Origin of the sequence: Xanthomonas sontii, from assembly GCF_040529055.1 — a bacterium.
Lineage (GTDB): Bacteria > Pseudomonadota > Gammaproteobacteria > Xanthomonadales > Xanthomonadaceae > Xanthomonas_A > Xanthomonas_A sontii.
In genome coordinates this window covers 3,023,541-3,136,547 of sequence record NZ_CP132342.1, presented here as the reverse complement: position 1 = coordinate 3,136,547, position 113,007 = coordinate 3,023,541, and the positions used below count along the sequence as shown (strand labels likewise).

Here is a 113,007-nt window from a genome sequence, read left to right as displayed (position 1 = left end):
GATCGGCCGAACCTGATAGCGCTCCCCTGCCGCATGGATCCGCTGCGCGGCGTCGCGGGCTTTTTCCGGATCGTCGACGAACGACATGCGGTCGGTGACGAAGCTGAAACCGCTGAACTGGGTGAGCAGGCTATGCCCAATGGTTTCAGCGGTGATACCGGTTCCATCGGACACGTAGAACACCGGTCTGATCGTCGACATTGCCTGCATTCTCCTGGCTGAAACCCAACGGATGCGCCCGCTTCGCTTGTGCCGGCTCGGGTGCGCACTGCATCATATCGGCTTCTTCCCTCACGGACGCGGCCATTCAGCCCGCCTCGGGCGATGGCCTAACGGAGCATCGCGCTTGAACGAGAACATCCTGTGGTTGCATGAGCTGCGCCTGGCCGACCTGGCTCGCGTCGGTGGCAAGAATTCCTCCCTCGGCGAAATGATCGGCAATCTGGCGGGGCTCGGCGTGTCCGTGCCGGGCGGATTCGCCACCACCGCCGAAGCGTTCAAGGCCTTCGTCGCCCACAACGATCTGTACCAGCGCATCTTCGACAAGCTGGCCACGCTGGACGTGGAAGACGTGGGCGCGCTGACCGCCGCCGGCAAGGAAATCCGCGGCTGGGTGATCGACGCGCCGCTGCAGCCGGAGCTGGACCAGGCGATCCGCGACGCCTACGCACAGCTGTGCAACGAGAACGGTGGCGGCGACATCGCGGTCGCGGTGCGCTCCTCGGCCACCGCCGAAGACCTGCCCGACGCCAGCTTCGCCGGCCAGCAGGAGACCTTCCTCAACGTGACCGGCGCCGACGACGTGGTGCACAAGGTCAAGGAAGTCTTCGCCAGCCTCTACAACGACCGCGCCATCGCCTACCGCGTTCACCACGGCTTCAAGCACGAGGACGTGTTCCTCTCGGCCGGTGTGCAGTTGATGGTCCGCTCGGGCGTCGGCGCCTCCGGCGTGCTGTTCACCCTGGACACCGAGTCCGGCTTCCGCGACGTGGTGTTCGTTACCTCGAGCTTCGGCCTCGGCGAAATGGTCGTGCAGGGCGCAGTCAATCCCGACGAATTCTACGTCTACAAGCCCACCCTCAAGGCCGGCAAGCCGGCGATCCTGCGCCGCTCGCTGGGCAGCAAGCTGATCCGCATGGTGTATTCGGACGTGCCGGGCGAGCGCGTGCGCATCGAGGACACCCCGGCCGAGCTGCGCAACACCTTCTCGATCAACGACGAGGACGTGCAGGAACTGGCCAAGCAGGCGCTGGTGATCGAGCAGCACTACCAGCGGCCGATGGACATCGAATGGGCGAAGGACGGCGTCAGCGGCAAGCTGTTCATCGTGCAGGCGCGCCCGGAGACGGTGAAGTCGCGCGGCCACGCTACCCAGATCGAACGCTTCGCGCTGCAGCAGCGCGGCGAGGTGATCGCCGAAGGCCGTGCGATCGGCCAGAAGATCGGCGCCGGCGTCGCCCGCGTGGTGCGCAGCCTGGAGGACATGAACCGAGTGCAGCCCGGCGACGTGCTGGTCGCGGACATGACCGATCCCGATTGGGAGCCGGTGATGAAGCGCGCCTCGGCGATCGTCACCAACCGCGGCGGCCGCACCTGCCACGCGGCGATCATCGCCCGCGAGCTGGGCGTGCCGGCCGTGGTCGGCACCGGCAACGCGATGGAACTGGTCCAGGACGGCAAGGAAGTGACGGTGAGCTGCGCCGAAGGCGACACCGGCTACATCTATGGCGAGCGCCTGCCGTTCGAGCGCACCACCACGGACCTGGGCAACATGCCGCCGGCGCCGCTGAAGATCATGATGAACGTGGCCAACCCGGAGCGCGCGTTCGACTTCGGCCAGTTGCCCAACGCCGGCATCGGCCTGGCACGCCTGGAGATGATCATCGCCGCGCATATCGGCATCCATCCCAACGCACTGCTGGAATACGCCAAGCAGGACGCGGCGACCAAGAAGAAGATCGACGAGAAGATCGCCGGCTACGCCGACCCGGTGAGCTTCTACGTCAATCGCCTGGCCGAAGGCATCGCCACGCTGACCGCGTCGGTGGCGCCGCACCCGGTGATCGTGCGCCTGTCGGACTTCAAGTCCAACGAGTACGCCAACCTGATCGGCGGCAGCAACTACGAACCGCACGAAGAGAACCCGATGATCGGCTTCCGCGGCGCCAGCCGCTACGTCGATCCGAGCTTCGCCGCCGCGTTCGCGCTGGAATGCAAGGCCGTGCTCAAGGTCCGCAACGAGATGGGCCTGGACAACATGTGGGTCATGATCCCGTTCGTGCGCACCCTCGAGGAAGGCCGCAAGGTCGTCGAGGTGTTGGCCAGCAACGGCCTGCGCCAGGGCGAGAACGGCCTGAAGATCATCATGATGTGCGAGGTGCCGTCGAACGCGCTGCTGGCCGAGGAATTCCTGGAGATCTTCGACGGCTTCTCGATCGGCTCCAACGACCTGACCCAGCTCACCCTGGGCCTGGACCGCGACTCCTCGATCGTGGCGCACCTGTTCGACGAGCGCAATCCGGCGGTCAAGAAGATGCTGTCGATGGCGATCAAGGCCGCGCGCGCCAAGGGCAAGTACGTGGGCATCTGCGGTCAGGGTCCGTCGGATCACCCGGACCTGGCGGAGTGGCTGATGCAGGAAGGCATCGAGTCGGTGTCGCTGAACCCGGACACCGTGGTCGACACCTGGCTGCGCCTGGCCAAGCTCAAGAGCAAGGGGTGATGCCGATGCAGTCGTGGCTGACGGCACTGACGGCGGCCACGACCGCTGCGCCGGCGACGCGCGCGGCGCGTCCGTTCGACTGGCGGACCCTGGACTGGGCGCAGTACGCGCTCAACTGGGGCGTGGCGATCCTGATCCTGGTGGTCGGGATGTGGATCGCCAAGCGCCTGAGCGAATGGCTGCGCAGCGCCCTGCTGCGCGCACGGGTGGAAGCCACGCTCAGCAATTTCCTGCGCAACGTCGCCTATGCGTTGATGCTGGTGCTGGTGCTGGTCACCGCGCTGCAGAAGATCGGCGTGCCGCCGACCTCGCTGTTCGCCGTGCTCGGCGCTGCCGGCCTGGCGGTGGGTCTGGCGCTGAAGGACTCGCTGTCCAACATCGCCTCCGGGGTCATGCTGATCGTGCTGCGGCCGATGCGCGACGGCGACCACGTGGTGGTGGCCGGCCAGGAAGGCGTGGTCGACGAGATCCGGATCTTCCAGACCCGCATCCGCACCTTCGACGAGCGCATGGTGACCCTGCCCAACAGCACCATCACCACCGCGCCGATCGTCAACTACAGCACCCTGCCCAACCGGCGCCTGGAGATCACCGTCGGCGTCGGCTACGGCGACGACCTGAAGAAGGCGCAGGAGCTGTTGCTGAAGATCGCCCAGGACAATCCAAACATCCTGAAGACGCCCGCCCCGTTCGTGCAGGTCACCAACCTGGGCGAGAGCACGGTGGACCTGATGCTGTTCGGCTACGCCAAGAACAGCGATTTCGGCGCGGCCAAGAGCAGCACACTGGAGCAGATCCGCAACCAGTTGCTGGAGAACGGACTCAGCATTCCGTATCCGCAGCGCGACCTGCACGTGTACCACCACGATGCCGACGGGCGCCCGATCGCGGAATTGTTGACCAAGGGCGTCACCGACGACGGCGAGACCAAGCCGGGACCGCCGCTGGCGCGCTGAGCGGCGGCGTCATTTCCTGTGCTGCCTGTGCATCCGCCCGACGATCGTCGGGCGGTCTCCCGCATGCGCCTCGACGGCGTCTGGATCGCGGATCAGCCCTCGCCCTGCCCGCCCAACGTGCCCATGAACGGACGGTAGTAACGCAGTTCGTCGATGGAATCGTGCACGTCGCTGAGCGCGGTGTGCGAGGAGGTCTTGGTCAGGCCGGCCGACACCGTCGGCGCCCAGCGCCGCGCCAGTTCCTTCAGCGTCGACACGTCCAGGTTGCGGTAGTGGAAGAACCGCTCCAGCCGCGGCATCTGCCGGTGCAGGAAGCGCCGATCCTGGCAGATCGAGTTGCCGCACATCGGCGAGGTGCCGGGCTTGCACCACTGGGTCAGGAACGCCATGGTCTCGGCCTCGGCCTGGGCCAGCGTGACCTGGCTGTCGAGCACGCGCTGCCACAGGCCGGAGTGGCGGTGCTGGTTGCGGTTCCACTCGTCCATCGCCTCCAGCGTCTGCAGCGAATGGGCGATGGCGAACTCCGGGCCCTCGGCCAGCACGTTGAGTTGCGCGTCGGTCACCACCGTGGCGATTTCGATGATCGAATCGCGATCGGTATCCAAGCCGGTCATTTCCAGATCGATCCAGATCAGCCGATCGTTCGCCACGTGCGCTTGCGCCATATCACCGTCCTGTCGTTCGCGGCGGCGAGGCCGGCGCGGAAGTGTCGTATCAGACTTCAATGATACCGCGCGGCCTGCGCAACCGGCAGGGGCTGGCCGCTCACGCGCCCAGCGGCGGCTTGCCGCGCTTGGCGCGGAAATAGTTGGTCAGGCGCGTGCTCGCCTCCGCCGCCAGGACCCCGCCGCGGACCTGCACGCGGTGGTTGTGGCGCGGGTCGGCGAGCAGGTCGAACACGCTGCCGCAGGCGCCGGTCTTGGGATCGGTGGCGGCATAGACCAGTTCCGCCACACGCGCGTGCACCACCGCCATCGCGCACATCGCGCACGGCTCCAGGGTGACGTACAGGCGGCTGCCGACCAGGCGGTGATTGCCGATCCGGCGGCCGGCCTGGCGCAGCGCGACGATCTCGGCATGCGCGCTGGGATCGTGTTCGGCGATGTTGAGGTTCCAGCCCTCGCCCAGCACCTCGTCCTCGGCCGAGACCAGCACCGCGCCGACCGGAATTTCGTCGAACTCGCGCTCGGCACGCTCGGCCAGGGCCAGCGCATGGCGCATCCAATGTACGTCGCGCGCCAGTTGCGCGTCGTCGCCGATGCTCATCGCGACGCGCCGTGCTTGCGCACGAACTCGGCGAAGACCGCCAGCGTCGCTTCGCTGACGTGATGCTCGATGCCCTCGGCATCGCGGCGCGCGGTGTCGGCGTCGATGCCCAAGGCCAGCAGGAACTGCTCCACGGTCTGGTGGCGCTGCCGGCTGGCCGCGGCCAGCGCCTCGCCCTCGGCGGTCAGGAACACGCCGCGATACGGACGCTGTACCACCCAGCCGCCCTTGACCAGGCGCTTGAGCATCTTGGCCACGGTCGGCTGGGCCACGCCCAGGCGCGCGGCGATATCCACCTGCCGCGCTTCGCCACCGTCGGCGAGCAGGTCGGAAATCAGCTCCACATAGTCCTCGATCAGCTCCAGGCGGTGCGCCTCGCGCACCTGGCGGAAGCTTTCGACCTGCACTTCGGCGTCGAGCAGCACCGCCGGCGGCGCCATCGACTTCCCGCTTTTCTGCATCGCAACGCCCTTGTCCTGTGCCGGCGCCCGCCGGCCACCCGCCTATTCTGGCCGAATCCGGGCTATCGCAGCGATCTGAATTGCCAATGCTAATCCATATAGCACCTGCTATATACTCATTCGCACCCCGCCCCACGTGTCATTGCCATGGCCGCCCCCCTGCCCCTGCCGAGTTCCGCTGCCGAACACGCCAGCCGTGGCGAGGCGCGCCCCAGCCTGGGGGCGATGAACGCCAGCGTCGCCGTGCCGCGCAGCGGCCTGGGCTGGCGCCGCTTCCTGGCCTTCCTGGGGCCCGGCTACATGGTCTCGGTCGGCTACATGGATCCGGGCAACTGGGCGACCGACATCGCCGGCGGCTCGCACTTCGGCTACCTGCTGCTGTCGGTGATCCTGCTCTCCAACCTGATGGCGATCGTGCTGCAGGGGCTGGCCGCGCGCCTGGGCATCGCCACCGGGCTGGATCTGGCCCAGGCCTGCCGCGCGCATTACTCCAAGCCGGTGAACTTCCTGCTGTGGCTGGCCTGCGAAGCGGCCATCGTCGCCTGCGACCTGGCCGAAGTGATCGGCACCGCGATCGCGCTGAAGCTGCTGTTTGGCATCCCGCTCACCGCCGGCGCGATCATCACCTCGATCGACGCGCTGCTGGTGCTGTTCCTGATGCGCCGCGGCTTCCGCGCGCTGGAAGCGTTCGTGATCGCCCTGCTGACGGTGATCTTCGCCTGCTTCCTGGTGCAGATCGTGCTGGCCGCGCCGCCGCTGCGCGAGGTGCTGGCCGGCTTCATCCCGCGTGCGCAGGTGGTGACCGACCCGGCCGCGCTGTACCTGGCGATCGGCATCATTGGTGCGACGGTGATGCCGCACAACCTGTACCTGCACTCCTCGATCGTGCAGACCCGCGCCTACGAGCGCACCGACCAGGGCCGCCGCTCAGCGCTGCGCTGGGCGCTGGCCGACAGCACCATCGCGCTGAGCCTGGCGCTGTTCGTCAACGCCGCGATCCTGATCCTGGCCGCCGCGGTGTTCCATGCGCATGGCCGCACCGACGTGCAGGAGATCGAACAGGCCCACGAACTGCTCGCGCCGATGCTCGGCGTCGGCCTGGCCTCGACCCTGTTTGCGGTGGCGCTGCTGGCCTCCGGCATCAATTCCACCGTCACCGCCACGCTGGCCGGGCAGATCGTGATGGAAGGCTTTTTGCACCTGCGGCTGCCGCCATGGGCGCGGCGCCTGCTGACCCGCGGCCTGGCGATCGTGCCGGTGGTCGCGGTGACCTCGCTGTACGGCGAACAGGGCACCGCCAAGCTGCTGGTGCTGAGCCAGGTGGTGCTGTCGATGCAGTTGCCGTTCGCGGTGATCCCGCTGGTGCGCTTCGTCACCGACAAGCAGCGGATGGGACCACTGGTGGTGCGCCGAGGGCTGGCCGGGCTGGCCTGGACGATCGCCGCGCTGATCGTGGTGCTGAATCTGAAGCTGCTGACGGACAGCTTGCTGCACTGAGCGATTCCGCCGCCGACGCAGTGCGCAGACGCGGACAGGATGGCCGCGCTGCGAACGGACATCCGAGGCGCATGCGCGTCGCTAGCCGTCCTGGTCTGCAGACAGCGGCACCACGTACGCCTCCAGTTCCGCCATCCGCCCATCGCGAAACCGCCAGACGTCGCAGTAGGAGAACAGCGCCGTCCCGGCGTCGCCAGTCTCGAGCGTGATCTGGCCGAGGGCCACGACGTGGCCGTCGCCGATGATGTACTTACGGACGTCGAATTGCGGCGGCTGCCGGTAGGCCTCGGCCATCCACTCCCTGACCGCCTGCTTGCCCCGCAATGTGCGCTCGCCGATGAAGTGCCAGGTCGTATCTTCGGTGCAATGGGCGAGAAAGCCTTCGTAATCGCCGGCGGCGATGGCGGCGTTCGCGGCCTGCAGGACGTGCTGGTTCGCCTCGGTCATCGGATGGCCTCCTCTGGCTGGGAACGGTCGAGATGGCGCCAACCTAGCGTCGCCCGTGTCACACCTGCGTACACACCTCAGCGGCTCGCCGCGCGAGCGACCGGCGACGCACGCAAGCATTGCAACGACCCGATACAGAAATCTCATGCATCGGCAGTGATGGCGAAACCTGAGTTCTCGCTGGCACGCACCGGCATGCACGGGCGCTGACGATCTCGCGCCCTCTCAGGTTGTCGTTGCTTTCGCGAACAGCGCCGTATAACGCCGCTGCATTTCCTCTGGCGTCACCGACTCGATCGCGTGGCCGATCAGCCAGCGGTGGCCGAAGGGATCGCGCACGGTGCCGGAGCGTTCGCCGTAGAAGTGGTCCTGCATACCGCGCTCGAGCGTGGCGCCCGCCGCGACCGCGCGGGCGACCAACGCGTCGGCATCGTCCACGTGCAGGTGCAGCGTGACCGGCGTGGCACCGAGGTGTTCGGGGCTGCGTACGCCCATGTCCGGATACTCCTCCGACAGCATCAGGGTGTGGCCATCCAGATCCACCTCGGCATGGCCGATCCGTCCATCGGGCTCGGTAAGGCGGAACAGTTCGCGCGCACCGAACGCGCGGGCGTAGAACGCCATCGCAGCAGCGGCGTCGCGCACGCACAGATAGGCATACAGTTCGTGGATCGCCATGGCATGTCCTCGTGTGGGCCAGGTGCCGATTGTGGAACCCTGGGTGCGCCGCGTCTTGCAGGAAATTGACCTGCGCCGCGATCAGCGCGGCACATGCCGGGGGGCGGCGGGATCGGCCGCCCGCCGCCAGGCGGACGGGGTGACACCGGCCACGCTGCGGAAGGTGTTGGCCAGATGCGCCTGGTCGGCGAAGCCGCTGGCGGCGGCAATGTCGGCCCAGCCCAGCGAGCGGTCGCACGCCAGGTCCAGCGCGTGCGAGAAGCGTTGCAGCCGCAGCCAGGCGTTCGGTGCCAGACCGGTCGCCTGCCGGAACAGGGCGATGCAATGCCGATGGCTGAGTCCGCTGGCGCGCACCAGGGTCTCCACGCGCACGTCCGGATGCCAGCCACCGGAACGCAGCACGCACAGCGCCGGATGCCGCACGGGCGGGCGGCCGCCGGCGCGGTCGACCAGCCACCGTTCGAAGGCAGCCAGGCGCGCCGACGCCTCGGCGCATGCATGCAACCGCTCCAGCAGCGCATCGACCTCGCCGGCAGGCAGCAGCAGTTCCAGCGGCGTGTGATGCCCGGCCAAGGCGGATTCGGGCACACCGAGCAACACGCTGGTGGCGCCTGGACGCAACATCGCACCGACCGAGACCGCAGGCTGCGTGACATCGCGCACGTGATACGCCGTGCGTACCCCACCCACCACCGCGTGGCCGAGGCAATGGCCGCACAGGTCGTCCGCGTGGTCGAACACCCGCAACGGTGCACCGCCGATCCGCACGGCGAGATGCGTGGCACCGGTCGGCAGCACGTGCTCGCGCGCAGGCAGCCGCACGGCTGCCGACACCGGTGCGGGCTCGTGCGCCCATACCGCTGTCACCAGACCGCGCAATGCGGAAACGGGAGGTCGATGCATGGACGCCATGGCGCGATGCTACGCCTGTCACCGGCTCCGTCGGTAGTCCGCCCGACGACGCGATGATCGAACGCTGCCGCACAGGCTCGGCCGCACGTCGCCGGCATCAATCCGATTCGGTCACGCAGGAGTATCGGACGCCCTCGGAATGCCTCCGCGACGCACCTGCAGTGATCATGCCGCATCCGTTGTGGCAGGGCGTTTCAGGTTTGCTGGCGCACATCCTTGCCCTGCTGTCGCAGTCACTTTCGAGGAGCACGTGGCCATGCATCATCGCACCAGCCATGTTCGCGTGGCTCGACATCGAAGCGGTCGAAGACGTGCTGCCGCCTGCACGAGCGACGCGCAGCATCACGCAGACGAAACAGCGGCACGACTGCAAGCGCCCCCTTGCCGGCTCGCGAATCCGCGCGAAAGAACACCCGGCATTCGCCTGCATGCGTCGCGCACCTGCGACGTATCTCACACTGTCGTCGACACCGCCAACTGTCTACCCTCGCCGCCGATCCGGCTTATACAGTAGCCGCGACATACCACGGATGGCGGGAATGGCCGCGGCAAGAGATATCGCCAAAGGCGTTCTACTGAGCGCCACTTACTGCGCCGCCTTCCTGCTGGCCTGGCGGTGTTCCGTGGACCAGTGGTATCTGCCGGCCGGCGTGCGCGTCGCCAGCCTGCTGTTCCTGCCCGCACGGCGCTGGCCGTGGTTGCTGGCCGGCGATGCCGCCGCGCTGCTGACATTGCGCATTCCCATGAGCGAGACCTGGGGCGCGAGTGCCACCTGGGCATACCTGAGTCCGTTCCTGCTGATGCCCGCCGTGTCGCTGCTGCCGGTCCTGGCGCGTCAGCGGGTGCCTGACCTGGCACGCCACGATCACTGGCTGCTGCCGCTGACGCTGGCGACCGCGCTGTGGAGCACGCTCTGCAACATCGCGATCAACACCGCGCTGGGCGGCCCCGCCGGGCCGGCGCCGCTCGATGTGCTGCTGCGCTACTGGCTTGGCGACTACCTGGGCACCTTGATGTTCGTGCTGCCGGCGTTGCTGTGGCTGCGCCGGGACGAACCCAAGCGACTGCGAGCCTCGCTGTTGCGCGAGGGGCTGGCGTCCATCGCCGTGGTCGTCGTGCTGTCGGCGTCGATCGCCGTGGCCGGCGACGCGCTGCTGCGACAGTTGCTGATGGTCCTGCTGGTGGTCCCGGCGATCGTACTGACGCTGCGCCATGGCTGGCGGGGCGCGGCGCTCGGCGTGGTCATGGCGAACGTTGCGGTGGCCCTGTCCATGCCCAAGGTCGTCGCACCGGGCATGCACGATGCCGATGCGTTCGTGGTGCAGATCCTGCTCGCCGCCACCGCCACGGTGATGTTCGCGTTCGGATCACGGATTTCCGCCGCCTATCGGCACATGCGCGACGACGGACGCCTGCGCGAACAGGCGCTGGCCTTCGCACAGGCCGGCTACCTCTCCGCCGAACGCACGCTGCGCCGACGGGTGGTCGACTACACCGACCTCAGCACCCAGATCAACAAGCTGCGCCGCGATGTGGTGGAGGATCTGCGCGCACGCGGCCATTACGCCGCCGCCATGCAGATGACCCGCACCGGCGTGATCCAGGCGCAGTTGCTGGACGAATACGTCACCGCGCTCTACCCGCTCGGCATCGAGACGCACGGCCTGTACCACACGCTGCACTCGCCGACCTTCGCCAACCTGTGCGCCACGGAGTTCCGCTGCCGCCTGCATGGCGATCCGCGACGCCTCTCGCTGGGTCTGCAACTGGTGGCCTATCGCTGCATCCTCGACGCCATCGAGACCCTGCCCGTGGCCCATACGCATCTGCTGCGGGCACGGGTATGGCGTGCGCAGGGACGACAGGGCATCGCCATCCGCATCACCGCCGATGCGGCGATGCTGAGCGCGTTGCGGCGCCGTCCGGAAGCGCCCGAGCGGGAACTGGCGGTCCGCCTGCAGGCGCATGGCGGCACCTGCCGGCGCCGCCATGCGTTGAGCTTCAGCTTTCTGGTGTCCGAAAGCCCGGCCTCCGGCAGCCTCACTCCACCGCCGTGACCTCCCACGCGTCACCGCGTGCATCCGAGCGCAGGCGCACCACCACATCGGCCGTCCGGTAGATCACGCGCGACGGCATCGCAGGCGATGCCGTCAACGAGACCCGCCCCACGTCGCTGCCCATCGGCAGCACCCACAAGGTCTTGCCGATGCGGCCGACCGCGGCACGGACCACGCCGCTGGCGTCGTTGATCTGCAGGTAGTTCACGCCATCGCGCGAAAACTCATAGACGCGCCAGGCCGAATCCGTGGCGAGATTCAGCGCCTTGGGTACGCTTTCGCCCAGTCCCTTGCCCACGACCCCATGCCCGCCGGAGGGGCAGCACGACTGCGCCTGCGCCTGAAATGACAGCGCCAACCCCGCTGCGACCACGATTGCCAAGCCCTTCGCCTTCGTTTCCATTGCATCGATCCTTTCCCACCCGGGGAATTCCGCCTGCATCTCAGGCGGGATCAAGGTACGTGGTCCGGGCCGGGAAGCGGTCGACAAACAGCATCGCCGCCATGGCGAGAGATCAGGTCGTTGCCTGTCCACGATGAACAAGCGTCGTGCCGGAGCTCGCGGCTGTTTCGATCGCACTCGCCGTGCGTTGCGGGCGCCAGACGCGCACATGTTCGCGGCACACCCCGTTGAACGCGATCGACAGCGCCGGGACGCAACCACGCTTGACCTGTCGCAAATTTCGAAACATCATTAGTTACATGAAACGCGACAGCCGCCTGTCCTCTGTCCTGCATGCCCTGCTGCACATGGCCGAGCACGATGGTCCCATGACCTCCGACGCCCTGGCCCAATGCCTGGGTACCAATCCCGTCGTGGTCCGGCGGACCATGGGGTATTTGCGCGAAGCAGGCATCGTGACCTCGGACCGCGGGCACGCGGGCGGATGGCGCATCCACGCCGACCTGGCCACGGTCACCCTGCGCCAGTTGCATGAAGCGCTGGGCGAACCGGCGCTGTTCGCCATCGGCAATCGCCACGAATCCCCGGAGTGCCTGGTTGAGCAAGCGGTGAATGCCGCACTCGAAGGCACGTTCGCAGAGGCCGAGGCGTTGCTGTTGAAGCGGCTTTCGGACATCACCCTTGCCGACCTGGCCGCCGACTTCGCGCGCCGGCATGCGGCGGCACGACGCACGAGGAGTTAGGCATGCACCACGACATCATCGTCATCGGCGGCAGCTATGCGGGGATGGCCGCCGCCCTGCAACTGCTGCGAGCGCGGCGTTCCGTGCTGGTGATCGATGCGGACCAGCGCCGCAATCGCACGGCCCACCATGCACATGGCTTCCTCGGCCAGGACGGCGTGCCGCCCGGCACCATCGCGGCGACCGCGCGCCAGCAGCTCAGCGCCTATCCGACGCTGACGTGGCTGGACGCACACGCCCTGACCGCCACTGGATCCTTGGACGCCTTCAGGGTGACCACCTCCGATGGCGGCACCCACCAGGGTCGCCGGCTCCTGCTCGCCACCGGCGTGGCCGACCAGCTTCCGGCCGTCGACGGCCTCGCCGAACGCTGGGGCACGGCCGTCTTCCACTGCCCGTACTGCCACGGCTACGAGCTGGACCAGGGACGCATCGGCATCGTCGGTGCCGGCCCGCTGTCCGTGCACCAGGCCGAACTGCTCACCGAGTGGGGCAATGTGACCTTGCTCGTCAACGGCGCACTGCAACTGGACGACGCGGCCAGGGCTCTTCTGAGCGGCCGCGGCGTGGCGATCGAGGAGGTGCCCATCGACAGGATCGAGGGGCATGCCGACGTGGTCCTGGCCGACGGTCGGCGGCTGGTCTTCGCCGGCCTGTTCACGGCGACACGCACCACCCCGTCCGGTCCCCTAGCCGAGGCCATGGGCTGCGTGCTGGAGGAGACGCCAATGGGCACCCAGGTCCGCATCGATGCCGAGCATAGGACCTCGGTCGCCGGCGTCTTCGCCTGCGGCGACCTGGCGAAAGCGCCGCATTCGCTGTCACTGGCCGTCGCCAGCGGCGCCATGGCAGGCTCGCAGGTTCACCGCTCGCTGGTATGGCCGGAGACCTTCGCCGCGCCGCCAGCATAAGCCTGCACGGGATGATGTCCTGCTCAGATCTGGTGGCCATGTCGGGCCACGCCAAGCGAACCACGTAGATACGGTCATGCCACGTGTAGCGGTTCAGCCGCGCTGCACATCACCCGTAGGCTCCACACACTGGACGCTGCAGACGCCGAACCTGACCAGGTCAGTCCAGCCCGGCAAACAGGCCATGCAACTCGGCAAATCCCACCGGTTTGACCAGGTGCGCGTCGAACCCGGCCCGCGCCGAATCCTGGCGATCGCCGTCCTGCCCCCAGCCGGTCAGCGCGACGATGGTGATGTCCCTGCCCCAATCGCAGTCGCGGATGCGGCGGCACGCTTCGTGCCCGTCCATGCCGGGCATGCCGATGTCCATCAGGATCACCTCGGGGCGCACGCGTGCGCCCAACGCCAGCGCTTCCTCTCCGCCTCCCGCGGTGCGCACGTCATGTCCGTCCAGTTCCAGCAGCGCGGCCAGCGCCAGCGCGATGTCCGCATTGTCGTCGACCACCAGGATCCGGCGCACGGTTGGTGCCGGCCTGACATCTCCCGTGCCCGACACTGCGGCAGGCGCGGCGTCGGAGGGGAGCCGCACGACGAACGTGCTGCCCTTCCCTGCCCCCTCGCTGCGTGCCTCGACAGTGCCACCATGCATCTCGACCAGTTGCCTGACCAGCATCAGGCCGATGCCAAGCCCGCCTTGCGCACGCTCCAGCGTGCGGTCCACCTGGGTGAACAGTTCGAAGATGGCGTCGATCTTGTCCGGTGGGATGCCGGAACCGTTGTCCTGCACCACGACTTCGGCGCTGCCCTCGATCGCGTCGACCCGAACCTCGATGTCTCCCCCGGGAGGCGTGTACTTGCACGCATTGGTGAGCAGGTTTCCGAACACCTGGGTCAGACGAATCGGATCGCCCTGCAGCGGCAGCGGCGCCTCCGGCAACACCACACGCAACCGATGCCGCTGCTGGTCCAGCGCAGGACGGCAGACCTCGACCGCCTGCTGGATCACCTCTGCCAGCAGCAGCGGCTCGCGCCGCAGCTCCAGCTTGCCCTGCTTGATGCGGTTGACGTCGAGCAGATCGTCCACCAGCCGCATCAGATGCCGCACCTGCCGCTCCATGACCTCCTGCGCCTTCCGCGACAGCGCTTCGTTGCCATGCGAGCGCTTGAGCACTTCCAGCATGTTGCGCAACGGCGCCAGCGGGTTGCGCAGTTCGTGCGCAAGCATGGCCAGGAACTCGTCCTTGCGTCGCCGCTCCTGCGCCAGCTCCGCCTCGATCTGATGGCGCTCCACCAGTTCGGCGGCCTGCCGGGCGAGCAGGTCGATGTAGCGCAGCGCGTCCGGGTCGGGGCCGCCCGGCCAGCGGTAATGGTTGTTGAGCATGCCCAGCAGCCGACCATCGCGGCTGAGCAATGGCGTGCACTGGATGGAACGGATCTGGTCCTCCATTACGATCTCCAGACCCAACGTCCCCTGCAGACCTTCCAGCTTCTCCACGTCGGCCACGACCAGGCGCTGCACCTGCTTTGCCGCTTTCCCGCAACTGGCGTCCCATCCATCCTCGCGGAAATGCTCGACCAGCCGCGCCCCCAGGCCCTGATGCACGACGATCCGCAGGGTTTTCTTGACCGGATCGAAGATCTGGATATTGCCCTTGTCGGTGCCCGAGATGTCGGCGGCCGCGGCAAGGATCTTCTGCAGCAGCGGCTCGAACTCCCCTGGCCCGACCAGTTCGGCACTCAGTTCCTGCAGCCGGGCGAGCGCGGCCATTTCCTTGCGCAGATGCGCGGCTGCCCGTTCCCGCTCCACCACGATGCTGGTCGCCAGTGCGCCGAATTCGGCGACCTTGCGCTCCCACGCGTTGGCCTGCCGCGCCTCGGAAAGACACAGGAAGAACGATCCGACCGCCTTGCCGCCCTGCCCGATCGCCGGGTGCGAATAGCACGCCAGAATGCCGTTTTCCAGGCAAAGCGAGCGCCAGGGTGCGGCCCACTGCGACGCATGTTCCACGTCCTCGCACTCGACCGGATGCCCCTCGTGGATGGCGGTGCCGCAGGTGCCGATGAGCGCCTCCCCGATCGGCAGGCCGCGGATGGCCGCGGCGAATGCAGGAGGAAAGTGCGACGAGTAACCATCGCCCATCGTGCGGCGGTCCCGGCTCGCCAGCAGCACACAGGCGCGGGCGTCGGGAACAAGCCGGCCGACGGCATCGGTGAGCGCATCCAGGCACTCGGCCATGGGCGCCCCAGACGCGATCATCAGCAACGCCTTACGCTGCTCCGCATCCAGTTGCGCATCACGCTGGGCCTGAGCCAGTTCTCGGTACACGTGCACCTATCTACGATCGCCGCAGCGGTGTTAATGGATAACACTGGAGACGATTCGTCATGAATGACACCGAGATCCGCCGAAAGCACGGCCGCCACGGTCCGTCGGAAGGCCATGTTGGCATAGGTGCCGCGCGAAGCGTGTGCGACGTGCATCAAGGTCTGCAGCCGAAGCTGCGTTTGGAATGTCTTGGGACGCAGCCCTCGGCGCCAGCGCTCCGCGCCGGCACCGATCCCGACCCTACTCACGCGAGGTCCAGCCCCTGCACTATCCGGCGCCATGCGATCTGCAGATCTCAGGACACGCGGCGCACCTGCTCCACGTCAGCGCGAGCCGCCGCCTTGGACGGCACCCACGCAACACGGTCATGCGCAAGAGGATCGTGACGAGGCACGTCAACGAACAGAATCATCAGGCTGTCGGCTTCTACGAAAGGATGGGCTTCAGGCGCACAGGCCGGTCCCCGCGCGACCACCAGGGCAAGCCCTATCCACTCATCCACCTTGAATACGCGCCTTAGGCGCACTGTGGCATAGCGCTCGCGGCCTACGCACGGGGCGACAGATACGGAGAGCGTAGGTGCTCGCGCTACTCTCCAAAGATCCTGGCGCAGTACGCGCGCAGCCGTTGCGGCGCGTCTAGCGGGCCGCGGAAGGCGATATGACCGTCGGGCCGCACCAGCACCATCGCGGGATCGCCTTCGATGCCGTAGGCGCCATGTGCCACCCCATCCAGGTCGAACAGCGCCGTGGCGTCGCCGGCCTGCGGTACCGTCTTGCCGAGGATCAACCGGGGCCGGATCCACTCCCACGCCTGGAGCTGCGCCAACGCATCACGCATCGCCATCAAGGCGTCCTGCTGCCGGGCATCGAACAGCAGCAAGGCCCAGCCCCACGTCACGCCATCGGGGTTGTAGAGATGCGCGAACAGCGTCGTGGACGCACCGTCCTGGGCGATGACGGCCGCATCCGGTGCGCGGTCGCCAGGATGCGGAACGCGTCGGTGCACGATCTCCCGCAATCCCTTGAGGTGGTCTTCGTTCAAGGGGCTGTCGGGATAGGCGACGGACAGTTGCTGGAGATCGTCGGTGCCCTGAATCAGGGCACCGATGTTGGGCAGGAAACTGGCGGCGATCCCCATGGCCGTATCCTTGATAACGCCGCGATACACGCTGTTGCGGAAGCCCTTTTCCTGCTGCGCATCCAGCCGGCGGTGTTCGCCGCCGCGCTCCAGCCCGTAGGATTCCAGCAGCACCGGTGCGGCCTTGCCGTCGAGCGCCATCGCCAGCCGCCATGCCAGGCCGACCGCATCCTGCAGCCCGGCGTTCATGCCCTGGCCGCCCGCGGGCAAGGTGAGATGACCAGCATCGCCGACCAGGAACACGCGTCCATCGGCGTAGCGCGAGGTCACGCCATGCTGGAAGCGGCTGTGGGTGATCCAGATCGGATCGCTGAGCTCCAGCGTCTCGTCCTCGGTGACCTCGCGCGCGATGGCCTGCAGTTCTTCCAGGGTCGGATCGCGATCGGGGATGCCCGCGTCGTCGGACAGGAAGAACAGCCGGTGGTAGCCCTCCCACACCGGCAGCACGCCGCAGAAGCCCTTGGGGTAATAGAAGAACCAGAGGTGATCGAAATCGGTGGAGCGGCGCCAGCGCAGTTTCGCGTCGAGCTGGCGGTTCATGCAGTGGGGCAGCTTTTCCGTCGCGAAGTCCGCGCCGATCTGCTTGCGCACGAAGCCTTCGGCGCCGTCTGCGCCCACCAGGTAGCGGCAGCGCAGGCGCTCGACCGGGCGCCCTTCGACCGGCTCACCGTCGTCGTTCACCGTCGCGATCGTCACGCTGACCCCGTCCGCATCCTGCTCGAAGCCGACCACCTTGCGGCCTCGTTCGAGCGCTGCGCCGCCGGTCTCGATCCGCCGGGCAAGCACGTTCTCGATGACGTCCTGGCCGCTGTACAGCACCTCCGGATACGGACTGGCGACCTGCGCGATGTCGATCGGATCCACTGTCTTGCCGTTCAACAGGGTGTTGATCCGGGTGATCCGGTACGCCCGCTCGGCCAGGGCATCGCGGATGCCGATGCTCGCCAGCAGCTCCTGCGGGCGCGCCCAGAGATTGTTGGCGCGCGAATGCGGCTTGGGCTGCGTACGTTGCTCGAAGATGCGGAATCGCACCCCGTGGTGCGCCAACGCGCAGGCGGTGGTCAGGCCGACTGGCCCGCCACCGATGATGATGACGTCCGTATCGAAGCCGTCGGGATGCGGGGCAAGCGCCATGGTCTCTCCTTGGGTTGAATCCTGCCGCGCGCAGGCTTGCGCGCTTCATTCGGCCAGCGACTGGTCGAGGGCGTCGCGCATGTCCAGGAGCACCGCGATGGCGGTCCTGACGCGCTCGGCACCCAGTCGGTCGATCAGGTGCTGGTCGAGCGACGCGACAGCGGCTTCGGCGGCGCCCAGGGCTGCGCGTCCTGCCTGCGTCAACACCACCAGCTTGGCGCGCGCATGGTGCGGATTGGTCTCGAATACGACGAACCCGTGTTCGGCCAGCAACTCGACCACACGCTGCACCGCCTGCCGGGTCAGGCCCATGTTGCGGGCGATATGCGCGACCGGCAGCGGCACCGGCGAGTAGCCCAGCGCACCGAGCACCTGCCACCAGGCGGTGGTCAGCCCGATCGGGCGCACCAACCGGTTGCCCATGTCGACCAGGCGGCCGTTGGTGGCGAACACCGCCAGCACCAGCTCGCGAACCAGCAAGGGAAGGTTTTCCGCAGCCATGCATCATCCTGTCTATTTGACAGCATATTGTCAAATAGCCCGCGCCACGTCGTGTCCCTCGACCTGCCCCCCAAGGCTCCGCACGACGTGACTGCTGAACTTCGGCATGTGCTGTCGCGGTGCCTTGGGCGGGTCGGCCGCCACCCAGCGACCGCCGGCGACGGATCGGCGGCGGCATTGCCACGTCCGTCGCTGGCGCTAGGAATCTGCTGGCGCAGCGGTGGGCTGCAGCAGGAGCCGCACCAACGGATTGGGAAACCGCCGCGCCATGGTCACGGCGTGGAAGGTCTCCACGATGTCCGGCAATTGATCGCCCTCCACCAGCACGCCCGCGGCGATCTCGTCCTTGACCACGATCGGCGGGAGCACGGCCAGGCCGATGTCCTCGCGCGCCAGCAGGCGCATCATCGCCATGTCCTCCACTTCCGCCACGATCTGCGGGCGCACGCCCAGGCGATCGGCCAGGGCGTCGAATCCCGCGCGCACGCTGTTGTCCACCGTCGGCAGGATGATGGGATGCTGGCGAAGCCGATCGGCGATGCTGGCGGCATGACCCAACCGGTCCGGCGTGCCCACCAAACTGACCGGACGCTCGGCGAGCCGATGGGTCACGAACGGGGTCAGCGCGTCGGTGGCCGGCGCCTGGTTGAGCAGGACCACGTCGAGATTGAGCGCCTCCAGCGCCCGCAGCAGTTCGCCGGCGCTGCCCGAGCGCAGGATCAGGTCGATATCGGTTCGGCCGAGCAGCGGCCGCAGGAACTCCAGTTGGAAGTTGCGCGACAGCGTGGCCAGCGAGCCGACCCGCAGCGCCTGTCGCGCGGCGCCGGTCTGCCGCAGCGTGCCCAGCAGTTCGTCGCCGGTGGCGAAGATCGCATCGGCGTGGTCCAGCGCGATCTGCCCCGCCTCGGTCAGGTGCAGTTGCCGCCCGCGCCGCTCGAACAGTGCATGGCCCAAACGCTCCTCCAGCTTGCGGATCTGCACCGACAAGGCGGACTGGGTGAGGTTGAGCCGCTCGGCGGTGCGGGTCAGGTTGCCGTCGTGGGCCACGGCCCAGAAGTAACGCAGGTGGTTGTAGTTCAAAGCGGCCATTGTTCGATAATAACGAACGATATAGTGAAAACAATGAATTTTTGTTCGACCCCGCCGATCGCTATCGTGGCGCCGCCCGCCACTGCGCTCGATCCAAGGGGATTGCCTTGTCGCTCTATCTGCTGCCGCTCTCTGCCCCACTCCTGCTGCTGGTCGCGGCCGTGTTCGGCTTTGTCCGCAGCGGCCGACGCCCCCGCTTCCTCCCCGCCTTCGCCGAACGTGCCGCGCTCGGCGCACTGCTCGTCGGCATCGCCTCGCTGGCGCTGCTGATCGCCCGCGGCGCCGGCGGCAGCGAACTGCTCGGAGCGAACGGCATCGGCCTGTCGGTCCGGCTCGATGCGGTGAGCACCACGATGCTGCTGCTGGTCGCCTTCGTCGGCTGGATCGTGGTGCGCTACACCCGCACCTATCTGGATGGCGAAGCGCGGCAGGGCTATTTCACCGGCTGGCTGTGCGTCGCGCTCGCCGCGGTGCTGCTGCTGGTGCAGGCCGGCAACCTGGTCCAGGTCGTGGTGGCCTGGATCGCCACCAGCATCGCGCTCAATCGTTTGCTGCTGTTCTATCCCCAGCGTGTGGCCGCGCAACGCGCCGCGCGCAAGAAGCGCCTGTTCTCCAGCATCGGTGCCATCGCCCTGGTGAGTGCGGCCGCGCTGGTCTGGAACAGCATGGGCACCACCGACATCGCCACGATCAACACCCTGGCCCGCAGCGGCCAGCACGGCTGGTCGCTGACCGCGGCCGCCGCCCTGCTTGCGCTGGCCGCGGTGCTGAAATCGGCGCAGTTCCCGACCCACGGCTGGCTCACCGAGATGATGGAGGCGCCCACGCCGGTGTCGGCCTTACTGCATGCCGGCGTGGTCAACGGCGGCGGCTTCCTGCTGATCCGCTTCGCGGACCTGATGCTGGCGGCCCCCGGCGTGCTCGCCGTGCTGGCGATGCTCGGCGGGTTCACTGCGCTGTTCGGTGCGCTGGTGATGCTGACCCAGCCCGCGGTCAAGACCTCGCTGGCCTGGTCCACGGTCGCGCAGATGGGTTTCATGATCCTGCAGTGCGGGCTGGCGCTGTTTCCGCTGGCGCTGCTGCACATCGTCGCGCACTCGCTGTACAAGGCGCATGCCTTCCTGGCCTCCGGCGGGGCGGTCGAGCAGGTGGCGTCGATTCGCCGACCCGGGCCGGTGGCGGTGCCCGATGGGGCCGCGGTCAGCCGCGCCTTCCTGATCGCGCTGGCGATCTATGTCGGGATCGGCGCCGCCTTCGGGTTCGCCTTCGGCTTCGGGCACAAGTCGCCGCAGGCGCTGGCCCTGGGCGCCATCCTGATCTTCGGTGTGGCGTATCTGCTGGCCCAGGGTCTGGCCGATGCCGCGCCGCGTCCGCTCACCCGAAAGACCGCGCTCTACGCCAGCGCCGCCGCGGTCGGCTATTTCGCGCTGCAGACCGCCGCCGAATGGCTGACCGCAGGCGTGCTGCCGGCGACGCCGGCGCCGGGTCGGCTGGAGTGGACGCTGATGGCGCTGGCGGTGCTGAGCTTCGGCCTGGTGGCGGTGGCGCAGGCGCTGTTCCCGCTGTGGGCGACGCACCCGGCCGCCGCCGGACTGCGCGTGCATCTCGCCAATGGCCTGTATGCCAACGCCACGCTCGATCGCCTGCTCGGCGGCTGGTCCGTCCGCAAGACCTCATGACCCTTCACCGCCAGGACACCCCCCATGTTGATGACCACCACCGACGCACCGTCCTTGTCTCACGAGCTGATCATCGCCGCCGCCGCGCGTGCGGCGCGGGCCATTCCCCCGCTTTGGCCGCTCGCCTCGAGCGTGGCGGTCAACCCCTTCCTCGGCCAGACCGGCGAACCGCTGCCGATCGCGGCGGCGCGGCTGCGGCGCGCCGCCGGCATCGCCGTGACCATGCCGCGCGCCTGGTATGCGCAGCGACTGCAGTCCGGCGACATCGCCGAAGAGGATCTACAGGCGGCCTGGCACAACGCGCCGACGGCGCTGCGTCCGCCGAGCGTGTCCGCACTGAAGCTCGTCATCGAAGCCACGCGCCCTGCCCCGCAGGCGATCCCGACCGTCGCCGATCTGGCACGCGATGCGTCGCTGGTCGACTGGCCGGGCATCGTCGAAGAGCGCATCGGACACTGGGCCGCCAGCTACTTCGACCAGGGCCAGGCGCTGTGGGTCGCCGGGCAGTCCGGCGGCGCCTACAACGCGTGGCGGCTGGTCGCGACACACGATCTGACACCGGAAATCGCCGGACTCACCCGATTCGCACAGCAGGTGGCGGACGCGCCAGCGACTGCCGAAGAGGCGATCGTCGAGGGCGTCGCCCGCCTCGGCCTCGCGCCAGACGCGCTGGAGGACTATTTCCACCGTCTGCTGACCACGCTGGGCGGCTGGAGCCAGGTTGCGCGGTATCGGCTCTGGCAAGCGGAGTTGAGCGGCGGAACCGATGCCTGCGTCACCGATCTGCTCGCCATCCGCATCAGTTGGGAAGCCGCCCTGCTGGGCAAGTTCGGTGCGGAGATCGCGCCGCAGTGGCGGAGCGCCATCGACGCCTACAGCGCGCCGGTGGCGGCGACACCGGACGATGTCGTCGACAGCCTCCTGCAGGAAGCAGCCGAACGAGCCGCACAGCGGCGGCTCGGCAGCGTGCTTGCAGCGCCCGCCTCGGCCCCGGTCGCCCCCGACCGGATGACGTTGCAGATGGCCTTCTGCATCGACGTACGCTCGGAAGTGTTCCGCCGCGCGCTGGAAAGCCTCGATGCCGGCATCCAGACGCTCGGATTCGCCGGCTTCTTCGGGCTGGGCATCGGCCATCGGCGGTTCGCTTCGGACGTGGTCGAGGCACGCCTTCCGGTGCTGCTGACACCAGCGGTGCACACCTGCACGGGAGCGACGACGTCATTGATGTCCGAGGCGGACCTCGCCGCGCGGATCGCGGCCCGCGCGAAGCGGGCCTGGGGGCGCTTCAAGCTGGCCGCCATTTCCTCTTTCGCCTTCGTCGAGGCCACCGGCCCGATCTACGTCGCCAAGCTGCTGCGCGATGGCTTGGGACTGACGCGGCACTCGGCGCCGAACGATCCCGCGCCGCGCCCGGCCGAGGCGCTCGACCTCGACACACGGCTGACCATGGCCACGCGCATCCTCACCGCGATGTCTCTCACCACTGGGTTCGCGCGACTTGTGGTGATCGCCGGCCACGGGGCAAACGTGGTCAACAATCCGCATGCCAGCGCCCTGCACTGCGGCGCCTGCGGCGGCTACTCGGGCGAAGTGAACGCGCGGCTCCTCGCCGCGCTGCTCAACGACCCGGAGGTGCGCGTCGGTCTCGCCGAGCGCGGCATCGCCATTCCCGCCGACACGCTGTTCGTCGGCGCCCTGCACGACACCACGACCGATGCGGTCACGCTCTACAGCGCCGACCATGCTTCGCCCGCGCATGCCACCGACCTCGACCAGGCGGCGCGTTGGTTGCACGCCGCCGGCGCGCTGGCCCGAGGCGAGCGCGCGCTGCGCCTGCCACGCGCGCAGCGGAGCCAGGACATCGCGCCTCGCGCCCGCGACTGGGCCGAGCTGCGCCCGGAATGGGCCCTGGCCGGCTGCCAGGCTTTCATCGCCGCGCCGCGTGCGCGCACGACCGGACGCGACCTGGCGGGACGCGCCTTCCTGCACGACTACGATTGGCGGCGCGACAAAGGTTTCGGCGTGCTGGAATTGATCCTGACCGCCCCGGTGGTGGTCGCCAGCTGGATCAGCCTGCAGTACTACGGCTCGACCGTCGCGCCCGAGGTCTTCGGCGCAGGCAACAAGCTGCTGCACAACGTCACCGGTGGCATCGGCGTGGTTGAGGGCAACGGCGGCCTGCTGCGCGGCGGACTCCCCTGGCAGTCGGTCCACGACGGCGAACGGCTGATCCACGAACCGTTGCGGCTGTCGGTGCTGATCGAAGCACCGACCGACGCGATCACCGACATCCTCGAACGCCATCCGCAGGTTCGCGCGCTGTTCGACAATCGCTGGCTGCATCTGTTCGCGCTGGACGACCAGGGCCGCATGGCGTCGCGCTACACCGGCGAGTTGCGCTGGGAGGCGTGTCCTGGCGATGCGCCGCCCAAGCGCAGCGCCGTGCCGGCACACGCGTGACCGGATGTCACCTGGTCACATCGACCCACCTGTCGACGTCCCTGCACCTGATGCGGGCGGCTGTCTGGCGACGCGTCAGATCCTGGATCGCATCGGCGACAAGTGGAGTCTCTACATCGTCGCCATGCTGGCGAACGGCCCGCAGCGCTTCAACGCATTGAAGCGTGGCATCGACGGCATTTCCCAGCGCATGCTGACGCTGACCCTGCGCGGACTGGAATGCGATGGACTGGTCACGCGGACGCTGTATCCGACGATCCCTCCGCGCGTGGATTACGCACTGACCAACCTTGGACGCACGCTATTGAAGCCGGTCATGGCGCTGGTCCATTGGGCGAACGAGAATCAACGCGCCATTGCCGAAGCGCATCGACGTTTCGACGAGGCGCCGGAGCAAGATCAGGTCTTGGTTCAGGGCGTCGTCTACCAGCGTCGCTAGTCAGAGCGCGTTTTCGTGGGGCGCGGCTGGAAGAAGCAACTGCCAGTACACGACATCCACCCAACGGCCGAGCTTGTAACCGACCTCCTCGAAGTGCGCGACCTTCTTGAACCCCAGCGCCTGGTGCAGCCGGGCACTTGCATCGTTCGGTTGAGCGACACCGCCGATGACCACGTGCAACTCCAGCCGTCGCAGTGTTTCCAGCAGCGCGCCATACAGGACAGCGCCCAGCCCTCGCCCCCGATGCCCATCAGCCAGGTAGATCGTGGATTCCACCGAACGCTGGTACGCCTTTCTCGCTCTCCATTGTGTGGCGTAGGCATACCCGGCAACCTCGTCGCCCACCAGCGCCACCAGCCACGGAAGGCCGACGCTCTGGACGTCTGCAATGCGCCTGGCCATGTCGGCCGACGTCACGGGATCCAGTTCGAACGTGACGCACGTGTTGGCGATGTAGTGGTTGTAGATGTCCGCGATGCGCTGGGCATGCACGGGACTGGCCGAAACGATGGTCGCTGTCACGGTCACCGGCTTCCTTTAGTGATGAAAAGGCAGCGCCTGGATCACAGGAGCTTCGACATGCAGACGGCGCTGGACGGACAGAGGCGTTCGAACTGGCTCGACGCCACGACCAGCGGCGGCACCTGCCGTCGGTCGCACTGTACGTAGCCCATGGCGGCGAACACATCCTGCGCCGTCGTGGTCAGCAGATACAAGGCAAGCACCTCACGCTGCACAGCCAGGCGCTCTGCCTCCCGAACCAGCCGACGCCCGAGGCCATCACCGCGATGCCCCTCCGCGACGCACAACGAACGCAGCACGCCATGTTCGCCATGGAATTCGACAGCCACCGTGCCGACCAACCCACCCCGACGCGCGGCAAGGAACTGTCGCGACGCGTGATCGGCGATCAGGTCGGAGGTCGGCAACCCCGAAGACTGCAGCAGTTCTTCCATCTGCGGATCGAACTGCGCCAGGCTGATCACGACGTCCATGACATCACCTCGATATGTGCAGAAGACCGAAACGACGGTTGGCGGCAGCCTGGTGATGCGCCGTCGGCGCCGCATGAGCCGTGCCCACGCTCATGTCGCAGCCATCCCGCATCGAATGGCAAAGCGTCAGCAAGTCCGTCCCTCTCCGCAACGCACGTCGCCGCCACAGCAGTTCTCGGTCAGGTAATCGAGCAGACGCGTCATCGTGTCGAACTCGGCGCGATAGCAGACCGTCCTGCCCCGTTGCTCGGCGCGGATCATTCCGACAGCCGCCAGCTCCTTCAGGTGGAAGGACAGGGTCGGCCCCGGCAGGGTCAGCGCGCTGGCGATCTCGCCCGCCAGCTTGCCCGCCGGTCCGGCCTGGACGAGCAGCCGGAAGATGGCCAGACGGGTCTCGTGGCCCAGTGCCGACAAGGCCTTGGTTGCGGTCAAATGTTCCATTATTTTAGAATAATAGAATTAATGAACCCAGGCAATCGATCATGGACCTTCCCAATCTGGATGCAACGCTTGCGCCCGCAGCGGATCGCGCGCGCCTGGCCGCCGGCGATGCCGAGCACAAGCCGCGCATTCTGATCCTGTATGGATCGCTGCGCCCGGAGTCCTACAGCCGAAAGCTGGCACTGGAAGCGCAACGGCTGCTGGACTACTTCGGCGCCGAAACCCGCGTCTTCGATCCGCACGACCTGCCCATGGTCGATGCCGTCGGCCCGGACCATCCGAAGGTGCAGGAACTGCGCGCCGCTTCGCTGTGGTCGGAAGGCCAGGTCTGGGTGAGCCCCGAACGTCATGGCGCGGTGTCGTCGGTCTTCAAGAACCAGATCGACTGGCTGCCTCTGCAGGAAGGCAGCGTCCGCCCGACGCAGGGACGCACGCTCGCGGTGATGCAGGTTTGCGGCGGATCGCAATCCTTCAACGTGGTCAACGCGCTGCGCATGCTTGGGCGCTGGATGCGGATGGTGACCATCCCGAATCAGTCGTCGGTCCCGAAGGCCTGGCAGGAGTTCGACGCCAATGGCCGCATGAGACCATCGGCGTACTACGACCGCGTGGTGGACGTCATGGAGGAACTGGTGAAGTTCACCTATCTGGTGCGCGGCCGCAGCGACTACCTGGTCGACCGCTACAGCGAGCGCAAGGATACGCAGACCGCCGCTGCACTGGCGGCGGCCGCAGGCGCGGTCGAAGCCACCCAGGCGGCAAAGACCGCGCCATGAAGGCCGTGATCTGCCACAACCCGGAATGCGGCACCTCGCGCAACACCTCGCTCTGATCCGCCACGCGGGAGCACACCCACAGGTCGTCGAATACCTCAAGACACCTCCAAGCCGGAAGCGACTTGTGGAGCCGATCGCAGCATCCGGGCTGACGGTGCGGGAGGTTCTTCGAAGAAAGACACGCCGTATCAGGCGCTGGAGCTACGCAGTACCAAGCTGACGGACAGCGACCTGCTGGACTCGATGCTGGAAGGCGAGCGGGAACACTACCGAAATGCCAAGCCTGCTTCAGGGCGCGCCGATCAGCCAGCGCCGCCCACGAAGGAGGTCACCTCACTCCCACTCGATCGTCGCCGGCGGCTTCCCTGAAATGTCGTAGACCACCCGCGAGACCCCACGCAGTTCGTTGATGATGCGGTTGCTCACCGTGCCGAGGAAGTCGTACGGCAGGTGCGCCCAGTGCGCGGTCATGAAGTCGATGGTCTCCACCGCGCGCAGTGCGATCACCCATTCGTAGGCGCGGGCGTCGCCGACCACGCCGACCGACTTCACCGGCAGGAACACGGCGAAGGCCTGGCTGGTCTTGTCGTACAGGTCGGCCTTGCGCAGTTCGTCGATGAAGATCGCGTCGGCCTTGGCCAGCAGTTCGGCGTACTCGCGCTTCACTTCGCCGAGGATGCGCACGCCCAGGCCGGGGCCGGGGAACGGGTGACGGTAGACCATGCTGCGCGGCAGGCCGAGTTCGACGCCGAGGCGCCGCACTTCGTCCTTGAACAGTTCGCGCAGCGGCTCGACCAGGCCCAGCTTCATGTGCTCGGGCAGGCCACCGACGTTGTGGTGGCTCTTGATGACGTGGGCCTTGCCGGTCTTGCTGCCGGCCGACTCGATCACGTCCGGGTAGATGGTGCCCTGTGCCAGCCACTTGGCGTTGCGGAGCTTGTTCGACTCTTCGTCGAAGATCTCCACGAACAGGTTGCCGATGATCTTGCGCTTGGCTTCCGGATCGCTGACGCCGGCCAGCGCCTGGAAATAGCGGTCGGCGGCGTTGACGCGGATCACCTTGACGCCCATGTGCTCAGCGAACATCGCCATCACCTGATCGCCCTCCTGCCAGCGCAGCAGGCCGGTGTCGACGAACACGCAGGTCAGCTTGTCGCCGATCGCCTTGTGCAGCAGCGCGGCGACCACCGACGAATCGACACCGCCTGACAGGCCGAGAATCACCTCGTCGTCGCCGACCTGGGCGCGCACGCGGGCGATCTGGTCGTCGATGATGTTGGCCGCGGTCCACAGCGTGGCGCAGCCGCACACGTCGACCACGAAGCGGCGCAGCAGGGTCTGGCCCTGCAGGGTGTGGGTGACTTCCGGATGGAACTGCACGCCGTACCAGCGCTTGGCCTCGTTGGCCATGGCCGCGACCGGGATGCGGTCGGTGACGGCGGTGATGGTGAAGCCCGGCGGCACCTGCGACACGTGGTCGCCGTGGCTCATCCACACGTTCAACCGCGACGCGCCTGCGTGATCGGTCAACCCGGAGAACAGCGCATCGGCAGCGACCACCTCGACCTCGGCGTGGCCGAACTCGCGTTGGTCCGCCGCTTCGGTGGCGCCGCCGAGCTGCGCGGCCAGGGTCTGCATGCCGTAGCAGATGCCGAAGATCGGCAGGCCGCTGTCGAACACTGCCTGCGGCGCGGCCGGCGCGCCCGGCAGCGTGGTCGATTCCGGGCCGCCGGAGAGGATGATGCCTTTCGCCCCGAAGCCGGCGATCTCGGCCGGATCGTGGTCCCACGCCCAGATCTCGCAATACACGCCCAGTTCGCGAATGCGCCGCGCGATCAACTGCGTGTACTGCGCACCGAAATCGAGGATGAGGATCTTGTCGCTGTGGATGTTGGTCATTGGGGCCGGGAATCGGGAACGGGGAATCGGGAATGGGCAAAGCGGTGCAGACGCTGGTTCATCGATTCCCGACTCCCGATTCCCCATTCCCGGATGGGCGTCAGCCCATCCTGTAGTTCGGCGGTTCCTTGGTGATCTGCACGTCGTGGACGTGGCTTTCGCGCTGGCCGGCACCGGTGATGGTGACGAACTTGGGCTTGGTGCGCATCTCTTCGATGGTGGCGCAGCCCACGTAACCCATGGTCGCGCGCAGGCCGCCGATCAACTGGTGGATGATGCCGCTGAGCGGACCGCGGTACGGCACGCGGCCTTCGATGCCTTCCGGCACCAGCTTGTCGGCGTCGGAGGCGTCCTGGAAGTAACGGTCCTTGCTGCCCTTCTCCATCGCGCCCAGGCTGCCCATGCCGCGGTAGCTCTTGTAGCTGCGGCCCTGGAACAGTTCGACCTCGCCCGGCGCTTCCTCGGTGCCGGCGAACAGGCCGCCGACCATCACCGTGGAGGCGCCGGCGACCAGTGCCTTGCCGATGTCGCCGGAGTAGCGGATGCCGCCGTCGGCGATCAGCGGGATGCGGTCCTGCAGCGCCTCGGCGACCATGTCGATCGCGGTGATCTGCGGCACGCCGACGCCGGCGACCACGCGCGTGGTGCAGATCGAGCCGGGACCCACGCCGACCTTGACCGCGTCGGCGCCGGCGTCCATCAGCGCCAGCGCGGCGTCGCCGGTGACGATGTTGCCGCCGATCACCTGCAGCTGCGGGTAGGTCTTCTTGACCCAGGCCACGCGGTCGATGACGCCCTGCGAATGGCCGTGCGCGGTGTCGACGATGACCACGTCCACGCCGGCCGCGGCCAGCAGTTCGATGCGCTGCTCGGTATCGCCGCCGACGCCCACCGCGGCGCCGACCAGCAGCCGCGTGGCGGCGTCCTTGGCGGCGTTGGGGTTGTCGGTCTTCTTCTGGATGTCCTTGACCGTGATCAGGCCGCGCAGCTCGAAGCCGTCGTTGACCACCAGGATCTTCTCGATGCGATGGCGGTGCAGCAGCTGCAGCACTTCCTCGTCGCTGGCGCCTTCGCGCACGGTGACCAGGCGATCCTTCTTGGTCATGATGTGGCGGACCGGATCGTCGAGCTTCTTCTCGAAGCGCATGTCGCGGCTGGTGACGATGCCGACCAGTTCGCTGCCGTCGACCACCGGCACGCCGGAGATGTTGCGGGCGCGGGTGAGTTTGAGCACCTCGCCGATGGTGGTCTCCGGACCGACCGTGAACGGCTCGGTGATGACGCCGGCCTCGAACTTCTTGACCTTGGCCACTTCGGCCGCCTGCTGCGCCGGGGTCAGGTTCTTGTGGATGATGCCGATGCCGCCGAGCTGGGCCATGGCCACCGCCAGGCGGTGCTCGGTGACCGTGTCCATCGCGGCCGACAGGATCGGCAGTTTCAGGCGCAGGTCGCGGGTCAGCCGGGTTTCCAGGCTGACGTCCTTGGGCAGGACGGTCGAATGGGCGGGGACGAGCGAGACGTCGTCGTAGGTGAGAGCTTCAGCCTGGATGCGCAGCATCGGCGGACCCGAGTGTGGGGAAGCGCGGCATTTTAACGCATTTGGGGCGGGGATTGGGGATTCGGGATTCGGGATTCGCAAAGGCGGCGCCCTGCGCGGTCAGGCCGTTTGCCTGTCTTTCAGCAGGGCGATCTCGACGGACTGCCGATCCCGCATGCAAACCGGAAAGGCCGCGCATGCGCTTTTGCTCCGCCTTTAACGAATCCCGAATCCCGATTCCCAAATCCCGCGCAGCCTTCAACGAATCCCGAATCCCGAATCCCGACTCCCAGCCGCCTCAGCGGCCTCGATCGTGTTCTGCATCAGCGTGGCCACGGTCATCGGCCCGACCCCGCCCGGCACCGGCGTGATCCAGCTGGCGCGCTGCGCCGCCGCGTCGAAGCCGACGTCGCCGACCAGGCGGCCGTCGTCCAGACGGTTGATGCCGACGTCGATCACCACCGCGCCGGGCTTGACCCACTCGCCCGGGATCAGCCCCGGCCGGCCCACCGCCACCACCAGGATGTCGGCGTCGCGCACCCGCGCCTGCAGCACCTCCGGCGGGGTGAACTTGTGGCAGCAGCTGACCGTGCAGCCAGCGATCAGCAGTTCCAGCGCCATCGGCCGGCCGACGTGGTTGCTGACGCCGACGATGGTGGCATTGCGCCCGCGCACCGGCTGGTCGGTGTGCGCCAGCAGTGTGACGATGCCGCGCGGCGTGCACGGGCGCAGGCCGAATTCGCGCAGCGCCAGGTGGCCGACGTTTTCCGGATGGAAGCCGTCCACGTCCTTGCGCGGATCGATGCGATGGATCAGCCGGCTGGCATCGGGGATGCCCGGCAGCGGCAGTTGCACCAGGATGCCGTGGATCTTGGGATCGGCATTGAGCCGGTCGATCAGCGCCAGCAGCTCGGCTTCGCTGGTGCCCGCCGGCAGGTCGTAGTCGAACGCCTCGATGCCGACCTTTTCGGCGGCGCGGCGCTTGTTGCGCACGTACACCGCCGAGGCCGGATCGCCGCCCACCAGCACCACCGCCAATCCGGGCCGCGGTTGCCGGGCCGCCAGCCGCACGTCGACCCGCGCCTTCAGTTCGTCGAGCAGGTCTTCGGCGATGCGCCGCCCGTCGAGGATGCGGGCCGGGACGGAGGAGACGGGCGCGGAATCGGTCATCGGGGCGGGCGGGTGTAGAGTCGGGGGATGTCCATTGTCCCCGATTCCGCCATGACCGACACCACCCGCATCGAGGCCGCCGCCTTCCGTCGCCTGCTGCAGCACCTCAATCAGGTCCGCCCTGACGTGCAGAACATCGACCTGATGATCCTGGCCGGGTTCTGTCGCAACTGCCTGGCCGACTGGTATCGCGAGGCGGCGGCCGCCGAAGGCGAAGACCTCAGCAAGGAACAGGCGCGCGAGCGCGTCTACGGCATGCCGTTCGCCGACTGGAAGGCGCAGCACCAGGCCGAGGCCACACCTGAGCAACTGGCCGCCTTCGCCGAGGCGCAGCGCAAGCACGGCTAGCGCGATGCTGCGTTACACCGCGATCGCGGCGGCCATTCTCGCCGCGGCCTATGTGCTGGTCTGTGCCTTGCTCTACCTGGGCCAGCGCGACCTGCTGTACTTCCCGCAGGGCACGCGGGTGGCACCGGCGCAGACCGATTTCGCGCTGCGTCGCGGCGCGGACGTGGAGCTGCGCGGCTGGCAGGTCAATCCCGGTCGCGACAAGGTGCTGCTGTACTTCGGCGGCAATGCCGAGGATCTGCGTTTCGCACGCGCGCAGTTGCAGGCCGCCCTGCCCGACCACAGCCTCTACCTGCTCGCCTACCGCGGCTACGGCGCCAGCGACGGCAAGCCCAGCGAGACCGCACTGGTCGGCGATGCGATGGCGCTGTACGACCACGTCCGCGCCGCGCAGCCGCAGGCACAGATCGCGGTGCTGGGACGCAGCCTGGGCAGCGGCGTGGCCAGCCAACTGGCGGCACGCCGCGCGGTGGCGCGACTGGTGCTGGTCACACCGTTCGATAGCCTGGTGTCGGCGGCGCAGGCGCACTACCCGTGGGCGCCGGTGCGCTGGCTGCTGCGCGATCGCTACGACTCGGCGCGCGCCTTGCGCGCCTATCGCGGCCCACTGCTGATCCTGCGCGCCGGCCGCGATCAGGTGGTGCCGCCAACCAGCACCGATGCCCTGCTCGAGGCCCTGCCGCAGCATCCGACCGTGGTCGCCTTCGCACAGGCCGACCATAACGACATCAGCGACGATCCGGGCTACGTGCTGGCGCTGCAGGCGTTCCTGCGCTGAGGCGGCATCGCTCGGGCGGGGTACTCGAAAGGTACGCGGGAGTCGACTGTCATGCAGCCACGACGCGCAAAGTGGTGCGTGCTTCCGAAAGCGCAATGCGTCGGGACTGAAGTCCCTCCCACGGTGCATCCGGCGGGCTCGCCGCAAGTCCCTATCGGTTCCCACACGGGCACCGCACACAATGCTGCCTTGCCGTGGCTAATCGCCGCGACGCGGCTCGCCGGGCTCGACCGGCACGCCTTCCGGATTGAGCGTGCGGCTCTCGCGCCGTGGCGGCGTGAACGGAGTCGGGGTCGGCACCACTGGGGTGATGTTGCCGTACATCAGGCCCCTGCCAGCACGCACGTCGCCGGCAGCGATCTCCAGTTCCAGCCGCTCTGCATCGCGGCGACGGATCTCGCGGGCGATGGAGCGCGCTTCGCTCTCGTCCATGCCCAGTTCGATCAGCGCGGCCTGGCCGAATTCCACCGCCGATTCGAAGGTCTCGCGGATGTGGTAATCCACGCCAGCGGCGATCAGCTCCAGCGCGTGCTCGCGGTCGTAGGAGCGCACCAGCAGCTTGGCCTGCGGAAACTCGGTGGTGGCCAGTTCGACGATGCGGTTGGCCGCTTCGCGGTTGTCCACGCACACCGCGATGGCACGGGCGCTGTGCGCACCGGAAGCGTGCAGCACGTCCAGACGCGTGCCGTCGCCGTAGTAGATCTTGAAGCCGAACTTGGCCGCGCTCTGGATCATCTCGATGTCGTTGTCGATGATGGTCACGTCCACGTCGCGCGCCAGCAGCGACTGGCTGGCGACCTGGCCGAAGCGCCCGAAGCCGATGATCAGCACGCTGCCGGTGAGGCCGTCGGCCGCATCCACGCCTTCCATCGACGGCGCCTCCACCGGTGCCCAGCGCCGGTACAGCAGCACGAACAGCGGCGTCAGCGCCATCGACAGCACCACGATGGCGGTCAGGTTGGCATTGATCTGCGCGTCGATGACGCCGGCAGCGCTGGCGGCGGCAAACAGCACGAAGGCGAACTCGCCGCCCTGCGCCATCAGCACGCCGCGATCCAGCGCCTGCGCATGGCCGCTGCCGGTGAGCCGCGCGACCAGGTAGATGCACGCGGCCTTGGCGGCCATGAAGGCAAGCACACCGCTGACGATCAGCGTCCAGTTGGCCGCCACCACCGCCAGGTTCAGCGCCATGCCGACACCGAGGAAGAACAGCCCCAGCAGGATGCCGCGGAACGGTTCGATGTCGGCTTCGATCTGGTGACGGAAGGTCGATTCGGACAGCAGCACGCCGGCCAGGAACGCGCCCATTGCCATCGACAACCCGCCGAGCTGCATGAGCAGCGCCGCGCCCAGCACCACCAGCAGGGCGGCCGCGGTCATCACCTCACGCGCCTTGGCCGCCGCCAGCAGCCGGAACAGCGGGTTGAGCAGCCAGCGCCCGGCCGCCAGCAGGCCGACGATCGCCGCGGCGCCGATACCGATGCCGATCCAGCGCGACGGCGCAGACGCGTCCGCCGGCACCGGCGCCATCCACGCCACTACCGCCAGCAGCGGCACGATCAACAGGTCTTCGAACAGCAGGATCGCGACGATCTTCTGCCCCGCCGGCAAGGCGATGTCGCCGCGCTCGCCGAGCAACTGCATCACCACCGCGGTGGAGGTCAGCACGAAGCCGGAGGCCGCGATGAAGGCCACCGGCAATGGAAAGCCGAAGGCCAGTCCGACCCCGGTCAGCACGCTCGCGCAGACGATGATCTGCGCGGTACCCAGGCCGAAGATCTGCTTGCGCAGGCTCCACAGGTGCGAGGGCCGCATTTCCAGGCCGATCACGAACAGGAACATGACCACGCCCAATTCGGCGACGTGCAGGATCGCCTGCGGATCGGAGAACCAGCCCAGGCCGAACGGCCCGATCGCCAGGCCGGCGGCGAGATAGCCGAGCACCGACCCCAGGCCGAGCCTGCGAAACACCGGCACCGCCACCACGGCCGCGCCGAGCAGTGCTACCACCTTGATCAATTCGCTGCTGTCGGCTGCACTGGTCATGCGCCGATTCTACGCACAAGGTCCGGACATCCCCATGGAGCGGACTGCGACATGAGACGCGGCGCACTGCGTGCTGCGCGCAAGGAACCTTTTGTGCGACATGCAAGCGGTCGCGCGCTGTGCGCCGCACCCTCACCCCAACCCCTCTCCCGCAGGGAGAGGGGCTTGAGCGCGCACGGCGCTGCTTCCGCCATCGAGACCGCATCTCCCTTCTCCCACCGGGAGAAGGTGCCCCGTAGGGGCGGATGAGGGTACGGGTGCCGCCGCATACAACGAAAGCCAGCGCTGCCCTGCATCGCGAGTCGCCTCGCGCCGTACCCTCACCCCAACCCCTCTCCCGCAGGGAGAGGGGCTTGAGCGTGCGCGACGCTGCTTCAACCATCGAGAGCCCTCCTCCCTTCTCCCACCGGGAGAAGGTGCCCCGCAGGGGCGGATGAGGGTACGAGTGCCGCCGCGTACAACGAAAGCCAGCGCTGCCCTGCATCGCGAGTCGCTTCGCGCCGTACCCTCACCCCAACCCCTCTCCCGCAGGGAGAGGGGCTTGAGCGTGCGCGACGCTACTTCACCCATCGAGACCCCGCTTCCCTTCTCCCACCGGGAGAAGGTGCCCCAAAGGGGCAGATGAGGGTACGGGTGCCGCCGCGTACAACGAAAGCCAGCGCTGCCCTGCATCGCGAGTCGCCTCGCGCCCTACCCTCACCCCAACCCCTCTCCCGCAGGGAGAGGGGCTTGAGCGCGCACGGCGCTGCTTCCGCCATCGAGACCGCATCTCCCTTCTCCCACCGGGAGAAGGTGCCCCGCAGGGGCGGATGAGGGTACGGATGCCGCCGCGAACAACGACAGCTAGTAGCAGCTAACCCTCAGCCCCACAGAACCGCGCGTAGTCGATATAGCCAGGGAACGGCCGCTCCGGCGCACACAAGGGACACTGCGGATCGGCGGACAGGCGGGTTTCACGGAAGCGCATCGCCAGGGCATCGAAGTGCAGCAGGCGGCCGCGCAGGGGTTCGCCGATGTCGAGCAGCAGCTTCAAGACCTCGTTGGCCTGCAGCAGGCCGACGATGCCGGGCAGCACGCCGAGCACGCCGGCGTCGGCGCAGTTCGGCGCGAACTCCGGCGGCGGCGGCTCCGGGAACAGGCAGCGGTAGCACGGTGCCTGCCCGCGCCGACGGCCGGCGTCAAACACACTGACCTGGCCCTCGAAGCGCTGCACCGCGCCGTACACCAAGGGCTTGCCCAGCTTCACGCAGGCATCGTTGAGCAGGTAGCGCGCGGGAAAGTTGTCCGAGCCGTCCAGCACCACGTCCACGTCCTGCAGCAGCCGCTCGACGTTGTCCGCGGTGACCCGCTCGCGCACCGCCTCCACCCGCACGCCCGGGTTCAACGCGCCCAGGCTCGCCGCGGCCGACTCCACCTTGGCCTGGCCGATCCGCGCATCGCCGTGCAGGATCTGCCGCTGCAAATTGCTGCGCTCGACCACGTCGTCGTCGGCGATACGCAAGTGCCCCACCCCGGCCGCGGCCAGATAGAAACCGGCCGGCGAGCCCAGGCCGCCGGCACCGACCAGCAGCACGCGCGCGGCCTGCAGCCGGCGCTGGCCATCGACCCCGACTTCGGGCAGGCGCAGATGCCGCGAATAGCGGTCGAAGAAGTCTTCCTGCGCCGGTTCCAGCGCCGGCCGCTGCAGCGGCAAGCCTTCGCGCTGCCAGCGCGTGGTGCCGCCCAGCACGGAAGCGACCTCGGTGTAACCGGCCTGCTCCAGGAACAATGCGGTGTCGTGCGAGCGCTTGCCGCTCTGGCAGATCAGCAGCACCTCGGTCTCGGCGCCAAGATAGGCCGCCGGGTCGGCCTGCAACTGCGCGCGGGCCACGCCCTGCGCGCCCTCGGCCATGCCGGTGACGCGCTCGTGCTCCTCGCGGATGTCGATCAGGCGCGCGCCCTGCGCCTGCCGCGCCTGCGCCTGTGCAGGAGTGAGTTCTCGAATGCCCATGCGCGCATTATCGGCGCAAACCGGGCGCGCGTCCGCCGTCCGCGGCGCGGCTCAGTACGGCACCACCTCGACCACGTCGCCGGCCTGGAACTGGCGTGCGCCCTCCTCCAGCCGCAGCAGCACGTCGCTGTCGGCGGCGCCGCGCAGGCGATGCGAGCCGTCCGCGGGATTCGGCTCTGCCCACAGCTGACCGTGGGCGTCGCAGCGCATGCGCCCGCGCAGAAACTCCAGCCGGTCGTGGCGTTTGTCCCAGCCGGCCGCCAGCCGGGCGCGCCAAGCCCGATGCGGTTCGCTGCGCCGCTGCAGCGCATCCAGCAACGGTCGCCCGATCGCCAGGAAGGTCGCCAGCACCGACACCGGATTGCCCGGGAGACCCAGGAACAGGGCGCGGTCCCACTCACCGAACAGCAACGGCATGCCCGGGCGCATGCGCACCTTCCAGAACAGGATGCGGCCGTGCTCGGCCAGCAGCCGCGGCAGGTAGTCCTTCTCGCCGGCAGAGACGCCGCCGCAGGTCAGCACCACGTCGAACGCCGAGGCGGCGTCGGCGAGCATGGCCTGGATGCGTTGCGGATCGTCCGGCAGGGTCGGCCACGCGGTCGGCGCCAGGCCGAGCAGGCGCAGCTGCGCCATCAGCATGTCGCGGTTGCTGTTGTAGATCTGCCCCGGCTGCAACGGCAGGCCCGGCTCGACCAGTTCGTCGCCGGTGGCGAACACCGCCACGGTCGGCCGCGCCGCCACCATCAGCTGGTCCACGCCCAAGGCCGCGGCCAGGCCGATGCGCGAAGGCGTCAACAGCATGCCGGCCTCGAGCACACGCTCGCCGGCGCGCACGTCTTCGCCGCGCGCCCGCACGTGTGCGCCGACGGCGACGTCGGCGGGGATCTGCACCACGCCGTCATGCTCGTGCACGTTCTCCTTGATGACCACCGTATCGGACCCGGCCGGCAGTGGCGCGCCGGTCGTGACCCGCAGGCATTCGCCGGGCGCGAGCGCCTGGTGCCGATCGGCGCCGGCGAACTGCTCGCCGGCCAGCCGCAAGTCGGTCGCCGCCCCCGGGGTCAGATCGGCATGGCGCAGCGCGAAGCCATCCATCGCGCTGTTGGCGAACGGCGGCAGGTCGATCGGCGCATCCAGCGGCTCCAGCAGGATGCGGCCATCGGCACGCGACGCTGCAAGGCGCTCGCTGTTGACGGGACGGGCACGCGCCGCGGCAGCGACGATCGCCAGCGCGTCGGTGTAGGCGATCCGGGAGGGATAGTCGGTCATGATGGCGGCAGGATACCCGCTGCGGCCAGATCCTGCGGCGTGTTCAGATTGCCCAGCACGATCTCCGGCAGCGGCACCGGCCGCATCCGCAGGCGCTGCTGCAAGGCACGCGGCGCATACCGACCCGCCGCCAGCCCCTCCTCCAGCGCCGGGCGCAGCGCGGCCAATCGGTACAGCGCCACCAGCGGCTGCGCGCCGGCGGCATCCTCGACCCAGGCGCCATCGCACTCGTCAGCGGCTGCGGCTGCGGCCAGCACCGCAGGCAGATCACGCGGCAACACGCAGATATCGACCGGCACGGTCAGCAGCCAGGGCGTGGCACAGGCGGCGGCAAGCGCGTCAAGCCCGGCGATCGGCCCCAAGGAACGTTCCGCCCCGGCCGGTGCCGCGACACGGTCCGGCACGGCCTGCAGGCCGATGGCGGCATAGCGCGGCAAGCTGCGGTTGGCGCTGACCAGCACTTGGGCGACCTGAGGCGCCAGCGCCTGAACCAGCCATTGCACCTGCGCCTGCCCGTCGCGCTGCAGCCAGGCCTTGTCGCAGCCGCCCAGGCGTTGCGCGCGGCCGCCGGCGAGAATGCCGAGGGTGATCGCGCGCCGCTTGTCCATCATGCGGCTACTTGCCGCGGACGTGCTTCATCAGGCGCCGCTTCTTGGCGATCTGGCGCTCGGTCAGCACGTTCTTCTTGCCTTCGTACGGATTGGCGCCTTCGCGGAACATGAAGCGCACCGGCGTGCCGACCAGCTTGAAGCGCTTGCGGAAGAAGTTCTCCAGGTAGCGCTTGTACGACTCCGGCAGCACCTTCAGGCGCGTGCCGTGGACGATGAAGGTCGGCGGATTGCTACCGCCCGGATGCACGTAGCGCAGCTTGGAGACGTGGCCGCGGATGCTCGGCGGCGGATTGCTCTCGTAGGCGATTTCCAGCGCCTGGTTGACTTCGCTGGTGCTGAACTCGCGCACCGCCGAGGCGTGCGCGCGATGGATCGCCTGGAACAGTTCGCGCATGCCCGAGCCGTGCTTGGCCGAAATGCGCACCGCCTCGGCCCAGGCCACGAAGCCAAGCTTGCGCGACAGCAGGTCTTCGGCCTGGGCACGCTGGTAGTCGCTCTGCCCGTCCCACTTGTTGATCGCCACCACCAGGGCACGGCCGGCATCGAGGATCGCGCCGAGCACGGTCGCGTCCTGATCGGTCACGCCCTCGCCGGCATCGAGCATCAGCACCGCGACCTGGCATTGCTCGATCGCCTGCAGCGTCTTGAACGCGCTGAACTTCTCCACTGCCTCCTCGACGCGGCCGCGGCGACGCAGGCCGGCGGTGTCGATCAGCCGGTACAGGCGGCCGTCGCGCTCCAGATCCACCGCGATCGAGTCGCGGGTGGTGCCGGGCACCTCGGAGGCGATCATGCGCTCCTCGCCCAGCAGGCGATTGACCAGGGTCGACTTGCCCACGTTCGGGCGGCCGACGAAGGCGATGCGCATGCGCGCCGGATCGGTGTCCAGGGTCTCGCCGGCGCCCTCTTCCGGCAGCCGCTCCAGGACCTCGTCAAGCAGGTCGTCGATGCCGTGGCGATGCGCGGCGGAGACCGCGATGGCGTCGCCGAGACCGTAGCGCGCGAATTCGGCGCGCACCTGGTCCTCGTCGGTGCCGTCGATCTTGTTGATCAGCAGCAGGGTCGGCCGCGCCAGCTTGCGCAGCCAGGCCAGGATCTCGTCGTCGAGCGCGGACGATCCCTCGCGACCGTCGACCACGAACAGGATCAGGTCGGCCTCGCCGGCGGCGGCGCGCGCCTGCTCGGCAGTGGCGCCGGCCAGGCCTTCCTCTTCGCCGGAGATGCCGCCGGTGTCGACGATCACGAACGGGGTTTCCGGCTGCAGCCGGCATACCCCGTAGTGGCGGTCGCGGGTGACGCCGGGCTGGTCGTGGACCAGCGCGTCACGGCTGCGCGTCAGCGCATTGAACAGCGTGGACTTGCCGACATTCGGCCGTCCAACCAGGGCGACCAGCGGCAGCATCGCGACATCCTTCTCTTGTTATTGACCCAACCGGAACGCGGTCAGGTCGCCTTTCGTGTTCTGCATCAGCAGGATCCCGTCCGCGACCACCGGCTGCGCCACCAGCGGCTTGCGGCCGACCCGCTCGCGCGCGGCGAACTCGCCGTTGTCGAGCCGGAGCCAGTGCAGATAGCCCTTGTAGTCGCCGACCACGGCGTAATCGCCCTGGATCGCCACGCCGGTCAGCGACCGGCGCGCCAGCCCCGGCTGCGACCACATGGCCGATCCGGAGGCCTTGTCCAGCGCCCACACGGTGCCGGCGTTGTCGGCCACCACCACGTTGCCGGAACTGACGCCGACACCGCCGGCGCCGCCATGATCGCGGTTCCACAGCGGGCGGCCGCTCGGGCCTTCCAGCGCCACGGTCTCGTTCTTGAAGCTGGTCGCATACAGCGTGGTGCCGTCGAGCACCGGAGCGCCGTCGACGTCGGCCATGCGCTCCAGCTCGGTGCGGCCTTCCGGCACGCCGATGGTCTGCTCCCACAGCACGCGACCGTCCTGCATCGCCAGCGCGGCCAGGGTGCCGTCGTCGTTGCCGATGAACAGCACGCCCGGACCCGCCACCACCGGCGCATTGCCGCGCACGGTCAGGCTCGGCAGTTCCTGCGCATTGAACCAGCGCTGCTGCCCGGTCGCCGCATCGAAGGCGGTGGTGCGGCCGTCGTTGCTGCGCACGAACACCATGTTCTGCGCGATCACCGGCGCAGCGATCACTTCGTTGGGCACCTTGGCGCGCCACTTCTCGGTGCCGTTGGCGGCATCGAGCGCGATCACGGCGCCGTCCAGCGCACCGACGACCACCAGGCCGTCGCCCACGCCCGGACCACCGGCAAAACGCGGCAGCGGACGCTTCTTCTCGAGCCGCTTGCGCTCCTTGGCCTGCTGCTTCTCGTTGCGCAGGCGCTGCTTGTAGGCGGCGCGCTCGTCCTTGGACAGGTTCTTGCCGGACTCGCTCTCGACCTGGCTCTTCGGCTGGTCCTCGGCCTGCGACAGCTGCTGCTTGCGCGCCTGCTTGGCGTCGTATTCCCAAATGGTCTTGCCGGTCTGCAGATCCAGCGCGTACACCGTGCCGGAGGTCGCGGCCGCATACACCTTGCCGTCGGCGACTACCGGGCGCTGGCGCACGCCGATCTGGCGCTCACCCTTGCCGGCGTCGGTGGACCACAGCTTCACCACCTTCACCGACGGGGTGAACTTCACCAGTTCGGCCGGCTCGGCGGCTTTCTTGGCGGCCGCATCCTTGCCGGCGAACCAGCCCTTGACGGTGGTGCAGCCCGACAAGGCCAGACCCAGCAGGGCCACGGTGGCGACACGCTTGAACATGACTACCTTCATCAGATCGGCTCCGCGGCATTCGGCACGCTGCCGCCCGCATCCATCAATTTCGTTTCGACCACGCGCCGCTGCGGCGAGGCCACGTCCAGGCTGGTCAGCGCCTTGGCGTACGCATCGCGCGCCGCCTCGCGCTTGCCCTGCGCGATCAGCGCATCGCCGCGAATCTCCAGACCTTGCGAATCGGTGGCCGAGGCCACCAGCGCCAGCGCGTCCTGCGGCTTGCCGCCGGAAATCAGCAACCGCGCCACGCGATGGTCGACCAGCACCTTCATTTCGCCGTCGGCCTTGAGCGCGCGCAGCGTGGTCAACGCGGCATCGGACTTGCCGGCATCGACCTGCGCCTTGGCCAGGCGCAGCGCCGCCAGTTCGGCGTAGATGTTGGTCGAGCCCTGCTGCAGTTCGGCCATGTCCTTGGCCGCCTTGTCCAGCTGATTGGCTTGGATGCTCTTGAGCACCGCTTCGTAGCGGACGTTGGCCTGGGCCAGATCGTTGGACCGCTGCTTGGTCCACCACTGCCAGCCGATGATCGCGCCAAGGCCCAGGACGATGCCGCCGATCAGGCCGGCGCCGTTCTTCCTGAGCCAAGTGCGGACGCGTTCGCTTTGTTCGTGCTCGTCGAGCAGGTCGTCAATCGCCATGCGTACTCTCGCCCCGCCGCTGCGACGGGACATGAAATGTTGAAGATGAGGAACCGCGCCGCCGTCACTCGGAGGCGGGCACCACGGAACCGTCAGAGGATACCGCAAAGCGCGCCACGTTCGCGCGCCTGAACGGAGTCAGATCCACGGTACTCCCGGATTGCTGAACCTGGACCGCCGAGGCATTGCCCAGCACCACACGTCCGACCTGCCCCGGCGCGTACGTGCGGGTCTCGCCGGCCTTCAGCAGTGCCTTCTCCACCGGCGTGCCGTCGGGCGCGAGGATCTGCACCCAGCTATCGCCCTGGAACGACAGGCTCAGACTGTTCTTCTCCGGCTCCGCCGCCGGACGCGGCATCGGCGTCAGCGACGCGATGTACGGCGCCGCGGCGCTTGGCGCCGGACGCGCGGTCGCCGACGTGGTCGGCACCGAAGCAGCAGCGCCGTTGGCCGGCGTCGCCGTCGCGGCAGCGGTCGTGCCCGGCGTGCCCGGCACCACGTCCAGCGAGGCGGTGCTGGGGCCGCCTTCGTCGGCGAAATGGCTACGGGTGGCGTACCACACCGGTACCGCCAATCCGGCGGTGATCACCACGTAGACCATGCGCCGCGTGGCGCTCTCGAGCATGCGCCGCAGCGGCGGCGTGTGCGTGTGGCTGATCAATTCGACCGGCTGCACCGGCGCGATCTGCGCGGTCTGCAGCAAGGGCTCCAAGTCGACGCCGAGCAGGCGCGCGTAGCTGCGCAGCTGCCCGCGGACAAAGACCGGCGCGCCAAGGCGCTGCCACTGCTCCGACTCGAGTGCCTGCACCACATGCACCGGCATGCGCAGTCGGCTGCCGACGTCGTCGATGCTCAGGCCGGCCGCTTCGCGCGCTTCGCGGAGCTGTTGCCCGCAGCCTTTGGCGCCATCGAAAGCGTTCGGATTGGAATCACTGATCACAATGCACTAGCCCCGGGTGTCGTGGTCGCGGCGTCGGGAAACTCCTTGCGCAACCGCTGTTGGTAACGGCCGGCGGCAGCCTTGTCGCCCAGCCTTTGCTCAATCTGAATAGCAAGTTGTAACACGGAAGCGGTGGCAGGCGCAGCCGCCAGACGCCGCTCGGAGAAGGCCCGCGCCTCGAAAAAGCGCCCTTGCGCGACCTCGTTGCGGGCCATCGCCTCGAGTGCGTACGCGTTGTCCGGATCCAGCTCCAGCGCCTTGCGCAGGTCGCGCTCGCCACGCTCGCGCTGGCCGACCTGCAGTGCGCAGCCGCCGGCGTTGGCCAGCGCCGAGGCCGGCGTGGCGTAGTCCTGCAGCGCGAGCGCGCGGTCGAACCAGGCCAGCGACTCCGCCGGCGAGCCGTTCGCGCACAGCCAGGCACCGTAGTTGTTCAAGGTCGCGCCGTTGCTCGGCGCCAGCTCGGCGGCCTTGCGGTAGTACCCGCCGGCGGTCGCGGCATCGCCCTTGCGATCGGCGACCACCGCCAGCACGGTCAGTGCGTCGACCGAGTCGGCGTCCACTGCCAGCGCCTTGCGCGCGTGCGTCTGCGCAGCGTCCAGGTCGTTGGAGGCGAGCCCGTTGGCGGCCAGGCCGAGTTGTTCCTGCAAGGCCACGCGCGACTTCACCGCGCGGCTGTCGCGGAAGGAATAATGCGGCTGCACCTGTTCGGCGGTGCGCACGGTGCCGGTCTTGGCAGCGATCCAGTTGCAGCCCGGCAAGGCCAGCACTGCGATCGCCACCACCGCGATGGAACGCCCTTGGCTACGCCGCCGCATCCCGATCCGCCCGCGTCTGCAATTCGCGCTTGAACTCGGCCTGCCGGCGGGTACGGTCCATGACCTGCCCCTTGAGCTGCCCGCAGGCCGCATCGATGTCGTCGCCGCGCGTGCGCCGCACCATGGTCAGCACCTGTGCGTCCAGCAGGATCTTCTGGAATGCACGGATCTCGGTCTCGCCGGAGCGCTCGTAGCGCGTGCCCGGGAACGGATTGAACGGGATCAGGTTGACCTTGCCGGCGTTCGACGCCTGCACCGCGTTGTCGAACTGGCGCATCAGCCGCGCCAGCTGCCGCGCATGCTCGGGCTGGTCGTTGATCCCCTTCATCAGGGTGTATTCGAAGGTCACCGACTCGCGGCGCTTGTTGGCGCGCAGGTAGCGCGCACAGGCGTCCATCAGTTCGGCGATCGGGTACTTCTTGTTGAGCGGGACCAGGGTCTCGCGCAGCGCGTCGTTGGGCGCATGCAGCGACACCGCCAGCGACACGTCGCTCTCGCTGGACAGGCGGTCGATCTGCGGCACCAGGCCCGAGGTGGACAGGGTCACGCGCTTGTTGGCCAGGCCGTAGCCCAGGTCGTCGCGCATCACGCTCATCGCGCGCACGACGTTGTCGAAATTCATCAGCGGCTCGCCCATGCCCATCATCACCACGTTGGTGAGGCGGCGCATCTGGTGCGGCACGTTGCCCAGGTGCCGCGCCGCCACCCACACCTGGCCGATGATCTCGGCGGTGGAGAGGTTGCGGTTGAATCCCTGGGTGGCGGTGGAGCAGAAGGTGCAGTTGAGGCCGCAGCCGACCTGCGAGGACACGCACAGCGTGCCGCGGGTCTTGTCGGGGATGTAGACGGTCTCGATCGCGTTCTTGCCGTCCACGCCCATCGCCAGCAGCCACTTGTGGGTGCCGTCGGCGGAAGGCTTGTCGAACACGATATTGGGGACGACGACCTCGGCATGCTGCTGCAGCTTGGCGCGCAGCGCCTTGCCGAGGTCGGTCATCTGGTCGAAGTCGGTGACGTAGCGGTGGTGGATCCACTTCATCACCTGGTGGGCGCGGTAACGCGCTTCGCCGAGGGTCTCGGCGAAGAAGCGCTCCAGCCCCTCGCGATCGAGGTCGAGCAGATTCTGCTTGGCCGCCGCGCCGGTCCGCACGGGATCGGCGATGGCCAAGGGAGGATGGACGACCTCGTTCACGACGACCTCGCTTAGCGCGAAACCACTTCAGTGGCGGCGAAGAAATACGCCACTTCGTTGGCGGCGTTCTCGACCGAATCCGAGCCGTGCGCGGCGTTGGCGTCGATCGAATCGGCGAAGTCGGCGCGGATGGTGCCCGGCGCGGCGTCCTTCGGGTTGGTGGCGCCCAGCAGGTCGCGGTGCGCGGCCACGGCGTTCTCGCCTTCCAGCGCCTGGATCATCACCGGGCCGGAGATCATGAACTCGACCAGCGCGTTGAAGAACGGACGCTCGCGGTGCACGGCGTAGAAGCCCTCGGCCTCGCGGCGCGACAGCTGCTTGTACTTGGCGGCCACGACCTTCAGGCCGGCCTTCTCGAAGCGCGAGTAGATTTCGCCGATGACGTTCTTGGCGACGGCATCGGGCTTGATGATGGACAGGGTGCGCTCCAGCGCCATGGGAAGTTCTCCGTTGGGCGGGCCACTGAAGGCCCGAGGTTAACATGAAAAAAACCCGCGTCAAAACGCGGGCTTAGCCAGAATTGCGATGGACAATTCTATCCAATCGGCGCCGGCTTTGCACGGCCAGGCTGAATCGTGCTGCAAAGCAGCATGACGCGCCCACCGCCCGGGCCTAGACTCAAACAATCGTTTGATTGATTCTGGCGGCCGCATGGCAAAGCAAGCGCACTTCTCGACCAAGGACCGCATCCTCAGTGCAGCCGAGGAACTGTTCGCGCAACACGGCTTTTCCGGCACCTCGCTGCGCCAGGTCACCAGCCAGGCCGACGTCAACATCGCCGCGGTGAACTACCACTTCGGGTCCAAGGAAAACCTGGTCAACGAGGTGTTCCGGCGGCGCATGGACGAAATGACCGCCGCGCGCATGGCGCAGCTGGAAACCGCGCAGCGGCAGCATCCCGGCCAGCTCGGCCCGGTGCTGGCGGCCTTCGTCGAGCCGGCCCTGGCGATGGCCCAGGAGCGGCAGAGCGGCGGCGCCTTCGTGCGGGTGATCGCCCGCGCCTATGCCGAGAACAACGACAGCCTGCGCCAGTTCCTGTCCGACCACTACGGCCATGTGCTGCGCGAGTTCGGCAAGGCCATCGCCGCCTGCGTGCCCGGGCTGAGCAAGCAGGAACTGTACTGGCGCCTGGATTTCCTGGCCGGCGCCCTGACCTACGCCATGGCCGACTTCGGCCTGATCAAGCGCCCCGCCGGCGTCAGCGAGGGCGCGCACCGTGCCCACGCCGCCCGCGAACTCATCCGTTTCGCCGAAGCCGGCTTCCTCGCCCATTCGGTTCCCTGATCCCGCAAACGTTGACCCACAGAGGCTGATCGCTATGTCCAATCCCCTGCTCGTCCGCCGTGCCGCCGTCCTGGGCGCGGGCGTGATGGGTGCGCAGATCGCTGCGCACCTGACCAACGCCGGCGTCGACACCGTGCTGTTCGACCTCCCCGCCAAGGAAGGCCCCGCCGATGGCGTGGTGCTCAAGGCGATCGCCAACCTGACCAAGCTCAGCCCGGCGCCGCTGGCCAGCACCGCGCTGGCCGAGGCCATCACCCCGGCCAACTACGACTCCGGCCTGGAGCAGCTGCGCGGCTGCGACCTGATCATCGAAGCCATCGCCGAGCGCATGGACTGGAAACAGGACCTCTACAAGAAGATCGCGCCGTTCGTGGCCGACCATGCGGTGCTGGCCTCCAACACCTCCGGCCTGGGCATCAACGCCCTGTCCGACGTGCTGCCGGAACAGCTGCGCCACCGCTTCTGCGGCGTGCACTTCTTCAACCCGCCGCGCTACATGCACCTGGCCGAGCTGATCCCGGCCAAGCACACCGAGCCGGCGGTGCTGGAAGGCCTGGAGAGCTTCCTGGTCACCACCCTGGGCAAGGGCGTGGTCTACGCCAAGGACACCCCGAACTTCATCGGCAACCGCATCGGCGTGTTCTCGATCCTGTCCACCATCCACCACACCGAGCAGTTCGGCCTGGGCTTCGACGAGGTCGACGGTCTCACCGGCCCGCTGGTCGGCCGCCCGAAGTCGGCCACCTACCGCACCTCCGACGTGGTCGGCCTGGACACCATGGCCCACGTCATCAAGACCATGGGCGACACCCTGCCGAACGATCCGTGGCATGCCTTCTTCAAGGCGCCGAAGTGGCTGGAGGCGCTGATCGGCAAGGGCGCGCTGGGCCAGAAGACCGGCGCCGGCATCTTCCGCAAGGTCGGCAAGGACATCGTGGTGCTGGACCTGCAGAAGCAGGACTACCGCCCGGCCGACCGCGCCGCCGCACCGGAAGTGGTCGAGATCCTGAAGATCAAGAACCCGGCCGAGAAGTTCGCCAAGCTGCGCGAGAGCCAGCATCCGCAGGCGCAGTTCCTGTGGGCGACCTTCCGCGACCTGTTCCACTACAGCGCCTACCACCTGGCCGACATCGCCGAAACCGCGCGCGACGTGGACCTGGCGATCCGCTGGGGCTACGGCTGGGCGCTGGGTCCGTTCGAGACCTGGCAGGCCGCGGGCTGGAAGCAGGTCGCGCAGTGGATCGCCGACGACATCGCCGCCGGCAAGAGCATGAGCAGCGCGCCGCTGCCGAACTGGGTGTTCGATGGCCGCGACGGCGTGCACGCCGCCGAAGGTTCGTACAGCCCGGCGCGCGACGCCAAGCTGCCGCGCTCGGCGCTGCCGGTGTACAAGCGCCAGCGCTTCCCCGATCCGCTGCTGGGCGAGAAGTTCGCGCAGGGCGAGACCGTGTTCGAGAACGACGGCCTGCGCATGTGGCACGACGGCGACGACATCGCCGTGGTCAGCTTCAAGACCAAGATGAACACCGTCTCCGACCAGGTGCTGGACGGCCTGCAGGAAGCGGTGGGCCGCGCCGAGAAGGACTTCAAGGGCCTGGTGCTGTGGCAGCACAAGGAACCCTTCTCCGCCGGCGCCGACCTGGCCGGCGCGCTGGGCCTGCTGCAGGCCGGCAAGGTCGATGCGTTCGAGGCGATGGTCGCCAACTTCCAGGCCACCAGCCAGCGCATCAAGTACTCGCTGGTGCCGGTGGTCGCGGCGGTGCGCGGGCTGGCGCTGGGCGGCGGTTGCGAGTTCCAGATGCACAGCGCCAAGACCGTGGCCGCGCTGGAGAGCTACATCGGCCTGGTCGAGGCCGGCGTGGGCCTGCTGCCGGCCGGTGGCGGCCTCAAGGAGATCGCGGTGCGCGCGGCGCAGGCGGCGGGTCCGGGCGGCGACGTGTTCGCCGAGCTGAAGAAGACCTTCGAGACCGTGGCCATGGCCAAGGTTTCCACCTCGGCGGTCAACGCCAAGGAACTGGGCCTGCTGCGCGGCACCGACAAGGTGGTGTTCAACAGCTACGAATCGCTGTACATCGCCAAGGCCGAGGCGCGCGCCCTGGCCGAGGGCGGCTACCGCCCGCCGCTGCCGGCCCGACGCATCCAGGTCGCTGGCGACGTCGGCATCGCCACCTTCAAGATGCTGCTGGTCAACATGCTGGAAGGCCGCTTCATCAGCGAATACGACTACGAGATCGCCACCCGCATCGCCACCGTGCTGTGCGGCGGCGAGGTCGACCGCGGCGCGCTGGTGGACGAGGAATGGCTGCTCAAGCTCGAGCGCAAGCACTTCGTCGAACTGGCCCAGCAGGAAAAGACCCAGGCGCGCATCGGGCACATGCTGAAGACGGGCAAGCCGCTTAGGAACTGAGAATCGGGAATGGGGAATCGGGAATGGAAACGCATTCCCGGCTCCTCCTTCTCCCCCTAATTTTCTGCCGGAAATAGGACTGCTGCAGATCGCGCGAATCGCTTCACGATTCCCGACTCCCCATTCCCCATTCCCGGCTTTCGGAGAAAGCCATGAGCAAACAGATCCAGGAAGCCTACATCGTCGCCGCCACCCGCACCCCGGTCGGCAAGGCGCCCAAGGGCATGTTCCGCAACACCCGTCCCGACGACATGCTGGCGCACGTGCTGCGCGCGGTGGTGGCGCAGGCGCCGGGCATCGACACCTCGCGCATCGACGACGCGATCATCGGCTGCGCGATGCCCGAGGGCGAGCAAGGCATGAACGTGGCGCGCATCGGCGTGCTGCTGGCCGGCCTGCCGAACTCGGTGGCCGGGCAGACCATCAACCGCTTCTGCTCCTCGGGCATCCAGGCGGTGGCGCTGGCCGCCGACCAGATCCGCCTGGGCAACGCCGACCTGATGCTGGCCGGCGGCACCGAATCGATGTCGATGGTGCCGATGATGGGCAACAAGGTCGCGCTGTCGCCGAGCGTGTTCGCCGACGACCACGTGGCCATCGCCTACGGCATGGGCATCACCGCCGAGAAGGTGGCCGAGGAATGGAAGGTGTCGCGCGAGGACCAGGATGCCTTCGCCCTCGCCTCGCACCAGAAGGCCATCGCCGCGATCGCCGCCGGCGAGTTCCGCGACGAGATCAGCCCCTACGAGATCCTCTCGCACCAGCCCGACCTGGCCGGCAACGTCATCGCCCTGCGCAAGAAGCTGGTCGACACCGACGAAGGCCCGCGTCCGGACAGCTCGATCGAAGGCCTGGCCAAGCTGCGCCCGGTGTTCCGCAACGGCCAGTTCGGCGGCAGCGTCACCGCCGGCAACTCCTCGCAGATGAGCGACGGCGCCGGTGCGGTACTGCTGGCCTCCGAGCAGGCGATCAAGGACTACGGGCTGACCCCGCTGGCCCGCTTCGTCAGCTTCTCGGTGGCCGGCGTGCGTCCGGAAGTGATGGGCATCGGCCCGATCGAGGCGATTCCGAAGGCGCTCAAGCAGGCCGGCCTGAGCAAGGACCAGTTGGACTGGATCGAGCTCAACGAAGCCTTCGCCGCGCAGTCGCTGGCGGTGATCCGCGACAGCGGCCTGGATCCGTCCAAGGTCAACCCGCTGGGCGGCGCCATCGCCCTGGGCCATCCGCTCGGCGCCACCGGCGCGATCCGCACCGCGACCCTGGTGCACGGCCTGCGTCGCCACAAGCAGAAGTACGGCATGGTCACCATGTGCATCGGCACCGGCATGGGCGCGGCGGGGATCATCGAAGCACTGTAAGCATGCGCTCCCCTACCCTCGTCCGTTTCTGTGGGCCACCTTTCCCCAAAGGACACCATGGTCCCGATGGGAAAAGGGAACAGCTATAGCCCCTCTCCCACCGGGAGAGGGGTTGGGGTGAGGGTCCGGCACCAAGCGTTGTTGTCAGACCAGCGCAAAAACAGAAAAAGGCAGCCTCACGGCTGCCTTTTTCTGTTTGTCACCTGATTCGCCTATCTGGATCGGATCAGTGCCTGAAGCTCATTGACCCGTGCGCCACCCACAGCGGCGCACGGCACCAGGCTTACTCCTCGGCGAGCATCTGGGTCAGCTTCTCACGCGCCGGCTTGGCCAGCTTCTTGTTCTCCAGCGCAAACCGGATGGTCGCCTCGACCAGGCCCAGGTGGGTACCGCAGTCGAAACGGGTGCCCTCGAAACGGTAGGCGTCCACTTCCTCGCTCTTCAGCAGCGCGGCGATGGCGTCGGTCAGCTGGATCTCGCCGCCCGCACCGGTGCCGGTGCTTTCCAGCAGTTCGAAGATCTTCGAGCTGAGCACGTAGCGCCCGACAACCGCCAGATCGCTCGGCGCGTCTTCCGGCTTGGGCTTCTCTACGATCTGCGCGATGCGGCCCTTGCGGCCGTCGAAGGCCTCGGTAGCCACGATGCCGTAGCTGGCGGTATTCTCGTGCGGCACGTCTTCCACCGCGATCACGCTGGCGCCGCTGCGTTCGTTGAGATCGGCCATCTGCTTCAGCGCGCCGTCGCCACGGTTCCAGATCAGGTCGTCCGGCAGCAGCACCGCGAACGGCTCGTCCCCGATGACCGACTTGGCGCACAGCACGGCGTGGCCCAGGCCCAGCGCTTCGGCCTGGGTCACGAAGACCGCGCGCACGCCGTCCGGCAGCACGTGGCGGATCATTTCCAGCTGCTCGTGCTTGCCGGCACGCTCCAGCTTCTGCTCCAGTTCGTAGGCCTTGTCGAAATAATCCGCGACCGCGTGCTTGTAGCGGTTGGTGACGAAGATCAGGGTGTCGCACCCGGCTTCGATCGCCTCATCCACGGCATACTGGATCAGCGGCCGATCGATGATCGGCAGCATTTCCTTGGGAACGGTCTTGGTGGCGGGAAGGAAGCGGGTACCCAAACCTGCCACCGGGAATACTGCCTTGCGGATTCTCTTGCTCATCAGAGCCTTCTGGCCTCGCGTGCGGGGAATGGAACGATGGTAGCGGAGCCGTCGTGACCGTCTTGCTGACGCAAGGGCGCGAACTCCGGCATGGTCATGCGCAACACCTTCTCGATGGTGTCGCTGTCGTAGTCGGCCACGGCGGCGCGCAACTGCTGCACGCCGCGCAGCACGTCCTCGCGCGAGAAGCTGCGCACGCCGGCCTCGAGGATCTTCGGATGCGAGGTGGGCCGGTAGTTCTCGTCGGCGTAGAACAGCGTCTCGTGCAGCTTCTCTCCCGGACGCAGGCCGGTATAGACGATAGCGATGTCGCGCCCGGGCTGCTTGCCCGCCAGGCGGATCATCTGCTCGGCAAGCAGTCGGATCGGAACCGGCTCGCCCATATCCAGCGTATAGATGGCGCCATGCGACGCCGAGGCCGCCGCCTGCACGATCAGCTGGCTGGCTTCGGGAATGGTCATGAAGTAGCGCGTCACCTGCGGATCGGTGACCGTCACCGGGCCGCCCTGGCGGATCTGCTCGCGGAACAGCGGCACCACGCTGCCGGCCGAGTCCAGCACGTTGCCAAAGCGCACGGTGACGAAGCGCGTGCTCACCGCCTGGTCGTCCAGCGACTGGCACACCATTTCGGCGTAGCGCTTGGAGGCGCCGAGCAGGTTGACCGGATTGACCGCCTTGTCGGTGGAAATGAACACGAAGGTCGAGACCTTGGCCGCGACACAGGCGCGCGCCACGTTCTCGGTGGCCAGCACATTGTTGCGCACCGCCTCGCGACACTGCCGCTCCAGCAGCGGCACCTGCTTGTAGGCGGCGGCATGGAACACCGCGTCCGGCTCGGCCACCTGCATGGCGTGGCGGATCACCGCCGGATCGCCGCAATCGCCGAGCACGCAGTCGATCTCCAGATCGGGGAAGGTCCGGTGCAGGTCGGCATGGATGGTAATCAGCGCCAGCTCGTTGATCTCCAGCAGCACGATCTTATGCGCACCGTGACGCGCGCACTGACGGCACAGTTCCGAGCCGATCGAGCCGCCCGCGCCGGTGACCAACACGGTCCGCCCGGACAACCAACCCTTGATCAGCTTCCAGTCCGGGGTCACCGGCTTGCGCCCGAGCAGGTCCTCGATCGCGACCTCCTTCAGTTCGCCCGGCAGGTAATGGCCGTCGAGCACATCGAGCAGGCGCGGCACGGTGCGGAACGGCAGGCCGGTGCTTTCGCAGATCGCCACGACGCGCTGCATGCCGGCCGCGTCCAGCGACGGAATCGCGATGACCAGCAGCTTGGCCGCGGTTTCCTTGGCGATCGCGCCGGCTTCGTCGATGCGGCCGAGGATCGGCAGGCCCTGCAGCTTGGCGCCGTGCAGATGGCCGGCGTCGTCGACGAAGCCGACCGGATGATAGGCGCCGGAACGGCGCAGGTCGCGTACCAGCGCCTCGGCCGCGCGGCCTGCGCCGACGATCAACACCCGCCGCGCCGTATCGTCCGAGTGCGCGATCTGATAATCCTTCCAGGCGCGGTACAGCAGGCGCGGTGCGCCCAGCAGCGCCGACAGCGCGAACGGATACACCATCAGCACCGACAGCGGGATCGCGTCGAAGCGGCTGTAGGCCAGCCCCAGCACGATCGCCACCAGGCCATAGAAGCTGGCCTTGAAGATATTGAGCAGGTCGGGAACGCTGGCGAAGCGCCACAGGCCGCGGTACAGGCCCACCTTCCAGAACACCAGCCCCTGGGCCACCAGCACGATGGCGGTGTTGAGGTTCCACAGCGGCAACGGATGCTCGCCGGGAAGCATGGTGTAGCGCGCGGCGTGCAGCAATTGCCAACAGACCCAGACGATGGCCAGATCGTGGAGGACCACGGAGGCCTTGGGAAACAACTCGGTGACTCGGTCGCGCGTGGAAAGCATCAGTGATCCGTGAGAGTTCGGCGCATCCGGTTGCGCAAGGCCAGCCAAAGCACACCTGCCGAACAGAACCAGGCGATCGTCAGACCAGCCTGCGTGCCCGCATCCAGGGGCCTGCCCAGCCGCGCAATTGTAATCGCGACAATGCTGAACAGACCGTAGGCGAGCGTGACGACAGTATGGCTACTGCCGGTGTGTACCCAACGCTGGTAAAAATGTTGCGCGTGCGGTTGCCACCAGCGTTCGCCGGCGAGCATGCGCGAGACGAGCGTGAAGCCTGCGTCGATGGCAAAGGCCGACAGCGGCAATGCCGGCAGCCAGGGCGCCTGGCCGCCGGCGACGAGGCACCAGGCGAACAGCGCGGCGATCAGGTAGCCAAGCGCGCCACTGCCGACATCGCCGAGGAAAATGCGCGCCCGGGGGTAGTTGAACGGCAAAAATCCCGCGCAGGCCACCAGCAGCACCCAGCACGGCCAGCGCAGCGGCGCCGGCAGCAGGCAGGCGAATCCCAGGGCGGCGAGCATCGCCTGGCTGCTGGCCAGGCCATTGATGCCGTCCATGAAATTCCAGATATTGATTAGCGAAACCGTCGCCAACCACACCAGCGCGACGATCCACAGCGGTTGGCTCGCCTTGTAGACAAGTGCAGCCAGCAGGGTCGCGGCGACCGCATGCACCAGCAATCGCAGCGCCGCCGATAGCGACCGGTGGTCGTCCCACCAGCCGACGCCAGCGACCAGCACCAGGCCGGCGGCGACGGTGGCGATACCCGCGCCGTGCTGCGGCCATTGCAGGGCCGCCCAGCCGCAGGCCAGCAGCACCGCCGCCACGATCGCCGCGCCACCGCCGCGCGGCGTGGCCACGGTGTGACTGCGCCGCTCGCCCGGCGCGTCCATCAGCTTGCGTTTGAGTGCGTACTGGCGCGACAGCCAGGTGCCGGCCGCGCTGAACACCCCGAGCGCCAAGAGCAGCGCGGCTCCTGCGATGGGCACTACACCACCGCGTAGTTGAGCAACGGCTTGACCGTGCCCCACTCCTTGCAGCTGGGGCATTGCCAGTGGTGGGTGCGCGCGCCGAAGCCGCAGCGGGTGCAGCGGTAGCTGGGATTGCGCACCAGCAGCTGGTCGGTGATGTGCTTGAGATCCTGCAGGGTCGCGGTGGAATCGGCGCCCTCGGCCAGGGTCAGGTCGATCAGCGCGGACTCGCCGCGCACCGACGGCCGGTCCTTGAGCTGCCGGCCCAGGTAGGAACGCGCGGCGGAAATGCCTTCCTGCGACTCCATGAGCCGGGTCAGCGCCAGCACCGGAGCGATACCGCGGTAGTGCTCGGTCATCTCCGACAGGAACGCGCGCGCGCCGCTGAGATCGTTGCCGCGGCGGTAGCACTCCATCAGCGCCGGCATGATCTCCGGCAGGTAGTCCGGGTCGTGGCGCGCGGCGCGCTCGAAGGCGCGGATGGCGGCCTCGTCGTTGCCGTCGTCGACGTCGATGCGCCCTTCCAGGATGCCGGCACGCACCGACTTGGCATCGGCCTGGTAGGCGCGCGCGATCGCCTCCCGCGCCAGATCGTTCTTGCCGGAGGCGCGGTAGCGGTCGGCCAGCTCGCATTCGAACTGGGCGATCAGCTTGCCCATCGGCTCGCCGGTCACCTCTTCGTAGCGGGTGGCGTTGTCGATGGCCTTTTCCCAGTCGCGTTCGGCCTGGTAGATGCCGATCAGGTGCTTGAGCGCCTGCGGCGCACGCTGGTCGATCTGCGCCAGCTCGGTGAACACGGTTTCGGCGCGGTCCAGCAGCCCCGACTTCATGTAGTCCTCGCCCAGCGCCAGCAAGGCCTGCACGCGCTGCGCGTCGCTCAGATCGCCGCGCTGGACCAGGCCCTGATGCAGGCGGATGGCGCGGTCGACCTCACCGCGGCGACGGAACAGGTGGCCCAGCGCGACCTGGGTCTCGAAGGTTTCCTTGTCCAGTTCGGCGATGTGCAGGAACAGCTCGATCGCCTTGTCCGGCTGCTCGTTGAGCAGGTAGTTGAGGCCGCGGAAATAGGTGCTGGACAGCCGGCTGACCTGGGTATCGCCATGGCGCTGGCCGCCACGGCGGCCGATCACCCAGCCGCTCAATGCCGCCAGCGGCAGGAACAGGAAGAACCAGAACCACTCGGTCAGAAAGTCCATCGAAGATCAGCGTCCGTCCAAGGGCTGGTGGGCATGGGGGGAGACCGGCGCGACGGCCGGGGCAGCGGCGTTCGCGGCCTTGTTGGCGCGACGCAGCTTGGCATACAGGGGGATCACCAGGGCCGCCAGGACCAGCGAGGCGCCGATCAGCACGCCGGCGAACAGCGAGACGATGATGGCGATGCCGGAGGTGGTGGCGATGCTGGAGAACACGAAGTTGATCTGGATCGGCTGCGAATTGAGCGACCCGATGACCAGGCCGGCCAACAGCAACACCAGCAGGATCAGCAGTCGTGCGATCTTCATGAGCAACTCCAGCGTCGGGAGACACTAGATTAGCCGAACAGGCGTGGATTCCGGCAAGCGCCGGACGCCGGGCTCAGGGCGTGTCGGATTCGACCGGGACGACGCCGCTCACGCGCTCGCGCAGCTCCTTGCCGGGCTTGAAATGCGGCACGTGCTTGCCGGGAAGCGCGACGGACTCGCCGGTCTTGGGATTGCGTCCCAGGCGCGGCGGCCGGTAATGCAGGGAAAAGCTGCCGAAGCCGCGGATCTCGATGCGATCGCCGCCGGACAGGGCGCCGCCCATCATTTCCAACAACGACTTCACCGCCAGATCGACGTCGTCCGACTTCAGATGCGCCTGCTTGCGCGCCAGGATTTCGATCAGCTCGGATTTGGTCATTTACGGATGCGTGCAGTGGGGTCGCAACCTGGCACGGCCCGGGAACACCGGGCCGTGCCAGTAACGCTGCGTGTGGCGGATTACTCGGACTTGTTGCCGTTCAGCTGCGCACGCAGCAGCGCGCCCAGCTGGGTGGTGCCGCCCGACGCGGACTGGTATTCCTCCAGCACTTCGCGCATTTCGGCATCGTCCTTGGCCTTGATCGACAGCTGCAGGGTGCGGCCCTTGCGGTCCATGCCCACGAACTTGGCTTCGATCTTGTCACCGACCTTCAGGTGCTGGCTGGCGTCGTCGACGCGCTCGTTGGCGATGTCGCGCGCGGCGACGTAGCCTTCGATGCCGTCGGCCAGGTCGATGGTGGCGCCCTTGGCGTCCACTTCACGCACCACGCCCTCGACCTTCGAGCCCTTCGGGTTGGCGGCCATGTACTGGCCGAACGGATCCTGCTCCAGCTGCTTGACGCCCAGGCTGATGCGCTCGCGCTCCGGGTCCACCGCCAGCACCACGGCTTCCAGCGTGTCGCCCTTCTTGAAGTTGCGCACGATGTCTTCGCCGGTGGTGTTCCAGCTGATGTCGGACAGGTGCACCAGGCCGTCGATGCCGCCGTCCAGGCCGATGAAGATGCCGAAGTCGGTGATCGACTTGATCTGACCGGACACCTTGTCGTTCTTCTTGTGGGTGGCGGCGAAGGTCTCCCACGGATTGGCGGCGACCTGCTTCATGCCCAGCGAGATGCGGCGACGCTCTTCGTCCACGTCCAGCACCATCACTTCGACTTCGTCGCCGACCTGCACGACCTTGGACGGGTTGACGTTCTTGTTGGTCCAGTCCATCTCGGACACGTGCACCAGGCCTTCCACGCCCGGCTCGATCTCGACGAAAGCGCCGTAATCGGTGACGTTGGAGACCTTGCCGAACACGCGGCTGTTGGCCGGGTAACGGCGCGCGATGTTGTCCCACGGATCCTCGCCCAGCTGCTTCAGGCCGAGGCTGACGCGGTTACGCTCGCGATCGAACTTCAGCACGCGCACGTCCAGCTCGTCGCCGACGTTGACCACTTCGGACGGATGGCGCACGCGCTTCCAGGCCATGTCGGTGATGTGCAGCAGGCCGTCGATGCCGCCCAGGTCCACGAACGCGCCGTAGTCGGTCAGGTTCTTGACCACGCCCTTCAGGATCGCGCCTTCCTGCAGCTTGTCCATCAGCTGCTCGCGCTCTTCCGAGTGCTCGCTCTCGACCACCGCACGACGCGAGACCACCACGTTGTTGCGCTTGCGGTCCAGCTTGATCAGCTTGAACTCCAGTTCCTTGCCTTCCAGGTAGGCCGGGTCGCGCACCGGGCGCACATCCACCAGCGAACCGGGCAGGAACGCGCGGACATCCTTGATGTCCACGGTGAAACCACCCTTGACCTTGCCGCTGATGCGGCCGGTGATGGTCTCGTTCTTCTCCAACGCTTCTTCCAGCTCGTCCCACACCATGGCGCGCTTGGCCTTCTCGCGCGACAGCACGGTCTCGCCGAAGCCGTTCTCGAGCGAGTCGAGCGCGACCTTGACCAGGTCGCCTTCGGCGACGTCGATTTCGCCAGCGTCGTTACGGAACTGCTCGATCGGCACGATGCCTTCGGACTTCAGGCCGGCGTTGATCACCACCACGTCGCCGCGGACTTCCACGACGGTACCGGTGACGATGGCGCCGGGCTTCAGCTTGGCCAGGTTGGCTTGGCTGGCTTCGAACAGTTCGGCAAAAGATTCGGTCATTTGAAATTACTCTAGTGGACACACGGACAGGGCGTTTTCTTCTGGAAAACAGCGACTGTCCACCTGTTAGTCGGCCCGAACAGCGGCCGGGTGTGGAATGGAAAAACCGCAGCGCGGAATTGCGCAGCGGAGCCTTTGACGCTATCGGTGGAACATGGATGTTGCGGGTGTAACGAGGAACCGGTGGCGTGCATGACGCCACCAAACTGCTGCCCTGCCCTGCGTGCCGCTCAGACCGGCAGCAACTGCAGGACGCGGCCCACCACCTGGTCGATGTCCATGCCGGTGGTATCGAGGAGGACGGCATCGTCTGCCGGCCTCAGCGGGGCCACCGCGCGTTGCGCATCGCGTGCGTCGCGGGCCATGATCTCGCGCAGCAGGTCGTCGAATATAACCGAAACCCCTTTTTCCTTCAACTGCTTATGCCGGCGCTGGGCGCGCTCCTCGGCGCTGGCGGTCAGGAACACCTTGTACGGGGCGTCCGGAAAAATCACCGTCCCCATGTCGCGGCCGTCGGCGACCAGCCCCGGCGGGGTGCGGAAGGCGCGCTGGCGCTGTTTCAGCGCCGCACGCACCTCGGGGATGGCGGCGATCGCCGAGGCCACCGCACCGGTGGTCTCCAGGCGCAGCTCGTCGGTGGCATCGGCGCCGTTGATCCGCACCCGCAGGCCGCCATCGGCGACCTCGTCGAAATCCACTCGGGTGTCGAACGTGCAGCGCACCAGGGCGGCGGCGTCGGAAATGTCCAGATTGGCCCAGCTGGCCGCCACCCCGACCGCCCGGTACAGCGCACCCGAATCCAGGTAATGCCAGCCCAGGCGGGCGGCGACGATGCGGCTGACGGTGCCTTTGCCGGCCCCGGAAGGGCCATCGATGGTCAGGACGGGAGCGGGCTCGTTCATGCGGTTCCTCGGACGGGGGGCGGCGCATTGTAGCGCCGACGCCGGCCGGGCTGGCGCAAGCAGTTGAAACCATGAAGAAAACCAGGCTACAATCGCCGGCTTACTGATCCCGCGCCATGGTTTCGGCCGTGCCGCCCTCCTTCGAATCCACAAGTTTACGCCGAGGTGTGCCATGAAAGTCCTGTCCTCCCTGAAGTCGGCGAAGGCCCGTCACCGCGACTGCAAGGTGGTCCGCCGCCGCGGTAAGGTCTTCGTGATCTGCAAGTCCAATCCCCGTTTCAAGGCGCGTCAGCGCTGATCCGACCCGGCCTGCCCTGCCGCGCCGCGCGCAGCGGTGGCCGGTCGTCGACGAAAGCCGCCTTCGGGCGGTTTTTTGTTATCGAAGTTTGCTGTAATCGGCGTTCGTCCTCTGGGGAGTACACGTGATGAAGCATCGTCTGTCCGTCCTGCCGCTGCTGGCCGTGTTGGGCCTGGCCGGCGGCGCCCACGCCGAGACCCTGCTGGTCGACCGGGTCAAGGAAGAGCCCGCCGCGGCGCTGCCGACCCGCGGCCTGAGCATGGCCCAGGTGCAGGCGCGCTACGGCGCACCGCAGCAGAAACTGGAGCCGCGTGGCGGCCAGAAGCGGCAATGGCCGACCATCAACCGCTGGGTCTATCCGGCCTTCACCGTGTACTTCGAGAAACAGAAGGTGGTGGACGTGGTCGCCAACAAGGCCGACGCCAACGAGATCGGCCCGAAACCCGCGATCCGCTGACGCCGCCCCTGCACCCGGTCGCGCGTGCGCCTGGCCGAGCACCCCAGCACTGCCGCGTCGCGGTCGCCCAGCCGCGGCGCGGCGCAAAGCTCCCGCGCCCCGTCGGTGCGGGATACGAACGACACACACCCTGGCGCGATGCCGGGCACAACCTGAGTAGTGGTCGCAATGACTGATCGTCTTCGCCTTCCCGCGGAATGGGAGCCCCAGTCCGCCATCCTGATCGCCTGGCCGCATGCCGGCACCGACTGGGCCGAGCGCCTGGCCGAGGTCGAGGAAACCTACATCGCCCTGGTCGCGGCGATCGTGCGCTTCCAGCGGGTGCTGATCTGCGTGACCGACGCCGACCTGCAGATCTACGCCGAGGCGCGCTTACGCTCGGCGCGGGTGGACATGCAGCGGGTGCGCTTCGTCGAGGCCGAGTACGACGACACCTGGCTGCGCGATTCCGGCCCGATCACCCTGGCGCGCGCCGGCGGCGGCTTCCAACTGCTGGACTTCCGCTTCACCGGCTGGGGCGGCAAGTTCCAGGCCAGTCGTGACGACCAGTTGGTGAGCGTGCTGGCCGAGCAGGGCCTGTTCGCCGACAGCGACGTGCGCCGCATCGACTTCGCCCTGGAAGGCGGCGCCATCGACTGCGATGGCGCCGGCACCCTGCTGACCACCTGGCAGTGCCTGCACGAGCGCCACCCGCAGCGCAGCCGCGAATCGCTCAGCCACGACCTGGCCGACTGGCTGGCGCAGCAGCGCGTGCTGTGGCTGGACCACGGCTACCTGGAAGGCGACGACACCGACGCGCACATCGACACCCTCGCCCGCTTCGCCGGGACCGATGCGATCGTCTACCAGGCCTGCGACGACGCCGGCGATTCGCACTACGCCGAGCTGCAGGCGATGGGCGCCGAACTGGCCGCATTGCGTACCGCCGAGGGCGCGCCCTATCGCCTGTTCCCGCTGCCGTGGGCGCAGCCGGTGATCGATCAGGGCCGGCGCCTGGCCGCGTCCTACGCCAACTTCCTGATCGTCAACGGCGCGGTGCTGATGCCGGCCTACGGCGACGCGGCCGATGCGCAGGCGCAGGCGGTGATGGCGCAGGCCTTCCAGCAGCACGAGATCGTGCCGATCCCCTGCCGCGCGCTGATCTGGCAGAACGGCAGCCTGCACTGCATCACCATGCAGCTGCCGGCCGGACTGCTGGCGGACTGAACCGCCGCGCCTGCGCCGCACGCCGGCGCAGCACCGAGCACCCGCGCCGCCGCCACGCGTGGCGCGGGATTCATCTCCCCGGAACCTGCCGCGCGGCCATCCGCGCTACCATGCCGGTTTACCGCGAACCTTGATTCCGCAATGAGCCGAAACACTCTTTCCGTCGCGCTGATCCAGGAGCGCAACCACGGCGACGCCGCGGCGAACCTGGCAGCGATCGAATCGCGTGTGGCCGAGGCCGCCGCGCAGGGCGCGCAGCTGGTGCTGCTGCAGGAACTGCACAACGGCGCGTACTTCTGCCAGCACGAATCGGTGGACGAATTCGACCTGGCCGAGCCGATTCCCGGCCCCAGCACCGAGCGCCTGGGCGCGCTGGCCAAGCGCCATGGCGTGGTCCTGGTCGGCTCGCTGTTCGAGCGCCGCGCCGCCGGGCTGTACCACAACACCGCGGCGGTGTTCGAAAAGGACGGCAGCCTGCTGGGTAAGTACCGCAAGATGCACATCCCCGACGATCCGGGTTTCTACGAGAAGTTCTACTTCACCCCGGGCGATCTGGGCTTCACCCCGATCCAGACCTCGGTCGGCCGCCTCGGCGTACTGGTGTGCTGGGACCAGTGGTATCCGGAAGCGGCGCGGCTGATGGCCCTGGCCGGCGCCGAACTGCTGCTGTATCCGACTGCGATCGGCTGGGACCCCAGCGACGAACAGGCCGAGCAGGAACGCCAGCGCGATGCCTGGATCCTCAGCCATCGTGGTCATGCGGTGGCCAACGGCGTACCGGTGCTGAGCTGCAACCGGGTCGGCCACGAGCCGTCGCCGCTGGGCGCGTCGGGCATCCAGTTCTGGGGCAACAGCCACGTGCTCGGGCCGCAGGGCGAGTTCATCGCCGAGGCCGGTGGCGAGCCGACCGTGCTGGTCTGCGACGTCGACCTGCAGCGCAGCGAGCACGTGCGGCGGATCTGGCCGTTCCTGCGCGACCGCCGCATCGATGCCTACGGCGACCTGCTGAAGCGCTACATCGACTGACCCGCAGCGCCGTGCCGGGTCTTTGCTAATGCTGCGCCGTTGACTGCGGCGCGGCGCGACCCGGCCGCAGGCGCCCATGCCGATCGCGGCCGATGCCCTCACACCCCCATGCCCGCTGAGCCCCGGCGCTGCCGAGGCGCCCTCCGATGAGTGATGGAATGAACGAACTTTCCCAGGCCGACGGCGACGATGCGCTGTTCGACGGCCAGCCGTACCGCATCGTCGAACGCGATGGCATCCGCTACACCCTGCTCGGCACCGCGCACGTGTCCCTGGCCAGCGTCGCCGCGGTGGAACGGGCGATCGGCAGCGGCCGTTTCGATGCGGTGGCGGTGGAGCTGGATCCGCAACGCCTGCAGGCGCTGACCGACCCGGACGCACTGACCAAGCTGGACCTGGTGCAGGTGATCCGCAAGGGCCGCGTGGCCCTGTTCGCCGCCAACCTGGCGCTGGCCGCCTACCAGCGGCGCCTGGCCGAGCAACTGGGCATCGAGCCCGGCGCCGAACTCAAGCGCGCAGTCCTGCTGGCGCGCGAACGGCAGTTGCCGGTGTACCTGATCGATCGCGAAGTCGGCCTGACCTTCAAGCGCGCCTCCAGCCGGCTCGGCTTCTTCGGCAAGCTGAAGCTGGCCAGCGGCCTGCTCGGCGGCTTGTTCGCGTCCGACGAGGTCGGCGAGGCGGAGATCGAGAAGCTCAAGCAGGGCGACATGCTCGAAGCCAGCTTCGGCGATTTCGCCAGCGAGAGCCCGGCGCTGTACGACACCATCATCGCCGAGCGCGACCGCTACATGGCCACGCGCCTGCGCGAGGAACAGGCGCAACAGCGCGCGCTGCCGCTGGCCGGCAATGCCGAACCGCTGGATGGCGCCCCCGGTGCCGGCGTGCGCGACGTGCTGGCGGTGGTCGGCGCGGGCCACCTGGCCGGCCTGGCGCGGCACCTGCAGGGCGACCAGGACGACCCGGCGACGCTGCGCAAGGCGCTGGAAGAGGTGCAGACCAAGAAGAAGGTGCCGTGGATCACCCTGACCCTGACCGCGCTGGTGCTGGGCGGCGTGGCCTGGGGCTACTGGCACGGCGGCTTCGCCCTGGGCACCGACCTGCTGCTGCAGTGGGTGCTGTTCACCGGCGGCCTGGCCGGGCTGGGCTGCATCCTGGCCGGCGGGCATCCGCTGAGCGTGATCGCCGGCGCCATCGCCGCGCCGCTGAAGCCGTTCCGCCCGGGCGTGCCGGCCGGGGCGTTCAGCGCCCTCGTCGAAGTGCACATGCGCAAGCCGGCCTATGGCGATTTCCTGGCGCTGCGCGACGATGCGCAGAACCTGCGCGGCTGGTACCGCAACCGCGTCTCGCGGGTGGTGCTGACCTTCCTGCTGACCAACCTGGGCAGCATGCTCGGCGTGTGGCTGGCCGGCTTCCGCATCTTCGGCAAGCTGGCGGGTTGAGTACCCGCCGCGCGGCGGCGGCAACTGTCACCGCGCGGGTTCGCCTTTGTGGGAGGGGCTTCAGCCCCGACGACTCAGCAGTACGGCGTCGGGGGCTGAAGCCCCTCCCACAGGTCGTCTGAAGCCTCCGGATCAGGACACCATCTGCGCGGCCATGCCGCGACGCCCACGCGCGCGCCGCACCAGGTTGGCCACGCCGTTGCTGAGATCGTCCAGGACCGCGTAGATGGTCGGCAGGAACAGTAGGCTGACCACGGTCGAGAACGCCAGGCCGCCGGCGATGGCGCGCGCCATCGGGTAGTAGGCCGGGCCGTCGCCGAACATCTGCGTGGTGGTCAGCGAGATCGGCACCATCGCCAGGATCGCCGTGCCCATGGTCATCATGATCGGGCGAAGGCGCTCGCGCGAGCCTTCGATCAGCGCCTCGGTGCGGCCCAGCCCACGCCGGCGCAGGTTGTTGATGTGCTCGATCATCACGATGCCGTTGTTCACCACCACGCCCATCAGCACCAGGATGCCGATGAAGGCCATGATCCCGAAGCTGGTGCCGGTGATCCAGAACAGCCAGAACACGCCGAACACCGAGAACAGCACGCCGCTCATGATTGCCACCGGGAACAGCAGCGATTCGAACATCGCGGCCATGACCACGTAGATCATCACCAGCGCGATCAGCAGGTTGAACAGCATCTGCTTGCTGGCCTGGTCGTCGTCCTGGCCGTCCGCGCCGTCGAAGCTGTAGCGGTAGCCGACCGGGAAGCTGACTGCGTTGAGGGTGTCCTCGATCGCCTGCCTGGCTTCCGGCGCGGTGACCTTGGCGCCGAGGTTGGCGGTGATGGTCAGCGTGGTCTGCCGGTTGGTGCGGGCGATCTGGGTCGCGGCGGCGCGCGGCTGCGTCTCGACCAGGCTCAGCAGCGGCACGCTGCGCCCGTCCTGGGTGCGCACGTTGAAGCTGTCCAGGTCTTCCGGCGAGGTCTGCTCGGCACCGGCGAAGCGCACCCACACCGGCACCTCGTTGTCGCCGTGGCGGAACTCGCGCAGCGACGCGCCGCGCAGCGCCAGGCCGACGAAGCTGGCGACCTGCTCGGCGCTGAAGCCGAACGCGGCGGCGCGCTCGCGGTCCACCCGCACCGCCAGTTCGGCGCTGCGATCGCCGCTGTCCACGCGCACGTCGCGCAGCTCCTTGCGCCGCGCCAGCAGCGGCACCACGTCGTCGGCGAGCGCGCGTAGCGCCTCGGTGGAATCGCCGACCAGTTGCACCTGCACGGTCTGCCCGCCGCCGTTGCCGCCATCGCCGCCGTTGCTGTTGCCGACGTGGAAACCCACCCGCGCCGAGCGCGGCAGTTCCTTGCGGATGCGTTCCATCAGCGTGGGCAGGTCGCGGACCTGCTTCAGATCGACGGTCAGCGTGGTGCTGCTGCCCTCCTCCTCGCTGAACCAGGAATACACCTGGGTCACGTGGTACTGCGCGCGGCGCGCGTCGATGAAGCGTTCCAGCCGGGTCACTTCCTCGGCCATCTGCTCGCGCGTGTAGGCGCCCTTCCATTGGTAGCCGATGAAGACCTGCTCGCCGCCGTCGCCGCCGAACATGTCCTTCTTGGTCTGCAGCATCGGGATCACGCTCAGCGCGCTGATCAGCAGGATCGCGCACACGCTCCAGCCGCGGTGCGCCAGCGACCAGGCCAGCACCCGCGCGTAGCGGCGCTGCAGGCGCGGGATCAGCCCATGCGGGGAATGCAGCAGCGCCGGGGTGCGCATGCGCGCCGACAGCATCGGGATCAGGCTCACCGCCACCAGCCACGACGCCAGCAGCGACACCGAGATGGTGATGGCGATCTGCGACATGAAAATGCTGATGTTGTTGGTCTCGCCGAACAGGTTCGGCAAGAACACGATGCAGTGGCACAGGGTGCCGGCCGACAGCGCGATGGCGACATTGCGGGTGCCGAGGATGGAAGCGCGCTGCGGCTGGTCGGGCATGCGCTCGCGCTCCTGGTAGATGCTCTCCACCACCACCACCGCGTTGTCCACCAGCATGCCCACCGCCAGCAGCAGGCCCATCATGGTCAGGATGTTGAGGGTGACCCCGGCGAAGTACATGAAACCCAGGGTGATCGCGAAGCAGATCGGGATCGCCAGGGTCACCATCAGTGTCGATGGCCAGTGGCGCAGGAAGAAGAACAGCACCGTCACCGACAGCAGCAGGCCGACCGCGCCGGCTTCGGCCAGCTCCGCCAGCGACGAGGTCACCGCCTTGCCCTGGTTGTCGATGACCTTGATCTGCACGTCGCTCAGCGCCGGCTGCTTGCGGATCTGCTCGACCTCGGCCAGCACCGCGCGCGAGACCTCGACCAGATTCGCGCTGCGCTCCTTGAACACGTCCAGGCCCACCGCCGGGCGCCCGTCCAGGCGCCGCCCGTAGCTCATCCGGGTCGGTTTCAGCCGCACCTCGGCGATGTCGCCCAGGCGCAGGCCCTTGGCGTCGATGACCAGGTCGCGCAGCTCCTGCAGGTCGCGCAGTTCGCCGACCGGCTGCACCCGCAGGCGCTGGCCGTTGTCGTCGATCTGCCCGGCCGACAGCGAGAAGTTGAGCTTGCCCAGACGCTCGCTGAGCTGGTTGAGGCTGAGGTTGTGCGCGCTGAGCCGGTCCGGGGCGATGGCGATCTCGACCTCGTTCGGCGGCGCGCCGGACACCGACACCTTGGCCACCCCGGGAATGCGCTCCAGGCGGCGCTTGAACTCGCGGTCGAGCATGTCGTACGCGCCGGTCAGGTCGGCTGCGCCGGCCAGGCGCACCTTCAGTACCGGCTGGTCGCTGCTGGACCACTTGAACACGTTGTAGCGCCGCAGGTCGGCCGGCAGGTCGGCGCGGATCGCGTCGATACGCTCGCGCGCATCGGAGGCGGCGATGGCGATGTCGCGGTCCCAGTCGGAGAACTCGATGAAGATGTTGGCGCCGTCGGCGGTGGCGGTCGAGCGCATGCGCTTGATCCCAGTCATCGTCGCCAGCGCTTCCTCGGTCGGCCGCACCAGGTTGCGCTCGACCTCGTCCGGGGTCGAGCCGGTGTACGGCAGCTGCACGAACAGGAACGGCGCGGAGATGTCCGGCAAGGCCTCCAGCGGCAGGCGGAAGGCGGCGATCAGCCCGACCACCACCAGCGACACGAAGCACATGATGGTGGTGACCGGACGGCGGATGCTGAACTCGGCGACGCTCATGCCGGCGCGCCCTCGCCGTCCTGCAGGCGCCGCTCGCCGTTTTCACGTTGCCGCGCACGTCGCCCGCGTTCGGCGTAGTACGCGTCGGCGCGGCGGTCCAGGCGGTCGTAGACCACCGGGATCACCAGCAGGGTCAGCAACGTGGACACCAGCAGCCCGCCGATCACGGTGATCGCCATCGGCGCGCGCACCTCGGCGCCCTCGCCGCTGGCGATCGCCAGCGGCAGGAAGCCGAACAGCGTGCACAGCGTGGTCATCACGATCGGCCGCAACCGCGAGCGTGCGCCTTCGATCAGCGCCGCGCGCTTGGCCACGCCCTCCTCGCGCAACTGGTTGACCTTGTCGATCAGGATGATCGCGTTCTTGGTCACCAGGCCCACCAGCAGGATCAGGCCGATGAACACCACCACCGACACCGGCTTGCCGGTCAGCAGCAGCGCCAGCACCGCGCCGACCAGCGCCAGCGGGATGGTGAACAGGATGACGAACGGGTGCAGCAGCGACTCGAACTGCGAGGCCATCACCAGGTACACCAGGAACACCGCCAGACCGAACGCGAACAGCAGCGAGCGCGCCGACTGCGCCAGTTCCTCGCCCTGCCCGCCGATGTGCATGCCGACGCCGGCGCCGAGCGGGTCGCGCGCCACCATCTCGCCCACCTCGCGCACCGCCGTACCCAGGTCGATGTCGCGCAGATTGGCCGAGACGATCGCCACACGGATCTGGTCGGCGCGGTGGATCTCGCTGGGGCCGGTGGTGGCGACCACGTCGGCGACCGCGTCCAGGGTCACCGGCCGGCTGCTGCCCGGATTGACGATCAGCCGGCGGATGCTGTCGACGCTGGCGCGGTCGCTCTGCTGCGCGCGCACCAGCACGTCGATCTTGCGGTCGCGGAAGCTGTAGCGGGTGGCGACGTCGCCGCGCACCTTCTTCACCACCACGTCGGCGATCTGCCGCGTGGTCAGTCCCAACGCGCCGGCACGCTCCTGGTCGAAGCGGATCTGGATCTCCGGGAAGCCCTCCTCCACCGTGGATTTGACGTCGGCGAAGTGGCCGTTGCCGCGCAGCAGCGCCGCCAGCTTCTGCCCGGCGTGCTGGATGGTCTGCAGGTCCTGGCCGCGCAGTTCGATCTCCAGCGGCGTGGAGAAACTGAACAGCTCCGGCCGGCTGAAACCGACCTGCACGCCCGGATGGTTGCGCATCGTCGCGCGCATGCGCTCGCTCTGCTGCGCCTCGAACTGCGCGCTGCCGCCGCCGGCCATGGCAATGGTCAGCTTGCCGATGTTCTCGCCGCTCTCGGTGGGGTTGGCGTCGAGCCGGGTGCCGCTGCCGCTGACCCCGTACAGCGCCTGCACGCCCGCGTCCTTGCCGTGCACCTCCTGCAGTTCGCGCACCAGCGCATCGGTCTGCCGCAGCGGCGTGCCGGCCGGCAGCTTCACCGTCATCTCGAAACGATCCTGCGCCAGCTGCGGGATCAGGTCGGCGCCCAGCAGCGGCGCCACCGCCAGGGTCGCGGCGAAGGCCAGCGCCGCCAGTCCCAGCACCCAGCCCGGACGCGCCAGCGCGCCGGGCAGCAGCCGCAGGTAGCCGCGCTCGGCCAGCGCGTACGGCGCCATCGCCAGGGCGCTGGCCTTGCGCATCACCGGGGCGACCACCGCCACCGCACCGCGCCACAGCCGCACGCACAGCCAGGCCGCGCCGAAGAACACGCCGCGCACCACCGCACCTGCGCCGCGCCGGCTCCAGGCCAGCGGCTTCAGCCAGCCGCGCCGCGGCTGCCAGTGCGGCGGCGCCGGTTCGACCGGGAACGCCAGCGGCGCACGGCCCTTCAGCGAGCTGAGCATCGGGATCAGGGTCATCGACACCACCAGCGAGATCGCGATGGCGATCGCCACGGTCAGCGCCTGGTCGCGGAACAGTTGCCCGGCCACGCCTTCCACGAACACCAGCGGCAGGAACACTGCGATCGTGGTCAGGGTCGAGGCGACCACCGCCATGCCCACCTCGCGGGTGCCGACGATCGCCGCATCGAGCACGCTCAGCCCGCGCTCGCGCGCCTTGGCGATGCTTTCCAGCACCACGATCGAATCGTCCACCACCAGGCCGGTGGCCAGCGCCAGCCCGCCCAGCGACATCACGTTGAGGCTCAGGCCGAGCCGATCCATGAAGAAGAACGTGGTCACGATCGACACCGGCAGCGACAGCCCGATCACGAACGTGCTCCAGCCGTCGCGCAGGAACAGGAAGATGATCAGGATCGCCAGCAGGCCGCCGATCACCGCATCCTTCTTGACGTCGCCGATGGCGTGTTCGATGAAGCGCGACTGGTCTTCCAGCGTGGTCAGCTCGGCGTCGGCGGGAATCTGCGCCTGCAGTTGTTCCAGGCGCTTGCGCAGCGCCGCCGCGGTGGCCACGGTGTTGGCGTCGCCTTCCTTGTAGATGGCCAGTTCCACCGCCTCCTTACCGCCCAGGCGGATGATCGCCTCGCGCTCCTTGTAGCCCTGCCGCACCTGCGCCACGTCCTTGAGTCGGATCGGCATGCCGCCGGCGACGGTGGTGGTCGTGCTGGACGTCGCGCTCTGCGCCGCCGAGGCCGCCGCGATCGCGGCTTCCGAGCCGGTGGAGGCGGCGATCGCATACATCTGCTGCAGGGCAGCGTCGGCCGCGTTGCCGCCGGCGCCCTGGGTGGTCAGCAACAGGTTGCGAATCTCGTCCAGGTCGGCGAACTGGTTGACCGTGCGCACCAGGTAGCGCTGCGTCCCCTGCTCCAGGCGTCCGCCGGAGAGATTGACGTTCTCGTCCTTGAGCCGCGCGATCACCGTGTCGATCGGCATGTTGAGCTGCGCCAGCCGCTGCTGGTCGATGTCGACCTGGATCTCGTCCTCCAGCCCACCGCCGACCTTGACCGCGGCCACGCCCGCCACCGGCTCCAGCTTCTTCTTCAGGTCCTCGTCGGCGTAGCGACGCAACTGGGTCAGCGCGCGCACCGCCTCGGCGTCGCTGTGCGCGGCGGTCTTGCTCGACAGCACCAGGCGCATGATCGGTTGGGTGGACGGATTGAAGCGCAGCAGCACCGGCGCCTTGGCCTCCAGCGGCAGCGACAGCGCCTCCATCTTGTCGCGCACCTCCAGGCTGGCCTGGTCCATGTTGGTGCCCCAGGCGAACTCCAGCACCACGTCGCTCTGCCCGGTGCGCGAGACCGACTTGAGCTTGCGCAGGTTCTTGACCACGCCGACGGCTTCTTCGACCGGCTCGGTCACCAGCGTCTCGATCTCCGACGGCGCGGCGCCGGCGTACTCAGTGCGCACGGTCAGGGTCGGATAGCTCAGGTCCGGCAGCAGGTTGACCTTGAGCCCGTGCAGCGCGATCGCGCCGAACAGCAGCATGGTCAGCGTGATCATCGCGATGGTCACGCGGCGGCGGGTGGCGAACTCGACCAGGCCGCCGCCGTGCGCGGTGGCGGGCGCAGGCGGTGCGTGCGCGTCGGAATCGGCGCCGTGCATCAGCGCGCTCCGGCGGTGGTGGCCGGGGCGGCGTCGGCAACCTCGCGCTGCGGCGCGATCACCTGCACGCGGCTGCCGTCGCGCAGCGCGACCTTGCCGGCGGTGACCACCTGGTCGCCGGCCTGCAGGCCCTGGCGGATCTCCACCCACGGCCCTTCCGCATAGCCCAGCGTCACCGGCACCCGCGCGACCTTGCCGGCGACCACGCGGAACACCGCCGGCTCGCCGTCGTCGAGCAGCGCCAGCCGTGGCACCACCAGCGCATCGGCGCGCTGGTCGTAATCGATGCGGATGCGGCCGAACATGCCCGGCTGCAGCGCCTCCGCCCCTTCGTCGAAGGCGCAGACCACGCGGAAGGTGCCGCTGCCGGCATCCACCACCGGCGCGATGCGGTCGACCCGGCCGCGGAACTGCTTGCCCGGCAGCGCGTCGGCCAGCAGGGTCACCGGCTGCCCGGTCTTGAGCGTGGCCAGTTCGCGCTCGGGCACGTTGAGCGTGGCCTCCAGCCGCGAGTCGTCGACGATGCGGAAGATCGGCGTATTGATCTGCACGAAGTTGCCGGTCTTGATCGAACGCGAGGCGATCACCCCGGAGATCGGCGCCACCACCGTGGCATAGGACAGCTCCAGCGCGGCCAACTGGTGTTGCGCGCGCACGTTGGCCAGGTCGTACTTGATCTGGTCGACGTCGGCGGCGCTGACCAGTTGCTGGCCCACCAGCTGCTGCGAGCGGCGGTAGTTGTTCTCCAGCTTGCGCAGCTGCGCCTCGCTCTGCGCCAACGCCAGCCGCGCACGGTCCGGGTCCAGGCGCACCAGCGGCTGCCCGGCGCGCACCTGCTGGCCTTCCTCGGCCAGCACCGCCAGGGCCACGCCGGAGGTCTTGGCCACCACCTGCGATTCGGCGCGCGCCTCCAGCGCCGCGGTGCCGCTGTAGCTGGCCGCCACCGCACGGCGGCTGGCCGCCGCCACCTCCACCGGCACCGCCTCCGGCGCCTTCTCGCTGTCGGCGGCCTTGGCCTTGGCCTCCGCCGCCGGCTTGCAGGCGCTCAGCAGCAGCGTGGTGGTGACCAACAGCGCGGCAGCGCAAGTGGCAGTGCGGCGCGTGAGCGGTCGCGTCATCGTCGTGTCCTTGGTGGATGGCGTGAATGGTGTTGTAGATAAGTAGATCACCAATCGACGTCGTGCCGAATGCCCCAAAGGTCACGGGTCGTCCACCGCCGCCAGTTTCGGAGCCGCGAAAGGTGAGGCTATACTCGGGCCGTTCCGTGTTCCCCCACGCCGGAACCCCAATCCGTCCTCCGGACCACGAAACCATGCGCACGCAGCCGCTAGCCGCTTGTTTTGCTCTGGCCGTACTCGTTTCTGTTGGGGCCGCCCCGGCGATGGCGCAGACCGCGCCGGCGCCCGCCGCTCCCGCTGCCGCAGCCGCGGCACCTGCGCCTGTTCAGGGCAACGCGGCCAACGGCCGGGTGCTCACCTACACCTGCCAGGGCTGCCACGGCGTCACCGGCTACAAGAACGCCTATCCCAGCTACCGCATCCCCAAGATCGGCGGGCAGTCGGCGCAGTACCTGACCCAGGCGCTGACCGAATACCGGCTCGGCAAGCGCAAGCATCCGACCATGCAGGCCCAGGCGGAAAGCTTCTCCGACCAGGAGATCGCCGACATCGCCGCTTTCCTGTCCACCCTCAAGTAGGCCTCCCATGCCGAACGCCGCGCACGCCTTGCGTCCCGCCCTCGTCCTGCTTGCCGCCCTGTGCCTGGGGGCCTGTTCGCAATCGCAGGTGGAATCCACCAGCAAATCCGCCGGCGACCCTGGCCACGCCAGCGGCGAGCACGGTTCCGGCTCCTCCGCCGGCCTGCCCGGCGGGCGCATCGACGCCGGCGACAAGCTGGCCCACGCCAAGGGCAAGGCCACCGGGCAGAGCTGCATCGACTGCCACGGCGCCGACGGCAACGCGCCGATCGACCCGACCTATCCCAAGCTCGGCGGCCAGTACGGCGACTACCTCGCGCACGCGCTGCAGGCCTACCGCGGCGGCACCCGCACGCATCCGCTGATGAGCCCGCAGGCAGCGCAGCTGAGCGACCAGGACATCGCCGACCTGGCCGCCTACTTCGGCTCGCGCAGCAGCCAGTTGCGCGATTTGCACGGCGTGAACTGAGCGCCTTGCGCGCAGGGCACCACGCACGCCGTGTGACGCGCGTGGCCGCCTGCACCAGGCTGCGCCGAGCAGCGGCGACGGGACTGCGCACAGCGCGCGCTCCGGATGCGACACCGTCGACGCATGACCAGCTCGCCGCCACTTTCGCGTGGTGCGCGATCCGTTGACGCTTCGACCCTATCCAACGACGTGAGGCACACACGCAAGAGCGGCTTCAGCCACTCCTACGAAACAGCATGTCGTGCGCGACGGGTTGTTTGATGCTGCCTTTCAGTCGCGATGAGCCCTCGCAGGCAACGCCGTGCTAGCTGAAGCCATCCACTTGGACCAAACCGCGCCCGGTCCGCGTGTGCCGCAGCTGGTGATGTGCGGCGCCCGCATGTGTGAGCGGGCGGGTACCCCGCCACTCAGCGACTGCCGTTGTCTTCCTGCAACTCGCGCTTGAACGGCACGTTCGGCGGCGGCCGCGCGCCAGCCGGCTGCTCGTTGAGATTGGGGTCGGTGATGCTGCAGCCGCCGCCCACCTGCAGGATCGAGACCACGCAGGAAATGCTGCTGGTGGTGCCCGGGATCGGGATCTTCACCGACTTGATGCCGCGCCGCACCCACTCTTCCAGCAGCGTCGCGTTCGGCAGCCAGTACTTGTCGAACGACGTCGGCGTGTAGTCGTAGGGCGGACGTTTGAGCCATTCCCCGGCCTTTTCGATGCGCTCGCGCGTCCAGGTGTCGGTCTCCGAGCCAGGCGCGCTGCGCGCCGGTGCCTGGTCGTTGCCGCGGCCATCGGCCAGGCGCACGCTGCCGTCGGCATTGAACAGGCCGCCGCCCTTGCTGGCGCCGGCACCGACATCGCCGGGGCGGTTGCGTGCGGCCGCGCCCCAGTCGTCGCCGCGCTGCGGCGTGGCCCAGCCACCGTCACGTGCGACCGGCGCCGGACCGCTTCCCGGGCTCGCGGCCTGGCTGCCGGGCGGCGCGGTGCCGGCCGCGGGCGCGGTCGGCTTGGCGGTCGCACTGGCCGCAGCGCCGGCCGGCGCCGGCTGCGGGGTCTGCGCGCTCGCCGGCGTCGTGTCCGGGCTTGCGGCCGGGGCAGCCGGCGGTGCCGGCGTGGGTGCGCTCGCGGTGGCGGTGCTCGGCGTCGGCACTTCGATCTGCCGCACCTGCGGCACGTCCGCACTGCGCAACACCGGCGTGGGCGTCGGCGTGCGCAGCTGTGGTGCGGGAACCTGCACCTGCGGCAGCGGTGCCGGCACTTCGCGTTCGCGCACCTGTACCTGCGGTGCGACTGGGCGCGGCACCGCGATGTCGCGCGACCGCAGTTGCGCCACGGTCGGCACGTCGGTGACCACTTCGACCTCGCGCACCGGCACCTGCACGTCGGGCGGTACCACCGCGCGCGGTGTCGGCACCGCTACACGCACGCTCGGTGGCGGCGGCAGTACGAAGTCACGGGTGGGCGTCGGCGTTTCGGTCACCTGCAGCGGCTGCTCCGCCGGCGGCGGCGGTGCACTGGCCGTGGTCGGCGTGGGCGCCGGCGCTGCCGGCGTCGGCTCCGCAGGCTGTGTAGGCGCAGCAGCGGCGGGCGGCGTCGGGCGCGGCCGCGCGGACACGGCGCGCTGCGCACGCGGCGGGGTCGGCGACGTCGCCTCCGCGGATGCGGCCCCCTCGGCCGGCGCCCCACCGCCGCTCTCGGCGGGCGTGCCGCGGCCGACGAATTCCACCTGCACGCGTCCGGCCTGGTCCGCATCGGTCAGCGGCGGCAGCCAGCGCACGAACGCCACCCACAGCAGGAAGATGGCGAACAGCAGATGCAGCAGCAGGCTGAGCAGCACGGCGATGCGCCGCCACCAGCGCTGGTCGTACGGCGCCGGATCCCAGTGCTGCCACCACAGCCGGCGGAACGCCTGCCACAGCGGCAAGGCCGGCAGGCGCAGGGTCGCCGGCGGCTGCGCCGGCGGCATCGCCGCGATCAGTTCGGGGGCCGCGAACGGCCTCGGCAGCGCAGTCTGCGCCGCGATCCAGTGCGCCCATGCATACGGCAGGCCGGTGCGGCGATCGCGCAGCAGCTTGCGCGGCGTGCGCGCCAACAACACATCGAGGATGTCGGCGGCGCGCGTCACCGGCAGCGAAACGTCAGGCGGCCGAATCGCGCGGGATGTAGGGAGCGCTGCCGCTGTCGTGGTCGGTGGCGTCGCGCACCGCGGTCACCCCCGGCACGCGGCCCATCAGCGTCTTCTCGATGCCCTGCTTCAAGGTCACGTCGGCCATGCCGCAGCCGTGGCAGCCGCCGCCGAAGCGCAGCAGCACCACGCCGTCGGCGGAGACTTCCTGCACCGCCACGCGGCCGCCGTGCTGGGCCAGCTGCGGATTGACCTCGTTCTCCACCACCCAGCGCACCCGCTCCACCAGCGAGGCCGCCTCGCCCGGGGCTTCGCCCTTGATCTTCGGCGCCTTGATGGTGAGCTGCTGGCCGGTGCCCTGGGTGACGTAGTCGATTTCGGCGCCGTCGAGCCAGCCGACGCTGTCGGCCGCCACGTACAGGGTGAAACCGTCGCAATCGATCGCCCATTCGTCGCCGGCCAGGTCCGCCGGCTCGGCGAACTCCAGCCGCGCATCGGCACGCGGGGTGCCGGCATCGACCGCGCTCAGGCGCACGCCCATGCCGGGCACGGCCTCGCGTTCGAGCAGCTTGCGGAAATGGGCCTGTGCGTTGTCTGAGATCTGGATCATGCGGGTATTCTAGACCCTTCCACGCCCTGCGCTCATCGCGGGCGGTATCTTGACCGGCCCTGTCCGTTCCACCGCAGAGACCTTCCATGAACGACCTGATCCCGCTCGCCCAGGCCCATTGCTCGCCCTGCAAGGGCAGCGAATACAGACTGACCCAGGCGCGCCTGGCCGAACTGCTGCCGCAGGTGCCCGGCTGGGAAGTGGTCGAGAACGGCAATGCGATCAGCCGCACCTTCCGCTTCCCCGACTATTACCGCACCCTGGCCTTCGTCAACGCGCTGGCCTGGATCGCGCACCGCGAAGACCACCACCCCGACCTGGGCGTGCACTACGACCGCGTGGTGGTGCGCTATTCCACCCACGACGTCGGTGGCCTCAGCGAGAACGACTTCATCTGCGCCGCCAAGGCGTCCGCTCTTCCGGAATGACCCACATGACCGTTGCCGCCCGCCGTCTGCTCCCCCTGGCCTGCCTGAGCGCCGTGCTGCTCAGCGCCTGCGGCCAATCCCAGCAATCCCAGCAACACACCGTGACCCAGCCGCCGACCGAGGTCGCCGCGGTGAAGACACCGCCGCCGGACTACCCGATCGACGTGGCCTGCGCCGGCATCGGCGGCACCGTGGTGCTGAAGGTGGTGGTCGGCGTGCAGGGCAAGCCCACCGAAGTCGACGTGGTCACCGGCAGCGGCCAGGCCAAGCTCGACGCCTCGGCGCAGGAAGCGGTGCGTGGCTGGACCTTCAATCCCGCTACCCGCAACGGCCAGGCGGTGCCGTGGACCATCCAGGTGCCGGTCAACTTCAATCCGCCGCAGCCACGCCCGGACCGTTGCTTCGCGCTCGACGCGCAGGCGCACAAGGCCGGCTGAGCCACAGGCGCGCACCGCGCGCCTTCACGCGACACCCGCACCGCGCCGGGTTTGATCGACGCCTCTTCCTCGGAGCCGCCGGCGCATGCTGGAGATCCCACTGCACAATGTCCTGGTCGCGCTCGCCGTGACCCTCGGCGCCGGTCTGGCTACCGGCCTGGGCAGCGTGCTGGTGTTGTTCAGCAAGGGACCCAATCCACGCCTGCTCGCCTTCGGCCTGGCGTTCTCCGCCGGCGCGATGGTGTACGTGTCGCTGACCGAGATCCTCGGCAAGTCGATCGCCGCCTTCAGCGCCGCCTTCGATCCGCGCCTGGGCCAGGCCTATGCCACCCTGGCGTTCCTGGCCGGCATGGTGCTGATCGTGGCCATCGACCGGCTGGTGCCCAATCCGCACGAAAGCCTCAACAGCCGCGATCCGCTGTTCCGCGACGACAACCGCGCCTACGTCAAGCGCGTCGGCCTGCTCACCGCGGTGGCGATCACCGCGCACAACTTTCCGGAGGGTCTGGCCACCTTCTTCGCGACGCTGGAGAGTCCGGCGGTGGGCATGCCGCTGGCCTTCGCCATCGCCGTGCACAACATCCCCGAGGGCATCGCCATCGCAGTGCCGGTGCATTACGCCACCGGGCGCAAGTCCTATGCCTTCGCCGCCAGCCTGCTGTCCGGCCTGGCCGAGCCGATCGGCGCGCTGATCGGCTACGTCGCGCTGGCGCGCGTCCTGTCCGAGGCGGTGTTCGGCGCGGTGTTCGGGCTGATCGCCGGGGTGATGGTGTTCCTGGCCCTGGACGAATTGCTGCCGGCCGCCAAGCGCTACGCGCAGGGGCACGAGACGGTGTACGGCCTGGTCGCAGGCATGGCCACGCTGGCGCTCAGCCTGGTGCTGTTCCGCCTGTCCGCGCCGGTCTGATGATGGCGGCCGACGCCGGCTGAACGCGCGCTCGCTGGCCTGCGCGACAGCGCTGCGCAGAAAGGTCGCAGACACCCAAGGCGGCGCATGCTGCGGCCACCTTCGCCCCGCTCGATGAGGTGTCGCATGGATCTCCGTCCCCTGCCCCCGGCCAGGCTGGCCCTGTTCACCGCACTGAGCGTGGTGGCGCTGGGCGCCTGCCAGCGGCAGGACACGCCCACTCCTGCGGCCCAGGCCGATGCGCCCGCCCCGGCCGCGGCACCCGCACCTGCCCCCTATGTGGCCCCGACCGCCGACCAGCTCTATCAACTGGTCGCGCCGATCGCGCTGTTCCCGGACAAGCTGCTGGCGCAGACCCTGGCCGCCTCGGTGTACCCGGACCAGGTGGTGTCCGCGCAGGATTGGCTGCGCAACAACCGTACCCTGTCCGCCACCGACCGCCTGCAGGCGGCCGCGGCGCAACCCTGGGACCCCAGCGTCAAGGCGCTGACCGCCTTCCCCGACGTGGTCGACCAGTTGGCCGGCAACGGCGACTGGACCCGCGCGCTGGGCGACGCCTACGCCCACGATCCCAACCAGGTGCTGGACGCGGTGCAGGTGATGCGCCAGCGCGCGCAGGCGCAGGGCCACCTGCGCAGCACCCCGCAGCAACGCGTGCAGGTGGTGCAGCGCACCGTGGTGGAGCCGGCCCCGGCCTATGCCGACGCGGTGCCGCCGCCGACCCGCACCATCGTCATCGAACCGGCGCAGCCGGACGTGGTCTACGTGCCGCGTTACGACCCCGACGTGGTCTACGGCGCACCGGTCAACGTCTACCGCGAGTACCGCTATCGCCCGCCGCGCCCCTACTACGACACCGGCGACCTGGTCACTGCCGGCATCATTTCCTTCGGCGTCGGCGTGCTGGTCGGCGACGCGCTCGAACACCACCACCACAGCGTGTTCGGCTGGCTGGAACCGGCGCCGCCGTGGCACAGCTGGGGCTGGAACAACTGGGGCGTGAACTGGAACGCGCCGCCGTCGGCGCCGAACTACGTGGTCTACCGCAACAGCGTGTACGCGCCGCGCACCACCATCATCAACAATCACTACGACAACCGCAGCTACGTGCACAACGACTACCGCGGTGCGCCGCCGCCGGTCGCGCCGATGGGCGGTCCGGGTGGGCAGCAGGCCTTCGCTGGCGCGCGTGCGCCAGGAGCGGAGATGGCGGCGCGCACCCCGGCAGCCGCGTTCGGGCCGGCACGCGCGCAGCCGCCGGCGATGCCGCAGACCATGCCGCATTTCACCAACCAGATGCTGCAGGCCGGCCGCCCGGTGGCGGCGATGCCACCGCCGGTGCAGCGCCTGCCGGCCCCAGGCACGCCGGCGGCCATGGCGGCCGCGCGCGATCCGCGCCTGCTGCCCGGTTTTGTGCAGCATGCCGCGGCTCCGCAACGCACCGTGGCGATGGCCCAGCCGAGCGCGCCGCGCGCGGCTCCGGCGATGCCGGTCCCGCAGTTCCATGGCCGCCCGGTACCGCAGGCGCTGACGCCCAGCCAGGCGCCGCGCGAGGCCGTCGCCAATCGCGGCATGCCGGAAGCGCGCTTTGCCGAACCGCCGCGGCGCGGCGACCCGGGCATGCAGCCGTCCGGTTTCGCCCGCGAGATGGCACGCACGGAGCCGCCGCGCCAGGCACTGCCGAGCGAAGCCCCGCGCGCGCAGGCCTGGCATGCGCCGGCGCCCGAGCGCGAGGCGCGCGCGCCGCAGATGCCGCGCGAGGCGATGCGTGCGCCGATGCCGGAACCGCGCCAGGAGCAGCGCGTGGCCCACTTCTCCCCGCCACCGCGCATGCCCGAGCCGCGGCCGGCCGAGTCGCATCCGGCACAACGCCCGGCACCCGCCCACCACGACGGGCACCACGATCACGACCATCACGAAAGCTGAGCGCAGCGCGGGGGCGGGAGCATGCCGCTCCCGCGGGCCTCGCCTCAGCCGAGGCGGTTCAGCGCTTCGGCCAGTTCGTCGGCCAGCGGGGCATTCAATAGATAAGGTGTCTTGCCGTCGTCCAGGCTGAACTCCAGCGAGGCGGCATGCAGGAACAGGCGCTTGAGCCCGATCTGTTCGCGCAGGCGCTTGTTGACCGCCGGATCGCCGTACTTTTCGTCGCCGGCGACCGGATGCCCGAGGTGCTGGGCGTGCACGCGGATCTGATGGGTGCGACCGGTCTCGATCCGCACCTCGCAATAGGAATGCCCGCCGCGCCGCTCCAGCACCCGGAAGTGGCTCAGCGACGGCTTGCCGGCCGCGTTCACCTGCACGTGGCGCTCGCCGCCCTGGCGCAGGCCGATGTGCAGCGGCGCGTCCACGCTCATGGTGCCGTCGGGCATGCGCCCGACCAGCAGGGTCAGGTAGCGCTTGCTGATGCCGCGGCCCTGGACCCGGTCGTCCTCGCGCATCAGTGCCTGCAACTCGGTCAGCGCCGAGCGCTTCTTGGCCACGATCAGCAGCCCGGAGGTGTCGCGGTCGAGCCGGTGCACCAGCTCCAGCGACTGATTGGGACGCAGCGCACGCAGCGTCTCGATGGCGCCGAAACTGATCCCGCTGCCGCCGTGGCTGGCGACGCCGGATGGCTTGTTCAGCGCCAGCAGCCGCGCGTCCTCGTAGACGATCGCCGCCTCCAGCCGGGCCATGAACGCGTCCGGCGGCGCGCTCTTTTCGCCCTCCTCGGTCAGCCGCACCGGCGGGATGCGCACCTCGTCGCCGGCCTCGAGCTTGCGCTCGGCCTTGGTGCGGCCGCCGTTGACCCGCACCTGGCCGCTGCGCATCAGCTTGTAGATCAGGCTGCGCGGCGCGCCCTTGAGCTGGCCGAGCAGGAAATTGTCTACGCGCTGTCCGGCCCTGTCTTCCGGGACCTTGAGAATGCGCACCGCGCTGGTCGCGACATCGCGAGGCTTTGGAGGGATCGGGGGGGAAGTCATCAGGCAGTTTATTCTGTTACACTCGGGGGGCGAGATAAGGGTTTGATTTCGTTGGAAGTTAGTTGAGGGCCAGAAGCCCGGCTTACGACGATTCCGGCACAGTGCGCGACCACCGCCCCCGGGGCGGCCATGTTAGCGGCTCACCGGCCTACCCGGCCATCGCCGGATGCCGCAAGCGTCCGCGCTGAACATGCCCCGTGCGGCGCCCAGCCTGGCTGGAGTCGCCGCCGGTCCTGAACCACCTAAAAGCAAGAAGCGCTCCCGCGGCTCGCCGTGGTGTCGTAGCGCTGGAAACCCAAGACGCCCACCCCGCGCCTGCGCGATGGGCGACGAAGCGTGACCAGAAGCGAAACCCCATGGCGTTCCGCGCGGTAGCAGCGCGAGGAACGCAACAATGAAGCGAATGCTGATCAACGCCACGCAGGCAGAAGAACTGCGTGTGGCCATCGTGGACGGCCAGACCCTGTACGACATCGACATCGAGCAGCCGTCCAAGGAACAGAAGAAGTCCAACATCTACAAGGGCCGCATCACCCGGCTCGAACCCTCGCTGGAAGCGGCCTTCGTCGAATACGGCGGCGAGCGCCACGGCTTCCTGCCGCTGAAGGAAATCTCCCGCGATTACTTCCAGGCCGGCGTCGACCACAACAAGGCGACGATCCGCGAACTGCTGCGCGAGGGCCAGGAAGTCGTGGTCCAGGTGGACAAGGAAGAGCGCGGCAACAAGGGCGCGGCCCTGACCACGTTCATCTCCCTGGCCGGCCGCTACATGGTGCTGATGCCGAACTCGCCCAGCGCCGGCGGCGTCTCGCGCCGGATCGAAGGCGAGGACCGCGCCGCGCTGAAGGAAGCGCTGGACAAGCTGAACATCCCCGACGACATGGGCGTAATCATCCGCACCGCCGGCGTCGGCCGCGATGCCGAAGAGCTGCAGTGGGACCTGGACTACCTGCTGCAGGTGTGGAAGTCGATCGCCGAGGCCGCCCTGGCCAAGCCGGCGCCGTTCCTGATCTACCAGGAGTCGCGGCTGATCATCCGCGCCCTGCGCGACTACCTGCGCGCCGACATCGGCGAGATCCTGGTCGACACCGCCGAGATGTACGGCGACGCCCAGGAGTTCATGCAGCAGGTGATGCCGCAGAGCCTGCGCAAGCTCAAGCACTACACCGACGACATCCCGCTGTTCAACCGCTTCCAGATCGAGTCGCAGATCGAGGCCGCCTACGAGCGCAGCGTGCGCCTGCCGTCCGGCGGCTCGATCGTGGTCGACCAGACCGAGGCGCTGACCGCGGTGGACGTCAACTCCTCGCGCGCCACCAAGGGCAGCGACATCGAGGACACCGCGTTCCAGACCAACCTGGAGGCGGCCGAAGAGGTCGCGCGCCAGCTGCGCCTGCGCGACCTCGGCGGCCTGGTGGTCATCGACTTCATCGACATGGCCTCCAACAAGCACCAGCGCGAGGTCGAGAACCGCCTGCAGAACGCGCTCAAGTACGACCGCGCGCGGGTGCAGATCGGCCGCATCTCGCGCTTCGGCCTGCTGGAGATGAGCCGCCAGCGCCTGCGTCCGTCGCTGGGCGAATCCAGCCAGATCGTCTGCCCGCGCTGCGACGGCCACGGCCGCATGCGCAGCGTCGAGTCGCTGTCGCTGTCGATCATCCGCGTCGCCGAAGAGCACGCGATGAAGGAGAACACCGGGCAGGTGCTGGTGCAGGCCCCGGTGGAGATCGCCAACTACCTGCTCAACGAGAAGCGCCGCGCGCTCAGCGAGATCGAGAAGCGCCACGACGCGCCGATCGTGATCGTCGCCGACGAGCAGCTGCACACCCCGCACTACGAAGTGACCCGCCTGCGCGAGAACGAGCTGGGCGAGGAAAGCACCAAGCCCAGCTACCAGCGCGGCACCCCGCGCAAGCTGCCGGTGCACGCGCTGACCAAGGCGCAGTTGAACATCCCGGCGCCTGCGGTGACCAATGTGAAGCACTCGCAGCCGGCCCCGGTGCGCGAAGTGGTCGAAGAACCGGTGGCCGCACCGGCACCGGCGCCCGTGGTTGCGCCGGCCCCGGTCGCGCCGCCGGCCACCGGCGTGGTCGGCTGGCTGAAGCGCATCTTCGGCGCCGGCGAGAGCCCGGCGCCGGCCCCGGCCGCCGCCGAGCCGGCACAGCGCCAGCGCCCGCAGGACGGCAATCGCAACCGCAACGACCGTGGCGATCGTCACGACCGCAATGCGCGCCGCGACGGCAACCGCAACGGCGGCCAGGGCGGCAATGCCGCGCGCGGCAACGGCAACAACGGCGGCGGCAACGCGCGCCGCGACGAGCGCCGCGCCGGCAACGGCGCCGCCGCGCCGGCCGGGCAGCAGAACCAGCAGCCCAAGGCGCCGCGCAACGAGCAGGCCACGCAGCAGGCCAAGCCGCAGCAGCAGCCACAAACGCCGAAGCCGCCGAAGCAGCAGCCGCAGAACCCGCCGCGCCAGCCGAAGCCGCAGCAGGAGCCGGCGCAGGCCACCGCGCAGGGCGACAAGCCGCCGCGTCAGCCGCGTGCGGAGGAGGCCGTCGCCAAGCAGCAGGCCGCACCGCTCGCCACCGCACCGGCGACGCCGGCGCAGGACGCCACCACCCTGGCCGCCGCCGCGGTCGCCGGTGGCGCGATCGCCGCGTCGCAGGAACCGGCAGCCGCCGTCGAGGCAGCCATCCCGGCACCGGTGCAACCGGCACCGGCCGCCGCAGCAGACAGTATCGATGCGCGCGAAAGCGCCGCCGAAACCGCGCAGGCCGTGCCCGCCGGCGAAGGCGCCGAGGGCGAGGACGGTACCGGCGACGCCGGCGGCCGCCGCCGTCGTGGCCGTCGCGGTGGCCGCCGCCGTCGCCGTGGCAATGGCGAAGCCGGTGCTGCCGGCGATGCCGCAGGCCTGGACGATGCCGACCTGGATGCCGGCGACAGCGACGGCGAAAGCGCGCCGGCGCCGAGCCGCAGCCAGCCGGAGTTCGACTTCGACGACGACGGCACCACCGATGCCGCTCCGGCCAAGTCGCAGCCGCCCGTGCAGGAAAAGCGCGAGCCGCAGGAGAAGCGCGAGCCGCGTCGCGAGCGTCCGGCTGCTGTCGGCGCACCGGCACCGGCCGACGGCGCTGCCCAGGCCCCCGCGCCGATCACCGCCGACCCCGTGCCTGCGCCGGCCACCGCACCGATGCAGCCGGCCGCCCCCGTCGAGGCCGTGACCGCATCGCCTGCGCCGACCGCGCCGGCCACTGCAGCCCAGGGCGTCAGCGATGCCGCCGTGGCCCACGCCGACACCGTGGTCGCGGCCACACCGGTGGCGGCCGCAGTCGCCGAGACCAAGCCGGTCGCGCAGGAAACCGTCGCCACCGAGCGCACCGCGGCACCGGCCGAACCCGCAACGCCGGCCGTCGCGCCGCAGCCGCAGGCGGTCACCACCGCCATCGAGCAACCGACTGCCATCGCCGCCAAGGCGCCGGTCGCCGAGCCGGACGCGGCGGATGCCAAGGCCACCGTCGAGGATCCGGCGGGCGTGACCACGACGGCGGCAACCACCGTCGCGCCGAGCGCAGCGCCGGCCGCCACGCCCACCGCTCCCGCGGAACCGCGTGCGGAAGACGCTGCCCCGGCCAAGCCGGCCTACGCGCCAGTGCAGACCACCCTGCTCGACGCCTTCTCCGAGGCACCGGCGCCGGTTCCGCACAGTGGTGAGGCAGCGGCCGCAGCGTCGACCGAGGCCGCATCGGTCACGCCGGCACGCGACGACAGCGCAACGTCCGTCGCTGCTCCGGCGACGCCGGCGCAGGCGGAGATCGCGGCTGTGGACGAGGCGGCGCGGAAGGAACGTGCTGCTGCCGCGGCGCAGTCCGCAGCGCCTGCGCCGCATGCCGCGGACAAGGCGGACAGCGACGAGCACAAGGATCGCGGCTGATCCCCGCCCCTGCCGGTGCAGCATGAAAGAAGCGGCCTTCGGGCCGCTTTTTTTTGTGGACGCCCGTGAAGCGTTTCCATCGCTACGGCTCAAGACGATCGTCTGCACGCGTACTGCCTTTCGCGCGTCCCGTTCGGCGCAGCAGCAGTGGCGTCCCCTCCAAAGCCACGGCAACACTCGCTTTGCCGTGGCTCAACGAGATGCACCATCACCTCGTAGAAGCGGCTTCAGCCGCGACGGGGCTTTCCCGATGCGCCGGTCGCGGCTGAAGCCGCGCCTGCGAAAACACGCGATGCGTGCAGTACGTGCTGCGCGGAACGCTGCGACCGAAGTGTTTTGAAGACCCACCACCACATGCACATTCGCGTCGTTGTGCGCTCGCTGCAGTCGCGAGCGATGCATTCGCGCAGAGCACGCACTCCCTACTCCACCGCTTTCGCCAAACCCAGCCATTTCGACCGCGGCACGCGCCAGTGCCGGGGGCGTCGGCGATAGCCGCGGACGCGGGTTCGCAATCGATCCACTGCGAACAGGTCCGCACGTTGGCGCAAGCACAACGCAAAAGCGGCCCGAAGGCCGCTCTCGTGTCAGCTCGGCAGGAACCGCCGACTACAGCGGATGCGTCGGATCCAGCAAGCCGTATTGCGTGGCCAAGCGCGCCAGTGCGATGTTGTCCTGGATGCCGACCTTTTCGAACAGCCGCGCCTTGTGCGTATTGACGGTCTTGGCGCTGAGGCTCAGGCGCTTGGCGATGTCTTCCTGGCGCAGGCCGCGGGTCAGCAGCAGAGCCACTTCCAGCTCGCGCGGCGACAGTGCATCGAATGGGGAACCGCCGCCTTCTAGATTGGCCAGCGCCAGGTTCTGCGCGATGTTGGCGCCGAGGTAGCGCTTGCCCATCGCCACGTCGCGGACCGCGCGCAGCAGCTCCTGCGCGTCGCCGGCCTTGCCGACATAGCCGGACGCACCGGCTTCCAGCAGGCGCTTGGGCAGCGGGCCGTCTTCCAGCACCGAGACGATGATGACCTTGGTGCCGTGGTCGCCCTTGACGATGCGCTCGGTGACTTCCAGCCCACTGACGCCGGGCATGTGCAGATCGCACAGGACGATGTCCGGCTTCAGCTGCCGGATCTGCGGGAGCGCATTTTCGCCGCTGTCGGCCTCGCCGACGATCTCGATATCCGTTTGATTCGACAGGATCAGCTTCATGCCCGTACGGACAAGAGCGTGATCATCGACCAGAAAAACCCTGATGGCCATCTCGTATAACCCCAACGCAGCGGATACCGCACCATCCAGACTATCTGCGTGAATTATTCAGGGCAATACGAATTTGTAGACAAACGACGACGCTTCACGGAGTGCTCATCTGCACTTCGCGAAACGTCATCGTGTCGTCATCAAAACCCTGCCGAGCTTACTCAAGGCTCGGCACGCAGGGTCGAGTGACCTGCCAGCGCTCTCCCCGTAAGGCGCGCGACGGTACCTGCGTCAGGCCGAGGCCAGTATGCTGGTGCGGCGGGAAAAGCGTTATCAGGACAATCCTGATCTCACGTCAGAATTATCTGACCCTCCCCCTTCCCGCTTCCGGACACCACCCCGCTGCGGATCCCGGACAGGCCCGGCGAAATTTTCCGACACTCGCGTCGGAAATGGCCGATGCGACCTCCACACCCGGCGCAGCCACGACATGCCTGGCCGCCTGCGGCACACTGCCCGAGTGAACACGATCCGTCCCTACGTCATGCAGGACCGCGCGGCCTGCCTGGCGCTGTTCGACAGCAACGTCCCGCAGTTCTTCGATCACAGCGAGCGCGCCGGTTTCGAGCGCTTCCTGCAGCACGACACCGGTGCCTGGCATTACCTGGTCATCGTCCGCGCGAGCGCGGTCGTGGCCTGCGGCGGCCACGCGCTGCGCCTCGACGGCCGCGTCGCCAGCTTCGGCTGGGGCATGGTCGACCGCCGCCTGCACCGCCAGGGCCTGGGCCGCGCACTGACCGAGGCCCGGCTCGACGCCTGCCGCAGTGCCGGCGTCACGCGGATCGAACTGGACACCAGCCAGCATACCCAGGCGTTCTACGCGCGCTTCGGCTTCGGCGTCGAACGCGTGATGACGGACGGCTATGGCCCGGGGCTGGACCGTTGGGACATGGCGCTGAACCTGGATCGCCTGCTCGCCTGCTGACTCCCCCCGGCCACCGGCATGCGCCAAGCTGCAGTGCGCTCGGCCATGGCGGCCCTTGGCCAGGACGAAAGCAGCAACATGCCCCGCTGCAGGCAAGGCCTGCGACCAGGACGAAAAAGCACACACGCAGGCGGCGCACTGCGCTCGGCGCATCCGATCGATGCACTGATCGCCGCCGCCCCCACGCACACTCCCTCAGCCGCGCGCCACCGCGCAGATCGCCTCGATCAGCAGGCGCTCGCAGCCGCGCGGCAGATCATGGCCCATGCCCGGCACGGGCAGATACCTGGCGCTGGGAATCGCGTGCGCTGTGTCCTCGCCACAGGCCGACAGGATCAAGGGATCGTCGCTGCCGTGAACGACCAACGTGGGCGCGGCGATGGTGGCCAAGCGCGCGCGCCGATCGCCGACCGTCGCGACAGCCGCCATCTGCCGTGCCGTGCCGCCCGTGCCACGGCAACGCGCCAGTTCCTGCAGCAGCAGCTTACGATGGGCTTGAGCATCGAACGGATACCGCCTGCCCGCGAGCCGGCGCGCGAACGCCAGACGCGCTCGCAGATAGCCGTCCAGATCGTGCGCGGGATCGGGTTCAGGCGCCAACATCAGCGCCATGACCTCCGGCGTCGCCTGTGGCAGCGCGGGGTTTCCCGTGCTCGACATGATCGAGGTGAGCGACAGCACCCGCTGCGGATAATCGCTTGCCAGTATCTGCGCGATCATGCCGCCCATCGAGCGTCCGACGATGTGCGCACGCGCCACGCCCAGCCCATCGAGCAGTCCGATCGCATCGCTGGCCATTGCGGCGAGCGTATACGGCGTCTCGGGCCGTCGCCCGGCCCGCAGTGCGGCGGCGAGTTCGGCGAAATCCGGCACTGCGCACGTGCTGAAGTGAGTGGAGGCACCGGCATCGCTGTTGTCGAAGCGGATGACGCGATAGCCCCTGGCTGCCAGCCCCGTGCAAAAGGAGCTGGTCCAACGAATCATCTGCGTCCCCAATCCGGAGATCAGCAGCACCGCCTCGGCATCGGCATCGCCCACGCTGTCCCATGCGATGTCGAGGCCTTCGACGCGTACGCGTTGTACAGTGCCGATCGCTCCAGCATCGCCGATCATCCGACAGAACACTCGGACAGTGGCAACAGGCGCGCGTCCTGCAGCGCCGCAGTGCGATGCCCAAGACCGGCGAGATACGCGGGATGGCTGGCGAAGCCGACGAACGCCGCCGGACTCGCTTGCCGGATCAGCATCGCCATGTCCCAGCGCTCGTCGTCGGGGCCGATCAGGAACGGACCGCCGCGACCGAGGAACAGCAGGTCGCCCCCGCTCGCGCGCAGGTGCGGCAACGTATGCCGGATGTAGCGATCGAACGCCTGCGCGCCGCTGATGGGCACGGCGGGTGCCAGTTGCGGATGCTGCGCGTAATCGGCAACCTCGCGAAATCGCAGCAGGTTGAGCATCACCAGCGACGCAGTCATGCCACGCTGCAGGAAGCGGCGACCGGCGTCCTGGGTCGGTTCGAGATAACGCGTGCGGCCCGGGTCATGCATGCGGCGCTCCAGATATGGGGGGCGAAGACGCGCCAGCGGGGGCGTCGAAGGCGAGGTGCAGCGCATATGCGCGGACATCCGCAGGCCAACCGGCGATGCGGTGTTCCAATGCGGCGCGATCGTCCGCAAAGAGTGCGCGCAGCGCCTCTTCGTAACCGGGCAAATCGCCGGCCAGCGCCTGCATGAAACGATATGCGCGCTCCTGCGCAGCGCGACGCTGCTGGCGTGGCTGCGTCGCCTTGCGGGCCTCGTCCACCAGCCGACGCAGCACGGCCGAGGCACCACCGGGCTGCGACGCCAGCCATTCCCATTGCCGCGGCAACAAGGTCACCTCGCGCGCGACGACCCCCAGCTTGGGGCGTCCGCGGCTTCTGCCGTGTCCCCCCGCGTCCGGCACGACGGCGGCGACGGCGCCAGAGCCGTCGCGTTCGGTGGCGGACGCCGGCGGTCTCGACCACCGTGCCAGAACCTCCGCATCGCTGCCCCGCACATCGAGATCGACGATGCCGCCGCTGGCGTCGTCGAAGATCAGCAGCGTCTCGCCCGCCAGTACCGCGCGCTTTGCAGCCAATGCGACCTCGCCCAGCGGCCCGGCCATCCACATGCGGTGGCCGGCGAAGGCGGTAGAGGGCATTTGCAGGGGATCGGGCATGGCAGACACGCTGGAAACGTTCGGCAATTTATACCCGGGTAAAATTCATCCGTCAACGACGTCCGCAGATCGCTTCGTTGGGTCGACACGCGCTGTCGAACGCGGCCCCGCTCCTTCGCCGCGCCGCATTCGTCCTCATGCGGCGAGCGCATAGCGGCGGCAGTGCTCCAGATAACCGGCTTCGTGATGCCCGGCGAGCGCGACCACGCTCTCCCACAGCCACGACGGCGTGTCGATGGCCTTGCGCCGGTCGGCGTCCAACTGTTGCAGCCACGCGGCCCGCGTCCTGGGCTTCATCTGCCGCGCATGCGCCTTGCCGACGACAAAGGCGAGGTAGCGCGCCGAGCGCACCGCCTCGACGTGATTGAACTGGTCGACTTCCAGTTTCAGGTCGCGCGGCGAGAGTTCGCGAATGAACAGCGAGCGGCCCAGCATGTGCACCGGCATCATCCTGCTGCCCAGGTAGGGCGACAGCGCCCGCGCCGCGGCGGTGACGCGTGCGGCGTTGTCCGCCGGCATCCGTGCACCGGGCGCCGCTGGCGCGATCGGGGCGATCGCCTCCTTCAGATCGACCAGCGCATAGGACCAGTGGCCCTTGCCGGTCTTCAGCGCGACGATCGCCGCGTAGCGCAGCAGGCCGAGCGAACTGCAGCCCTTCATCCAGTACGCCGCATCGACCAGGCGCACCTCGCGATCCTTGGGCTTTCCCTTCAGCGACAGCACCATCTGCGCGACCGCCGGATCGGCGAACAGCCGTTCCAGCGCCTCGCGTTCTTCCGGCGCCAACGCCCAGAACTTCTCGCCCAGCGGGATACGCGGCTCCACCGCCTGCAGGCGTTCCTTGGCCAGATGCCGCCAGCGCCGGCCGAAGGCCTCGCGGCGGATGCTGCGTACGGTCTCGGGTTCGGCACCGGGGTGATCGCGGGTCGGATCCTCGATGGCGGCGCCATAGCCGTCGATCATCGCCTCCATCATCCGTGCCGTGGTGACGCCGGGCAGGTCCGAGCCGCGTGCCGCGGTGGCCAACGACAGGCCCAGGCGGATCAGATCGTGCGCGGGATTGCCGATCACGCCTTGGTCGAGGTCGCGGATCTGGATCTCGACGCGCCCCTCGCCGTCGGCGACCGGGCCCAGGTTGCCGAGATGGCAGTCGCCGCAGATCCAGATCGCCGGTCCCATCGGCACGCGCCGCGCCGCCGGCGACGCCGCCAACCATTCGTAGAACTTGAGCGTGTTGCCGCGGACATAGGCGTGGGCGGAGCGGGCCATCTTCAACGTGCGTTTGCGTTCGAGGATGACGGGGCGTTCGGCGAGGCTGGGCATCGAAGGTCGGACCTGGAGCGGATGGCGTGGGGGTCACGCGCGGCGGCGCAGACGCTAGCAGAGCCGAACGGAGTGGTCCGTGCACGGCAGGCACCTGGGCAACATACGCAGTGATCGCGGGGATCGCGCGGCCACGCACCGCATGCAGGCGCGGTGGCGGCGTGCGATTACGCAGGGTTTGCTGCTTGTTCTGCCGCCGACGCGCGTGCCTGCGGCGGTCGGATCCAGCCTCTCCGCCGCCTCCCGCGTGACCAGGCACGCGCCAACGGCAGCGCCCGGCGTCGACGTCATCTTAATTACGCCCCCGGCTATGCTCCGCGCACCTCACATAACTTAGGGAGAAGTTCATGCGTCTGACCATGCCGGCAACGGTTGCTGTATGTGTGCTGCTCGCTGCCTGCGGCAAGGGTGGCGACAAGAACGGCGACAACGTCGCGATGTCCAACGCCTCGGTCGCCGACGTGGCCAAGGTGCAGGCGGCCAAGCTGCAGCCCGGCCAATGGGAGATGCGGGTCGAGCAAGTGAGCAGCGAGACCAGCGGCGGCTCCGGCAACATGCCGCAGATGCCGAAGGTGCCGCCGAGCACCGCCAAGGTCTGCCTCACCGCCGAGCAGATCAACGATCCCACCAGCCTCTTCGGCAGCGCCTCGCCGATGCAGAAGAACTGCGTGTACGACTCCTTCAGCATGAAGGACGGAAAGATCGACGCGAAGATGCATTGCACGATGGGCGACATCAAGGTTGCCGGCACCAGCACCGGCACCTTCAGCGCCACCGAGATGTCCTCCGAATCGCATTCCGAGATCACCGGCCTGCCGGGCGGCATGTCGATGAAGACGCACATGAAGATGGACGGCAAGCGCCTGGGCGAGTGCCAGCCGGGCGACATCAAGGCCGGCGATACCAAGGCGCCGGCTGCAGGCTGAGCCAGCGTGTCCCATCGGGGAAATCAGGGGCACGCCACTCTGATTTCTTCCCTGGTCTGCAGCGCCGCGATGGTTCGCCATCGCGGCGCTTTTGTTGGCGCTGGTGCAGCGTGTCTTACCCGTGCAGGGCCTGGCAGCATGGATGTCATCGTCTTACGCGCGCTGCCACAACTGTCTCCAGTCGTTAGGGGCATGCGAGCACTGCACTGACCGCTGCATTTCGTTCTGTTTCACGCCGCACAGGGAAAGGTGACGAGCGCCAAGCGCGCGTCCGCTAGCGTGATGCACCTGCCCGACCGTGCATTGACGGCCGGGGCGCACCGACTGTCTGACCGTCGCCGCGTCGCGACGATGCCATGACATCCACCAGGGCTGCGTCGTCACGTAACGACGCGATGCTCCGAACTACTTCAGCGCCCGCCAGCTCCGCCCCGCACGGAAGGCGCGCTCGAGCGTCGCCGCGAGCAGGCAGATCTTCAGCGTCTGCGGCAGGATGCCATCGCCCGGGTCGCTAGGCGTGCCCAGCACCACCGACAGCTGATTGGCGATCGCCTGCCACACCACCTGCGGGTGCGGGCCGATCAACCGGGTCAGTCCCATCCAGGCCCAGGCCGAGGCCCAGTCCAGGGCGCGATACAGCACGATCAAGGTGACCAGGGCCGCCAGCCCGGTGGCGCCGGCCAACTGAACGCTGTTGGCCGCAGCGCGATAGCGCGAGACGGTCCCCGCCCAGAAATGGCCGATGAAGTCGCGTAACCACGTTGGCAGCTTCCGCCACAGCCCCAGCGTGCCGTCGACCTTGCTCGACCACTTGCCGGGCGCATTCCATTCGGCGTTGTGCACGTCGTAGCGGTAGATCAGCGCGGCCAGCGCCAGCCAGACCACCGGCAACAAGGCCGAGAAGAAGATCACCACCAGCGTGTCCGCCACGCCCGGCGGCGCCTGCTCCACCGCGCCCGGCAACGCGGCATGCGCGACACCGATCGGATGGCTGATGCCCTGCCACAGTTGCTGGCCGAGATCGGCGATGCGCAGATGCGCCAGCCAGCGGAACACGCCGCCCTTCCATTCGGTGAGCACGTACATGCCGACGAAGGTCCAGCCGGCCTCGCACAGCACGATCAGCACGTTCCACGCCGGATGCGCGCTGCGCTGCTTCTGTTTTTTCGCGCCGCGCCGGATCAGCCACAGCAGCGCCACCGACGCCGCCAGCCACCAGCCGCCCGACACTTCGAACAGCGATCCCCGGTAGGTCGGGTCGAACGGATTGAACTGTCCCAAGCCCTCGCGTCCGTAGGCGCGGATGGTCTCGCCGAGAAACCCCCAGGCGGCGTAATAGGCGAAGAACGGCACCAGCGCCTGCGAGACGATCGCCGACAGGCGGCGCCAGCGCGCCCTGCCCTCGTCCTGTGCTGTCGTCGCGTCGGTCTGGTCGGCCAGCGCCGCACTGGCGATCCCCGGCAAGGCCGGGCGCAGCGTTTCGAACAGCAGCACGAAGATCACCAGCTTGACCAGCACCACCAGGGTCAGCGACAACAGACCGGCGAGCCGATTCTGGTAGCCGATCCACACCGCAGCCTGCAGCAGCAGTTCGTTGAGCAACACGCCGGCCAGCGCCACGGCCAGCAGTTGCGGCAGATAGCGGCACCACAGCCGCAGCGTGTCGCCGATCAACCCCAGCGGGCCGCCGCGCAGCGCCATCTCGGTCATGGCGTTGCTCCTCTCGCGAAACGCAGGTAATGCGGACGACCGCCGCGCGTGCTCACGGTGAGCTGCAGCTGCGCGGCCACCGCACGCGGCACCAGGTAATAGCCGTCGATCGCCAACGGCACGCCCGGCTTGGCCGCGGACACGGCCAGTCCATCGCAGGCCACGCCGGGCGACTCGCCAGGCTTGGCCAGGGCACGCTGCAACAGGTCCGGCACGGTATCGATCGCGGACCAGGATCGGCCAGTGCTGTCGATCAGTTTGAGCGTGCAATCGCTCCACTGCGCGCCGGCGGCGCCCGGCACCAGCGCCAGGCGCGTGCGCACAAACGTACGATCGGCGGGCAGCCCCGCCTCGAACGGCAGCACGTCGACCGACGCGAGGCGAACGGCGGCACCGTCGTAGTCCACGGTCTGCGCCATCGCCACATCCACCGGTCGCCATTCGCGCGCATGCAGCAGTTCCCGCGCATCGCGCCAGCCGGTCGCGGCCATCGTGCACGGCACCAGCACCACCAATGCCGCCAGTGCGAGCCAGCGCATGCGCCGCTCGGAAACGGCCGGGGGCACGTCGCGGTCAGAGGCGTGCATGCAGCGCATCCAGATCGAGCACATCGGTGACCGCCGCTGCGGGCGAGAGCGGCGGATAGCGCACCTGCACCTCGGCCGTCAGCTGCGGCTCGCGGTCTTCCGACAGCAGCAGCGTGCCGCCGGCCCTGGCGAGCGCGGACGGCAGTTCGAACACCAGCACGTCCTTGCGCTCCAACCCGGGCTGCAGCGTCTTGATCGACGACAGCACCGCATCGCCCATCTCGGCGCGGCCGCTGGCGCGATAACGACGGCCATCGGGCGTCGCCCAGACCCGGCCGTACACGCGCGCGGTCGCGCGCGCGACCTTCGACCGCACCGGCACCACCAGCCACACGCCGCCGCTGTCGCGCTGCTGCACTGCGCCCGCCGCCTTGAAGCGGATCGTATGCGCGAGCTGCGGCGTGCCGGCATTCACGGCCAGATTGTCCGTCTGCACCCAACCGCCCGGCGCTCCGGACACCGCGATCGGGCCAGTAATGCGCTCGTAGCGCGGTATCGTCCAGCGCATCCCGGCGAGCAGCACGAAGCCGAGCAACAGGATCGCAATGGCGGAAAGCCGCTTCACGGTTCACCCGCCTGTGCGCCGGCACGCGCTGCGCCAAGCGGCAGTTCCACAACCCCGACCGGATGCGGATCGGTCCATATCGGCTGCGCGTAGAGATTGTCGAAGGCCTTGAAGGTTCTGGCGGTGATGTCGAAGCGCAGGCGCCCAGCCACCTGTTCCGTCGCCGGATAGGTCCAGACCAGGGCAATCTGTTCCGGCAGGCCCGGTTGCAATTCGGTAGTCGCCGCGCGATCGCGCAAGAGATAAGCAGTCGGCCGCGCATCGGCCCCGCGCGGCGGCGCCTTCAACGCAACCGCCTGCACCAGCGAGCCACTGGTCTGCGCGGTGCGATTGGTGGCCTGCAGATACAGCACGATCGCCTTGCGACCATCGCGCGACACCACCTCGCCATCCGGTAACCGGTCGCTGCTCTCTACGTGATCGAAGCGCAGCGACCATTCGCCCGCGGCAACGTCCTTCCCGGCCTGCAGCGCAGGCGGCACCGGCACGTCCTTGGCCTCGAACAAACCAATGCCCCACCCCACCACGATCGCGGCAATGCCACCGATCCCGGCCAGCATCCGTGTCCGCCACTGTCCTAGAGACGCTTTGCTCGCCAAACCGGATGACCCTTCTGGAAGCTCGGGGGGACGGTAGCACTGGGGCACGAGAAGTTACAACCTACAAAATGAATAAGAAATCCGGTACCGATTTAGCGCAGGACGCGACTTCAAATTCGCCATATTTTCTTCGAGACCTAACAGCCATCAACTTGACGCGAAAAGCCATCGAGAGCCCTTACAGCCATATCGATACCATGACGATCTCGCCGCATACGTTCGATGACTTGCTTTAGAGGCTCCGATTGAGAAGACAAAAGTCCCACCGCCGAGTCCACAGTAGCAACTCCGACCTTTGGCTCGCCAGCGACCGAGCGAATCAAACTGGCATTCCTATTCATCACAACAGCATTAATCTCCGCATGACAAGAGGCTTTTAGCTTGTCACGCTGTGTCGCAATCAAATCCAGGATGGCCTGTCCAAAATCAAGCGCCTTATCTTGGGTCGGTATTATACCCTTATGCACCACATCATTGCGAAACTCTACAAGTGTTCTTGACAGCATCTTTGGAGGCTCCATAAAGTGAGCGGACCACAAAGCAATGCAAGCTCCCAACTGGCGCTCAGACTTGTCAGTGATTGCCTTCCACGACGCATCGATCAGCGAGTGATCCAAGCCTCGCGCCAACAAAAGAACACGAACCGTAAACTCATAAAATCTTTCAAGACTTGCCGCAAATGATGTGATGGCCTCTCGATAATAGCCATCGATTACAGCATTGGAGGCGATATGAAAAAGAACTTCAAAGGGATGCTCCTGAACAATGAAAATAATCCGATGCCCATTTCCACAAGTAATGCGATAAATACCTTGCTGCTGAAAAGGCACATAGAGCAACCCATGTTTTCGCTCAAACACGCACTCCCAACATGAGCAAATAAAATTCATCGCATCGATCCCAAGAATTCACCATTAAAAAGCCGTAAAATTGCAAACGAGCGAGAGCCACACCAGCAATCATGCGTCGCCATTTAATAAGCAACTGGAAATGGCGGAGAGAGTGGGATTCGAACCCACGGAAGGTTTGACCCTTCGCCGGTTTTCAAGACCGGTGCCTTAAACCGCTCGGCCATCTCTCCGTTTGCGAACGCGGCGGTGCTGCGGAAGAACGTCGCAGCCGCTTGAAGCACAACGCCGCGGAAGCGCGACGCTGCAGTGCCTGTCCCGCTCGACGCGGCCGGTGCCGCTGATGGCACCACATGCACCCCGAACCCAGGACCACCGGCACAGGCGTGCATTTTCGCACGCCCGCGGCGGTTTTGCTCGGCCGACGTGCGCGGCCGGCGTCTGGATCAACCCGCCTCGACCGCCATCGCACCCAACGTCGAGTGACGGGCCTTGGTGCGTTCGGGGCAGTTGCCGCCGCAGTCCAGGCGCGAGGCTTCGATCTGCCGCGGCAGGTGCTCGGCGAGGAAGTCGATGAACACGCGCACCGCCGGCAGCAGGCCGCGGCGCGAGGCGAACACGGCGTGGCAGATGCCCTGCGGCAGTGACCATTCCGGCAGCACCACTTCCAGTTCGCCGTTGCGCACGGCTTCGGCGCAGACGGTCTCGGGCAGCAGGGTGATGCCGAAACCGTCCTTGACCATGGACTGCAGCAGCGGGAAGTCGAAGCCGGCCACGCGCGGCTGCAGGTCGACGCGGCGCACTTCGCCGGCCGGGCCGTGCAGTTCCCAGCGCTGCCGCGCCTCGTCCTCGCTGATGCTGAGGGTGACGTGCGAGGTCAGTTCCTCGGGGTCCTTGGGACGGCCGGCGCGGTCCAGGTACTTGGGGCTGGCGACCAGCAGTTCCTGCACCTGGCCGAAGCTGCGCATCACCAGGCTGCCGTCGTCGTCCAGGCGCGAACGCACGCGCAGGGCGACGTCGTAGCCTTCGTTGATGATGTCGACGCGGCGGTTGCTGATGTTCAGTTGCAGCCGCACCTTGGGGTACTGGTCCAGGAACATCGGCAGCAGCTTGGGCAACTGCATCTGCGCCAGCGACACCGGCACGCTCACCCGCACCAGCCCGCGCGGTTCGGCGCTGAGCCGGTCGACCACTTCGCGTGCGGCCTGCGCCTCGGCCAGCATGGTCTGGGCGTGGCGGTGCACGCTCATGCCCAGGTCGGTGACGGCGAAGCGGCGCGTGGAGCGCTGCAGCAGGCGCACGCCCAGGTCGCTCTCCAACTGGCTGATGCGGCGGCTCAGGCGCGACTTGGGGATGCCCAGGGCGCGCTCGGCGGCGGCGAACCCGCCGTGGTCGACCACCATGGCGAAGTAGTACAGATCGTTGAGGTCGTGCATGTTCTTTCGATATTTAGAACGATGGGGACAATCGGATCCGGTTCATTCTACTCCTACAACGATTTGCGCTGCAGGGACGCCGGTCGCGCTCGCGCGCTGGCTCAGGCACGGATGGAGGCGGTCGCAGGGTAACCCCGGCCGGGCTAGCGCGAAGTGACGGGACAGGAGTTCGGCGCACGCGGAACGCCGCTGCGGCGCGTGCTGCAACGGGCACTGCATGCGAACGCCCTGCCCCGTCCGGGTCGACGCCCCACCGTGGCGCAAGGCGGGGCACTGCCGGCATCAGGACACGCTGCCTGAGCGCAGGGACGGACAGGAGCGCGTCGCCGCAGCAAGGCGACGCGAGGCGCGCCCGGGGCCGACGCCCCGGGCCCGAGCGATCAGCCGATCCGCTCGGCCCCGCCCATGTACGGGCGCAGCGCGTCGGGCACGGTGATCGAGCCGTCGGCGTTCTGGTAGTTCTCCATCACCGCGATCATGGCGCGGCCGACCGCGGTGCCGGAGCCGTTGAGCGTGTGCAGCAGCTCGGGCTTGCCGGTGGCGGGGTTGCGCCAGCGCGCCTGCATGCGCCGCGCCTGGAAATCGCCGCAGTTGGAGCAGGAGGAGATCTCGCGATAGGTCTGCTGCGACGGCAGCCAGACTTCCAGATCGTAGGTCTTGCTGGCGGAGAAGCCCATGTCGCCGGTGCACAGCAGCATCTTGCGGTACGGCAGGCCCAGCGTCTCCAGCACCACTTCGGCGCAGCGGGTCATGCGCTCGTGTTCGGCGGCGCTGTCTTCCGGGCGGCACACGCTGACCAGTTCCACTTTCTCGAACTGGTGCTGGCGGATCATGCCACGGGTGTCGCGGCCGCCGCTGCCGGCCTCGGAGCGGAAGCACAGCGAGTGCGCGGTCATGCGCAACGGCAGGCGCTCGGCCTCGACGATCTCGTCGCGCACCAGGTTGGTCAGCGAGATTTCCGAGGTGGAGATCAGGTAGCGCTTCTGTTCGCCCAGCTCGGTGGCGAACATGTCTTCCTCGAACTTCGGCAACTGGCCGGTGCCGTACAGGCTGTCGGCGTTGACGATCACCGGCACGTTGGTTTCCTGGTAGGCATGTGGGCCGGTGTGCAGGTCCAGCATGAACTGCGCCAGGGCGCGATGCAGGCGCGCGATCGGCCCACGCAGCACGGTGAAGCGCGCGCCCGACAGCTTGGCCGCCGCCTCGCCGTCCAGCCAGCCGTGGCGTGCGCCGAGTTCGACATGGTCCTTGACCTCGAAATCGAAGCTGCGCGGGCTGCCCCAGCGCTGCAGTTCGACGTTGTCGGCTTCGTCCTTGCCCACCGGCACGTCGGCCTGCGGCAGGTTGGGAATCTCCAGCGCCAGCGTCTCCAGCTGCGCGCGGATCTCGTCCAAGCGCTGCTCGGAGGCCTTCAGTTCGTCGCCGAAGCCAGCCACTTCGGCCATCAGCGCGCTCGCGTCCTCGCCCTTGGCTTTGGCCTGGCCGATCGCCTTGGAACGGCTGTTGCGCAGGCTCTGCAGTTCCTGGGTCCGCACCTGGATGCGCTTGCGGTCGGCCTCCAGGGCCTCCAGGGCGGCCACGTCCAGCGCATAGCCGCGACTGGTGCGCAGGCGCTCGGCGAGGTCGGCGGGCTGTTGGCGAAGCAGAGCGGGATCGAGCATGAGCGCGGGGTGCCAGGGGAACGAACCCGGGATTATCGCCTGTCCGTCGCGGTTTTGCCGACTCGCGCCCGCCGCGGCGCGCGATTCACTGCGGCTATGCCAGAATCGAACGGTTCCCTACGGTGAGTCCCATGTCCACGTCGCCCTCGTCCTCCAAGTCCGGCATCGTGCTGCATCTGCCGCGGCGCCTGCTCGCGATCGTCGGCATCGCCTTCGCCGCCGGCCTGCTGCTGTTCCTGGTGGTGTGGCTGGTCGGACGCAAGGACAACGATTTCTACAAGCCGCAGCCGGCGCAAGTGCAGCAGGACACCGAACAGGTGAAGCCGCTGCCCGAGCCGTTGCCGGCCGGCAGCGCCGCCAGCAACATGCCGCAGGCCAAGCCCGCGCCCGCCGGCGACGCGCCAAAGCTGGTGGAGACCGCACCGGCGCCGCCGCCAACCACGGAAGCGCCGGCACCGGCCGCAGGTGGCGATGTCGCTGGCAACACGGCCACCGCGCTGGCGCCGGGCAACCGCCCGGTGCCGCTGGAAGGGCAGACCCCGCCGCCGCGCTATCCCCCGGCGGCGCTGCGCCGCGGCGATGCCGGCACGGTGGTGGTGCGGGTCGAGGTCGATGCCAGCGGTGCGCCTGCCGGCGTGGCCCTGCTCCGGCGCAGCGGCTCGCGCGATCTGGACCGCGCGGCGATGGAAACCGTGCGCCGCTGGAAGTTCCGCCCGGCGCAGCAGAACGGCCGTGCAGTGCCGGCCAGCATCGAGATTCCGTTCGACTTCAAGCCGGGGCCGTAACTGAACAGCCGCCCGGACGCGCGGGCGGCGTTCACATGGGGGTGACACCCCTGAGGCGGGTCCTGGGTGACACTGGACCCGTCCCACGGCACCGGAGTTGCCGCCATGCCCACCCCGTACAAGTCGACACAGCCGCTGGACGCTTGGAAGCGCCCCGCCCGCCCGTCGTCTGCGCGCGGGGAAGCGCATGCGCGGGCCGATCGCGGGTCGCCCTGGGCCTGGATGATCGTGATCGCACTGGCTCTGGCGGTGGCCGGCTGGTGGCTGGCCGTGGATCGCGACGACGACGGCAGCGGCTACCGCGCTACCCAGTCCACACCGTCGACACCCGCCAACGATCCGCCGCGTCCGCAGCCGACGCACTGACGTTTCGACAACCCGACTTGCCTCTTCCCCCAGCCGCGCTTGCACGCGGCCGGTGCTGCGCAGGCGATCAGGCGGTGCGCAACGCGAAGCCGGCGCCGCGCGCCAGCGTGTCGAAACCCGGGAACGACGTCGCCACGTTCGCCACATCCTGGATCCGCACCTCGCCCTGCGCCAGCTGCCCGGCGATGGCGAAGGCCATGGCGATGCGATGGTCGCCGTGGCTCTCGATGGTCCCGGCACCCAGCGTGCCGCCGTGGATGGTGGCGCCGTCCGGGGTCTCATCGACGACGATGCCGAGGCTGCGCAGCCCGGTGGCCATCGCCGCCAGGCGGTCCGATTCCTTGACCCGCAGCTCCGCCGCGCCGCTGACCACGGTCTGGCCGTCGGCGGCGGCCGCGGCGACGAACAATGCCGGGAACTCGTCGATCATGTCCGGCACCACGTCCTCCGGAATCCGCGCACCGCGCAGCGGCGCGTAGCGCACGCGCAGATCCGCGACCGGCTCGCCGCCGTGCTCGCTGTGGTTGTGCTCGACGATGTCCGCACCCATCAAGCGCAGCGCGGCCAGCAGACCCGTTCGGCGCGGATTGAGCCCGACCTCCTTCAGGGTGATGTCCGAGCCGGGAATGATGCTGGCGGCGACAATGAAGAACGCCGCCGAGGAGAAGTCCGCCGGCACCGCGATATCGGTGGCGCGCAGACGCTGGCCGCCGCGCAGCCGCGCCTGGCCCGGCGAGAACTCGATGTCCACGCCGAACGCGGACAGCATGCGCTCGGTGTAGTCGCGGGTGGGATGCGGCTCCTGCACCGTGGTGACACCGTCGGCATACAGACCGGCCAGCAGCACCGCCGACTTGACCTGGGCGCTGGCCACCGGCGAGACGAAGTCGATGCCGCGCAGCGGCTGGCCGCCATGGATGCGCAGCGGCGGCACGCCATTGGCCTCGGTGTCGATGCGCGCGCCCATCAGCGCCAGCGGCTCGGTCACCCGCCGCATCGGCCGCTTGGACAGCGACGCATCGCCGACCAGCACGCTGTCGAAGGGCTGCGCCGCAAGCAGCCCGGCGAGCAGACGCATGCCGGTGCCGGCGTTCCCGCAATCCAGCTCGCCCTGCGGCGCCTGCAGCCCATCCACGCCCACGCCATGCACGATGCGCTGCGACGGCGACGGCGTCTCGATCCGTACCCCGAGCTGCGCGAAGATCGCCGCCGTCGAACGCGTGTCCTCGCCCTCGAGAAACCCCTCGATCCGCGACGTGCCATCGGCCAACGCCGCGAACATCACCGCCCGGTGCGACACCGACTTGTCCCCCGGCACCGTCAGCGTGCCCTGCAGCGCAGTGCCGCGCGTTGCGATCCAGCCTTGCTCGTTGCTCATCATCGTTCCTGAAAGTCCAACCACCCGAAGATCCACCATCACCCGGCGACATCGGCGCCGCTACAGCGCGCTTGCGCTGCTGCCACGACGCTTACACCAAGTCAGCACCGCCGCTGCCGTTGCTGCCGTTGTTGCGATTGTTGTTGCTGTTGTCCCTGCTGCTGCCTTTGTTCTTGCTTTCGCTGTTGCTCTCAATCCCCCGTAAGGGCTGGCGGGCACGACGGGTAAAACCCCGTGAGGGGCGACGCGCAGGATGCGCGTCGTTTTCGGCAGGCACATGGATGTGCCTTCCGAAAATTCCCGTCGTGTCCGCGGACCCCGCGCGCAGCGCGGGGCAGCCCGCCCGGGTGTGCTTTCTTTTGGTTACTTTTCTTTGCACAAGCAAAGAAAAGTGACTCGCGCGTCAGCGCGAAAGCTGTTGCGGTTAGCTGTTGCCGTTAAAGCTGTTGCTGTTGGAAAAAAGAGTTCATTTCCCCGGGAACGCCCCGTCGCGGCTGAAGCCGCTCCTACAACAGATGCCCATCTCCTCGTAACCAAAGCAGCCCGCGACGACAGGGCCGACACAACCGCGCAACCAACTCAAGGCACCGCCACCGGATACGACCCCAACACCTTGATCTGCGCCGAATGCGCCTTCAACTCCGCCAACGCCAACTTCATCGCCTCATCCTCCACATGCCCCGCCAGATCGATGAAGAACCCGTACTCCCACTTCGCCTGATGCGACGGCCGCGACTCGATCCGATTCATGCTGATCCCATGCCGCGCGAACGGACTGAGCACATCGAACAACGCACCCGGCTTGTCATGGATGAACACCAGCACCGACGTACGATCGTGCCCCGACGGCGGGAAGATCTGCCGCCCGATCACCAGGAAGCGCGTCGTATTGTCCGCGTCGTCCTCGATCGACTTCATGATCACCTTCTTCAGCGCATACACATGCGCCGCGCTCTCCCCGCCGATCGCCGCCGCATCGTCGGCATTGCGCGCCCGGCGCGCGCCCTCGGCGTTGCTGGAGACCGGAATCTTCTCCACCTTGGGCAGGTTCGCGCGCAACCAGCCGGCGGTCTGCGCGAACGACTGCGGGTGCGCATAGATCCGCTCGATCGCGTCCAGCCGCCCGCTGCGCGAGAGCAGGAACTGGTGCACGCGCAGCTCGGTCTCGCCGCAGATCTTCAGGTTGGAGGTCAGGAACATGTCCAGGGTGACCTGGATCGTGCCCTGCCCCGAGTTCTCCACCGGCACCACGCCGAAGTCGGCGTTGCCGCTTTCCACTTCCTGGAACACTTCCTCGATGGTGGCCATCGGCAGGCCCACCGCCGAGCGACCGAAGTGTTTGAGCACCGCCTGCTGGCTGAAGGTGCCCTCCGGCCCCAGGTAGCCGATCTTCAGCGGCTCCTGCTGCGCCAGGCAAGCGGACATGATCTCGCGGAACACGTGCACCAGCACTTCGTCGCTGAGCGGGCCCTGGTTGCGGTCCACCACCATGCGCAGCACCTGCGCCTCGCGCTCGGGCCGGTAATAGTCCACCGCCGCGGCGAGCTTGCCCTTGGCCTTGCCGACCTGGTGCGCGAACTGCGCGCGCTCGGCGATCAACGCCTGGATGGTGCGATCGATCTCGTCGATCTTGGCGCGCACGTCGGCCAGGGCCGGCGTGGCGGCGGATTTCGCAGGCTTGGCCGGCTTGGCGTCGGCGGCGGGAGATTTCTTCGGCTTTGCGGCCATGGATCGGGGGTTCCTCGGTGGTCCGGATCGCCGGCGCGATCCGGTCGCGGCTGAAGCCGCTCCTACAAAAATCGGCGACTCAGCCGTGGCGCTGCTGGAAGTCGTGCATGAACGCGACCAGCGCCTGCGCGCCGGCCAGGGGCATGGCGTTGTACAGCGACGCGCGGATGCCGCCGACCGCCTTGTGGCCCTTCAGCGCCAGCAGGCCGGCCGCCTTGGACTCGGCGACGAAGCGCGCGGTGAGAGTCTCGTCCGGCAGGAAGAACGGGATGTTCATCCGCGAGCGCACTGCCGCCGCGACCTCGTTGCGATAGAAGCCACCGGAGGCGTCGATCGCCGCGTACACCAGCGCCGACTTGGCCTGGTTGCGCGCGGCGAACGCCTCCACGCCGCCCTCGGCCAGCATCCACTTGAACACCAGCCCGGCCAGATACCAGTTCCAGGTCGGCGGGGTGTTGAGCATGGAGTCGCGCGCCACATGCGAGCGGTAATCGAAGATGTCCGCGCGCGGCTGGCCGGCGCGTTCGAGCAGGTCGCGGCGGATGATCACCACCGTGACGCCGACCGGGCCGAGGTTCTTCTGCGCACCGGCGTAGATCAGCGCGTACTTGGACACGTCGATCGGCTCGGAGGCGATGCTGGAGCTGAAGTCGGCGAACAGCGGCACGTCGCCGACGTCGGGCGTGTCGCGGAACTCCACGCCGTGGATGGTCTCGTTGGCGGTGATGTGCACGTAGGCGGCATCCTCGCGCAACTGCCAGGCCGCGCGGGGCGGGATGTCGCGGAAGCCGTCGGCCTCGCTGCTGGCGGCCACATGCACGTCGACGTACGGCCCGACCTGCTTGATCGCGGTCTTGCCCCAGTGCCCGGTCACCACGTAGTCCACGGTCTGCCCGGGCGCGGCGAAGTTCAGCGCCAGCAGCGCCTGCTGGGTGGTGGCGCCACCGGCCAGGAACAGCACCGCGTAGTCGTCGGGAATGCCGATCAGCCGGCGCAGGTCGGCGTCGGCCTGTGCCGCCACCTCCATGAACTCGGCGCCGCGGTGGCTCAGCTCCACGATCGAGGCGCCCACGCCGTTCCACTCCAACATCTCCGCCTGCGCCTGGCGCAGGACCGATTCCGGCAAGGCAGCGGGGCCGGCACTGAAATTGAACGCGCGCGTCATGGGGCACCTATCGGACAGGCCCCCTAGTATGCCGCAGCGCAACAGCTTGCGGCCCGGGCAATTTAGGTTGCATTTGCATCCATTCGCCCTGCGCATGCGTAGTCTGTGGTGAAGTCCCCGCCACCGCTCGCCCCCTTCGCTCCAGGAGTTCGCCATGTCGTTGCGCGATGCCCTCACCGTCCCCAGCCGCGAGATCACCGACGAGGCGGTCTACCGCGACCGGCGGCGCCTGCTGCAGGCCCTGGCGCTGACCCCGGTGGCCGGCCTGGTCGGCTGCGCCGACGCCGAGCCGCCGGCCCCGCCCAAGACCGTAGTGACGCCGGAGCAGGCACGCAGCGGGTTCCGCACCAACGAGGAGCTGACCCGCTACGAGGACGTGACCAGCTACAACAACTTCTACGAATTCGGCACCGACAAGACCGATCCGTCGAAGGCGGCCAAGACCCTGCGCACCTCGCCATGGTCGGTGAAGGTCTCCGGCGAATGCGAGAAGCCCTGCACGCTGTCCCTGGACGACCTGCTCAAGGGCCATACGCCCGAGGAGCGGATCTACCGGCTGCGCTGCGTGGAAGGCTGGTCGATGGTGATCCCGTGGCTGGGCGTGCCGCTGGGCGACGTGCTCAAGCGCTTCGCGCCGACCTCCAAGGCCAAGTACGTCGCCTTCACCACCCTGGCCGATCCCAAGCAGATGCCCGGCATCCGCTACAGTTCGATCGACTGGCCGTACAAGGAAGGCCTGCGTATCGACGAGGCCATGCATCCGCTGACCCTGCTGGCCACCGGCCTGTACGGCAAGCCGCTGCCGCAGCAGAACGGCGCGCCGCTGCGGCTGGTGGTGCCGTGGAAGTACGGCTTCAAGAGCATCAAGTCGATCGTCGAGATCCGCTTCGTCGAGCGCATGCCGGAAACCGCCTGGCACGAGCTGCAACCCTCCGAATACGGGTTCTTCTCCAACGTCAATCCGGCGGTGGACCATCCGCGCTGGAGCCAGAAGACCGAGCGCCGTATCGCCGGCAAGGCCAGCAAGCTGTTCGCCGAACGCATTCCCACCCGCCCGTTCAACGGCTATGCCGACCAGGTGGCGTCGCTGTATGCGGGGATGGATCTGAAGAAATGGTATTGACGAGAGGCTGGGAATGGGGAACTGGGAATTGGGAATGGGAAAAGCACGGCGCCTGGTGGTTGCCTCGCGCGACGGCTGGAATCGCAGTCGGCGTGCCGCATGGCACCTGTGCCAACACGGCGCGATGACGGCGCATGGCTAAGACCTCTGCTTCGTTGATCGCTGCCAAGGCGGTGGTGCATGCGCTGGCGCTGGCGCCGATGGCGTACCTGGGCTGGCAGTTCTGGCAGGTGTGGCAGACCGGCAGCGATGCGCTCGGTGCCGATCCGGTGGCCGAGGTCGAGCACCGCACCGGGCTGTGGGCGCTGCGACTGCTGCTGTTGACCCTGGCCATCACCCCGCTGCGGCAGCTGACCGGGCAATCGGTGCTGCTGCGTTTCCGGCGCATGCTCGGGCTGTACGCGTTCTTCTACGCGACCGTGCATCTGGCGGCCTATCTGGGGTTGGACCTGCGCGGCTATTGGACGCAGATCTTCGAGGAGATCGTCAAACGCCCGTACATCACCGTCGGCTTCCTGGCCTGGTTGCTGCTGGTGCCGCTGGCGATCACCTCCACCCAGGGCTGGATGCGCCGGCTCAAGCGCAACTGGGGCAAGTTGCACAAGGCGATCTATGCGATCGGCGTACTCGCCGTGCTGCACTTCTGGTGGCTGGTGAAGTCGGACATCCGCGAACCGCTGCTGTACGCGGCGATCCTGGCGGTGCTGCTGGGCTGGCGCGGCTGGCGGGCGCTCAGCGCGCGCCGAACCACAGCAGGCCGCTGAGCGCGGCGGCCAGCAGCAAGGCGCTGAGCAACAGCCACGGCCAGCGCCGCGCGGTGGCCGGGCGCGGCGCCACCGCCGGGGTCAGCGCGAGCGCGGCCAAGGCGGGGTCGTCGCGCAGCGGCTCGGCGCCAACGACCTGCGGGACTTCCAGCACGAAGCGGTGCTGGGCATCGAATACCACCTGGTCGCCGGGCTGCAGCCAACAGCTGCGCACGGCCACGCCGTTGACCTGGGTCTGCGCATCGCCGAAGCCGCGCAGCAGTACCCGCTCGCCATGCCGTTCCAGGCGCGCGTGCTGCTCGGCGCAGGCCGGATCGTCGATGCGGATGTCGCACTCGCGCAGGCGACCGATGCTGCGCACCCGGTCCACGGTGAAACTGCGGCCATGGTGCGGACCGCCGACGCCGCGCAGCACCAGGCGCGGATCGTCGTGCTCGGCCTCGCTGACCTCAGGCAGGCGCTGCAGCGGCTCGCACTTGCCCTGCACCACCATTTCGACGCCATCGGCGTAGACCGCGTCGCCGGCGCGCAGCAAGGCCATGCGCCGCACCGGGCGGCCGTTGACGTGGATGCCGCGGCTGCCATTAGCGACCTGCAGCCACAGGCCGCGCCGGTCCAGGCAGAACTGCGCCAGCAGCAATGCGCCCTGGGTGTCGTCGACCACGCTGACCTGACCGGAGGCAAGCCGCACGATGCGATGCACGCCCGCGCGCAGGGGCCGGTCGGGATGTTGGCGGTTGCTGAAATGGACTTGCAGATCGTGCACGGCGGGCAGCCTAGCAGGTTGCCTGCGAGTGCAGAAGCGCGCGCGCTGGACAATGCACCGCGCATACGCACAATGCCTGATCGTTCACGCGGGCACCCGCCCGCACAGGAGCCAGCATGTCCAGCATCGACATCCGCCACGACCACGACAAGACCCCCGCGCAGGCCCGCAAGGCCATCGAAACCGCCGCCAAGAAACTGTCCGAGCGCTTCGACCTGGAATCGCACTGGGATGGCGATTCCCTGCTGTTCTCGCGCTCGGGCGTGGACGGACGCATCGAGCTGCTGCCCAAGCAGGTGCACGTGACTGCCGAGCTGGGCTTCCTGCTGTCGGCGATGAAGGGCACGGTGGAAAGCGAGATTCGCCGCGTGCTGTCGGAAAAGCTGGGCTGATCAGTGCGTCGAGCCCCTCTCCCCTCGGGAGAGGGGTTGGGGTGAGGGTCCGGGGCGCATAGCGCCTGCAACGATCTGGCGATGCGAGGCTTCGTCCGTACCCTCATCCGCCCCTGCGGGGCACCTTCCCCCGCAAAAGGGGGCCATGGTCCCGAGGGGAGAAGGGAGAAGCCAAAGCCCCTCTCCCGCCGGGAGAGGGGTTGGGGTGAGGGTGCGGCGTCAAGCGCTGAGGCAATCAGCTGCACGAGGCTGCGCTCGTACCCTCATCCGCCCCTTCGGGGCACCTTCTCCCGAGGGGAGAAGGGAGAAGCCAAAGCCCCTCTCCCGCCGGGAGAGGGGTTGGGGTGAGGGTACGGCCGCTGACTCACTCCAACGCAAACGGATCCGGATCGCCCGCGAACAATCGTTCCGACACGGCGCGCTCGGTGGTCTCGATATCGACGATGAACCCCTCGGCATCGCCCAGCTTGGAGAACGCGTCGAAACCCCGCTCCAGGAATCCCTGCAGTTCCGACAACCCCGCTGCCTTGGCCGGGCCTCGGGCGAAGCGCAGCAGCATGCGCACGCCGGGTGTGTGCACCGCCTTGGCCAGGCCCAGGCCGACGCGGGCGATCAGGTCGATCTGGCGCTGGCGCAGCCGGGGTAGCCCGGTCTGCCGATAGGCTTCGGCATACAACGCTTCGTCCAGGCGCTTGCGCCGCGGCGCCAGGGCCTGCAGCGCCTCGGCCATGCGCAGGTCCAGGGCGTGGGTCAGCGCACCCAGCTCGATGCCGTCGGCGACCGTGTCCAGCAGCGACGCCGGCATCAGCCGCTGCATCATCGGCAACACCTTGACGATATCGGCATCGCGGCGGCTGAAGTCGCGGTCGCCATAGACGTCGGTCAGGAAGAACATCGCCGCCGGACGCCGTTGCGGATCCTCCAGGAAATGCTCGAAGCTGCGCTCCAGCCGCTCCGATTGCCAGCGCCGCAGTTCCTGCAGCCAGCGCAGCGCATTGCGCGGTTCGCGCACGGGGTCGTGCAGCGCCTGGTGCCACGCCAGGCGGCGGCCGAGTCGTTCCAGGACGGGAGTGCTGCGCGCCATGGGCGCCGATGATGGTCGCAGCCCGGCACGACCGCAAGCGTCACGGCGCTCGGCTACACTCGCGCCACTGCCTCCTGCGGACCGCGCATGCTTTCCCTCCACAGCGCCTCGCCCCGTCCTCATTCCAACGGCCGCATCGGCCTGGCCATCGCCGGCGGCGGGCCGATCGGCGGCATGTATGGCCTCGGCGCGCTGCGCGCCCTGGACGAGGCGCTGGACGGACTGGACCTGACCCGCCTGGATTGCTACGTGGGCGTCAGCTCCGGTGCGTTCCTGACCGCCGGTCTGGCCAACCGCATCAGCAGCGCCGAGATCTGCCGGATCTTCGTCACCGGCAACAGCGACGATGCGCGGTTCCGCCCGGAAGACTTCCTGCGGCCCAACGTCTACGAGTATCTGCGCCGTGCCGCAACCCTGCCGGGGCTGGCCTACGGCTGGTGGCACGACCTGCTCACCGAACCGCGCAAGACCCGCTGGTCGGACCTGATCACCCGCTTCGGCGGACTGGTGCCCAGCGGCCTGTTCGACAACGCCGGGGTCGAGCGTTTCCTGCAGGACGTGTTCAGCCGCCGCGGCCGCAGCAACGATTTCCGCGACCTCGACGCCAATCTGTTCGTGGTCGCCGTGGACCTGGACAGCGGTCGCGCGGTGCGCTTCGGCGAGCCGGGCATGGACCACGTGCCGATCTCGCTGGCGATCCAGGCCAGCGCGGCGCTGCCGGGGCTGTACCCGCCGGTGCAGATCGACGGCCACCATTACGTGGACGGCGCGCTGCGCCGCACCATGCATGCCTCCACCTTGCTGGAGCGCGGCATCGACCTGATGATCGGGATCAACCCGCTGGTGCCCTACGACGCCACCCACGCGCCGCGCCGCAATGGCCACATCGACCGCGCGCGGCTGCTCGCCGGCGGCCTGCCGGCGGTGCTGTCGCAGACCTTCCGCACCCTGCTGCAATCGCGCATGCAGGTGGGGCTGGAGAAGTACGCGCGACAGTACCCGCAGGTGGATCAGTTGGTCTTCGAGCCCAACGCCGACAACGGCGAGCTGTTCTTCACCAATCTCTTCAGCTACGCCGCGCGCCATCGCGTGTGCCAGCTCGCCTACCGCAACACCCTGTCCGACCTGCGCCGCAACGCGCAGACGCTGGAGCCGCTGCTGGCCGCACACGGCATCGCGCTGCGCCACGATATCCTCAACGACCGCAAGCGCACCTTCCTCGATGGTGTGGACGTGCAGCCGCGGCGCATGACCGAGACCACCGCGCGGCTGCGGCGTGCGCTGGACGACGTCGACCAGGTCATCGCCGGCCGCCGTGCCACACGCCGCACCCGCCGTTCGCCGGAGGCGTAGCGCTGCCGCCCCGGCCGACGGCGCCATCGCTTCCCGCGCACTGCGCACGCTGGTGTGATTACTCTAGTCACAGTCCCGAGTCTCGAACCCCGCCACTCACCCGCCGAAGGAACCGCACCGTCATGGCCACTCTGAAGAAGTCCGCCCGCAAGAAGCGCAGCACCGCCGCTGCCGACGACACCCTGCAGGCGCAGGCGGAAAAGCTGTCCAAGCGCCTGGGCGAATCGGCGCAGCAGGTCTGGCTGGCCGGGGTCGGCGCGTTCGGCCGTGCGCAGGCCGAGGGCGGCAAGCTGTTCGAGACCCTGGTGAAGGAAGGCCTGAGCCTGGAGCAGAGCACCCGCAAGCTGGCCGGCGGCGGGGTCGATGCGGTGCGCGATGCGGTGGAGAACCGGGTCGGCCAGGCCCGCGAGCGCGCCGCCGACACCTGGGACCGCCTGGAAAAGGTGTTCGAGGACCGCGTGCAGCGCGCGCTGCGCCGCCTGGAAGTGCCCAGCCGCGAGGACCTGGGTGCGCTGATCGAGCGCGTGGACGCGCTCAATGGCGAACTGCGGCATCTGCGCGGTGGCCGTGCCACGCAGGCGGCGGGCAAGGCGCCGGTGGCGAAGAAGGCCGCCGGGAAGACCGCGGCGTCGCCCGCCGGCGCCGCCAAGCGCGCGGCACCGGCGCGCCGACCTGCCGGCCCGGTGGTCGCCAAGGTCGCGCCAGCCAAGCGCGCGGCCGCGCCCAAGCGCGCCAGCCGCAAGCGCAGCGAGACGCCGACCACGGCCGAGTAACCGGATTGTTGCAAAGCAGCACGTTTTTCCAGACAATCGAAACGGACCCGCCAGTCCATCAGAAGACCGTTTGCTCCCCTCCCCTCTCGGCTTCGGACTGGCGGGTCTTTTTTGTCCGCCGTCCACCGCTGTCGCCTTGCCGGCGCCGTGACACGCTGGCGATACACTGACTTCCTTACGGCGCGTGTGCGGGTGCGAGCATGTTTTCCTGGATAGCGGCAGCGATCTTGGCAGTCGCGGCATGGCTGGCGGCCAGCCTCTACCTGTGGCTGGTACGGCGCCGCGAGAATGAGGCTAGCGCCGGACTGCATGCGCTGGCCGGCCTGCACTGGCGCGATTTCTCCTACATGGTGCGGCGCGCGATGCGCGAACAGCGCGACCTGCAGGACGCCACCGTCGACGAGCACACGAGCCAGGAACCGCAAAGCGACTTCGTGATGACCCGCGGTGACGCGCGCTGGCTGCTGTCGTGCAAGCACGGCCGGGCCTACCGGATCGGCTCGGCTGCGGTCAACGAACTGGGCGCGGCGGCACGGCTGATGGGCGCGCAGGGCGGGATCCTGATCACCGAGGGCAAGGTGCAGCGCGACGGCATCGCCGCGGCCGAGAAGCAGGCGGTGGAAATCCTCGACGGCCCGCGCATCTGGCCGATGCTCAAGCCCTACCTGCCCAGCGAACTGGAAGACGGCGTGATCGGCGCCAGCCGCCGTCGCGCGCAGCGCCACATCGCCATCGCCGGCCTGGCCTCGCTTGCCCTGGGCGTAGTGACCGGCGTCGGTGCGCTGGCATTGCAGCAGCCCGCAGAGCCGTCGGCAGCCGTGACCGCAACAGCGTCATCGCCTACGCCCGCTGCCGCAGCCGCGCCTACGCCGGCCGCAACCACACCAACCAGCACCACCGCTGCCGCGCCCCAGCCGGCGCTGGACGAGGCCGGCGACCTGGCCGACCCCGATCCCGCCACCGAACAGCGCAACCGCCAGGAACTCTCCAAGGCCCTGGCCGGTACCCCGGGCGTGATCCGCGGCATCTGGCAGACGCAAATGACCCTGGTGGTCGACCGCAGCGGCGACGACGCCCAGGTGTGGCCGCGCATCTGCAAGGAAGTGGAGCGCTACCCATCCCTGCGCACGGTCCGCATCCAGCTCAACCCGCGCCCAGGCAAAGAGGAACCGGTGCGGTGGCGGCAATGCAGGACGTTTTGATAAGCCGGGATTGGGGAATCGGGAATCGGGAATCGGTAGAGCGGGCTATCGGCACGCGACGAGCATGCACGAGCGACTTTCCTGCCCGAATAGCACAGTAGCGGCCCTGCGTGCAGCCAGCGCTTTTGCAATTCCCGATTCTCAATTCCCGATTCCCAGCTCCTACCAATGCACCCCCCGCATCAGCGCCGCAAACGCGATCTGCTCCTGGCTGGGCTTGGTCTCGCGTAGCGCCTTGCGGTCGCCCTTGGCCGCGGCCGAGTCGGGGAACAGTTCGAAGGCGGTGTTCATCACCACCTCGTAGGCCTTCGGCGCCACGGCGTTGACCAGGGCGGCGAAGATGCCCAGACGCGTGGCCACGCGGCTGGGGCGTTCGATGATCGCCTTGACCATCAGGTCGGCGGCCTCGTCCACGCTCAGCGTCGGCACGCTGTCGTACATCTTGGTCGGGGCGATCATCGGGGTCTTCACCAGCGGCATGTTGACCGTGGTGAAGCTGATGCCCTTGCCCGACAGCTCGCCCTGCGCGCAGCGACTCCAGGCGTCAAGCGCCGCCTTGGAGGCGACGTAGGCGGAGAAGCGCGGCGAGTTGGCCAGCACGCCGATCGAGCTGACGTTGATGATGTGGCCCTTGCGCCGCGCGGTCATGCCCGGCAACACGCCCATGATCAGGCGCAGGCTGCCGAAGTAGTTCAGCTGCATGGTCCGCTCGAAATCGTGGAAGCGGTCGTAGCTCAGTTCGATCGAGCGGCGGATCGAGCGGCCGGCGTTGTTGATCAGCACGTCGACGTGGCCGTGCGCGTCCAGCACGGTCTTGAGCAGGCGGTCGCAATCGGCCAGGTCCGACAGGTCGGCGGTGTAGGCGAAGACCTTGCCGCCCTTGGCGTTCATCGCATCGCGTGCGGCATGCAGTTCCTGTTCGCCGCGGGCCACGATGACGGTGATGGCGCCGGCCTCGGCAACGCGTTGCGCGGTGGCCAGGCCGATGCCCGAGGAACCGCCGGTGATCAGCACCACCTTGCCGCGCACCTTGCCCTTGAGCGAACGGTCGACGAACAGGTCCGGGTCCAGGTGCCGTTCCCAGTGGTCCCACAGGCGCCAGGCGTAGTCTTCCAGCCGCGGCACGGCGATGCCGCTGCCCTTGAGCGCGCGCTCGGTCTCGCGGCTGTCGAAGCGCGTGGGATAGGTGATGAACTTCAGCACCTCGCGCGGGATGCGGAAGTCGCGCAACAGCATGCCGGTGAAACGACGGATCGGCGGCAGGCTGCCGACCGCGGCGCGGATGCTGGAGGGCACGAACGCGAACATGCGCGCGTCCACCCGCAGGGTCATCTCCGGGGCGTGGCCGGCACGGCAGAACACGTTGAGCACCTCGCCCACGCGCAGCGGCTCGGGGTCGGTGAGGTGGAAGGTGTGGCCGTCGAGCTTGGGCTTGTGCGCGATGTGGTCCATCGCATCGGCGACGAAATCCACCGGCACCAGGTTGATCCGTCCGCCCTCGATGCCGAGCATCGGCGCCCATGGCGGCAGCAGCTGGCGCAGCTTCTTGATCAGCGGGAAGAAGTAGTACGGGCCGTCGATCTTGTCGATGGCGCCGGTGCGCGAATCGCCGACCACCATCGCCGGGCGGTAGATGCGCCACTTGATCCGGGTCTCGGCGCGCACCAGCGCCTCGGCATCGTGCTTGGTGCGCAGGTAGGGATCGTCCAGGCCCTCGGCTTCCTCGAACATGTCCTCGCGGAAGATGCCCGGGTACAGCCCGGCCACCGCGATCGAACTGGTGTGGTGGAAGATGCCGGCGCCGATCTGCGCGGCCAGTTCCAGCGCATTGCGGGTGCCGTCGAGGTTGGCGATGCGCTGGTCCTCGGCCTTGGCGGTGAGGTCGTACAGCGCAGCCAGGTGGAAGAAATGCTTGACCTTGCCGTGCAGCGTCTTGCGTTGCGCCGCGGACAACCCGCAATACGCCGCGCCGACGTCGCCGTGCAGCACCACCAGGCGCTTGGGATCCCAGCCCTGCTCGCGCACCAGCGCATCGAACTTGCGCTGCGACTCCTTGCGCAGCAGGACATGCACGACGCCCTTGCGCCGCATCAGCTTGGCCATCAGGTAGCGGCCGATGAAACCGGTGGCGCCTGTCACGAAATACGTCATGCCGAACCATCCCTCGTTCCGCGGCCACGGCCCCTCGCCCGGCCCCGGCGCTAACTTGCCAGAGTGCGGCGGGCAGGACAAACGCACGCCGGCGTATGGCGAACGTGCGGCATCGCAGCATCGCGCACCGGCGAGGCGACTGTGTGTGCCTCATCACCTGCGCTCGTCGCGCGTCGTTTCGCGTCCTGGAAGAGCGGCGTCAGCCGCGACGGCCTTCCACGGACACCTTCGTCGCGCCGGCGTACGTGAGTTGCCTGCAGTCGCCGCGCGCCAAGCTCAGCGCGCGCCGGGCGAGAACCGCGCGACCAGATCGTAGGTGTCGCCGAGGAACACCTGGCGCACGAAGGTCACCGCCTGCTCGCCGCGCCAGGTGCGGCGGTCGATCAGTAGACACGCGGTGCCGGCCGGCACCTGCAGGCGCGCCGCCTGCGCGGCGCTGGCGCCGACCGCGCTGATGCGGTGTTCGGCGCGGGTCCACGGCACGTGCCGCAGCAGCCAGCTGCCGGGCACGGTCACCGCGAAGTCCATCTGCAAGGCCTCCGGCACCGCCACCGGATTGATCACCCGCTCTTCCAGCGCGAACGGACGGCCGTCGGCGTAGTGCAGGCATTGCAGCGCCAGCAGGCTGCCTCCCGCGGCGACCTCGGCCTCCTGCGGCAACGCCGCGCGCGGCGCACGCTGCTGCCGCTCCAGCAGTTCGAAACGGTAGGCATGGCCACGCGCGGCGACCTCGACCGGGATGTCCGGGATCTCCAGCGCCACCTGCTCCATGTGCGGATGCGGCCGCGCCACGAACGAACCGGCGCGACGTCGGCGCTCGATCATGCCGGCGTCGGCGAGCAGCGCCAGCACCTTGTTGACGGTCATCCGCGAGCAGCCGTACTGCGCCATCAGTTCGTGCTCGAACGGAATGCGATGGCCGGGCGGCCACGCGCCGCTGCGGATGTGCGCCTCGATGTCGCGGCGGATGCGCTGGCTGAGCGGCAGCGTCGGCGCGGCCGGCGTCATCGGCAGTTCGTGCCGTGGCAGGCAGCGCACAGCGCGCGCGGGTCGCGGCTCATGCGTCCAGCAACCGGGTCAGCGCACGCGCGTAGCGGGCGGCGACGCCCTCGCGCTGCAGGTGGCGGCCCTCGCGGACCAGCGCACGCCCGTGGCGCCAGACCGAACGCACCGCACCGCCGCGCGCGGCGAACAGCCAACTGTCGAGCCAGGCGTCGCCGTCGCGCGCCTGCAAGGCCGGATGCGTGGCGTCCAGTTCGACCAGATCGGCCGGGGCGCCCTCGCACAGGCCCTGGGCGACGCCAAGCGCCTGCGCCGCGCCCTGTGCGGCGGACTGAAACAGCAGGCGGCCGCTGGACAGCGCGGTGTCGCCGGTGAGCACGTTGCGCCCGCGCAGGCTCAGGCGCTGGCCGTACTCGAGCAGGCGCAGTTCCTCGGCCGCATCGATCAGCACATTGGAGTCAGAGCCCACGCCGAAGCGGCCGCCAGCGCGCAGGAAGTCCTGCATCGGGAACAGGCCGTCGCCGAGGTTGGCCTCGGTGATCGGGCACAGCCCGACCAC

At 68.6% G+C, this 113,007-nt stretch carries 101 protein-coding genes, 1 tRNA gene and 1 pseudogene (2 of these 103 running past the window's edge); 39 read left to right on the top strand and 64 right to left on the bottom strand.

The annotated features are described in order from the left end of the window. On the bottom strand, positions 1–201 hold the 5' end (the start) of the coding sequence (locus RAB70_RS13270) for a pyruvate, water dikinase regulatory protein (protein ID WP_010342958.1). The gene continues 621 nt to the left of window position 1, outside the view; 201 of the gene's 822 nt are visible here — the first part of the coding sequence; its start codon is at positions 199–201; its stop codon lies off the left edge, out of view. Between the two features lie 145 nt (positions 202–346). Here RAB70_RS13270 and ppsA point away from each other — a divergent pair, with 145 nt between their 5' ends. Both ppsA and RAB70_RS13260 read left to right on the top strand, forming a co-directional pair. Next, positions 347–2,722 carry a phosphoenolpyruvate synthase gene (gene ppsA, locus RAB70_RS13265; RefSeq protein ID WP_148828210.1) on the top strand — a complete coding sequence of 792 codons (2,376 nt, stop codon included), beginning with the start codon at positions 347–349 and terminating at the stop codon, positions 2,720–2,722. A 5-nt stretch (positions 2,723–2,727) separates the two neighbouring features. Then, positions 2,728–3,678, top strand: a complete 951-nt coding sequence (locus RAB70_RS13260) for a mechanosensitive ion channel family protein (protein WP_017909494.1) — start codon at positions 2,728–2,730, stop codon at positions 3,676–3,678. Between the two features lie 92 nt (positions 3,679–3,770). Here the strand turns inward: RAB70_RS13260 and orn are convergent, their stop codons facing one another. From orn to mntR, 3 genes are all read right to left on the bottom strand, one after another. Next, positions 3,771–4,343 carry an oligoribonuclease gene (gene orn, locus RAB70_RS13255; RefSeq protein ID WP_148828209.1) on the bottom strand — a complete coding sequence of 191 codons (573 nt, stop codon included), beginning with the start codon at positions 4,341–4,343 and terminating at the stop codon, positions 3,771–3,773. Positions 4,344–4,443: 100 nt separating this feature from the next. Beyond that, positions 4,444–4,944, bottom strand: coding sequence for a tRNA adenosine(34) deaminase TadA (gene tadA / locus RAB70_RS13250; RefSeq protein WP_148828208.1), 501 nt, complete (start codon positions 4,942–4,944; stop codon positions 4,444–4,446). Continuing rightward, entirely contained in the window at positions 4,941–5,405 is a 465-nt protein-coding gene (mntR, locus tag RAB70_RS13245; RefSeq protein ID WP_026143893.1) for a manganese-binding transcriptional regulator MntR, read from the bottom strand. The genes tadA and mntR overlap by 4 nt, the downstream gene beginning before the upstream one ends. Positions 5,406–5,630: 225 nt before the next feature. Here mntR and RAB70_RS13240 point away from each other — a divergent pair, with 225 nt between their 5' ends. Then, positions 5,631–6,902 (top strand): Nramp family divalent metal transporter, encoded by a 1,272-nt coding sequence (locus RAB70_RS13240; RefSeq protein ID WP_230979391.1) that lies wholly within the window; start codon positions 5,631–5,633, stop codon positions 6,900–6,902. 81 nt (positions 6,903–6,983) lie between these two features. Here RAB70_RS13240 and RAB70_RS13235 read toward each other — a convergent pair whose 3' ends face one another. From RAB70_RS13235 to RAB70_RS13225, 3 genes are all read right to left on the bottom strand, one after another. Beyond that, positions 6,984–7,349: a nuclear transport factor 2 family protein gene (locus RAB70_RS13235; protein ID WP_148829002.1), complete on the bottom strand. Its 366-nt coding sequence runs from the start codon at positions 7,347–7,349 to the stop codon at positions 6,984–6,986. A gap of 225 nt (positions 7,350–7,574) precedes the next feature. Next, complete coding sequence (locus tag RAB70_RS13230; RefSeq protein WP_148829001.1) at positions 7,575–8,027, bottom strand: VOC family protein; 453 nt, start codon at positions 8,025–8,027, stop codon at positions 7,575–7,577. Positions 8,028–8,108: 81 nt separating this feature from the next. Next, positions 8,109–8,930, bottom strand: a complete 822-nt coding sequence (locus RAB70_RS13225; RefSeq protein WP_211352257.1) for an AraC family transcriptional regulator — start codon at positions 8,928–8,930, stop codon at positions 8,109–8,111. Between the two features lie 632 nt (positions 8,931–9,562). On the opposite strand from RAB70_RS13225, the gene RAB70_RS13220 reads away from it, so the two are divergent. After that, on the top strand, positions 9,563–10,996 hold the full coding sequence (locus tag RAB70_RS13220) for an MASE1 domain-containing protein (protein ID WP_230979390.1): 1,434 nt from the start codon (positions 9,563–9,565) through the stop codon (positions 10,994–10,996). On the opposite strand, the gene RAB70_RS13215 is transcribed toward RAB70_RS13220, so the two are convergent. After that, positions 10,980–11,399, bottom strand: a complete 420-nt coding sequence (locus tag RAB70_RS13215) for a hypothetical protein (RefSeq protein ID WP_017917148.1) — start codon at positions 11,397–11,399, stop codon at positions 10,980–10,982. The genes RAB70_RS13220 and RAB70_RS13215 overlap by 17 nt on opposite strands. 299 nt (positions 11,400–11,698) lie before the next feature. Between RAB70_RS13215 and RAB70_RS13210 the strand changes: the two genes are divergently transcribed. Next, a complete protein-coding gene (locus tag RAB70_RS13210; protein WP_043092084.1) occupies positions 11,699–12,142 on the top strand; it encodes an Rrf2 family transcriptional regulator in 444 nt (147 codons plus the stop codon). Positions 12,143–12,144: 2 nt separating this feature from the next. Then, a complete protein-coding gene (locus RAB70_RS13205; RefSeq protein ID WP_148828999.1) occupies positions 12,145–13,053 on the top strand; it encodes an NAD(P)/FAD-dependent oxidoreductase in 909 nt (302 codons plus the stop codon). A gap of 160 nt (positions 13,054–13,213) precedes the next feature. Here the strand turns inward: RAB70_RS13205 and RAB70_RS13200 are convergent, their stop codons facing one another. Beyond that, positions 13,214–15,379 (bottom strand): ATP-binding protein, encoded by a 2,166-nt coding sequence (locus RAB70_RS13200; RefSeq protein ID WP_148828998.1) that lies wholly within the window; start codon positions 15,377–15,379, stop codon positions 13,214–13,216. Positions 15,380–15,770: 391 nt separating this feature from the next. On the opposite strand from RAB70_RS13200, the pseudogene RAB70_RS13195 reads away from it, so the two are divergent. Then, a pseudogene (locus tag RAB70_RS13195) lies at positions 15,771–15,899 on the top strand (GNAT family N-acetyltransferase); the annotation flags it as partial. 68 nt (positions 15,900–15,967) lie between these two features. On the opposite strand, the gene RAB70_RS13190 reads toward RAB70_RS13195, so the two are convergent. From RAB70_RS13190 to RAB70_RS13180, 3 genes are all read right to left on the bottom strand, one after another. Next, positions 15,968–17,653 carry an FAD-dependent monooxygenase gene (locus RAB70_RS13190; RefSeq protein WP_148828997.1) on the bottom strand — a complete coding sequence of 562 codons (1,686 nt, stop codon included), beginning with the start codon at positions 17,651–17,653 and terminating at the stop codon, positions 15,968–15,970. 45 nt (positions 17,654–17,698) lie between these two features. Continuing rightward, entirely contained in the window at positions 17,699–18,154 is a 456-nt protein-coding gene (locus RAB70_RS13185; RefSeq protein ID WP_043091274.1) for a MarR family winged helix-turn-helix transcriptional regulator, read from the bottom strand. Positions 18,155–18,352: 198 nt separating this feature from the next. Then, complete coding sequence (locus tag RAB70_RS13180; RefSeq protein WP_017913843.1) at positions 18,353–19,243, bottom strand: LysR family transcriptional regulator; 891 nt, start codon at positions 19,241–19,243, stop codon at positions 18,353–18,355. Between the two features lie 107 nt (positions 19,244–19,350). On the opposite strand from RAB70_RS13180, the gene RAB70_RS13175 reads away from it, so the two are divergent. From RAB70_RS13175 to RAB70_RS13165, 3 genes are read left to right on the top strand one after another with little or no spacing between them, the layout of a single operon-like run. Beyond that, positions 19,351–20,922, top strand: a complete 1,572-nt coding sequence (locus RAB70_RS13175) for a proton-conducting transporter membrane subunit (RefSeq protein ID WP_148828996.1) — start codon at positions 19,351–19,353, stop codon at positions 20,920–20,922. Positions 20,923–20,946: 24 nt separating this feature from the next. After that, positions 20,947–23,382 (top strand): YbcC family protein, encoded by a 2,436-nt coding sequence (locus tag RAB70_RS13170; protein WP_148828995.1) that lies wholly within the window; start codon positions 20,947–20,949, stop codon positions 23,380–23,382. 4 nt (positions 23,383–23,386) lie between these two features. Beyond that, positions 23,387–23,821, top strand: coding sequence for a helix-turn-helix domain-containing protein (locus RAB70_RS13165; RefSeq protein ID WP_081616522.1), 435 nt, complete (start codon positions 23,387–23,389; stop codon positions 23,819–23,821). Here RAB70_RS13165 and RAB70_RS13160 read toward each other — a convergent pair whose 3' ends face one another. The 3 genes from RAB70_RS13160 to RAB70_RS13150 all read right to left on the bottom strand — a co-directional run bounded on the left by RAB70_RS13160 (position 23,822) and on the right by RAB70_RS13150 (position 25,257). Beyond that, positions 23,822–24,343, bottom strand: coding sequence for an arsinothricin resistance N-acetyltransferase ArsN1 family B (locus RAB70_RS13160; protein WP_148828994.1), 522 nt, complete (start codon positions 24,341–24,343; stop codon positions 23,822–23,824). It lies immediately after the preceding gene. 41 nt (positions 24,344–24,384) lie between these two features. After that, positions 24,385–24,816 carry an arsenic resistance N-acetyltransferase ArsN2 gene (gene arsN2, locus RAB70_RS13155; protein ID WP_148828993.1) on the bottom strand — a complete coding sequence of 144 codons (432 nt, stop codon included), beginning with the start codon at positions 24,814–24,816 and terminating at the stop codon, positions 24,385–24,387. A 126-nt stretch (positions 24,817–24,942) separates the two neighbouring features. Beyond that, positions 24,943–25,257 carry a helix-turn-helix transcriptional regulator gene (locus tag RAB70_RS13150; RefSeq protein ID WP_148828992.1) on the bottom strand — a complete coding sequence of 105 codons (315 nt, stop codon included), beginning with the start codon at positions 25,255–25,257 and terminating at the stop codon, positions 24,943–24,945. A gap of 41 nt (positions 25,258–25,298) precedes the next feature. Between RAB70_RS13150 and arsH the strand changes: the two genes are divergently transcribed. Continuing rightward, positions 25,299–26,033: an arsenical resistance protein ArsH gene (gene arsH, locus RAB70_RS13145; protein WP_148828991.1), complete on the top strand. Its 735-nt coding sequence runs from the start codon at positions 25,299–25,301 to the stop codon at positions 26,031–26,033. Between the two features lie 333 nt (positions 26,034–26,366). Here arsH and guaA read toward each other — a convergent pair whose 3' ends face one another. The 3 genes from guaA to folD form a co-directional block, all read right to left on the bottom strand. Continuing rightward, on the bottom strand, positions 26,367–27,932 hold the full coding sequence (gene guaA / locus RAB70_RS13140) for a glutamine-hydrolyzing GMP synthase (protein WP_148828990.1): 1,566 nt from the start codon (positions 27,930–27,932) through the stop codon (positions 26,367–26,369). 100 nt (positions 27,933–28,032) lie between these two features. Further along, entirely contained in the window at positions 28,033–29,490 is a 1,458-nt protein-coding gene (guaB, locus tag RAB70_RS13135) for an IMP dehydrogenase (RefSeq protein WP_017913745.1), read from the bottom strand. A gap of 237 nt (positions 29,491–29,727) precedes the next feature. Next, complete coding sequence (gene folD / locus RAB70_RS13130) at positions 29,728–30,639, bottom strand: bifunctional methylenetetrahydrofolate dehydrogenase/methenyltetrahydrofolate cyclohydrolase FolD (RefSeq protein WP_265531567.1); 912 nt, start codon at positions 30,637–30,639, stop codon at positions 29,728–29,730. Positions 30,640–30,690: 51 nt separating this feature from the next. Between folD and RAB70_RS13125 the strand changes: the two genes are divergently transcribed. Both RAB70_RS13125 and RAB70_RS13120 read left to right on the top strand, forming a co-directional pair. Further along, positions 30,691–30,987: a DUF1244 domain-containing protein gene (locus RAB70_RS13125; RefSeq protein WP_043092094.1), complete on the top strand. Its 297-nt coding sequence runs from the start codon at positions 30,691–30,693 to the stop codon at positions 30,985–30,987. 4 nt (positions 30,988–30,991) lie between these two features. Then, positions 30,992–31,765, top strand: a complete 774-nt coding sequence (locus RAB70_RS13120) for an alpha/beta hydrolase (RefSeq protein WP_148829870.1) — start codon at positions 30,992–30,994, stop codon at positions 31,763–31,765. A gap of 198 nt (positions 31,766–31,963) precedes the next feature. Here the strand turns inward: RAB70_RS13120 and RAB70_RS13115 are convergent, their stop codons facing one another. From RAB70_RS13115 to ndk, 11 genes are all read right to left on the bottom strand, one after another. Further along, positions 31,964–33,811, bottom strand: a complete 1,848-nt coding sequence (locus tag RAB70_RS13115; protein ID WP_148829869.1) for a monovalent cation:proton antiporter-2 (CPA2) family protein — start codon at positions 33,809–33,811, stop codon at positions 31,964–31,966. Between the two features lie 853 nt (positions 33,812–34,664). After that, the gene (gene moeB, locus RAB70_RS13110; RefSeq protein ID WP_148829488.1) at positions 34,665–35,801 is read right to left on the bottom strand and encodes a molybdopterin-synthase adenylyltransferase MoeB; all 1,137 of its coding nucleotides are present in this window, start codon (positions 35,799–35,801) and stop codon (positions 34,665–34,667) included. A gap of 51 nt (positions 35,802–35,852) precedes the next feature. Then, positions 35,853–37,070 (bottom strand): gephyrin-like molybdotransferase Glp, encoded by a 1,218-nt coding sequence (gene glp / locus RAB70_RS13105; protein ID WP_148829487.1) that lies wholly within the window; start codon positions 37,068–37,070, stop codon positions 35,853–35,855. Beyond that, complete coding sequence (locus RAB70_RS13100) at positions 37,067–37,678, bottom strand: molybdenum cofactor guanylyltransferase (protein WP_148829486.1); 612 nt, start codon at positions 37,676–37,678, stop codon at positions 37,067–37,069. Before RAB70_RS13100 ends, glp begins: the two co-directional genes overlap by 4 nt. 7 nt (positions 37,679–37,685) lie before the next feature. Beyond that, complete coding sequence (gene der, locus RAB70_RS13095) at positions 37,686–39,083, bottom strand: ribosome biogenesis GTPase Der (protein ID WP_148829485.1); 1,398 nt, start codon at positions 39,081–39,083, stop codon at positions 37,686–37,688. A gap of 18 nt (positions 39,084–39,101) precedes the next feature. Continuing rightward, entirely contained in the window at positions 39,102–40,457 is a 1,356-nt protein-coding gene (gene bamB, locus RAB70_RS13090) for an outer membrane protein assembly factor BamB (RefSeq protein ID WP_017910712.1), read from the bottom strand. Continuing rightward, complete coding sequence (locus RAB70_RS13085; RefSeq protein ID WP_148829484.1) at positions 40,457–41,095, bottom strand: tetratricopeptide repeat protein; 639 nt, start codon at positions 41,093–41,095, stop codon at positions 40,457–40,459. Before RAB70_RS13085 ends, bamB begins: the two co-directional genes overlap by 1 nt. A 64-nt stretch (positions 41,096–41,159) precedes the next feature. Further along, on the bottom strand, positions 41,160–42,035 hold the full coding sequence (locus tag RAB70_RS13080) for a RodZ domain-containing protein (protein WP_148829483.1): 876 nt from the start codon (positions 42,033–42,035) through the stop codon (positions 41,160–41,162). Beyond that, a complete protein-coding gene (gene pilW / locus RAB70_RS13075; RefSeq protein WP_026143845.1) occupies positions 42,032–42,823 on the bottom strand; it encodes a type IV pilus biogenesis/stability protein PilW in 792 nt (263 codons plus the stop codon). Before pilW ends, RAB70_RS13080 begins: the two co-directional genes overlap by 4 nt. 13 nt (positions 42,824–42,836) lie before the next feature. Further along, entirely contained in the window at positions 42,837–44,042 is a 1,206-nt protein-coding gene (rlmN, locus tag RAB70_RS13070; RefSeq protein WP_087963570.1) for a 23S rRNA (adenine(2503)-C(2))-methyltransferase RlmN, read from the bottom strand. Positions 44,043–44,053: 11 nt separating this feature from the next. Continuing rightward, a complete protein-coding gene (gene ndk / locus RAB70_RS13065) occupies positions 44,054–44,479 on the bottom strand; it encodes a nucleoside-diphosphate kinase (RefSeq protein WP_002812972.1) in 426 nt (141 codons plus the stop codon). Between the two features lie 214 nt (positions 44,480–44,693). Between ndk and RAB70_RS13060 the strand changes: the two genes are divergently transcribed. The 3 genes from RAB70_RS13060 (at position 44,694) to RAB70_RS13050 (ending at position 49,091) form a co-directional block, all read left to right on the top strand. Further along, positions 44,694–45,326, top strand: a complete 633-nt coding sequence (locus RAB70_RS13060; protein WP_017910707.1) for a TetR/AcrR family transcriptional regulator — start codon at positions 44,694–44,696, stop codon at positions 45,324–45,326. Between the two features lie 34 nt (positions 45,327–45,360). Then, positions 45,361–47,733, top strand: coding sequence for a 3-hydroxyacyl-CoA dehydrogenase/enoyl-CoA hydratase family protein (locus tag RAB70_RS13055; RefSeq protein WP_010342897.1), 2,373 nt, complete (start codon positions 45,361–45,363; stop codon positions 47,731–47,733). 152 nt (positions 47,734–47,885) lie between these two features. Beyond that, entirely contained in the window at positions 47,886–49,091 is a 1,206-nt protein-coding gene (locus RAB70_RS13050) for an acetyl-CoA C-acyltransferase (protein WP_017913732.1), read from the top strand. Between the two features lie 283 nt (positions 49,092–49,374). Here RAB70_RS13050 and galU read toward each other — a convergent pair whose 3' ends face one another. From galU to cmk, 8 genes are all read right to left on the bottom strand, one after another. After that, a complete protein-coding gene (galU, locus tag RAB70_RS13045) occupies positions 49,375–50,256 on the bottom strand; it encodes a UTP--glucose-1-phosphate uridylyltransferase GalU (RefSeq protein WP_043092104.1) in 882 nt (293 codons plus the stop codon). Further along, a complete protein-coding gene (locus RAB70_RS13040; RefSeq protein ID WP_148829482.1) occupies positions 50,256–52,166 on the bottom strand; it encodes a nucleoside-diphosphate sugar epimerase/dehydratase in 1,911 nt (636 codons plus the stop codon). The genes galU and RAB70_RS13040 overlap by 1 nt, the downstream gene beginning before the upstream one ends. After that, positions 52,166–53,155, bottom strand: a complete 990-nt coding sequence (locus RAB70_RS13035; protein ID WP_148829481.1) for a glycosyltransferase family 4 protein — start codon at positions 53,153–53,155, stop codon at positions 52,166–52,168. Before RAB70_RS13035 ends, RAB70_RS13040 begins: the two co-directional genes overlap by 1 nt. Next, complete coding sequence (gene lapB / locus RAB70_RS13030) at positions 53,155–54,333, bottom strand: lipopolysaccharide assembly protein LapB (RefSeq protein ID WP_017910701.1); 1,179 nt, start codon at positions 54,331–54,333, stop codon at positions 53,155–53,157. Before lapB ends, RAB70_RS13035 begins: the two co-directional genes overlap by 1 nt. Positions 54,334–54,339: 6 nt before the next feature. Then, positions 54,340–54,639: a LapA family protein gene (locus tag RAB70_RS13025; protein ID WP_010342891.1), complete on the bottom strand. Its 300-nt coding sequence runs from the start codon at positions 54,637–54,639 to the stop codon at positions 54,340–54,342. Positions 54,640–54,712: 73 nt separating this feature from the next. Next, positions 54,713–55,018: an integration host factor subunit beta gene (locus tag RAB70_RS13020; RefSeq protein WP_010342890.1), complete on the bottom strand. Its 306-nt coding sequence runs from the start codon at positions 55,016–55,018 to the stop codon at positions 54,713–54,715. A gap of 80 nt (positions 55,019–55,098) precedes the next feature. After that, positions 55,099–56,778: a 30S ribosomal protein S1 gene (gene rpsA, locus RAB70_RS13015; RefSeq protein ID WP_010342889.1), complete on the bottom strand. Its 1,680-nt coding sequence runs from the start codon at positions 56,776–56,778 to the stop codon at positions 55,099–55,101. A 230-nt stretch (positions 56,779–57,008) separates the two neighbouring features. Then, entirely contained in the window at positions 57,009–57,680 is a 672-nt protein-coding gene (gene cmk / locus RAB70_RS13010; RefSeq protein WP_017910699.1) for a (d)CMP kinase, read from the bottom strand. Between the two features lie 172 nt (positions 57,681–57,852). Here cmk and ykgO point away from each other — a divergent pair, with 172 nt between their 5' ends. From ykgO to RAB70_RS12985, 5 genes are all read left to right on the top strand, one after another. Further along, positions 57,853–57,978 carry a type B 50S ribosomal protein L36 gene (ykgO, locus tag RAB70_RS13005; protein WP_010342887.1) on the top strand — a complete coding sequence of 42 codons (126 nt, stop codon included), beginning with the start codon at positions 57,853–57,855 and terminating at the stop codon, positions 57,976–57,978. Positions 57,979–58,105: 127 nt separating this feature from the next. Beyond that, positions 58,106–58,435, top strand: a complete 330-nt coding sequence (locus RAB70_RS13000; RefSeq protein WP_017913727.1) for a hypothetical protein — start codon at positions 58,106–58,108, stop codon at positions 58,433–58,435. Between the two features lie 168 nt (positions 58,436–58,603). Further along, a complete protein-coding gene (locus RAB70_RS12995) occupies positions 58,604–59,641 on the top strand; it encodes an agmatine/peptidylarginine deiminase (RefSeq protein ID WP_148829480.1) in 1,038 nt (345 codons plus the stop codon). Positions 59,642–59,782: 141 nt separating this feature from the next. Next, positions 59,783–60,667, top strand: coding sequence for a carbon-nitrogen hydrolase (locus tag RAB70_RS12990; protein ID WP_148829479.1), 885 nt, complete (start codon positions 59,783–59,785; stop codon positions 60,665–60,667). A 146-nt stretch (positions 60,668–60,813) separates the two neighbouring features. Continuing rightward, positions 60,814–62,106 carry a TraB/GumN family protein gene (locus RAB70_RS12985; RefSeq protein WP_148829478.1) on the top strand — a complete coding sequence of 431 codons (1,293 nt, stop codon included), beginning with the start codon at positions 60,814–60,816 and terminating at the stop codon, positions 62,104–62,106. 132 nt (positions 62,107–62,238) lie between these two features. Here the strand turns inward: RAB70_RS12985 and RAB70_RS12980 are convergent, their stop codons facing one another. The 3 genes from RAB70_RS12980 to RAB70_RS12970 are packed head-to-tail and all read right to left on the bottom strand — an operon-like array spanning position 62,239 to position 69,946. Then, positions 62,239–65,325: an efflux RND transporter permease subunit gene (locus RAB70_RS12980; protein WP_148829477.1), complete on the bottom strand. Its 3,087-nt coding sequence runs from the start codon at positions 65,323–65,325 to the stop codon at positions 62,239–62,241. Beyond that, positions 65,322–68,828 (bottom strand): efflux RND transporter permease subunit, encoded by a 3,507-nt coding sequence (locus RAB70_RS12975; RefSeq protein ID WP_148829476.1) that lies wholly within the window; start codon positions 68,826–68,828, stop codon positions 65,322–65,324. The genes RAB70_RS12980 and RAB70_RS12975 overlap by 4 nt, the downstream gene beginning before the upstream one ends. Beyond that, positions 68,828–69,946, bottom strand: coding sequence for an efflux RND transporter periplasmic adaptor subunit (locus RAB70_RS12970; protein WP_148829475.1), 1,119 nt, complete (start codon positions 69,944–69,946; stop codon positions 68,828–68,830). The genes RAB70_RS12975 and RAB70_RS12970 overlap by 1 nt, the downstream gene beginning before the upstream one ends. A 194-nt stretch (positions 69,947–70,140) precedes the next feature. Here RAB70_RS12970 and RAB70_RS12965 point away from each other — a divergent pair, with 194 nt between their 5' ends. Then, positions 70,141–70,524 (top strand): cytochrome c, encoded by a 384-nt coding sequence (locus tag RAB70_RS12965; protein WP_026143839.1) that lies wholly within the window; start codon positions 70,141–70,143, stop codon positions 70,522–70,524. A gap of 7 nt (positions 70,525–70,531) precedes the next feature. Next, complete coding sequence (locus tag RAB70_RS12960) at positions 70,532–70,993, top strand: cytochrome c (protein ID WP_017911097.1); 462 nt, start codon at positions 70,532–70,534, stop codon at positions 70,991–70,993. A gap of 407 nt (positions 70,994–71,400) precedes the next feature. On the opposite strand, the gene RAB70_RS12955 is transcribed toward RAB70_RS12960, so the two are convergent. Together RAB70_RS12955 and RAB70_RS12950 are read right to left on the bottom strand one after the other, a co-directional pair. Then, positions 71,401–73,107, bottom strand: coding sequence for a transmembrane repetitive protein (locus RAB70_RS12955; RefSeq protein WP_265531492.1), 1,707 nt, complete (start codon positions 73,105–73,107; stop codon positions 71,401–71,403). A 13-nt stretch (positions 73,108–73,120) separates the two neighbouring features. Further along, on the bottom strand, positions 73,121–73,717 hold the full coding sequence (locus tag RAB70_RS12950; RefSeq protein WP_017915596.1) for an NfuA family Fe-S biogenesis protein: 597 nt from the start codon (positions 73,715–73,717) through the stop codon (positions 73,121–73,123). Between the two features lie 86 nt (positions 73,718–73,803). On the opposite strand from RAB70_RS12950, the gene RAB70_RS12945 reads away from it, so the two are divergent. The 4 genes from RAB70_RS12945 (at position 73,804) to RAB70_RS12930 (ending at position 77,415) form a co-directional block, all read left to right on the top strand. Next, positions 73,804–74,145, top strand: a complete 342-nt coding sequence (locus RAB70_RS12945) for a 4a-hydroxytetrahydrobiopterin dehydratase (protein ID WP_017910810.1) — start codon at positions 73,804–73,806, stop codon at positions 74,143–74,145. 5 nt (positions 74,146–74,150) lie between these two features. After that, on the top strand, positions 74,151–74,582 hold the full coding sequence (locus RAB70_RS12940) for an energy transducer TonB (RefSeq protein ID WP_148829473.1): 432 nt from the start codon (positions 74,151–74,153) through the stop codon (positions 74,580–74,582). A gap of 85 nt (positions 74,583–74,667) precedes the next feature. Beyond that, the gene (zupT, locus tag RAB70_RS12935; RefSeq protein ID WP_148829472.1) at positions 74,668–75,489 is read left to right on the top strand and encodes a zinc transporter ZupT; all 822 of its coding nucleotides are present in this window, start codon (positions 74,668–74,670) and stop codon (positions 75,487–75,489) included. 126 nt (positions 75,490–75,615) lie between these two features. Then, the gene (locus tag RAB70_RS12930; protein WP_148829471.1) at positions 75,616–77,415 is read left to right on the top strand and encodes a DUF3300 domain-containing protein; all 1,800 of its coding nucleotides are present in this window, start codon (positions 75,616–75,618) and stop codon (positions 77,413–77,415) included. Between the two features lie 44 nt (positions 77,416–77,459). Here RAB70_RS12930 and RAB70_RS12925 read toward each other — a convergent pair whose 3' ends face one another. Further along, positions 77,460–78,449, bottom strand: a complete 990-nt coding sequence (locus RAB70_RS12925) for an RluA family pseudouridine synthase (RefSeq protein WP_148829470.1) — start codon at positions 78,447–78,449, stop codon at positions 77,460–77,462. Positions 78,450–78,843: 394 nt separating this feature from the next. On the opposite strand from RAB70_RS12925, the gene RAB70_RS12920 reads away from it, so the two are divergent. Beyond that, a complete protein-coding gene (locus tag RAB70_RS12920; protein ID WP_148829469.1) occupies positions 78,844–82,380 on the top strand; it encodes an Rne/Rng family ribonuclease in 3,537 nt (1,178 codons plus the stop codon). A 22-nt stretch (positions 82,381–82,402) separates the two neighbouring features. Continuing rightward, a complete protein-coding gene (locus tag RAB70_RS12915; protein WP_148829468.1) occupies positions 82,403–82,720 on the top strand; it encodes a hypothetical protein in 318 nt (105 codons plus the stop codon). A 269-nt stretch (positions 82,721–82,989) separates the two neighbouring features. On the opposite strand, the gene RAB70_RS12910 is transcribed toward RAB70_RS12915, so the two are convergent. Further along, positions 82,990–83,637, bottom strand: a complete 648-nt coding sequence (locus tag RAB70_RS12910) for a response regulator (RefSeq protein WP_026143418.1) — start codon at positions 83,635–83,637, stop codon at positions 82,990–82,992. A 460-nt stretch (positions 83,638–84,097) separates the two neighbouring features. On the opposite strand from RAB70_RS12910, the gene RAB70_RS12905 reads away from it, so the two are divergent. Further along, complete coding sequence (locus tag RAB70_RS12905) at positions 84,098–84,562, top strand: GNAT family N-acetyltransferase (RefSeq protein WP_148829467.1); 465 nt, start codon at positions 84,098–84,100, stop codon at positions 84,560–84,562. Between the two features lie 195 nt (positions 84,563–84,757). Here RAB70_RS12905 and RAB70_RS12900 read toward each other — a convergent pair whose 3' ends face one another. The 4 genes from RAB70_RS12900 to RAB70_RS12885 all read right to left on the bottom strand — a co-directional run bounded on the left by RAB70_RS12900 (position 84,758) and on the right by RAB70_RS12885 (position 88,030). Further along, a complete protein-coding gene (locus tag RAB70_RS12900; RefSeq protein WP_148829466.1) occupies positions 84,758–85,675 on the bottom strand; it encodes an alpha/beta fold hydrolase in 918 nt (305 codons plus the stop codon). After that, the gene (locus RAB70_RS12895; protein ID WP_225851684.1) at positions 85,672–86,019 is read right to left on the bottom strand and encodes a DUF1330 domain-containing protein; all 348 of its coding nucleotides are present in this window, start codon (positions 86,017–86,019) and stop codon (positions 85,672–85,674) included. The genes RAB70_RS12900 and RAB70_RS12895 overlap by 4 nt, the downstream gene beginning before the upstream one ends. An 82-nt stretch (positions 86,020–86,101) precedes the next feature. Beyond that, a complete protein-coding gene (locus RAB70_RS12890) occupies positions 86,102–86,761 on the bottom strand; it encodes a DUF2239 family protein (RefSeq protein ID WP_170268181.1) in 660 nt (219 codons plus the stop codon). Positions 86,762–86,896: 135 nt separating this feature from the next. Continuing rightward, on the bottom strand, positions 86,897–88,030 hold the full coding sequence (locus RAB70_RS12885) for a DUF2252 family protein (protein WP_230979397.1): 1,134 nt from the start codon (positions 88,028–88,030) through the stop codon (positions 86,897–86,899). 401 nt (positions 88,031–88,431) lie between these two features. Here RAB70_RS12885 and RAB70_RS12880 point away from each other — a divergent pair, with 401 nt between their 5' ends. Continuing rightward, positions 88,432–89,010, top strand: coding sequence for a DUF3617 domain-containing protein (locus RAB70_RS12880; protein WP_225851683.1), 579 nt, complete (start codon positions 88,432–88,434; stop codon positions 89,008–89,010). 405 nt (positions 89,011–89,415) lie between these two features. Here the strand turns inward: RAB70_RS12880 and RAB70_RS12875 are convergent, their stop codons facing one another. The 8 genes from RAB70_RS12875 to serS all read right to left on the bottom strand — a co-directional run bounded on the left by RAB70_RS12875 (position 89,416) and on the right by serS (position 96,416). After that, the gene (locus RAB70_RS12875) at positions 89,416–90,720 is read right to left on the bottom strand and encodes a hypothetical protein (RefSeq protein ID WP_148829463.1); all 1,305 of its coding nucleotides are present in this window, start codon (positions 90,718–90,720) and stop codon (positions 89,416–89,418) included. Beyond that, positions 90,717–91,307: a hypothetical protein gene (locus RAB70_RS12870; protein ID WP_225851682.1), complete on the bottom strand. Its 591-nt coding sequence runs from the start codon at positions 91,305–91,307 to the stop codon at positions 90,717–90,719. The genes RAB70_RS12875 and RAB70_RS12870 overlap by 4 nt, the downstream gene beginning before the upstream one ends. Beyond that, complete coding sequence (locus tag RAB70_RS12865) at positions 91,294–91,872, bottom strand: hypothetical protein (protein WP_148829462.1); 579 nt, start codon at positions 91,870–91,872, stop codon at positions 91,294–91,296. The genes RAB70_RS12870 and RAB70_RS12865 overlap by 14 nt, the downstream gene beginning before the upstream one ends. Beyond that, positions 91,869–92,432, bottom strand: coding sequence for a hypothetical protein (locus tag RAB70_RS12860; RefSeq protein WP_148829461.1), 564 nt, complete (start codon positions 92,430–92,432; stop codon positions 91,869–91,871). Before RAB70_RS12860 ends, RAB70_RS12865 begins: the two co-directional genes overlap by 4 nt. A gap of 176 nt (positions 92,433–92,608) precedes the next feature. Further along, positions 92,609–93,361, bottom strand: coding sequence for a hypothetical protein (locus RAB70_RS12855; protein ID WP_148829460.1), 753 nt, complete (start codon positions 93,359–93,361; stop codon positions 92,609–92,611). Positions 93,362–93,462: 101 nt separating this feature from the next. Further along, positions 93,463–93,552, bottom strand: a tRNA-Ser gene (locus RAB70_RS12850). Between the two features lie 213 nt (positions 93,553–93,765). Then, positions 93,766–94,755, bottom strand: coding sequence for a LysR family transcriptional regulator (locus RAB70_RS12845; RefSeq protein ID WP_010342573.1), 990 nt, complete (start codon positions 94,753–94,755; stop codon positions 93,766–93,768). A 380-nt stretch (positions 94,756–95,135) separates the two neighbouring features. Then, positions 95,136–96,416, bottom strand: a complete 1,281-nt coding sequence (serS, locus tag RAB70_RS12840) for a serine--tRNA ligase (RefSeq protein ID WP_148829459.1) — start codon at positions 96,414–96,416, stop codon at positions 95,136–95,138. A 131-nt stretch (positions 96,417–96,547) separates the two neighbouring features. Here serS and RAB70_RS12835 point away from each other — a divergent pair, with 131 nt between their 5' ends. Continuing rightward, the gene (locus RAB70_RS12835) at positions 96,548–97,201 is read left to right on the top strand and encodes an energy transducer TonB (protein WP_148829458.1); all 654 of its coding nucleotides are present in this window, start codon (positions 96,548–96,550) and stop codon (positions 97,199–97,201) included. Positions 97,202–97,429: 228 nt separating this feature from the next. Continuing rightward, the gene (locus RAB70_RS12830; protein ID WP_167521972.1) at positions 97,430–97,567 is read left to right on the top strand and encodes a hypothetical protein; all 138 of its coding nucleotides are present in this window, start codon (positions 97,430–97,432) and stop codon (positions 97,565–97,567) included. A gap of 67 nt (positions 97,568–97,634) precedes the next feature. Here RAB70_RS12830 and aroA read toward each other — a convergent pair whose 3' ends face one another. The 3 genes from aroA to serC all read right to left on the bottom strand — a co-directional run bounded on the left by aroA (position 97,635) and on the right by serC (position 101,838). Further along, positions 97,635–98,948 (bottom strand): 3-phosphoshikimate 1-carboxyvinyltransferase, encoded by a 1,314-nt coding sequence (gene aroA / locus RAB70_RS12825; protein ID WP_148829456.1) that lies wholly within the window; start codon positions 98,946–98,948, stop codon positions 97,635–97,637. A gap of 576 nt (positions 98,949–99,524) precedes the next feature. Further along, a complete protein-coding gene (gene pheA / locus RAB70_RS12820) occupies positions 99,525–100,673 on the bottom strand; it encodes a prephenate dehydratase (protein WP_148829455.1) in 1,149 nt (382 codons plus the stop codon). Between the two features lie 79 nt (positions 100,674–100,752). After that, on the bottom strand, positions 100,753–101,838 hold the full coding sequence (serC, locus tag RAB70_RS12815; protein ID WP_148829454.1) for a 3-phosphoserine/phosphohydroxythreonine transaminase: 1,086 nt from the start codon (positions 101,836–101,838) through the stop codon (positions 100,753–100,755). Positions 101,839–101,992: 154 nt separating this feature from the next. Here serC and msrP point away from each other — a divergent pair, with 154 nt between their 5' ends. Together msrP and msrQ are read left to right on the top strand one after the other, a co-directional pair. After that, positions 101,993–102,961, top strand: a complete 969-nt coding sequence (gene msrP / locus RAB70_RS12810) for a protein-methionine-sulfoxide reductase catalytic subunit MsrP (RefSeq protein WP_148829453.1) — start codon at positions 101,993–101,995, stop codon at positions 102,959–102,961. A 134-nt stretch (positions 102,962–103,095) separates the two neighbouring features. Then, positions 103,096–103,725 (top strand): protein-methionine-sulfoxide reductase heme-binding subunit MsrQ, encoded by a 630-nt coding sequence (gene msrQ, locus RAB70_RS12805; RefSeq protein ID WP_043092131.1) that lies wholly within the window; start codon positions 103,096–103,098, stop codon positions 103,723–103,725. On the opposite strand, the gene RAB70_RS12800 is transcribed toward msrQ, so the two are convergent. Then, positions 103,694–104,491, bottom strand: a complete 798-nt coding sequence (locus RAB70_RS12800) for an FHA domain-containing protein (RefSeq protein ID WP_148829452.1) — start codon at positions 104,489–104,491, stop codon at positions 103,694–103,696. The genes msrQ and RAB70_RS12800 overlap by 32 nt on opposite strands. A 116-nt stretch (positions 104,492–104,607) precedes the next feature. Between RAB70_RS12800 and RAB70_RS12795 the strand changes: the two genes are divergently transcribed. Then, positions 104,608–104,883, top strand: a complete 276-nt coding sequence (locus RAB70_RS12795; protein WP_017916064.1) for a polyhydroxyalkanoic acid system family protein — start codon at positions 104,608–104,610, stop codon at positions 104,881–104,883. Between the two features lie 364 nt (positions 104,884–105,247). On the opposite strand, the gene RAB70_RS12790 is transcribed toward RAB70_RS12795, so the two are convergent. Next, positions 105,248–105,967, bottom strand: a complete 720-nt coding sequence (locus RAB70_RS12790; RefSeq protein WP_148828304.1) for an FFLEELY motif protein — start codon at positions 105,965–105,967, stop codon at positions 105,248–105,250. A gap of 87 nt (positions 105,968–106,054) precedes the next feature. On the opposite strand from RAB70_RS12790, the gene RAB70_RS12785 reads away from it, so the two are divergent. From RAB70_RS12785 to RAB70_RS12775, 3 genes are all read left to right on the top strand, one after another. Next, positions 106,055–107,320: a patatin-like phospholipase family protein gene (locus RAB70_RS12785; RefSeq protein ID WP_017916054.1), complete on the top strand. Its 1,266-nt coding sequence runs from the start codon at positions 106,055–106,057 to the stop codon at positions 107,318–107,320. A 122-nt stretch (positions 107,321–107,442) separates the two neighbouring features. Beyond that, positions 107,443–108,093 (top strand): phasin family protein, encoded by a 651-nt coding sequence (locus RAB70_RS12780; protein WP_148828303.1) that lies wholly within the window; start codon positions 107,443–107,445, stop codon positions 108,091–108,093. Positions 108,094–108,293: 200 nt separating this feature from the next. Next, a complete protein-coding gene (locus RAB70_RS12775; RefSeq protein WP_192578919.1) occupies positions 108,294–109,295 on the top strand; it encodes a restriction endonuclease in 1,002 nt (333 codons plus the stop codon). 162 nt (positions 109,296–109,457) lie between these two features. Here RAB70_RS12775 and RAB70_RS12770 read toward each other — a convergent pair whose 3' ends face one another. From RAB70_RS12770 to RAB70_RS12760, 3 genes are all read right to left on the bottom strand, one after another. Continuing rightward, positions 109,458–111,446, bottom strand: coding sequence for an SDR family oxidoreductase (locus RAB70_RS12770; protein ID WP_148828301.1), 1,989 nt, complete (start codon positions 111,444–111,446; stop codon positions 109,458–109,460). 276 nt (positions 111,447–111,722) lie between these two features. Then, positions 111,723–112,454, bottom strand: coding sequence for a histidine utilization repressor (gene hutC, locus RAB70_RS12765; RefSeq protein WP_148828300.1), 732 nt, complete (start codon positions 112,452–112,454; stop codon positions 111,723–111,725). Between the two features lie 49 nt (positions 112,455–112,503). Next, positions 112,504–113,007 carry the final stretch of a formimidoylglutamate deiminase gene (locus RAB70_RS12760; protein WP_148828299.1) on the bottom strand. It continues 894 nt past the right edge of the window, so 504 of the gene's 1,398 nt are visible here — the last part of the coding sequence; its start codon lies beyond the right edge, outside the window — the gene reads right to left on this strand; its stop codon occupies positions 112,504–112,506.

What these genes read in the sequence shown, in the direction of transcription:
- pheA (WP_148829455.1), bottom strand. Translation starts at nt 100,673, where the DNA reads ATGGCCGCAAAGCCGAAGAAATCTCCCGCCGCCGACGCCAAGCCGGCC.
- RAB70_RS12845 (WP_010342573.1), bottom strand. Translation starts at nt 94,755, where the DNA reads ATGCACGACCTCAACGATCTGTACTACTTCGCCATGGTGGTCGACCAC.
- arsH (WP_148828991.1), top strand. Translation starts at nt 25,299, where the DNA reads ATGGACCTTCCCAATCTGGATGCAACGCTTGCGCCCGCAGCGGATCGC.
- RAB70_RS12950 (WP_017915596.1), bottom strand. Translation starts at nt 73,717, where the DNA reads ATGATCCAGATCTCAGACAACGCACAGGCCCATTTCCGCAAGCTGCTC.
- RAB70_RS12915 (WP_148829468.1), top strand. Translation starts at nt 82,403, where the DNA reads ATGAAAGAAGCGGCCTTCGGGCCGCTTTTTTTTGTGGACGCCCGTGAA.
- RAB70_RS13040 (WP_148829482.1), bottom strand. Translation starts at nt 52,166, where the DNA reads ATGCTTTCCACGCGCGACCGAGTCACCGAGTTGTTTCCCAAGGCCTCC.
- serC (WP_148829454.1), bottom strand. Translation starts at nt 101,838, where the DNA reads ATGACGCGCGCGTTCAATTTCAGTGCCGGCCCCGCTGCCTTGCCGGAA.
- serS (WP_148829459.1), bottom strand. Translation starts at nt 96,416, where the DNA reads ATGCTCGATCCCGCTCTGCTTCGCCAACAGCCCGCCGACCTCGCCGAG.
- RAB70_RS12795 (WP_017916064.1), top strand. Translation starts at nt 104,608, where the DNA reads ATGTCCAGCATCGACATCCGCCACGACCACGACAAGACCCCCGCGCAG.
- RAB70_RS12925 (WP_148829470.1), bottom strand. Translation starts at nt 78,449, where the DNA reads ATGACTTCCCCCCCGATCCCTCCAAAGCCTCGCGATGTCGCGACCAGC.
- RAB70_RS12940 (WP_148829473.1), top strand. Translation starts at nt 74,151, where the DNA reads ATGACCGTTGCCGCCCGCCGTCTGCTCCCCCTGGCCTGCCTGAGCGCC.
- RAB70_RS12920 (WP_148829469.1), top strand. Translation starts at nt 78,844, where the DNA reads ATGAAGCGAATGCTGATCAACGCCACGCAGGCAGAAGAACTGCGTGTG.
- RAB70_RS13020 (WP_010342890.1), bottom strand. Translation starts at nt 55,018, where the DNA reads ATGACCAAATCCGAGCTGATCGAAATCCTGGCGCGCAAGCAGGCGCAT.
- lapB (WP_017910701.1), bottom strand. Translation starts at nt 54,333, where the DNA reads ATGGACTTTCTGACCGAGTGGTTCTGGTTCTTCCTGTTCCTGCCGCTG.
- moeB (WP_148829488.1), bottom strand. Translation starts at nt 35,801, where the DNA reads ATGGGCATTCGAGAACTCACTCCTGCACAGGCGCAGGCGCGGCAGGCG.
- glp (WP_148829487.1), bottom strand. Translation starts at nt 37,070, where the DNA reads ATGACCGACTATCCCTCCCGGATCGCCTACACCGACGCGCTGGCGATC.
- RAB70_RS13120 (WP_148829870.1), top strand. Translation starts at nt 30,992, where the DNA reads ATGCTGCGTTACACCGCGATCGCGGCGGCCATTCTCGCCGCGGCCTAT.
- RAB70_RS13150 (WP_148828992.1), bottom strand. Translation starts at nt 25,257, where the DNA reads ATGGAACATTTGACCGCAACCAAGGCCTTGTCGGCACTGGGCCACGAG.
- RAB70_RS13205 (WP_148828999.1), top strand. Translation starts at nt 12,145, where the DNA reads ATGCACCACGACATCATCGTCATCGGCGGCAGCTATGCGGGGATGGCC.
- RAB70_RS12855 (WP_148829460.1), bottom strand. Translation starts at nt 93,361, where the DNA reads ATGAATTTTATTTGCTCATGTTGGGAGTGCGTGTTTGAGCGAAAACAT.
- rpsA (WP_010342889.1), bottom strand. Translation starts at nt 56,778, where the DNA reads ATGACCGAATCTTTTGCCGAACTGTTCGAAGCCAGCCAAGCCAACCTG.
- bamB (WP_017910712.1), bottom strand. Translation starts at nt 40,457, where the DNA reads ATGAAGGTAGTCATGTTCAAGCGTGTCGCCACCGTGGCCCTGCTGGGT.
- msrP (WP_148829453.1), top strand. Translation starts at nt 101,993, where the DNA reads ATGTCGTTGCGCGATGCCCTCACCGTCCCCAGCCGCGAGATCACCGAC.
- RAB70_RS12900 (WP_148829466.1), bottom strand. Translation starts at nt 85,675, where the DNA reads ATGATCGGCGATGCTGGAGCGATCGGCACTGTACAACGCGTACGCGTC.
- mntR (WP_026143893.1), bottom strand. Translation starts at nt 5,405, where the DNA reads ATGCAGAAAAGCGGGAAGTCGATGGCGCCGCCGGCGGTGCTGCTCGAC.
- RAB70_RS13180 (WP_017913843.1), bottom strand. Translation starts at nt 19,243, where the DNA reads ATGGCCGCTTTGAACTACAACCACCTGCGTTACTTCTGGGCCGTGGCC.
- RAB70_RS13055 (WP_010342897.1), top strand. Translation starts at nt 45,361, where the DNA reads ATGTCCAATCCCCTGCTCGTCCGCCGTGCCGCCGTCCTGGGCGCGGGC.
- RAB70_RS13100 (WP_148829486.1), bottom strand. Translation starts at nt 37,678, where the DNA reads ATGGACAAGCGGCGCGCGATCACCCTCGGCATTCTCGCCGGCGGCCGC.
- RAB70_RS13115 (WP_148829869.1), bottom strand. Translation starts at nt 33,811, where the DNA reads ATGACCAGTGCAGCCGACAGCAGCGAATTGATCAAGGTGGTAGCACTG.
- RAB70_RS12985 (WP_148829478.1), top strand. Translation starts at nt 60,814, where the DNA reads ATGAGTGATGGAATGAACGAACTTTCCCAGGCCGACGGCGACGATGCG.
- RAB70_RS13050 (WP_017913732.1), top strand. Translation starts at nt 47,886, where the DNA reads ATGAGCAAACAGATCCAGGAAGCCTACATCGTCGCCGCCACCCGCACC.
- RAB70_RS12860 (WP_148829461.1), bottom strand. Translation starts at nt 92,432, where the DNA reads ATGCTGGCCGGGATCGGTGGCATTGCCGCGATCGTGGTGGGGTGGGGC.
- RAB70_RS12930 (WP_148829471.1), top strand. Translation starts at nt 75,616, where the DNA reads ATGGATCTCCGTCCCCTGCCCCCGGCCAGGCTGGCCCTGTTCACCGCA.
- folD (WP_265531567.1), bottom strand. Translation starts at nt 30,639, where the DNA reads ATGACCGATTCCGCGCCCGTCTCCTCCGTCCCGGCCCGCATCCTCGAC.
- galU (WP_043092104.1), bottom strand. Translation starts at nt 50,256, where the DNA reads ATGAGCAAGAGAATCCGCAAGGCAGTATTCCCGGTGGCAGGTTTGGGT.
- guaA (WP_148828990.1), bottom strand. Translation starts at nt 27,932, where the DNA reads ATGACCAACATCCACAGCGACAAGATCCTCATCCTCGATTTCGGTGCG.
- RAB70_RS13170 (WP_148828995.1), top strand. Translation starts at nt 20,947, where the DNA reads ATGTTGATGACCACCACCGACGCACCGTCCTTGTCTCACGAGCTGATC.
- RAB70_RS12970 (WP_148829475.1), bottom strand. Translation starts at nt 69,946, where the DNA reads ATGACGCGACCGCTCACGCGCCGCACTGCCACTTGCGCTGCCGCGCTG.
- RAB70_RS12965 (WP_026143839.1), top strand. Translation starts at nt 70,141, where the DNA reads ATGCGCACGCAGCCGCTAGCCGCTTGTTTTGCTCTGGCCGTACTCGTT.
- RAB70_RS12890 (WP_170268181.1), bottom strand. Translation starts at nt 86,761, where the DNA reads ATGCCCGATCCCCTGCAAATGCCCTCTACCGCCTTCGCCGGCCACCGC.
- ndk (WP_002812972.1), bottom strand. Translation starts at nt 44,479, where the DNA reads ATGGCGCTGGAGCGCACCCTGTCCATCATCAAGCCCGATGCCGTCGCC.
- RAB70_RS13210 (WP_043092084.1), top strand. Translation starts at nt 11,699, where the DNA reads ATGAAACGCGACAGCCGCCTGTCCTCTGTCCTGCATGCCCTGCTGCAC.
- RAB70_RS12835 (WP_148829458.1), top strand. Translation starts at nt 96,548, where the DNA reads ATGTCCACGTCGCCCTCGTCCTCCAAGTCCGGCATCGTGCTGCATCTG.
- RAB70_RS13235 (WP_148829002.1), bottom strand. Translation starts at nt 7,349, where the DNA reads ATGACCGAGGCGAACCAGCACGTCCTGCAGGCCGCGAACGCCGCCATC.
- RAB70_RS12980 (WP_148829477.1), bottom strand. Translation starts at nt 65,325, where the DNA reads ATGAGCGTCGCCGAGTTCAGCATCCGCCGTCCGGTCACCACCATCATG.
- RAB70_RS12945 (WP_017910810.1), top strand. Translation starts at nt 73,804, where the DNA reads ATGAACGACCTGATCCCGCTCGCCCAGGCCCATTGCTCGCCCTGCAAG.
- RAB70_RS12895 (WP_225851684.1), bottom strand. Translation starts at nt 86,019, where the DNA reads ATGCTCAACCTGCTGCGATTTCGCGAGGTTGCCGATTACGCGCAGCAT.
- cmk (WP_017910699.1), bottom strand. Translation starts at nt 57,680, where the DNA reads ATGAACGAGCCCGCTCCCGTCCTGACCATCGATGGCCCTTCCGGGGCC.
- msrQ (WP_043092131.1), top strand. Translation starts at nt 103,096, where the DNA reads ATGGCTAAGACCTCTGCTTCGTTGATCGCTGCCAAGGCGGTGGTGCAT.
- ykgO (WP_010342887.1), top strand. Translation starts at nt 57,853, where the DNA reads ATGAAAGTCCTGTCCTCCCTGAAGTCGGCGAAGGCCCGTCACCGCGAC.
- RAB70_RS12880 (WP_225851683.1), top strand. Translation starts at nt 88,432, where the DNA reads ATGCGTCTGACCATGCCGGCAACGGTTGCTGTATGTGTGCTGCTCGCT.
- RAB70_RS13190 (WP_148828997.1), bottom strand. Translation starts at nt 17,653, where the DNA reads ATGGCGCTTGCCCCGCATCCCGACGGCTTCGATACGGACGTCATCATC.
- RAB70_RS12770 (WP_148828301.1), bottom strand. Translation starts at nt 111,446, where the DNA reads ATGACGTATTTCGTGACAGGCGCCACCGGTTTCATCGGCCGCTACCTG.
- RAB70_RS13230 (WP_148829001.1), bottom strand. Translation starts at nt 8,027, where the DNA reads ATGGCGATCCACGAACTGTATGCCTATCTGTGCGTGCGCGACGCCGCT.
- RAB70_RS12885 (WP_230979397.1), bottom strand. Translation starts at nt 88,030, where the DNA reads ATGGCCCGCTCCGCCCACGCCTATGTCCGCGGCAACACGCTCAAGTTC.
- RAB70_RS12910 (WP_026143418.1), bottom strand. Translation starts at nt 83,637, where the DNA reads ATGGCCATCAGGGTTTTTCTGGTCGATGATCACGCTCTTGTCCGTACG.
- RAB70_RS12790 (WP_148828304.1), bottom strand. Translation starts at nt 105,967, where the DNA reads ATGGCGCGCAGCACTCCCGTCCTGGAACGACTCGGCCGCCGCCTGGCG.
- RAB70_RS12875 (WP_148829463.1), bottom strand. Translation starts at nt 90,720, where the DNA reads ATGACCGAGATGGCGCTGCGCGGCGGCCCGCTGGGGTTGATCGGCGAC.
- RAB70_RS12975 (WP_148829476.1), bottom strand. Translation starts at nt 68,828, where the DNA reads ATGCACGGCGCCGATTCCGACGCGCACGCACCGCCTGCGCCCGCCACC.
- hutC (WP_148828300.1), bottom strand. Translation starts at nt 112,454, where the DNA reads ATGACGCCGGCCGCGCCGACGCTGCCGCTCAGCCAGCGCATCCGCCGC.
- RAB70_RS13225 (WP_211352257.1), bottom strand. Translation starts at nt 8,930, where the DNA reads ATGCATCGACCTCCCGTTTCCGCATTGCGCGGTCTGGTGACAGCGGTA.
- RAB70_RS12870 (WP_225851682.1), bottom strand. Translation starts at nt 91,307, where the DNA reads ATGCACGCCTCTGACCGCGACGTGCCCCCGGCCGTTTCCGAGCGGCGC.
- RAB70_RS12960 (WP_017911097.1), top strand. Translation starts at nt 70,532, where the DNA reads ATGCCGAACGCCGCGCACGCCTTGCGTCCCGCCCTCGTCCTGCTTGCC.
- RAB70_RS12990 (WP_148829479.1), top strand. Translation starts at nt 59,783, where the DNA reads ATGAGCCGAAACACTCTTTCCGTCGCGCTGATCCAGGAGCGCAACCAC.
- RAB70_RS13185 (WP_043091274.1), bottom strand. Translation starts at nt 18,154, where the DNA reads ATGGCTGCGGAAAACCTTCCCTTGCTGGTTCGCGAGCTGGTGCTGGCG.
- guaB (WP_017913745.1), bottom strand. Translation starts at nt 29,490, where the DNA reads ATGCTGCGCATCCAGGCTGAAGCTCTCACCTACGACGACGTCTCGCTC.
- tadA (WP_148828208.1), bottom strand. Translation starts at nt 4,944, where the DNA reads ATGAGCATCGGCGACGACGCGCAACTGGCGCGCGACGTACATTGGATG.
- RAB70_RS13215 (WP_017917148.1), bottom strand. Translation starts at nt 11,399, where the DNA reads ATGGAAACGAAGGCGAAGGGCTTGGCAATCGTGGTCGCAGCGGGGTTG.
- RAB70_RS13025 (WP_010342891.1), bottom strand. Translation starts at nt 54,639, where the DNA reads ATGAAGATCGCACGACTGCTGATCCTGCTGGTGTTGCTGTTGGCCGGC.
- der (WP_148829485.1), bottom strand. Translation starts at nt 39,083, where the DNA reads ATGCTGCCGCTGGTCGCCCTGGTTGGACGGCCGAATGTCGGCAAGTCC.
- arsN2 (WP_148828993.1), bottom strand. Translation starts at nt 24,816, where the DNA reads ATGGACGTCGTGATCAGCCTGGCGCAGTTCGATCCGCAGATGGAAGAA.
- RAB70_RS13240 (WP_230979391.1), top strand. Translation starts at nt 5,631, where the DNA reads ATGAACGCCAGCGTCGCCGTGCCGCGCAGCGGCCTGGGCTGGCGCCGC.
- RAB70_RS12780 (WP_148828303.1), top strand. Translation starts at nt 107,443, where the DNA reads ATGGCCACTCTGAAGAAGTCCGCCCGCAAGAAGCGCAGCACCGCCGCT.
- aroA (WP_148829456.1), bottom strand. Translation starts at nt 98,948, where the DNA reads ATGATGAGCAACGAGCAAGGCTGGATCGCAACGCGCGGCACTGCGCTG.
- RAB70_RS13260 (WP_017909494.1), top strand. Translation starts at nt 2,728, where the DNA reads ATGCAGTCGTGGCTGACGGCACTGACGGCGGCCACGACCGCTGCGCCG.
- RAB70_RS12995 (WP_148829480.1), top strand. Translation starts at nt 58,604, where the DNA reads ATGACTGATCGTCTTCGCCTTCCCGCGGAATGGGAGCCCCAGTCCGCC.
- RAB70_RS13000 (WP_017913727.1), top strand. Translation starts at nt 58,106, where the DNA reads ATGAAGCATCGTCTGTCCGTCCTGCCGCTGCTGGCCGTGTTGGGCCTG.
- RAB70_RS12775 (WP_192578919.1), top strand. Translation starts at nt 108,294, where the DNA reads ATGTTTTCCTGGATAGCGGCAGCGATCTTGGCAGTCGCGGCATGGCTG.
- RAB70_RS13165 (WP_081616522.1), top strand. Translation starts at nt 23,387, where the DNA reads ATGTCACCTGGTCACATCGACCCACCTGTCGACGTCCCTGCACCTGAT.
- RAB70_RS13085 (WP_148829484.1), bottom strand. Translation starts at nt 41,095, where the DNA reads ATGGCGATTGACGACCTGCTCGACGAGCACGAACAAAGCGAACGCGTC.
- RAB70_RS12785 (WP_017916054.1), top strand. Translation starts at nt 106,055, where the DNA reads ATGCTTTCCCTCCACAGCGCCTCGCCCCGTCCTCATTCCAACGGCCGC.
- orn (WP_148828209.1), bottom strand. Translation starts at nt 4,343, where the DNA reads ATGGCGCAAGCGCACGTGGCGAACGATCGGCTGATCTGGATCGATCTG.
- RAB70_RS13060 (WP_017910707.1), top strand. Translation starts at nt 44,694, where the DNA reads ATGGCAAAGCAAGCGCACTTCTCGACCAAGGACCGCATCCTCAGTGCA.
- zupT (WP_148829472.1), top strand. Translation starts at nt 74,668, where the DNA reads ATGCTGGAGATCCCACTGCACAATGTCCTGGTCGCGCTCGCCGTGACC.
- RAB70_RS13125 (WP_043092094.1), top strand. Translation starts at nt 30,691, where the DNA reads ATGACCGACACCACCCGCATCGAGGCCGCCGCCTTCCGTCGCCTGCTG.